This window comes from Brachybacterium sp. YJGR34 (genome assembly GCF_003347015.1).
Lineage (GTDB): Bacteria > Actinomycetota > Actinomycetes > Actinomycetales > Dermabacteraceae > Brachybacterium.
Genome location: NZ_PNFB01000007.1, coordinates 57,672 through 166,646 on the forward strand (window position 1 = coordinate 57,672; position 108,975 = coordinate 166,646).

At 73.1% G+C, this 108,975-nt stretch carries 101 protein-coding genes, 1 tRNA gene and 1 riboswitch (1 of these 103 cut by a window edge); of the genes, 43 read left to right on the forward strand and 59 right to left on the reverse strand.

Annotation, left to right across the window (positions count from 1 at the left end):
- The 3 genes in view from CXH06_RS08435 to CXH06_RS08445 are tightly spaced (each overlapping or abutting the next) and all read left to right on the forward strand, a layout consistent with a single transcriptional unit that may run on beyond the window.
- Nucleotides 1-1,258 carry the 3' portion of an extracellular solute-binding protein gene (locus CXH06_RS08435; RefSeq protein ID WP_114854735.1) on the forward strand. It extends 137 nt beyond the left edge of the window, so only the last 1,258 of its 1,395 coding nucleotides appear in the window; its start codon lies beyond the left edge, outside the window; the stop codon is at nt 1,256-1,258.
- Entirely contained in the window at nt 1,255-2,196 is a 942-nt protein-coding gene (locus CXH06_RS08440) for a carbohydrate ABC transporter permease (RefSeq protein WP_114854736.1), read from the forward strand. The genes CXH06_RS08435 and CXH06_RS08440 overlap by 4 nt, the downstream gene beginning before the upstream one ends.
- A complete protein-coding gene (locus CXH06_RS08445; RefSeq protein WP_114854737.1) occupies nt 2,193-3,086 on the forward strand; it encodes a carbohydrate ABC transporter permease in 894 nt (297 codons plus the stop codon). The genes CXH06_RS08440 and CXH06_RS08445 overlap by 4 nt, the downstream gene beginning before the upstream one ends.
- Here the strand turns inward: CXH06_RS08445 and CXH06_RS08450 are convergent.
- Complete coding sequence (locus CXH06_RS08450) at nt 2,999-4,342, reverse strand: acyltransferase family protein (protein WP_114854738.1); 1,344 nt, start codon at nt 4,340-4,342, stop codon at nt 2,999-3,001. The genes CXH06_RS08445 and CXH06_RS08450 overlap by 88 nt on opposite strands.
- A 122-nt stretch (nt 4,343-4,464) precedes the next feature.
- Here CXH06_RS08450 and CXH06_RS08455 point away from each other — a divergent pair, with 122 nt between their 5' ends.
- The gene (locus CXH06_RS08455) at nt 4,465-5,715 is read left to right on the forward strand and encodes a sensor histidine kinase (RefSeq protein ID WP_157975673.1); all 1,251 of its coding nucleotides are present in this window, start codon (nt 4,465-4,467) and stop codon (nt 5,713-5,715) included.
- A complete protein-coding gene (locus tag CXH06_RS08460; RefSeq protein WP_114854830.1) occupies nt 5,712-6,332 on the forward strand; it encodes a response regulator transcription factor in 621 nt (206 codons plus the stop codon). Before CXH06_RS08455 ends, CXH06_RS08460 begins: the two co-directional genes overlap by 4 nt.
- A gap of 28 nt (nt 6,333-6,360) precedes the next feature.
- On the opposite strand, the gene CXH06_RS08465 is transcribed toward CXH06_RS08460, so the two are convergent.
- On the reverse strand, nt 6,361-7,599 hold the full coding sequence (locus CXH06_RS08465) for an MFS transporter (protein ID WP_114854740.1): 1,239 nt from the start codon (nt 7,597-7,599) through the stop codon (nt 6,361-6,363).
- Between the two features lie 30 nt (nt 7,600-7,629).
- Between CXH06_RS08465 and CXH06_RS08470 the strand changes: the two genes are divergently transcribed.
- A complete protein-coding gene (locus CXH06_RS08470; RefSeq protein ID WP_198684047.1) occupies nt 7,630-8,337 on the forward strand; it encodes a helix-turn-helix domain-containing protein in 708 nt (235 codons plus the stop codon).
- Nucleotides 8,338-8,363: 26 nt separating this feature from the next.
- Here CXH06_RS08470 and CXH06_RS08475 read toward each other — a convergent pair whose 3' ends face one another.
- Nucleotides 8,364-9,248, reverse strand: a complete 885-nt coding sequence (locus CXH06_RS08475) for a formyltetrahydrofolate deformylase (protein ID WP_114854742.1) — start codon at nt 9,246-9,248, stop codon at nt 8,364-8,366.
- Nucleotides 9,249-9,325: 77 nt separating this feature from the next.
- Complete coding sequence (locus CXH06_RS08480; protein WP_114854743.1) at nt 9,326-11,521, reverse strand: MMPL family transporter; 2,196 nt, start codon at nt 11,519-11,521, stop codon at nt 9,326-9,328.
- A gap of 100 nt (nt 11,522-11,621) precedes the next feature.
- On the opposite strand from CXH06_RS08480, the gene CXH06_RS08485 reads away from it, so the two are divergent.
- Complete coding sequence (locus tag CXH06_RS08485) at nt 11,622-12,206, forward strand: MarR family winged helix-turn-helix transcriptional regulator (protein WP_114854744.1); 585 nt, start codon at nt 11,622-11,624, stop codon at nt 12,204-12,206.
- Nucleotides 12,207-12,240: 34 nt separating this feature from the next.
- Here the strand turns inward: CXH06_RS08485 and CXH06_RS08490 are convergent, their stop codons facing one another.
- The gene (locus tag CXH06_RS08490) at nt 12,241-13,320 is read right to left on the reverse strand and encodes an NADH:flavin oxidoreductase/NADH oxidase (RefSeq protein ID WP_114854745.1); all 1,080 of its coding nucleotides are present in this window, start codon (nt 13,318-13,320) and stop codon (nt 12,241-12,243) included.
- Nucleotides 13,321-13,477: 157 nt separating this feature from the next.
- Here CXH06_RS08490 and CXH06_RS08495 point away from each other — a divergent pair, with 157 nt between their 5' ends.
- The 4 genes from CXH06_RS08495 to CXH06_RS08510 all read left to right on the forward strand — a co-directional run bounded on the left by CXH06_RS08495 (nt 13,478) and on the right by CXH06_RS08510 (nt 18,560).
- Complete coding sequence (locus CXH06_RS08495; RefSeq protein WP_114854746.1) at nt 13,478-14,464, forward strand: LysR family transcriptional regulator; 987 nt, start codon at nt 13,478-13,480, stop codon at nt 14,462-14,464.
- Nucleotides 14,465-14,675: 211 nt separating this feature from the next.
- Nucleotides 14,676-15,935: an aspartate aminotransferase family protein gene (locus CXH06_RS08500; protein WP_114854747.1), complete on the forward strand. Its 1,260-nt coding sequence runs from the start codon at nt 14,676-14,678 to the stop codon at nt 15,933-15,935.
- Complete coding sequence (doeA, locus tag CXH06_RS08505) at nt 15,935-17,164, forward strand: ectoine hydrolase (protein ID WP_114854748.1); 1,230 nt, start codon at nt 15,935-15,937, stop codon at nt 17,162-17,164. The genes CXH06_RS08500 and doeA overlap by 1 nt, the downstream gene beginning before the upstream one ends.
- Before the next feature lie 19 nt (nt 17,165-17,183).
- Complete coding sequence (locus CXH06_RS08510; RefSeq protein WP_114854749.1) at nt 17,184-18,560, forward strand: NAD-dependent succinate-semialdehyde dehydrogenase; 1,377 nt, start codon at nt 17,184-17,186, stop codon at nt 18,558-18,560.
- A 139-nt stretch (nt 18,561-18,699) separates the two neighbouring features.
- Here CXH06_RS08510 and CXH06_RS08515 read toward each other — a convergent pair.
- Nucleotides 18,700-18,773 (reverse strand) — tRNA-Pro (locus CXH06_RS08515).
- A 208-nt stretch (nt 18,774-18,981) separates the two neighbouring features.
- Between CXH06_RS08515 and CXH06_RS08520 the strand changes: the two genes are divergently transcribed.
- From CXH06_RS08520 to CXH06_RS08545, 6 genes are all read left to right on the forward strand, one after another.
- Entirely contained in the window at nt 18,982-19,929 is a 948-nt protein-coding gene (locus tag CXH06_RS08520; protein WP_114854750.1) for a DUF881 domain-containing protein, read from the forward strand.
- The gene (locus tag CXH06_RS08525; protein WP_114854751.1) at nt 19,926-20,258 is read left to right on the forward strand and encodes a small basic family protein; all 333 of its coding nucleotides are present in this window, start codon (nt 19,926-19,928) and stop codon (nt 20,256-20,258) included. The genes CXH06_RS08520 and CXH06_RS08525 overlap by 4 nt, the downstream gene beginning before the upstream one ends.
- The gene (locus tag CXH06_RS08530) at nt 20,255-21,007 is read left to right on the forward strand and encodes a DUF881 domain-containing protein (protein ID WP_114854752.1); all 753 of its coding nucleotides are present in this window, start codon (nt 20,255-20,257) and stop codon (nt 21,005-21,007) included. Before CXH06_RS08525 ends, CXH06_RS08530 begins: the two co-directional genes overlap by 4 nt.
- A 125-nt stretch (nt 21,008-21,132) precedes the next feature.
- The gene (locus CXH06_RS08535; RefSeq protein ID WP_114854753.1) at nt 21,133-21,576 is read left to right on the forward strand and encodes an FHA domain-containing protein; all 444 of its coding nucleotides are present in this window, start codon (nt 21,133-21,135) and stop codon (nt 21,574-21,576) included.
- 67 nt (nt 21,577-21,643) lie between these two features.
- Nucleotides 21,644-22,273: a MerR family transcriptional regulator gene (locus tag CXH06_RS08540; protein ID WP_232820272.1), complete on the forward strand. Its 630-nt coding sequence runs from the start codon at nt 21,644-21,646 to the stop codon at nt 22,271-22,273.
- 176 nt (nt 22,274-22,449) lie between these two features.
- On the forward strand, nt 22,450-23,034 hold the full coding sequence (locus CXH06_RS08545) for a MerR family transcriptional regulator (protein WP_114854755.1): 585 nt from the start codon (nt 22,450-22,452) through the stop codon (nt 23,032-23,034).
- Nucleotides 23,035-23,113: 79 nt separating this feature from the next.
- Here CXH06_RS08545 and CXH06_RS08550 read toward each other — a convergent pair whose 3' ends face one another.
- On the reverse strand, nt 23,114-23,905 hold the full coding sequence (locus CXH06_RS08550) for a ParA family protein (RefSeq protein ID WP_114854756.1): 792 nt from the start codon (nt 23,903-23,905) through the stop codon (nt 23,114-23,116).
- Nucleotides 23,906-23,998: 93 nt separating this feature from the next.
- Between CXH06_RS08550 and CXH06_RS08555 the strand changes: the two genes are divergently transcribed.
- Nucleotides 23,999-25,018 carry a methyltransferase domain-containing protein gene (locus CXH06_RS08555; RefSeq protein WP_114854757.1) on the forward strand — a complete coding sequence of 340 codons (1,020 nt, stop codon included), beginning with the start codon at nt 23,999-24,001 and terminating at the stop codon, nt 25,016-25,018.
- A gap of 16 nt (nt 25,019-25,034) precedes the next feature.
- On the opposite strand, the gene CXH06_RS08560 is transcribed toward CXH06_RS08555, so the two are convergent.
- The 3 genes from CXH06_RS08560 to CXH06_RS08570 are packed head-to-tail and all read right to left on the reverse strand — an operon-like array spanning nt 25,035 to nt 27,858.
- Nucleotides 25,035-25,664, reverse strand: a complete 630-nt coding sequence (locus CXH06_RS08560) for a TIGR03085 family metal-binding protein (RefSeq protein WP_114854758.1) — start codon at nt 25,662-25,664, stop codon at nt 25,035-25,037.
- A gap of 8 nt (nt 25,665-25,672) precedes the next feature.
- Entirely contained in the window at nt 25,673-26,674 is a 1,002-nt protein-coding gene (locus CXH06_RS08565; protein ID WP_114854759.1) for a sugar phosphate isomerase/epimerase, read from the reverse strand.
- A gap of 38 nt (nt 26,675-26,712) precedes the next feature.
- Nucleotides 26,713-27,858 carry a Gfo/Idh/MocA family protein gene (locus tag CXH06_RS08570; protein ID WP_114854760.1) on the reverse strand — a complete coding sequence of 382 codons (1,146 nt, stop codon included), beginning with the start codon at nt 27,856-27,858 and terminating at the stop codon, nt 26,713-26,715.
- 235 nt (nt 27,859-28,093) lie between these two features.
- On the opposite strand from CXH06_RS08570, the gene CXH06_RS08575 reads away from it, so the two are divergent.
- Nucleotides 28,094-28,906, forward strand: coding sequence for a transglutaminase family protein (locus CXH06_RS08575; RefSeq protein ID WP_114854761.1), 813 nt, complete (start codon nt 28,094-28,096; stop codon nt 28,904-28,906).
- A 32-nt stretch (nt 28,907-28,938) separates the two neighbouring features.
- Here CXH06_RS08575 and CXH06_RS08580 read toward each other — a convergent pair whose 3' ends face one another.
- A complete protein-coding gene (locus CXH06_RS08580; protein ID WP_114854762.1) occupies nt 28,939-29,868 on the reverse strand; it encodes a PAC2 family protein in 930 nt (309 codons plus the stop codon).
- A gap of 97 nt (nt 29,869-29,965) precedes the next feature.
- Nucleotides 29,966-30,769, reverse strand: a complete 804-nt coding sequence (locus CXH06_RS08585; RefSeq protein ID WP_114854763.1) for a TSUP family transporter — start codon at nt 30,767-30,769, stop codon at nt 29,966-29,968.
- 65 nt (nt 30,770-30,834) lie between these two features.
- Here CXH06_RS08585 and CXH06_RS08590 point away from each other — a divergent pair, with 65 nt between their 5' ends.
- Genes CXH06_RS08590 through CXH06_RS08600 form a run of 3 tightly spaced genes read left to right on the forward strand, consistent with a single transcriptional unit; the run spans nt 30,835 to nt 34,658 of the window.
- The gene (locus CXH06_RS08590) at nt 30,835-31,467 is read left to right on the forward strand and encodes an HAD-IA family hydrolase (protein WP_114854764.1); all 633 of its coding nucleotides are present in this window, start codon (nt 30,835-30,837) and stop codon (nt 31,465-31,467) included.
- 52 nt (nt 31,468-31,519) lie between these two features.
- On the forward strand, nt 31,520-33,886 hold the full coding sequence (locus CXH06_RS08595) for an FtsX-like permease family protein (protein WP_114854765.1): 2,367 nt from the start codon (nt 31,520-31,522) through the stop codon (nt 33,884-33,886).
- 13 nt (nt 33,887-33,899) lie between these two features.
- Nucleotides 33,900-34,658, forward strand: a complete 759-nt coding sequence (locus tag CXH06_RS08600; protein WP_114854766.1) for an ABC transporter ATP-binding protein — start codon at nt 33,900-33,902, stop codon at nt 34,656-34,658.
- On the opposite strand, the gene CXH06_RS08605 is transcribed toward CXH06_RS08600, so the two are convergent.
- Nucleotides 34,624-35,397: a hypothetical protein gene (locus CXH06_RS08605; protein ID WP_114854767.1), complete on the reverse strand. Its 774-nt coding sequence runs from the start codon at nt 35,395-35,397 to the stop codon at nt 34,624-34,626. The two genes, CXH06_RS08600 and CXH06_RS08605, sit on opposite strands and share 35 nt — an antisense overlap.
- 96 nt (nt 35,398-35,493) lie before the next feature.
- On the opposite strand from CXH06_RS08605, the gene CXH06_RS08610 reads away from it, so the two are divergent.
- The gene (locus CXH06_RS08610) at nt 35,494-36,072 is read left to right on the forward strand and encodes a hypothetical protein (protein WP_114854768.1); all 579 of its coding nucleotides are present in this window, start codon (nt 35,494-35,496) and stop codon (nt 36,070-36,072) included.
- A gap of 27 nt (nt 36,073-36,099) precedes the next feature.
- Here CXH06_RS08610 and CXH06_RS08615 read toward each other — a convergent pair whose 3' ends face one another.
- The 6 genes from CXH06_RS08615 to CXH06_RS08640 all read right to left on the reverse strand — a co-directional run bounded on the left by CXH06_RS08615 (nt 36,100) and on the right by CXH06_RS08640 (nt 41,417).
- Nucleotides 36,100-36,687 carry a dihydrofolate reductase family protein gene (locus tag CXH06_RS08615; protein ID WP_114854769.1) on the reverse strand — a complete coding sequence of 196 codons (588 nt, stop codon included), beginning with the start codon at nt 36,685-36,687 and terminating at the stop codon, nt 36,100-36,102.
- A 227-nt stretch (nt 36,688-36,914) separates the two neighbouring features.
- Nucleotides 36,915-37,427, reverse strand: coding sequence for a putative immunity protein (locus CXH06_RS08620; protein WP_114854770.1), 513 nt, complete (start codon nt 37,425-37,427; stop codon nt 36,915-36,917).
- A gap of 73 nt (nt 37,428-37,500) precedes the next feature.
- Nucleotides 37,501-38,871 (reverse strand): multidrug effflux MFS transporter, encoded by a 1,371-nt coding sequence (locus CXH06_RS08625; protein WP_232820273.1) that lies wholly within the window; start codon nt 38,869-38,871, stop codon nt 37,501-37,503.
- Nucleotides 38,872-38,991: 120 nt separating this feature from the next.
- The gene (locus CXH06_RS08630) at nt 38,992-39,762 is read right to left on the reverse strand and encodes a queuosine precursor transporter (protein WP_114854832.1); all 771 of its coding nucleotides are present in this window, start codon (nt 39,760-39,762) and stop codon (nt 38,992-38,994) included.
- Between the two features lie 67 nt (nt 39,763-39,829).
- Nucleotides 39,830-40,630, reverse strand: coding sequence for a GH25 family lysozyme (locus CXH06_RS08635; protein WP_114854771.1), 801 nt, complete (start codon nt 40,628-40,630; stop codon nt 39,830-39,832).
- Nucleotides 40,631-40,754: 124 nt separating this feature from the next.
- Complete coding sequence (locus tag CXH06_RS08640; RefSeq protein WP_114854772.1) at nt 40,755-41,417, reverse strand: TetR/AcrR family transcriptional regulator; 663 nt, start codon at nt 41,415-41,417, stop codon at nt 40,755-40,757.
- A gap of 175 nt (nt 41,418-41,592) precedes the next feature.
- On the opposite strand from CXH06_RS08640, the gene CXH06_RS08645 reads away from it, so the two are divergent.
- Nucleotides 41,593-44,367 carry an MMPL family transporter gene (locus tag CXH06_RS08645; RefSeq protein WP_114854773.1) on the forward strand — a complete coding sequence of 925 codons (2,775 nt, stop codon included), beginning with the start codon at nt 41,593-41,595 and terminating at the stop codon, nt 44,365-44,367.
- On the forward strand, nt 44,364-47,159 hold the full coding sequence (locus tag CXH06_RS08650; protein WP_114854774.1) for a YhgE/Pip domain-containing protein: 2,796 nt from the start codon (nt 44,364-44,366) through the stop codon (nt 47,157-47,159). The genes CXH06_RS08645 and CXH06_RS08650 overlap by 4 nt, the downstream gene beginning before the upstream one ends.
- Nucleotides 47,160-47,267: 108 nt before the next feature.
- Here CXH06_RS08650 and CXH06_RS08655 read toward each other — a convergent pair whose 3' ends face one another.
- From CXH06_RS08655 to CXH06_RS08665, 3 genes are read right to left on the reverse strand one after another with little or no spacing between them, the layout of a single operon-like run.
- Nucleotides 47,268-50,693: an error-prone DNA polymerase gene (locus CXH06_RS08655; RefSeq protein WP_114854775.1), complete on the reverse strand. Its 3,426-nt coding sequence runs from the start codon at nt 50,691-50,693 to the stop codon at nt 47,268-47,270.
- Nucleotides 50,694-50,717: 24 nt separating this feature from the next.
- Nucleotides 50,718-52,469 carry a DNA polymerase Y family protein gene (locus tag CXH06_RS08660; protein WP_114854776.1) on the reverse strand — a complete coding sequence of 584 codons (1,752 nt, stop codon included), beginning with the start codon at nt 52,467-52,469 and terminating at the stop codon, nt 50,718-50,720.
- A complete protein-coding gene (locus CXH06_RS08665) occupies nt 52,466-53,287 on the reverse strand; it encodes a hypothetical protein (RefSeq protein ID WP_114854777.1) in 822 nt (273 codons plus the stop codon). Before CXH06_RS08665 ends, CXH06_RS08660 begins: the two co-directional genes overlap by 4 nt.
- 246 nt (nt 53,288-53,533) lie before the next feature.
- Between CXH06_RS08665 and CXH06_RS08670 the strand changes: the two genes are divergently transcribed.
- Both CXH06_RS08670 and CXH06_RS08675 read left to right on the forward strand, forming a co-directional pair.
- Nucleotides 53,534-54,565 carry an NAD(P)-dependent alcohol dehydrogenase gene (locus tag CXH06_RS08670; RefSeq protein WP_114854778.1) on the forward strand — a complete coding sequence of 344 codons (1,032 nt, stop codon included), beginning with the start codon at nt 53,534-53,536 and terminating at the stop codon, nt 54,563-54,565.
- A 23-nt stretch (nt 54,566-54,588) separates the two neighbouring features.
- Nucleotides 54,589-55,125, forward strand: coding sequence for a histidine phosphatase family protein (locus CXH06_RS08675; RefSeq protein WP_114854779.1), 537 nt, complete (start codon nt 54,589-54,591; stop codon nt 55,123-55,125).
- On the opposite strand, the gene CXH06_RS08680 is transcribed toward CXH06_RS08675, so the two are convergent.
- Nucleotides 55,115-55,408: a hypothetical protein gene (locus CXH06_RS08680; protein ID WP_114854780.1), complete on the reverse strand. Its 294-nt coding sequence runs from the start codon at nt 55,406-55,408 to the stop codon at nt 55,115-55,117. The genes CXH06_RS08675 and CXH06_RS08680 overlap by 11 nt on opposite strands.
- Nucleotides 55,409-55,609: 201 nt before the next feature.
- On the opposite strand from CXH06_RS08680, the gene CXH06_RS08685 reads away from it, so the two are divergent.
- Together CXH06_RS08685 and CXH06_RS08690 are read left to right on the forward strand one after the other, a co-directional pair.
- Nucleotides 55,610-56,353 (forward strand): class I SAM-dependent methyltransferase, encoded by a 744-nt coding sequence (locus CXH06_RS08685; RefSeq protein WP_114854781.1) that lies wholly within the window; start codon nt 55,610-55,612, stop codon nt 56,351-56,353.
- A gap of 156 nt (nt 56,354-56,509) precedes the next feature.
- A complete protein-coding gene (locus CXH06_RS08690; protein ID WP_114854782.1) occupies nt 56,510-57,631 on the forward strand; it encodes a class I SAM-dependent methyltransferase in 1,122 nt (373 codons plus the stop codon).
- Nucleotides 57,632-57,693: 62 nt separating this feature from the next.
- Here CXH06_RS08690 and CXH06_RS08695 read toward each other — a convergent pair whose 3' ends face one another.
- Nucleotides 57,694-58,536, reverse strand: a complete 843-nt coding sequence (locus tag CXH06_RS08695) for an RNA methyltransferase (RefSeq protein WP_114854783.1) — start codon at nt 58,534-58,536, stop codon at nt 57,694-57,696.
- A 7-nt stretch (nt 58,537-58,543) separates the two neighbouring features.
- A complete protein-coding gene (locus CXH06_RS08700; protein WP_114854784.1) occupies nt 58,544-59,335 on the reverse strand; it encodes an ABC transporter ATP-binding protein in 792 nt (263 codons plus the stop codon).
- 99 nt (nt 59,336-59,434) lie between these two features.
- Between CXH06_RS08700 and CXH06_RS08705 the strand changes: the two genes are divergently transcribed.
- Together CXH06_RS08705 and CXH06_RS08710 are read left to right on the forward strand one after the other, a co-directional pair.
- Nucleotides 59,435-60,937 carry an RNB domain-containing ribonuclease gene (locus tag CXH06_RS08705; protein WP_114854785.1) on the forward strand — a complete coding sequence of 501 codons (1,503 nt, stop codon included), beginning with the start codon at nt 59,435-59,437 and terminating at the stop codon, nt 60,935-60,937.
- On the forward strand, nt 60,934-61,728 hold the full coding sequence (locus CXH06_RS08710) for a hypothetical protein (RefSeq protein ID WP_114854786.1): 795 nt from the start codon (nt 60,934-60,936) through the stop codon (nt 61,726-61,728). Before CXH06_RS08705 ends, CXH06_RS08710 begins: the two co-directional genes overlap by 4 nt.
- A gap of 13 nt (nt 61,729-61,741) precedes the next feature.
- On the opposite strand, the gene glgA is transcribed toward CXH06_RS08710, so the two are convergent.
- Nucleotides 61,742-62,935: a glycogen synthase gene (gene glgA, locus CXH06_RS08715; protein ID WP_114854833.1), complete on the reverse strand. Its 1,194-nt coding sequence runs from the start codon at nt 62,933-62,935 to the stop codon at nt 61,742-61,744.
- A 109-nt stretch (nt 62,936-63,044) separates the two neighbouring features.
- On the opposite strand from glgA, the gene glgC reads away from it, so the two are divergent.
- Together glgC and serB are read left to right on the forward strand one after the other, a co-directional pair.
- The gene (gene glgC, locus CXH06_RS08720; RefSeq protein ID WP_114854787.1) at nt 63,045-64,286 is read left to right on the forward strand and encodes a glucose-1-phosphate adenylyltransferase; all 1,242 of its coding nucleotides are present in this window, start codon (nt 63,045-63,047) and stop codon (nt 64,284-64,286) included.
- The gene (gene serB / locus CXH06_RS08725; RefSeq protein WP_114854788.1) at nt 64,283-64,945 is read left to right on the forward strand and encodes a phosphoserine phosphatase SerB; all 663 of its coding nucleotides are present in this window, start codon (nt 64,283-64,285) and stop codon (nt 64,943-64,945) included. The genes glgC and serB overlap by 4 nt, the downstream gene beginning before the upstream one ends.
- Nucleotides 64,946-64,962: 17 nt before the next feature.
- On the opposite strand, the gene CXH06_RS08730 is transcribed toward serB, so the two are convergent.
- Nucleotides 64,963-65,490: a histidine phosphatase family protein gene (locus CXH06_RS08730; protein ID WP_114854789.1), complete on the reverse strand. Its 528-nt coding sequence runs from the start codon at nt 65,488-65,490 to the stop codon at nt 64,963-64,965.
- A 57-nt stretch (nt 65,491-65,547) separates the two neighbouring features.
- The gene (fabG, locus tag CXH06_RS08735) at nt 65,548-66,273 is read right to left on the reverse strand and encodes a 3-oxoacyl-ACP reductase FabG (protein ID WP_114854790.1); all 726 of its coding nucleotides are present in this window, start codon (nt 66,271-66,273) and stop codon (nt 65,548-65,550) included.
- Nucleotides 66,274-66,431: 158 nt separating this feature from the next.
- Here fabG and CXH06_RS08740 point away from each other — a divergent pair, with 158 nt between their 5' ends.
- The 5 genes from CXH06_RS08740 to CXH06_RS08760 all read left to right on the forward strand — a co-directional run bounded on the left by CXH06_RS08740 (nt 66,432) and on the right by CXH06_RS08760 (nt 70,600).
- Nucleotides 66,432-67,904, forward strand: coding sequence for a hypothetical protein (locus CXH06_RS08740; RefSeq protein WP_114854791.1), 1,473 nt, complete (start codon nt 66,432-66,434; stop codon nt 67,902-67,904).
- Between the two features lie 119 nt (nt 67,905-68,023).
- A complete protein-coding gene (locus tag CXH06_RS08745) occupies nt 68,024-68,410 on the forward strand; it encodes a hypothetical protein (RefSeq protein WP_232820274.1) in 387 nt (128 codons plus the stop codon).
- Entirely contained in the window at nt 68,407-69,324 is a 918-nt protein-coding gene (locus CXH06_RS08750) for an SURF1 family protein (RefSeq protein ID WP_114854793.1), read from the forward strand. The genes CXH06_RS08745 and CXH06_RS08750 overlap by 4 nt, the downstream gene beginning before the upstream one ends.
- Nucleotides 69,296-70,120 (forward strand): glycerophosphodiester phosphodiesterase family protein, encoded by an 825-nt coding sequence (locus tag CXH06_RS08755; RefSeq protein WP_114854794.1) that lies wholly within the window; start codon nt 69,296-69,298, stop codon nt 70,118-70,120. The genes CXH06_RS08750 and CXH06_RS08755 overlap by 29 nt, the downstream gene beginning before the upstream one ends.
- Before the next feature lie 129 nt (nt 70,121-70,249).
- Nucleotides 70,250-70,600 (forward strand): RNA polymerase-binding protein RbpA, encoded by a 351-nt coding sequence (locus tag CXH06_RS08760; protein ID WP_114854795.1) that lies wholly within the window; start codon nt 70,250-70,252, stop codon nt 70,598-70,600.
- 82 nt (nt 70,601-70,682) lie between these two features.
- Here the strand turns inward: CXH06_RS08760 and CXH06_RS08765 are convergent, their stop codons facing one another.
- The 9 genes from CXH06_RS08765 to CXH06_RS08805 all read right to left on the reverse strand — a co-directional run bounded on the left by CXH06_RS08765 (nt 70,683) and on the right by CXH06_RS08805 (nt 81,830).
- A complete protein-coding gene (locus CXH06_RS08765) occupies nt 70,683-71,237 on the reverse strand; it encodes an FxsA family protein (RefSeq protein WP_114854796.1) in 555 nt (184 codons plus the stop codon).
- A gap of 37 nt (nt 71,238-71,274) precedes the next feature.
- Entirely contained in the window at nt 71,275-72,030 is a 756-nt protein-coding gene (locus CXH06_RS08770; protein ID WP_114854797.1) for a polyprenol monophosphomannose synthase, read from the reverse strand.
- A 2-nt stretch (nt 72,031-72,032) separates the two neighbouring features.
- Nucleotides 72,033-73,652: an apolipoprotein N-acyltransferase gene (gene lnt, locus CXH06_RS08775; protein ID WP_232820275.1), complete on the reverse strand. Its 1,620-nt coding sequence runs from the start codon at nt 73,650-73,652 to the stop codon at nt 72,033-72,035.
- 8 nt (nt 73,653-73,660) lie between these two features.
- Nucleotides 73,661-74,464, reverse strand: a complete 804-nt coding sequence (locus CXH06_RS08780) for a hypothetical protein (RefSeq protein WP_232820276.1) — start codon at nt 74,462-74,464, stop codon at nt 73,661-73,663.
- A gap of 35 nt (nt 74,465-74,499) precedes the next feature.
- On the reverse strand, nt 74,500-77,442 hold the full coding sequence (locus CXH06_RS08785; protein WP_114854799.1) for an RNA helicase: 2,943 nt from the start codon (nt 77,440-77,442) through the stop codon (nt 74,500-74,502).
- Nucleotides 77,439-78,401 (reverse strand): diacylglycerol kinase family protein, encoded by a 963-nt coding sequence (locus CXH06_RS08790; RefSeq protein WP_114854800.1) that lies wholly within the window; start codon nt 78,399-78,401, stop codon nt 77,439-77,441. The genes CXH06_RS08785 and CXH06_RS08790 overlap by 4 nt, the downstream gene beginning before the upstream one ends.
- Complete coding sequence (gene tatC, locus CXH06_RS08795) at nt 78,398-79,207, reverse strand: twin-arginine translocase subunit TatC (RefSeq protein WP_114854801.1); 810 nt, start codon at nt 79,205-79,207, stop codon at nt 78,398-78,400. The genes CXH06_RS08790 and tatC overlap by 4 nt, the downstream gene beginning before the upstream one ends.
- Nucleotides 79,208-79,353: 146 nt before the next feature.
- A complete protein-coding gene (gene tatA, locus CXH06_RS08800; RefSeq protein ID WP_114854802.1) occupies nt 79,354-79,692 on the reverse strand; it encodes a Sec-independent protein translocase subunit TatA in 339 nt (112 codons plus the stop codon).
- 131 nt (nt 79,693-79,823) lie between these two features.
- Nucleotides 79,824-81,830, reverse strand: a complete 2,007-nt coding sequence (locus CXH06_RS08805) for a WYL domain-containing protein (RefSeq protein ID WP_232820277.1) — start codon at nt 81,828-81,830, stop codon at nt 79,824-79,826.
- A gap of 65 nt (nt 81,831-81,895) precedes the next feature.
- On the opposite strand from CXH06_RS08805, the gene CXH06_RS08810 reads away from it, so the two are divergent.
- Complete coding sequence (locus tag CXH06_RS08810; protein WP_114854835.1) at nt 81,896-83,008, forward strand: DUF3866 family protein; 1,113 nt, start codon at nt 81,896-81,898, stop codon at nt 83,006-83,008.
- A gap of 19 nt (nt 83,009-83,027) precedes the next feature.
- Here CXH06_RS08810 and CXH06_RS08815 read toward each other — a convergent pair whose 3' ends face one another.
- From CXH06_RS08815 to fmt, 7 genes are all read right to left on the reverse strand, one after another.
- Complete coding sequence (locus CXH06_RS08815; protein WP_114854804.1) at nt 83,028-83,492, reverse strand: PH domain-containing protein; 465 nt, start codon at nt 83,490-83,492, stop codon at nt 83,028-83,030.
- A 4-nt stretch (nt 83,493-83,496) separates the two neighbouring features.
- Nucleotides 83,497-84,354: an ATP phosphoribosyltransferase gene (hisG, locus tag CXH06_RS08820; RefSeq protein WP_114854805.1), complete on the reverse strand. Its 858-nt coding sequence runs from the start codon at nt 84,352-84,354 to the stop codon at nt 83,497-83,499.
- Between the two features lie 74 nt (nt 84,355-84,428).
- Nucleotides 84,429-84,692, reverse strand: coding sequence for a phosphoribosyl-ATP diphosphatase (locus tag CXH06_RS08825; RefSeq protein WP_114854806.1), 264 nt, complete (start codon nt 84,690-84,692; stop codon nt 84,429-84,431).
- A 61-nt stretch (nt 84,693-84,753) separates the two neighbouring features.
- Entirely contained in the window at nt 84,754-85,458 is a 705-nt protein-coding gene (gene pnuC, locus CXH06_RS08830) for a nicotinamide riboside transporter PnuC (protein ID WP_114854807.1), read from the reverse strand.
- Nucleotides 85,459-85,551: 93 nt separating this feature from the next.
- A riboswitch (FMN riboswitch) is annotated at nt 85,552-85,669 on the reverse strand.
- A 46-nt stretch (nt 85,670-85,715) separates the two neighbouring features.
- Nucleotides 85,716-86,402 (reverse strand): ribulose-phosphate 3-epimerase, encoded by a 687-nt coding sequence (rpe, locus tag CXH06_RS08835; RefSeq protein WP_114854808.1) that lies wholly within the window; start codon nt 86,400-86,402, stop codon nt 85,716-85,718.
- The gene (locus CXH06_RS08840) at nt 86,399-87,967 is read right to left on the reverse strand and encodes an RsmB/NOP family class I SAM-dependent RNA methyltransferase (protein WP_114854809.1); all 1,569 of its coding nucleotides are present in this window, start codon (nt 87,965-87,967) and stop codon (nt 86,399-86,401) included. Before CXH06_RS08840 ends, rpe begins: the two co-directional genes overlap by 4 nt.
- The gene (gene fmt, locus CXH06_RS08845; RefSeq protein ID WP_114854810.1) at nt 87,964-88,917 is read right to left on the reverse strand and encodes a methionyl-tRNA formyltransferase; all 954 of its coding nucleotides are present in this window, start codon (nt 88,915-88,917) and stop codon (nt 87,964-87,966) included. The genes CXH06_RS08840 and fmt overlap by 4 nt, the downstream gene beginning before the upstream one ends.
- Nucleotides 88,918-89,022: 105 nt before the next feature.
- On the opposite strand from fmt, the gene CXH06_RS08850 reads away from it, so the two are divergent.
- The gene (locus CXH06_RS08850; protein WP_232820278.1) at nt 89,023-90,210 is read left to right on the forward strand and encodes an MFS transporter; all 1,188 of its coding nucleotides are present in this window, start codon (nt 89,023-89,025) and stop codon (nt 90,208-90,210) included.
- Here CXH06_RS08850 and CXH06_RS08855 read toward each other — a convergent pair.
- The 10 genes from CXH06_RS08855 to CXH06_RS08900 form a co-directional block, all read right to left on the reverse strand.
- Nucleotides 90,204-91,823 (reverse strand): DASS family sodium-coupled anion symporter, encoded by a 1,620-nt coding sequence (locus CXH06_RS08855; RefSeq protein ID WP_114854812.1) that lies wholly within the window; start codon nt 91,821-91,823, stop codon nt 90,204-90,206. The genes CXH06_RS08850 and CXH06_RS08855 overlap by 7 nt on opposite strands.
- Nucleotides 91,824-91,906: 83 nt before the next feature.
- Nucleotides 91,907-94,132, reverse strand: coding sequence for a primosomal protein N' (locus CXH06_RS08860; protein WP_232820279.1), 2,226 nt, complete (start codon nt 94,130-94,132; stop codon nt 91,907-91,909).
- 11 nt (nt 94,133-94,143) lie between these two features.
- Nucleotides 94,144-94,524 (reverse strand): FKBP-type peptidyl-prolyl cis-trans isomerase, encoded by a 381-nt coding sequence (locus tag CXH06_RS08865; protein WP_114854813.1) that lies wholly within the window; start codon nt 94,522-94,524, stop codon nt 94,144-94,146.
- A 34-nt stretch (nt 94,525-94,558) separates the two neighbouring features.
- Nucleotides 94,559-95,503, reverse strand: a complete 945-nt coding sequence (locus CXH06_RS08870; protein WP_157975674.1) for an FKBP-type peptidyl-prolyl cis-trans isomerase — start codon at nt 95,501-95,503, stop codon at nt 94,559-94,561.
- A gap of 86 nt (nt 95,504-95,589) precedes the next feature.
- Nucleotides 95,590-96,996 (reverse strand): Pup--protein ligase, encoded by a 1,407-nt coding sequence (pafA, locus tag CXH06_RS08875; RefSeq protein ID WP_114854814.1) that lies wholly within the window; start codon nt 96,994-96,996, stop codon nt 95,590-95,592.
- Nucleotides 96,997-97,000: 4 nt separating this feature from the next.
- Nucleotides 97,001-97,189, reverse strand: a complete 189-nt coding sequence (locus CXH06_RS08880; protein WP_114854815.1) for a ubiquitin-like protein Pup — start codon at nt 97,187-97,189, stop codon at nt 97,001-97,003.
- Between the two features lie 12 nt (nt 97,190-97,201).
- On the reverse strand, nt 97,202-98,884 hold the full coding sequence (gene dop / locus CXH06_RS08885; protein ID WP_114854816.1) for a depupylase/deamidase Dop: 1,683 nt from the start codon (nt 98,882-98,884) through the stop codon (nt 97,202-97,204).
- Nucleotides 98,881-100,464 (reverse strand): proteasome ATPase, encoded by a 1,584-nt coding sequence (gene arc / locus CXH06_RS08890; protein WP_114854838.1) that lies wholly within the window; start codon nt 100,462-100,464, stop codon nt 98,881-98,883. The genes dop and arc overlap by 4 nt, the downstream gene beginning before the upstream one ends.
- Before the next feature lie 28 nt (nt 100,465-100,492).
- Complete coding sequence (locus tag CXH06_RS08895; protein ID WP_157975675.1) at nt 100,493-101,563, reverse strand: tRNA (adenine-N1)-methyltransferase; 1,071 nt, start codon at nt 101,561-101,563, stop codon at nt 100,493-100,495.
- A gap of 43 nt (nt 101,564-101,606) precedes the next feature.
- On the reverse strand, nt 101,607-102,725 hold the full coding sequence (locus CXH06_RS08900; protein WP_114854818.1) for a M50 family metallopeptidase: 1,119 nt from the start codon (nt 102,723-102,725) through the stop codon (nt 101,607-101,609).
- A gap of 126 nt (nt 102,726-102,851) precedes the next feature.
- Here CXH06_RS08900 and CXH06_RS08905 point away from each other — a divergent pair, with 126 nt between their 5' ends.
- Entirely contained in the window at nt 102,852-103,661 is an 810-nt protein-coding gene (locus CXH06_RS08905) for a PAC2 family protein (protein ID WP_114854819.1), read from the forward strand.
- 45 nt (nt 103,662-103,706) lie between these two features.
- Here the strand turns inward: CXH06_RS08905 and mshC are convergent, their stop codons facing one another.
- From mshC to CXH06_RS18435, 3 genes are all read right to left on the reverse strand, one after another.
- Nucleotides 103,707-104,963 (reverse strand): cysteine--1-D-myo-inosityl 2-amino-2-deoxy-alpha-D-glucopyranoside ligase, encoded by a 1,257-nt coding sequence (mshC, locus tag CXH06_RS08910; RefSeq protein ID WP_114854820.1) that lies wholly within the window; start codon nt 104,961-104,963, stop codon nt 103,707-103,709.
- A 33-nt stretch (nt 104,964-104,996) separates the two neighbouring features.
- Nucleotides 104,997-105,869: an undecaprenyl-diphosphate phosphatase gene (locus CXH06_RS08915; protein WP_114854821.1), complete on the reverse strand. Its 873-nt coding sequence runs from the start codon at nt 105,867-105,869 to the stop codon at nt 104,997-104,999.
- A gap of 161 nt (nt 105,870-106,030) precedes the next feature.
- Nucleotides 106,031-106,342, reverse strand: a complete 312-nt coding sequence (locus tag CXH06_RS18435) for a DNA primase (RefSeq protein ID WP_114854822.1) — start codon at nt 106,340-106,342, stop codon at nt 106,031-106,033.
- Nucleotides 106,343-106,474: 132 nt separating this feature from the next.
- Between CXH06_RS18435 and CXH06_RS08925 the strand changes: the two genes are divergently transcribed.
- The gene (locus CXH06_RS08925) at nt 106,475-106,753 is read left to right on the forward strand and encodes a DUF5703 family protein (RefSeq protein WP_114854823.1); all 279 of its coding nucleotides are present in this window, start codon (nt 106,475-106,477) and stop codon (nt 106,751-106,753) included.
- A 104-nt stretch (nt 106,754-106,857) separates the two neighbouring features.
- Nucleotides 106,858-107,361, forward strand: a complete 504-nt coding sequence (locus CXH06_RS08930) for a prepilin peptidase (RefSeq protein ID WP_114854824.1) — start codon at nt 106,858-106,860, stop codon at nt 107,359-107,361.
- A 70-nt stretch (nt 107,362-107,431) separates the two neighbouring features.
- Here CXH06_RS08930 and CXH06_RS08935 read toward each other — a convergent pair whose 3' ends face one another.
- Both CXH06_RS08935 and CXH06_RS08940 read right to left on the reverse strand, forming a co-directional pair.
- A complete protein-coding gene (locus CXH06_RS08935; RefSeq protein WP_114854825.1) occupies nt 107,432-108,268 on the reverse strand; it encodes an RNA methyltransferase in 837 nt (278 codons plus the stop codon).
- Complete coding sequence (locus CXH06_RS08940; RefSeq protein ID WP_114854826.1) at nt 108,265-108,732, reverse strand: tRNA (cytidine(34)-2'-O)-methyltransferase; 468 nt, start codon at nt 108,730-108,732, stop codon at nt 108,265-108,267. Before CXH06_RS08940 ends, CXH06_RS08935 begins: the two co-directional genes overlap by 4 nt.
- Nucleotides 108,733-108,975: the final 243 nt, after the last annotated feature.

Genomic DNA, 108,975 nt, shown 5'->3' on the forward strand with positions numbered 1-108,975 from the left:
TATCGCGTTCCAGCAGTTCGGATCGGGAACCCTGATGGAGCAGTGGATCCAGCGCACCGCCGAGGACTACACGGCGGACTTCCCCGAGCGCACGATCGAGCTGGTCCCGATCGTCGCCGCGGAGAACGACTACTTCACCAAGAACGAGCTGCTGATGTCCTCCCCGCGCACCAGCCCCGATCTGGTCTACGAGGACACCTTCATCCTGATGTCCGACGTCGGCGCCGGGTACCTGCTGCCGATGGACGACTTCGTGGCGGGCTGGGAGCACTGGGACGACGTGGCCCCCACCTCGCAGGAGGCGGTCACCGCCCCCGACGGGCACGTGTACGCGGTCCCGACGCACACCGACACCCGCGGGATCTGGTACCACAAGGGGGTCTTCGCCGACGCCGGCCTGCCCGAGGACTGGGCTCCCGGCAGCTGGGAGGACATCCTCGAGACCGCGCGCACCCTGCAGCGGGAGCTGGGGGACGAGGTCGCCCCCCTGTTCCTCTTCTCCGGGATGCCGCAGGGCGAGAAGGCCTCCATGCAGGGCTTCGAGATGCTGCTCTACGGCACCGAGGACACCCTCTACGACCGCGATGCCGAGAAGTGGATCGTCGGCTCCCAGGGATTCATCGACTCGCTCGCCTTCCTGCGCACGGTCTTCGAGGAGGACCTGACCCTGTCGCTCGGCCAGAGCCTGGACCCCAACATCGGCGAGAGCATCTACAGCTCGATGCTGCCCGAGGGCAGGCTCGGGATGCTGATCGACGGGTCCTGGATCTCGCAGAACTGGGCGGAGGGCGCCGCGGGCCACTGGCCGGAATGGACCGAGCTGATGGGAGTGGCCGAGATGCCCACGCAGAACGGGCAGGCGCCGGGGACCACCACCCTGGCCGGTGGATGGAGCTGGACGATCCCGCAGTACGCGACGGACCCCGAGATCTCCGGCAGCTTCATCGAGTACCTGCTGACCACCGAGAACACGGTGCAGCGTGCGATCGACGACAACCAGATCACGGTCCGTGCCGACGTCGCCGAGGTCGAGGAGTACCAGACGTACTCGCCCACGGCGGAGTTCTTCACCTCGTTGCTCCCGACGGCGCACTACCGGCCGGCCTTCGCCGAGTATCCGGAGGTGTCCTCCGCCATCCAGGAGGCCATGGAGACGGTGATGACCATGAGCGGCACGCCCGAGCAGGCCGCCGCGAGCTACGACCGGTCGGTCATCGACATCGTCGGCCAGGAGAACGTGCAGGAGGCAGCCTCATGAGCACCGGCACCACCCAGGACGCCCCGACGGTCGGGCACGGCGGGGGCAGCACCCCGGGGAAGCTCGGCAACGGCCTGACGATGCTGCGCTCGGTCCCGATGTGGCCCGCCTTCGCCCTGCTGATCCTCTTCCTGCTGGGCCCGATCCTCTACTCGGTGTACCTCGCGTTCACCGACAGCGCGATCCGCGGCGCCGGTGCGGCGGAGACCAGCTTCGTCGGGTTCGACAACTTCATCGAGGCCTTCACCGACCCCGGCTTCTGGAACTCGGTGGGCCTGACCCTCGTCTTCACCGTGATCTCCGCGGTGATCGGCCAGAACCTCATGGGCATGATCCTCGCCCTCCTCATGGAGCGCGCGAACCGCGTGGTCACCTTCCTCATGACCTCGGTGGTGATCGCCGCGTGGATCCTGCCCGAGGTGGTCGCCGGCTATCTGCTGTACACCTTCTTCACGGCGGAGGGGTCGCTGAACGGGATCCTCACCGCGGTCGGGATCCCCCCGCAGAACCTGCTGGTCTCGCTGCCGATCCTCGCGGTGGCCTTCGCGAACATCTGGCGTGGCACGGCGTTCTCGATGCTCGTCTATTCCGCGGCGCTGAGCGCCGTCCCCGGCGACATCTACGAATCGGCCGCGCTCGACGGGGCCGGGCCGATGCGGCGTTTCTGGTCGATCACGGTGCCGATGCTCCGGCCCGCGATCGCGACCAACCTGATGCTCATCACGCTGCAGACCCTCTCGGTCTTCGGCCTGATCTTCATCATGACCGGCGGTGGTCCCGCTCAGCGCAGCCAGACCCTGCCCCTGTACATGTACGAGCAGGCCTTCTCGTACGGGCAGCTGGGCTACGGCACCGCCGTGGCGCTGCTGCTCCTGCTGATCGGCGCGGCCGCCTCCCTGGTCTACCTGCGCCTGCTGCCGGAGGAGGAGAAGCGATGACGACCACCTCGACCACCACGACCACCACCGCGGGGGAGGGGCCGTCCCGGCGCCGTTCCGGGGGCGGGTCCCGTCGGCGCACCAGCACCGTCGCGAGCTCCGTGGCGATGGCCCTCATCGGCGCGGCCTTCATCGTGCCTCTGCTCTGGGTGGTGCTGGCCTCGTTCGACACCGAGGCGACCCTGGCGGTGGCCTGGCCGGAGACCTGGAGCCTGGGCAACTTCCAGGCGATCTGGAACGCGGAGACGACGTTCCGCCCGCTGTGGAACTCGCTGGTGCTGTGCGTCGGGGCGACGATCGTGACGATGGTCGCGGCCGTGCTGTGCGCGTACCCGCTCTCCCGCTATCGCTTCCGCGCCAAGCGTCCGCTGCTGCTGACCATCATCTTCTCCACCGGGCTGCCGATCACCGCGATCATGATCCCGGTGTACGCGCTCTTCGTGCAGGTCAACCTCATCGACTCGATGGGCGGGGCGATCCTGTTCCTCGGTGCGAGCGCGCTGCCGTACGCCATCTTCCTCACCAAGGGGTTCATGGACGGCGTGCCGGTGGAGATCGAGGAGTCCGCCTGGACCGAGGGCGCCGGGGTCTACCGCGCCCTGTGGTCCGTGGTGCTGCCGCTGATGCGCTCGGGCCTCTCGGTCGCGACGATCTTCACCTTCGTGAACATGTGGGGCAACTTCTTCGTGCCCTTCATGCTGCTGCTGAGCCCGGACAAGCTGCCGGCCGCGGTGACCCTCTACACCTTCTCCTCCCAGTACGGGCAGGTCGCCTACGGCCAGCTCGCCGCCTTCTCGATCTTCTACTCGCTGCCGGTGGTCGCGCTGTACCTGTTCCTGGGGCGGACCCTGGGCCGCGGCTTCGCCGCCGCGGGCGGCGTGAAGAGCTGAGAGCCGGTCGTCGCGACGGGTCCGTCCTCCGGGGCGGACCCGTCGGTCGTCGGTGGCCGGTCCGTCGGACCCCGGCGCCGCAGGGCGCGGGGCCGCCGCCGCCCGTTGAGCCACGCCCCGAGCCAGGTGGAGCGGACCAGCAGGTCGTAGGAGAGCAGCAGCATCGTCATCACCACCGCCAGGGTGATCGCGAGCTTGACGGGGATCGGCAGGGCGAGCTGGGCGAGCGGGACCTCCACCAGGAGCAGCAGGGGGAAGTGCAGGAGGTAGATCCAGTAGGAGGAGTCGGAGAGGTACCGCACCGCGGGGATCTCCCGGCGGATCACCCGCGCGGCGAGGCCCAGGAGGCCGTACACCCACGCCCAGCCGGCCAGACCCGTCAGCACGGCCGTGACGAGCGGCGGCAGGCTGCCCGGGTCGAGCAGGACCACCGGGCTCAGCATCACGGCGAGCACCAGGTACGGGATCCACCGCCGCTCCAGAGCCTCCAGCGCTCCGGGAGCCGCCCGCAGGAACCAGCCCGCGAGGAAGGCCCCGCCGTAGGCGATGCTCGCTCCGGCCACCGGCATCAGCGTGTACGGCTCGGTGATGCTCATCGGCGTCCCGTCCTGCGCCAGGAGGCCCAGCACGTAGGGGATCGCCACCAGGACCAGGCCGTACGGGGCGGCGAGCGCCTCGCCGATCCGCCCGGCGAGCCGTTCAGCGCGCTCCCGGCCGAGCATCCGCACCAGCACGGCCCGCAGGGTGACCACCACGAGCACGATCTCCAGCAGGAGCAGCAGGAACCACAGGTGCATCGTGGGCAGGGCCAGCGGCCCACCGCCGGTGGCGGACGCCTGCTCCGGGGGTCCCACGGGACCGCCGTTCACCACCGCGTTCAGGACGAGCGCTCCGATCATCAGCGCGAAGAGGACGGGCCAGAAGGCCACCAGCGGCAGCCCGATCCGCAGCATCCGGTCGCGCAGGTAGGCGCCGACCCCGCGCCGCTGCAGCACCATGTGGCCGAAGAACCCGGCGAGCATCATGAACAGGGTCATGCGGAAGAGATGGATGACGGCGACGGCACCGAGGGCGGTCCACGAGCTGCGACTGTCGGGGACGAGCCACAGCCCGCCGGGGGCGAAGGGCATCAGCGCGTGCAGCAGCACCCCGAGCAGGAGGGCGCCGCCGCGCAGGGCATCGAGATGGTGCAGTCTCCGCGACGGCGTCCCGGAGTGCGCCGGAGCTCGGAGAGTCGGGGGAGAGTCGTAGGTCATGGCCACGAGCGTAGGGAGGAGGAGCGCCCGAGCGCCTCGCCCGATCGGAGGAGAGGCCATCCCCTGATCAGTGGATGCCGGGCCTCTGGTGCCGCGCTGCGTCCGGCGGAACACTGGTGGCCATGGTGACACTCCGCGCCCCCGCGCCCTGGCGGGTCGAGAGCTCCGAGCATGCCGGGCCCCGGAGACCCGGTCCCGCGCGGACGGGCCGACTCGGGGAGCTGCTCGAGGTCTGGCTGCCGCCGATGCTGGTGCCGGTCTCCTGGGGAGCGGGTTGGATCGCCTCCCAGACCTGGCTGTCCACGGTCCATGTCGCGTGGTCCCTGATCCCGGCGCTCCTGCTGCTGGGCACCCGGTGGCTGCTGGAGCGGACCCTCGTCGGCACCGGTCGCGGCTCGCGGGCTCTGACCGCTCTGTACCCGCTGCACCTGATGCTCGTCGCGATCTCGACCCTGCTGAATCCGATGACCTGCATCTACGCCTTCGTGGGCTATATCGACTCCGCGCGCTTCCTCACCGGGACGACCGGCCGTCTCGTCGTGGTCGCGACGGCGCTGCTGTGCGCGGTGGGGCAGCTGGGCGGGATCCGGGTGGTGGTCGCGGAGGTCTGGTTCTTCGTCGCCCTCGCCGTCGTGAACCTGGTGGTCGCCGCCGGGATGATGGTGCTGGCCGGTGATCGGGAGCGCGCCCTGGACGAGCGCGAGCAGGCCGTGCGCGAGATCGAGCGCATGCATCGGGAGAACGCCCGGCTGCAGGAGGAGCTGCTGGCCCGGGCACGGGAGGCCGGCGTCGAGGAGGAGCGTGGACGTCTGTCCCGCGAGATCCACGACACCGTGGCCCAGGGCCTGGTCGGGGTGATCCGTCAGCTCGAGGCCGTCGGACAGGGCGTCGACGGGGCCGCCCGGCACCGGATCGGTGTGGCCGAGGAGGCGGCCCGCGACTGCCTGCTCGAGGCGCGACGCGCTGTCGAGGGACTCGCCCCGCACCAGCTGAGCGGGGCCGACGCGGCCGATGCGCTGGCTGCCCTGGTCGCCCGCTGGGCACGGACGTACCGCGTGGTCGCCACCGTCGACGTCGACGACGCGCCGCGCACGGGACGGCACGACGACGTGCTGCTGCGCATCGCGCAGGAGGCGCTGGCGAACATCGCCCGCCATGCCGGGGCGGGGGCGGTCACCGTGCACCTCGGGGGCGACGCGGAGGTCCGGGTGCTCCGCATCGAGGACGACGGCCGGGGCTTCGACGCCTCGGCCGCACCGCGCGGTCACGGCCTGGCGAACATGGCCGAGCGCGCCCGCCGCGCCGGCGGTGAGCTGGAGGTCCGGACCGCGCCGGGGGCGGGATGCACGATCACGGCCAGGCTGCCCCGATGAGCCCGGTGCGCGCCGTGGTGGTGGACGACCACCCCGTGGTCCGCGACGGCCTGGTCGCGATGCTCGGTGCCGATGACGGCATCGACGTGGTGGGCACCGCGCAGGACGGCCGGCAGGCCCTCGACCTGATCGCACGGACCGAGCCCGACGTGGTGCTCATGGACCTGCGGATGCCCGGCACCAGCGGCACCGAGGCGATCCGCGCGCTGCGGGCCGACGGTCGCAGCACACCCCGCATCCTGGTGCTGACCACCTACGACACCGACCGTGACATCCGCAGCGCCCTCGAGGCCGGGGCCGACGGCTATCTCCTCAAGGACACCCGGCGCGACGAGGTGATCCGCGCCGTCCTCGATCTCGCCGCCGGCCGCGCGGTGCTGAGCCCTGCGGCGCTCGCGGTCCTCGCCGGAGCGCGCAGCGGCCGCGCGCGGCTCAGCACCCGGGAGGCAGAGGTGCTGCGTCTGGTGGCCGACGGCTGCACCAATCGGGCGGTCGCCACACGGCTGGGCATCGGCGAGGCCACGGTGAAGACCCACCTGATGCACGTCTACGAGAAGCTGGGGGTGGGCGATCGGGCCTCCGCGGTGCGCACGGCGTGGGAGCTGGGGCTGGTGTGAACCCGGGAGCCTCGCGCCGAGGTCGTCGTCACGGTGGGAAGGTGGCCTCCTCCGCGCCCCGCTCCGGACCGCGCCTGAGCCGCCGCACGGCGACGCATCCCAGCACCCCGGCGAGGACGTAGGCGGCGCCGTCGAGCACCACGACTCCGCTGCCCAACCGTTCTCCGAGCATCCCGGCGACGGTGATTCCCACGATCTGCAGGAGCGAGGCGACGCCCCAGAACAGACCGAACACGCGCCCGCGGAGCACCGGTGCGCTCCCGGTCTGCAGCAGCGTCCCCTGCATGGCGGCGATGACGGCGAAAGGAGCGCCGGCGACCATGACGATCAGCACCGCCGGCCAGAGGACGGGGTGGGCGAGCGGGTAGGTGAACAGGACGATCATCAGGGCACCTACCGCGAGCGCAGCCCCCGAGAGCAGGCGCATCGGGTCGTGCCGGTCCGCCGCCCGGGTCGACCACCAGGCTCCGAGGACGCCGCCGATCGCCTGGACCGACAGCAGCAGCCCCACCACCTCCGGCCCGGCGTCGAGGTAGTCGCGGGCGTAGGGCACCAGCAGCGCGGAGACGAACCCCTCCCCGCAGGCCATCACCGCCACGACGGGCACGAGAGCGCGCAGGCCCGGATGGCCGCGCACCGCGGCCGCGCCCTCCCGCCACCGCGCCAGCATCCCCCGATCCCGGAGCACCCCGGCCTCTGGCGGGGCGCGGTGAGGGAGGAGGGCGATGAGCGCAGCGGAGAGGGCATGGCAGGCGGCGACGAATCCGATGGCTCCGGCGAATCCCGACAGGGCCAGGAGCACGCCGCCGGCCGCAGGGCCCGCGAGGCGGGCGAGCGTGTTGTTGAGCGTGTTGAGGCTGGCGATCTCACCCAGGCGGCCGGGCGGCGCCAGCTCGGGAAGCAGCGCGTGCTCGGCGGGCCCGACGAGCTGGCCCACACAGCTGCGCACGAAGGCGAGCACCGCGATCCACGACCAGGCGTCGACCCCCAGGAACCCCAGCGTCAGCGCCGTCAGGCCGAGGTTCGCGACCAGCAGGACGCGACGACGATCCCAGCGATCTGCGACGACGCCCGCCAGCTGCCCGCACAGCACGGGCGGCAGTGCGGAGGCGAGCACGGCCAGTGCCGTGGCCCCGGGTGAGGAGGTCCCGTCGAAGACGACGAAGGGGATCACGACGAACAGGGCATGGTTGCCGAGCCAGGCGATCAGCCCGGCGGTCCAGACGAGGGCGATCCGGCGGTCGCGCAGCAAACTCTGTGGGGGCATGGACGGAGAGTCGCGTCTACCCTGGGTGAAATGGTAGACCCCGATTCACCCAGACAGCCGCGGCGCGACGTCGACGAGGGACCACGTGCCGCGTGGGACGACATCGACCTCGAGGCCCTCCACGTGGTGCGGGATCCGGCCCAGGTGGAGATCCTCACCGATCCCGCACGCGTTCGGTTCCTCCGACCCTTCATGGGACGGGAGGTGACGATCAGCCAGGTCGCCTCCGAGCTCGAGGTGACGCCGAACGCGCTGCTGTATCGGGTGCGCCGGATGCTCGACGCCGGCCTCCTCCGGGTGGTCGCGACGAGACCGCGCCGAGGTCGGGCGATCAAGGTGTACCGCGCGAGTCATGACGGGTACCGGGTGCCGGTCTCCGCCATGCGGTACGACGACCTCCGGCAGCGTGTGGACGTCTACTCGCGGCCGATCGTCGAGGACCTCTCCCGTGCCTACACCGCGGCGCTGCTCGACGCCGGGCAGCACGACAGGATCATCGCACTGAACAGCGCGGGGCATCCCTGGGGGACCGACCTCCTGCCGACCACGACGGCACAGGGGCGCCCCGTCGTCTTCGCCGATGCCGTGCTGTGGCTGGACCAGGAACAGGCGTCGCTGGTGCAGCGCCGGCTGCGTGAGGCGCTCGAGGAGGCGCTGCAGAGGGCGGGGTCCGCAGGACCCTCCGGCACCCGCCACCCGTATCTCGTCATGGGAGCCGTGCTGCCCATGCCCCGGTGATCCCCGCGCGCTCCGGGGCACCGGACTCAGCGGAAGATGACCGTGCGGGTCCCGTCCAGCAGCACTCGGGACTGGGCGAACCAGGCCACGGCCTGGCGCAGGGTGCGCACCTCGGCGTCCTGACCGATCGTCATCAGCTCCTGCGGCGAGCGGGTGTGGTCCACGCGCGTCACGTCCTGCTCGATGATCGGACCCTCGTCGAGATCGCTGGTGACGAAGTGGGCTGTCGCGCCGATCTGCTTCACGCCCCGGGCATGGGCCTGGCGGTACGGGTTCGCGCCCTTGAATCCCGGCAGGAAGGAGTGGTGGATGTTGATGCAGCGCCCGGCCAGCTCCGCGCAGAGCGCAGGGGAGAGGATCTGCATGTACCGCGCGAGCACCACCAGCTCGATGTCGTGCTCGGCGACCGCCTCCCGCACCCGATCCTCGAAGGCGGCCTTCGCGCCCTCGCCCTTCGTGGGCAGGTGCTCGAAGGGCACGCCGTAGAACTCCGCGAGCGGGGCGAGCACGGGATGGTTGGCGAGGATCAGCGGGATCTCGATCGGCAGGTTCTTCCCGTCGACCTGGAACAGGAGGTCGTTGACGCAGTGCTTCGCGGTGGAGCCCAGCACCAGGGTGCGCACCGGGCGTCCCACGACGTCGATCCGGTGCTCGAGGGCGAAGCGGCGCACCACCGGGGCCAGGGCCGCCTCCAGCTCCTCTGCCGAGGCGCTCGTGACGACCTGCAGACGCAGGTAGAAGCGGTGCGTGGCCCCGCTCTCGAACTGCCGGCTCTCGGTGATGTTGCCGCCCACCTCGACGATCGCACCGGTCACCGCGTGGACGATGCCCGGACCGTCGGCACACACCACGGTGAGGACGTACTCGGTCTGCGAGGCGGCGGACTGCGGGGCGAGGTCGAGACTGCTCATGACGGAAGTCTAGAGTCCTCGCCGTCGCCGGTGCCGCGCGACCGGAGCCCGCCCGGGGGAGCTGCTCGTCACGCTGCTCAGGGCGCGCCGGAGCGCCAGAGCCGCGAGGGCCACCAGATGACCTTCCCGAGGTCCAGCGCGAGGGCGGGCACGAGGAGCGTGCGCACCACGAAGGTGTCGAGCAGCACGCCGATCGTGACGATCACGGCGATCTGGGCGAGGAACAGGATGGGGATGACCCCGAGCGCCGCGAAGGTCGCCGCGAGCACGAGGCCTGCGGAGGTGATGACCCCGCCGGTGACGGCCAGCCCGCGCAGCACGCCCTCGTGCGTCCCGTGCTCCGGCACCTCCTCGCGCACCCTGGTCATGAGGAAGATGGTGTAGTCGATGCCGAGCGCCACGAGGAAGACGAAGCTGTACAGCGGCACCGCCGGATCGGCGCCCGGGAAGCCCAGCACCTGCTCGAAGAGGACGGCGGAGAGCCCCAGCGCGGTGCCGAAGGAGAGCACCGTGGCGGCGATCAGCAGCAGCGGGGCCAGGATCGCGCGCAGCAGCAGCATGAGGATCAGCGTGATCACCACGAGCACGACCGGGATGATCAGCGTGCGGTCGTGGGCGGAGGCGTCGTTCGTGTCCAGCGAGGTGGCCGTGACCCCGCCCACCAGGGCGTCGAGACCGTCGTCCTCGAAGGCCGCCCGCAGTGCGCGGACCGTGTCCTCCGCGGCCGCGGAATCGGGAGCGTCCGCGAGCGTCCCCTGGAGGAGGACCTGTCCGTCGATCACCGTCGGCTCCGGCGCGGGTGTCCCGGGCGGGCCGACGGGGGTGATCCCCTCGGCGGTGACCGGCGCTGTGCCGCTGGGGGAGTCCGCGGCGGTGATCGCGACCGTGTCGATGCCCTCGGCGGCCAGCAGCTCCTCGGCGACCTCCGGTGCCGCGTCCTCGTCGGTCAGCACCAGCACGGGGGAGCCGGCGCCGTCCGGGAAGTGCTCGCCGAGGGCGACCTGTCCCTCGCGGGCGGCCGACGCCCCCAGCACGAGCTCGGACTGCGGCACCCCGTCGGCCTCGAGCTGCGTGATGCCCAGGCACCCGATCCCGAGCACCACGGCGGTGAGGACCCACAGTCGGCGGGGCCGTCGGGCCACGGCGAGCGCCACCGACCCCCAGCCCCCCTGCGCGGCGGGAGCGGAGCTCGCCTCCGGGGCCTGCGGATCGTAGCGCGGGCGGCGCGGCCAGAAGGCGACCCGCCCGGCGAGGCCCAGCATCGCCGGCAGGAAGGTGAGCGCGCAGGCCATCGCGAACAGGATGCCGATGGCGGCCACCGGGCCCAGCGTGCTGTTGGAGCGCAGATCGGACAGCAGCAGGCACAGCAGGCCCGCGATGACCGTGCCGCCCGAGGCGAGGATCGGCTCGAGGGAGCCGCGCAGGGCCCGGACGGTGGCCGGCCAGCGCCCTCGAGTGCGGCGCAGCTCGTCGCGATAGCGGGAGACGTACAGCAGCGAGTAGTCGGTGGTCGCGCCGATGACGAGGATGAACAGGATCCCCTGGGTCTGTCCGGACAGCAGCAGGACGTCGGCGGCCGCCAGGTGCCAGATGGTCAGCAGGGCGACGCAGAGCGCGACCATGCTGGTGGTCAGGACCAGCAGCGGGAGCAGCACCGAGCGGTAGACGATCACGAGGATCACCAGCACCGCGGCCAGGGCGACGGCCAGGAGCAGCCCGTCGATCCCGGCGAAGGCCGCGGAGAGATCGGCGGAGAAGCCGGCCGGCCCCGTGACGTACGGGGTCAGCCCTGCCGTGAGGGAGTCGGCGAGAGCGGCGTCGATCTCCTCGATCACCGCGCCGATGTCCGCCTCGGCGTCGATCGGCACGAAGGCCTGCACCGCGAGGGCGTCCTCGGAGAGCAGCGGCGGGGAGATCTCCCCTTCGACCCCGTCGATCTCCGCGATCCCGTCGAGCGCGGTGCCGACCGCGGCGAGCTGCTCCTCGGTGATCTCCCCCTCGGAGGTGATCACGATGATCGCGGGGATCGCCTCGGAGCCGGTGAACTCGCCGGAGACCTCGGCGACCCGGGTGGCGTCGGCGGATGCGGGCAGGTACGCGGTGCGGTCGTTCGAGGAGACCTCGTCGACGCGTCCGAAATAGGGGCCGCCGATGCCCGCGGCGGCCACCCAGATCAGGATCAGCACGGCGGGCAGGAGGATCCGCAGCAGTCGCGGTCCCCGGCGCGGGGCGCGGCGATGCGTGGGACCGGTGGGAGCGGCGTCGGCAGTCATCGGGGGTCCTTCGTCCGGAGGGGCGTCGAGAGCAGTGTCGCACAGATCGCTAGCCTGGCTAGCTATCAGGGGAGCGAAGGATCCTCGCTATGCTCGGATCATGAGCAGCGCAGAAGGGGGATCGCCGTCCGGGCGCGGGGAGCAGTCGATCTACAGCCTCTCCGCGAGCGACCCTGCGGCGGAGCTCGTCGATCGTGCGGGGCTCACCGAGAGCGACATCGCGCAGATCGACGCGCTGATGGGGGCGATGTCCCGGTGGCGCAGCGCGGAGAAGGCGCTCCGGGACGCCTCGCAGGAGTACATGGCGCTGGGTGAGACCGACATGCGTGCGCTCCACCACCTGATCGTCTGCGAGAACACCGGCGTCCTCGCCACACCGGGCCTCATCGCCCAGCATCTCGGGATCTCCAGCGCCTCGACCACCAAGCTCCTGGACCGGCTCGAGGACGCGGGGCACGTGCGCCGGTCCCGCCATCCCTCCGACCGCCGTGCCCTCGTCATCGCCATCACGCCCGCCACCCGCGCGGCGGCGCTGCGCACCCTCGGTGCGATGCACGCCCGGAAGGCGATCGTGGCGCAGCGGCTGAGCCCTGCGGAGCGCGAGGTCGTGACCGGCTTCCTCGACGACCTCGCCGACGAGCTCTCGCTCGCCGACATCGACTGGGCCCAGCCGCCCCCGGACTGAGCGGCCCGGGGACGGCCGCACCTCGCGGCGGGCCTCAGCGGTGGGCGCGCGCGTACTGCGGGGGGATGTACGCGCCGTCGTGGCGCAGGGCGCGAGCGGCGTGCAGCGGGAAGTTCGGATCCCGCAGCAGCTCGCGGCCGATCAGCACGACGTCCGCGAGTTCCGTGGCCAGGATCTGCTCGGCCTGGAAGGGCTCCGAGATCATGCCGACGGCGGCGGTGGGCAGGCCGCTCGCGGCACGCACCGCGGTGGCCAGGGGGACCTGGTAGCCGGGGCCGACGGGGATCGGCGCCGGGGTGATGTTCCCGCCGCTGGAGATGTCCAGCAGGTCGACCCCGTGCTCCTTCAGCAGGGCGCCCACCGCGCCGACCTCCTCGACGCTCAGCCCGTCCTCGACCCAGTCGGTGCCCGAGAGGCGGACCAGCACCGGCATCGCCTCGCCCACCCGGGCCCGCACCGCATCGACGACGCGCAGCAGGAGGCGGGAGCGGTTCTCGAGCGATCCGCCGTGCTCGTCCTCGCGCCGGTTCGACAGCGGGGAGAGGAACTCGTGCAGCAGGTAGCCGTGGGCGGCATGGATCTCGACCAGGTCGAACCCGGCCTCGGCCGCGCGCCCGGCCGCGTCGGCGAAGGCGGTGACGACCTCCTCGATGCCCTGCGCGTCCAGGGCGCGGGGCGTCTCCAGCCCGGGGAACGCGATCGCCGAGGGGGCGACGGTCTCCCAGCCGCCCTCCTGTGCGCTCAGGCTGCCCTCGCCCCCGGTGCCCCATTCGGGATGGGTCGAGGCCTTGCGGCCCGCGTGGGCGAGCTGGATGCCGATCGCCGCCCCCTGGCTGTGGACCAGCTCGACGATCGGGGTGAGGGCCTCGCGCTGCTCGTCGTTCCACAGGCCCAGGTCCTGCGGGGCGATCCGCCCCTCGGGGACCACGCCGGTGGCCTCGACGATGACCGCGCCGGCTCCGCCCCGGGCGAGCGCGCCGTAGTGCATGAGGTGCCAGTCGGTGGCCCGGCCGTCACGCTCGTGGACGGAGTACTGGCACATCGGGGGGACCCAGATCCGATTGCGGACCTCGAGGTCGCGCAGCGTGAGGGGATCGAAGAGGGCATGGGTCATATCAGGGGTCCTTGGTCTCGAAGGGACGGAGGGCCCCGGGAGCGGGGCCGCTCCGGTGTCGACGCGCGCCAATCTACGACGGTCGCCATCGCGTCACCAATAGCAAGTCCGATAGCACGTATAGGGTCACCGATGGCGGGAGGAGTAGGATCCCGGGATGACCGAGCTCCTCCGCCCTGCCCTGGCCAGTCCCGAGGATCCCGCGCCGCGTGCCGGTGCGGGCACGGCCGATCTGAACCTGCTGCGCACCTTCCTCGCCGTCCATCGGGCGGGATCCTTCACCGCGGCCGCGCCCGCTCTCGGCCTCTCCCAGCCCACCGTCACCACCCAGATCCGTGCGCTCGAGAAGCACACCGGCCACCAGCTGTTCGAACGGCGCCCCCGAGGAGTGGTCCCCACCGCGTACGCCCAGGGCCTCGCCGCCCGGGTCGCCGGGGCGCTGGACACCCTGGCCGCGATCGACGACGGCGCCTGCGCCGCGGGCGGACGGGCCGCACCGGTGCGGCTGGCCGGCCCCTCCGAGCTGCTCTGCACCCGGCTGCTGCCGGCGATCGCCCCTCTGGTGGCCGAAGGGGTGCAGGTGCGTCTGACCCAGGGGGCCACGGACGACCTCCTCGAGGAGCTGCGCGAGGGGCGGCACGATCTGGTCATCACCACGCGCCGTCCGCGGGGACGGGCGCTCGAGGTGTTCTCGCTGGCCGATGAGGAGCATCTCCTGGTCGCCGCCCCCACCTGGGCGAAGCGCCTCCCCCCGGAGCAGGACCGGCTCTGCGAGGCTCTCCGGGAGGTCCCGCTGGTCGGCTGCACCGAGGACATGCCGATCGTGCGCCGCTACTGGCGCACGGTCTTCGGGCGTCAGCAGCCGCCGATCGGTCCCGCCCTGACCGTGCCCAGTCTGCACGACGTCACCGCGGCCGTCGTCCGCGGTGCGGGCTACAGCGTGCTGCCGCGGACACTGTGCGCGGAGCACCTGGCCACGGGCCGACTGGTCCCGCTCGACGACCCCTGCGACGGTCCGCTGAACACCCTGTTCCTGGTCCGGCGGCCCGGCGCGGTGACCGCGGCGGACGTCCTCCGGGTGCGCGACGCCCTGCGCGCCGACGCGGCCTGCTGGGACGAGCCGCGCTCCTCGACCGTGCGGTGAGCGGCGCGGCCGCCTCGGCCGGCTCCGATATCGGCCCATGACCTGGGACGCGAGGTCACGCGGAGAACTCGCCCCGGCGGGAGTCTTGACGGGGTGACCTGCGCCGGGTGAAGGTCGAGCCAGCGGGTCCCGAGCGCCGGACCGGGCGGCCTTCGGCGCGGGAGCCGGCTGGGACGGACCGGGTCGCCCTCGCAGCGAAGTGAGGCCGCACATGGACACCACAGTCTTCGAGCAGCACGAGTCCACGATCCGCGGCTACAGCCGTGCCTACCCCACGGTGTTCGCCTCCGCGTCCGGGGCCCGACAGGTCGACGAGGAGGGACGCAGCTATCTCGACTTCTTCGCCGGGGCCGGGGTGCTGAACTTCGGGCACAACGACCCGGTGATGAAGCGCGCGGTGATCGACTACCTCGAGGCCGACGGGGTGGTGCACAGCCTGGACACCTACACCACGGCCAAGCGGGCCTTCATCCAGCGCTTCCACGAGGTGGTGCTCGCCCCGCGCGGCATGGACCATCGGATGCAGTTCATGGGTCCCACCGGGTCCAACGCCGTCGAGGCCGCGCTGAAGCTGGCCCGGGCCGCGACCGGGCGGCGCGAGGTGGTCGCCTTCAGCCACGGCTTCCACGGGATGACCCTGGGGTCGCTGGCCGCGACCGGCAACGAGGCCTTCCGCCGCTGGTCCGGGGTGCCGCTCGAGAACGTGGTGCGCCTGCCCTTCGAGACCGCTCCCGGAGGCCGCACCGCTCTCGCCGACTATCGCAGCGCCCTGCTCGACCCCTCCAGCGGGCAGACCCCGACGGCTGCCTTCCTGGTGGAGACGATCCAGGCGGAGGGAGGGGTCAACGTGGCGAGCGCCTCATGGCTGCACGAGCTGCAGGACCTCGCCCGCGAGGTCGGCGCGCTGTTCATCATCGACGACATCCAGGCCGGCGTGGGCCGCACCGGGCACTACTTCTCCTTCGACGGGATGGACCTCGATCCGGACATCGTGACCCTCGCGAAGGGGCTCGGCGGCTTCGGCACCCCGATCGCCATGAACCTCAACAAGCCCGAGATCGACGACCACTGGTCCCCGGGCGCCCACACCGGCACCTTCCGCGGCCAGGGCATCAGCTTCGTCGCCGGTGCCGCGGCTCTCGATCACTTCACCGACGAGACCTTCCTCGCCGGGGTGCTGGCCAAGGGCGAGATCATGCGCGAGCGCCTCGAGCAGCTGGCCGCCGCGCACCGTGAGCGCGGATGGACGGTGCGGGGGCGCGGCATGATGCAGGCCCTGGACACCGGTGACGGCGCCTTCGCGGCGCGCGTGCAGCGAACCGCCTTCGAGTCCGGCCTGCTGATCGGTCCCTGCGGCAGCGGGGGACGGGTGCTCAAGCTGATCCCGCCGCTGACGATCTCCGAGGCCGATCTCGCCGAGGGCCTGGACCTGCTGGACGGCGCGCTCGCCGCGGCGCTGGAGGTGGACTGATGCGCCGCCGGACGGACATGACGTTCCCGCCGGAGGAGTACGCGCGGCGCCTGCGGGAGCTGCGGACGCGGATGGCGCACCGTGATCTCGACGCGGTGATCATCACCGATCCCGAGAACCTCATGTACCTCACCGACTACCAGACCACGGGTTACTCCTTCTTCCAGGCGCTGATCGTCCCGCTGGAGACGGAACCGCTGATGCTGACCCGTGCGATGGAGGAGTCCAACGTCATCGAGCGCACCTGGCTCGAGCACTCGCGGGCCTATCCGGACACCGGCGACGCGATCCTCGATCTGGTCAAGGCGCTGCGTGACCATCGCCTGGGCGATGCGCGGGTGGGCTACGAGCGCAACAGCTACTACTTCCCCGCCTACCAGCAGGACCGCTTCCACGACGCCTTCGGCGAGGGGCTCGTGGACTGCTTCGGCATCGTCGAGGAGGGGCGGCTGCGGAAGTCGGACGCGGAGATCGCCGTGATGCGCCGTGCCGCCGCGGCCGCGCAGGCGGGGATGATCGCCGGGCTCGAGGCGGCCATGCCGGGGGTGAGCGAGAACGAGGTGGCCGCGGAGGTCTCCGCGGCCATGTTCCGCGCCGGCGGCGAGTTCCCCGCGGTGATGCCGTACATCGCCTCCGGACCCCGCACGATGATCGGCCACGCCACCTGGGAGGGGCGCGTCATCGAGCCCGGGGACCACGTCTTCCTCGAGGTGGGCGGGTGCTACCGGCGCTATCACGCGGCGCTCATGCGCACCGTCCTGAACACCCCGATGACGGACTCGATGCACCAGGCCCAGGAGACGATGCGCCGTGCGCTGTCCGAGCTGCGCGCCGTCATGGCACCGGGGATGAGCGTCGGGGCGGTGGACGCCCTGGTGCGGGAGATCATCGAGGACAACACCCTCGGGGCGCGCCTGGTCACCCGCGCGGGCTACTCGCTCGGGATCGCCTTCCCGCCCAGCTGGGACGAGGGCTACATCCTCTCCCTGCTCGCCGACGACCCCACCCCGCTGGCCGAGGGGATGGTCTTCCACGTCATCCCCTGGATGTGGGGCGTGGACGGGGAGCGGACCGTGGGCATCTCCGACACCCTCCACGTCACCGAGGACGGCTGCGAGTCGCTGTTCACCCTGGCCGAGGAGTTCACCGTCCATGCGCCGTCGGCGTCCGGAGCGCCCTCGGTGCTGGGCGTCCCCCACGGCGCCCGGCCCAGCACGCAGCCCGGCTGAGCCACGAGAGGAGAGAGTCATGAGCATCCTGAGAGCCACCGACCCCACCACCGAGCAGGTGGTCCGTGAGGTCCCCGCCGCCACGGCGGAGCAGATCGATGCGGCGCTCGCCCGCGCGGACGCCGCCTACGCGTCGTGGCGCAGCACGAGCTTCGCCCACCGCGCCGAGGTGCTGCGCGCCGTCGCCGCGCATCTGCGCGAGCACGTCGAGGAGCTCGCCCCGGTGATGACCGAGGAGATGGGCAAGCCCCTCACGGAGGCGCGCGGGGAGGTGAACAAGTCCGCCTGGGCCGCCGAGCACTATGCCGAGCACGCCGAGGCGTACCTGGCCGCCGAGCACCTCCCGTCGGACGCGACCTCGTCCTACGTCCAGTACCTGCCGCTCGGCCCGGTGCTGGGGATCCTGCCGTGGAACGCCCCGTTCTGGATCGCCTTCCGCTTCTGCGCGCCGGCCCTGATGGCCGGGAACACCTGCGTCATGAAGCACGATCCGCACGTGCCCGGCTGCGCGACCGCCCTCGAGGAGGCGTTCCGGGCCGCGGGCGCCCCCGAGGGGATCTTCCAGGCCGTGCACGCCGCCACCGAGGACGTCGAGGGGATGATCCGCGATGCGAGGATCCGCGCGGTCTCCTTCACGGGCTCGGACCGCGCCGGCGCGGCCGTCGCCGCCGTCGCGGGCTCCGAGGTGAAGCCCACCGTGCTGGAGCTGGGCGGCTCCGATCCCTGCCTGGTCCTCGCCGATGCGGACCTGCGCCGGGCGGCGGAGGTCACGGCCCTCTCGCGGATCATCAACGCCGGCCAGTCCTGCATCGCCGCCAAACGGGTGATCGTCGAGCGCTCCGTGCACGACGAGTTCGTCGCGCTGCTGCGCGCGCAGCTGGAGGCGCTGGTGGTCGGCGATCCCCGCCAGGAGTCCACCCAGATCGGGCCGATCGCGCGCGCCGAGCTGCGGGAGAACCTGCACCGACAGGTCGTGGAGTCGGTGGCGGCCGGGGCGACCTGCGAGCTCGGCGGACAGCTGCCGGAGGGACCCGGATACTTCTACCCGGTCACGCTCCTCACCGGGGTCGAGCCCGGCATGAGCGTCTGCGTCGAGGAGACCTTCGGGCCCGTCGCCGTGGTGATGGCCGCCGACGATGCCGAGCACGCCCTCGCCCTGGCCAACGACACCGTCTACGGGCTCGGGGCGAGCGTGTGGACCTCCGCCGAGCGGGGGGAGCAGCTCGCCCCGCGGATCGAGTCCGGTCAGGTCGCGGTCAACGGGATCGTCAAGTCCGATCCCCGCCTGCCCTCCGGCGGGATCAATCGCTCCGGCTACGGCCGGGAGCTGGGGCCGCACGGCATCCGCGAGTTCGTCAACGCCCAGCAGGTGTGGGTGGGGCCCGCGACGGGCTGAGTGAGTGGTGTGTCCTCGCGGTGTGTGACATCGCCGGTGAGGGGACACAGCGAGAGGCCCCTACCGGGAACACGTCCGGCAGGGGCCTCTCGGTCTATCAGTGCAGGTCACCGGTGTGATCCGGTGGCCTGCGTCTCGGTCGGGCTGACAGGATTTGAACCTGCGACCCCCTGACCCCCAGTCAGGTGCGCTACCAAGCTGCGCCACAGCCCGAGACCCTCCCGCTGAGGAGGACCGAGAAGAACTGTACCCCGAGCAGTGCCCCGGGAGCGAATCGACAGGCGCGTGACCTGCGGCACTCGGACCGGGAGCTCCGTGCGGGAGCGGCTCGGCGGGGGCCCGGGTGCGAACAGGGGCCGCGCTCGCCGGGGTCCCGCGGGTCGGTGCAGCCCGGACCCCGGGGCGCCGATACGCTGGCGGCATGCGCGAGAGCGAACCGAAGCATCCGACGCCGCACGGCGAGACGCCGTACTCGCCGACGTCGCTGCTGCGCGCGCTGACCGCCAACCCCTACGACGTTGACCCCCTGCGCAAGGACGAGCATCCGGCGGGGGAGGCCGCTCCGCCGGACAACCGGATCACCCGCAGCATCACACTGCTGATCGCGGTGGTCCTCGGCTTCGCGGTCGCCGTGGCGGTGATCGATCTGCGCCGCGAGGCCGCCGCCGAGGACAGTCCGCGCGCCCTGCTCGAGCAGGAGGTGCTCCAGACCCGCGAGGAGGCGGACGAGCTCGAGGCCCGGCAGGAGGACCTCGAGGGCCAGGTCGCCGAGGCGCAGGGTGCGGTGCTCGAGGGCAGCGACACCGAGGCCTCGGAGCGGCTCGGCGACTTCGAGGCCGCCGGGGCCGCGGTCGCGCTGACCGGGCCGGGCACGGTGCTGGTCCTCGACGACTCCGCGCCGCTGCCGGCGAGCCCGGGCGTCGAGGAGGGCACCGTGAACCGGGTGACCGACGGTGACCTGCAGATCGCCGTCAACGGCCTCTGGGCCGCCGGCGCCGAGGCGATCGCGGTCAACGGTCAGCGTCTGAGCAGCACCAGCGCGATCCGCACCGCCGGCTCCGCCGTGCTGGTGGACTTCCGGCCCCTCTCCCCGCCCTACCGGATCACCGCGCTCGGCGACCCCGAGCAGCTGCACGCCGCCGTCGACGACGGCGAGACCGGCGCGTACCTCGAGGAGATCTCGACGCGCTTCGGGGTCCGCACCTCCTGGGAGGACGGCGAGGAGCTCACCGTCCCGGCGCGCAGCCCCGGCTCCCTGCGCGAGGCGACGGTGCCCGAGGACGAATCGACCGCGCCGGCGGAGGACGACCCGTCCTCCGCCGCCACCGACGCCGCCGAGCCGAGCGGCAGCGAGGAGGAGACCCCGTGATCGCCATCATCGGATTGGTGGTGGGCATCGTGCTGGGCGTGCTCGTCCAGCCCGACGTCCCCGCCGTCCTCCAGCCCTACCTCCCCATCGCCGTGGTCGCCGCGCTCGACACCCTCGCGGGCGGCCTGCGGGCGAGCCTCGACGGCGCCTTCGACGCCCACGTGTTCATCACCTCCTTCCTGTTCAACGTCGCGATCGCCGCGTTCCTGGTGTTCCTCGGGGACCAGCTGGGGGTGGGAGCGCAGCTGTCCACCGCGGTGATCGTGGTGCTCGGCATCCGGATCTTCTCCAACGCCGCGGCGATCAGGCGCCTGCTCTTCCGCTCATGAGCGACGGGACCCGCACCCCGGAGAGCCCCGAGCAGCAGCGCGAGGTCTGGCGGCGCCTGCGCGAGACCCTGCGGCCGCAGGCGACCGCCTCCCAGCTCATCGTGGGCCTGCTGTGCCTGCTGCTCGGGATCTCGATCGCGGCCCAGGTGCGCCAGGGCGACGACTCCCTCGACGGCGTCTCCCAGCAGGAGCTGGTGCGGCTGCTCGACGAGTCGGGCCGGCACATGGCCGACCTCGAGGTCGAGAACGCCGAGCTCGAGGACACCCTGGAGACGCTGACCTCCGGCCAGGAGGGCGACGAGGCGGCCCGCAGCGCCGCCGAGAAGCGCCTCGAGGACCTCGAGATCCTGGCCGGCACGGCCCCCGCCCAGGGCCGCGGCATCGTCGTCTCCATCGACGACCCCGCCGGCGGGGTGCGCAGCGCCACGCTGCTCGGCGTGATCCAGGAGCTGCGGAACGCCGGGGCCGAGGTCATCGAGATCGACGACGTGCGCGTGGTCGCCTCGACCGCTGTCACGACCGCCGACGACGGGGCCCTGATGGTGGACGGCACGGAGCTCGAGGCCCCCTACACCGTCCGGGCGATCGGGGACCCCGCCGTCATGGAGCCCGCGCTGCGGATCCCCGGCGGTGCCGCGGACTCCGTGGCCGCCGACGGCGGGACCCTCGCCGTGGTCGCCGACGACGACGTGCGCATCGAGGCGACCGTCCCGCTGGAGGAGCCGGAGCACACCGAGGTGGTCAAGTGATCGTCAAGTCTTGATCCGCCGACGGTCTCGAGGGCCCGTGGAGCGCCCGAAGCATGCGAGGATGGAGGGGCCGTATCGTGGGCGCTCATCGTCCACGGTCCGCACAGGCCAGGAAGGGGTGCGAGGTGTCCGGGAACACCGAGTGGAACAACGAGAGTCTCGACCACACGACGAAGCTGAGCGCGATCTCGCCCAGCGACCCCGTGGAGGAGAGCGAGCCCGGGCTCTCGTCCCAGGACCGCCAGGCGATCGAGAACCTGCCGCCCCGCAGTGCGCTCCTCATCGTGCGCAAGGGGCCGAACCTCGGTGCGCGCTTCCTGCTGGACTCGGAGACCACGATCGCCGGTCGCCATCCCCAGAGCGAGATCTTCCTCGACGACGTGACGGTCTCGCGCAAGCACGCCGCCTTCGTCCGTGACGGCGACGGCTTCCTGGTGCGGGACCTCGGCTCGCTCAACGGCACCTACGTCGGCAAGGACCGGGTCGACGAGGCCCGCCTGCAGGCCGGTCAGGACGTGCAGATCGGCAAGTACCGCCTCTCCTACCACCCGTACCTCGGGACGGCCTGACCCGATGGCGGCCTCCGCATCGCGCAGGCCCAGCCCGTCCGCCGCTTCGCGGCTGAGCATCGGGCAGGTGCTCGAGATCCTCCGCGACGAGTTCCCCGAGCTCGCGCACTCCAAGCTCCACTACCTCGAGAACGAGGGGCTGATCACGCCCGAGCGGACCGCCGCGGGCTACCGCAAGTACTCGCGGGAGGACGTGGACCGGCTGCGGTTCGTGCTCCGAGCCCAGCGGGACCGCTTCTGGCCGCTCAAGGTCATCAAGGAGCATCTGCTCGAGCACGGCGTCGACTCCGAGGTCACCTCGATCGCCTCGCTGCCGGGCCCCAGCTCTACCCTGCAGGCCGTGCGGCTGGATCGGCGCGGTCTCGCCCGGCAGGCGGCCGTGGACGAGGACTTCCTCCTCGAGCTCGAGCAGTTCGGGCTGCTTGCCGAGGGCGCGCTCTTCTACAGCGCGACCGAGCTGGAGATCGTGACCTCCGCCCGGGATCTCGCCGACGAGGGCCTGCACCCGCGCCACCTGGTGATGCTGCGGACCTCCGCCGAGCGCGAGGCCCACATGATCCGCTCCGTGGCCCGCTCCCGCTCCCGCTCCGGGGACTCCGCGGCGCGCGGTGAGGCGGAAGATTTCACGCGCGACCTGGGGGAGTCGATGATCACCCTCCACGGGGCGGTGCTGCGCACCAAGCTGCGGGAGGACTGATCGACCTGCGGCGAGCCGGCGAGCGATAGCAGGACGGGCGGTCAGCGCGGACCGAGGGCCGTCATCTCGTCGTGATCCTCATGCGGCGCGTTGCTGTCGGACTCCGCATGCCACGCGCTACGCTGGGCAGGTGCTCTCGCCCTTCCCCCTCGGAGAGCCGGAACCCGGAGGCAGCTGTGAACGACACCCGCGGCGACGATCGCACCGAGCAGTCCACCGTGCCTGCTGAGCCCGCCCAGGGCGTGCTCTTCGACGACCTGGTGGACACCCCCGGCGAGCTCGGATACCGAGGCCCGGCCGCCTGCAAGGCCGCGGGCATCACGTACCGGCAGCTGGACTACTGGGCCCGCACCGGTCTGGTCGAGCCCGGCGTCCGCGCCGCGCACGGCTCGGGCAGCCAGCGCCTGTACGGCTTCCGCGACATCCTCGTGCTGAAGGTCGTCAAGCGTCTGCTCGACACCGGCGTCTCCCTGCAGCAGATCCGCATCGCCGTCGGCGCGCTGCGCGAGCGCGGGATCGACGACCTCGCCGGCATCACCCTCATGAGCGACGGCGCCTCCGTCTACGAGTGCACCTCCGCCGAGGACATGTTCGATCTGGTCCAGGGCGGCCAGGGCGTGTTCGGCATCGCCGTCGGGCGCGTCTGGCGCGAGGTGGAGAACGACCTCGCCGTGCTCCCCGGCGTCGATCCGGCGGACGACGCCGCCCTCGCCCTGCAGGACGAGCTGGCCGCGCGCCGCCGTTCCCGCCAGGCCGGCTGAGCGCCACCACCGACGACGACGCGGCGATCCCCGGGGAAGGGGATCGCCGCGTCGTCGTGCGAGGTGGGGGAGCGGCCGCTCAGGAGTTCTGGCGCGAGTCCATGACCGTGGTCAGCAGGGCGTCGAAGTCCTCGGTGAGGCGCGCGCCGGAGGCGCCCTCGTAGCGGTGCAGCGGCACGGCGCCGCCCTGGGCCTGCTGCAGCCCCACCCGCTCCTCGATGACCGGCTCGAGCACGGAGTCGCCGAAGAGCTCCCGCAGCTCCGCGAGGCGGTACTGGTGCTCGACGGAGCGCGGCCGGTAGCGGTTGACGACCAGTCCCAGCGGCTGCAGGCGCGGCGCCACGCCGTCCTCGCGCATCTCGGTGGCGAGCTTCAGAGCACGGTCCGCCGCGGTCACCGCGAAGAAGCCGGGCTCGGCGACCACCAGGGAGCGGTCCGAGGCGGCCAGCGCCATCTGGGTCAGACCGTTGAGGGAGGGCGGGCAGTCGATGAGCACCACGTCGTACTGGTGGGTGCGCTTGTCCAGCGCCGCGTGCAGCCGGCGCACGTCCTTGGGGCTCGGCGCGGGGGAGTCCATCACCGAGGAGCGGTTGGAGCCGGGGATGATGTCCAGGTGCGAGGAGGCACCCTCCGCCCACGGGGTGGGGATGATCGCACGGTCGATGGTCTCCGTGCGGGGAGAGGACATCACCTCGGCGATGTCGAGGGTGCTCGCGGGCTCACCCAGCAGACCGAGGGTCGAATCGCCCTGGGGATCGAGGTCGATCACGAGCGCGTTCACCCCCTGGTGCAGGGCGGCAGAAGCCAGGCCCAGGGTCACGGACGTCTTGCCGACGCCGCCCTTCAGGGAACACACACTCACGATGAACACAGGAGGAGTCTACCGACCGCACCTGGTCTCCCGGTGCCGCGACGGGCGATAACCTGCGGGGATCGTCCTCACATCGACCGGAGAGGGGAGACGATGACGCGGATCACCCACGATCTGGTGCTCGAGGTGCTCGAGGGCTGCGCGGACAGCGCGCTGCAGGAGGCGCGGCCCCTCGGCCTCGTCCGCACCGTCGGGCCGACGGAGCTCGCGCTCGTCACCGACGACCTCGACGCGGTCCGGGGCCTGCGCCGGGTGGTCTCGGCGTTCACCGGCCTCACCGTCCCGGCGCGCCGCCCCCGCGAGCTGCTCGAGACCTCCGTCCAGCAGCGGCTGGGGGAGCTGTGGGCCGACGTGGAGCGCCAGCGCCCGCGCCAGCGCTTCCAGGGCCTGCGCCTGGAGGCCGCCGGCTCCGACACCCCCGAGATGCGCCGCGTGGCCGAGGCCCTCGCCGAGCGCACCGGCGTGAGCACGGATCCCGAGGGCGATCTGGTGGCACGGGTGCGTCGCGGCGGGGCGCCCGGCACCTGGCAGGTGATGCTGCGCACCACGCCCCGTCCGCTGGCGACCCGGGCCTGGCGCACGGTGAACTACCCCGGTGCCGTGAACGCGACGATCGCGGCGACCGTGCTGGACCTGCTGCAGGTGGGCGCGGAGGACTCCGTGCTGGACATGACCTGCGGATCGGGCACCTTCCTCATCGAGCAGCTGCACGATGTCGCCCCGGCGCGCGCGGTGGGGACGGACCTCGAGCCCGCGGCGATCGACGCGGCGCGCCTCCACCAGCGCGCCGCGCGGCGACGGGGCCGGATCGACTGGCTGATCGGCGACGTGCGCGAGCTGGAGATCGAGCCCGGCTTCACCCGTATGGTCACGAACCCGCCGTGGGGGACCCTCCATGGGGAGCACGCGGAGAACGAGCAGCTGCTCGCGGACCTGCTGCGGCGCGGCGCGGAGCTCGCCGCGCCGCGCGCGCGGATGGGAGTGCTCACCCACGAGATCACACGGATGCATCGTGTGCTCGCCGCACGCCCGGCGGGATGGCGGCTGCGGGAGGAGCACCGCTTCTTCCAGAAGGGGCACCACCCGCGCCTGTTCCTGCTCGAGCGCGGCTGATCCCGCGCCGGCGCGCTCAGAACCCCCGACGGCCCTCCTCCAGGGCTCGCAGGCCGCCGGTGTCGCCGTCGATCCGCACGCGTGCGACCTCGTCGCGTCCGGTGACCCACAGCAGCAGCTCGATCTCCTCGCCGTGCACGCGCAGGCCGCCCGCGGCACGGCGCGAGCCCACCCGGCGTCCGGCGTGCGGGGAGACCAGGATGACCTCGGCCGGCACCCGCATCGCCCGCGCCATCAGTCCCGTGGCGCGCCAGGCATCGGCCCTGATCTCCGGGGGGAGTCGGCGCGGCTCCCAGCCGTCCTGGGCGCGGCGCAGATCCTCGTGGTGGATCAGCAGCTCGCCCTGGCCGGTCAGGGCGTCCACCCGCCCGGTGGGGGACAGGGGCGGGGGACCGTCGGCGAAGCGCCCGACGAGCTGCTCCCACGGTGTGGTGCGCAGCTGCTCCCGGGCCGCGACGGCACGGCGGCCCACCGCCCCCGGGAGCAGCGCGCCGACCATCAGATGCGGCGCCGCCTCGCGCAGCAGGAGATGCTCCAGCAGATCCAGCGCGTCCCAGCCGGGGAGGATGGTCGGCGCCTCGGGGCCCAGCGCGAGGAAGGTCTCGGCGAAGGCCCCGCGCTCATCGGCGGGGCGCGAGCTCGTCACGGCGTCCCTCAGCCCTGGTTGCTGAAGGCGTCGTCGAAGGAGCCCTCGGCCACGGGATAGTCCAGGGAGCGCAGCACCTCGAGCGCCTCCTGCGCGCCGTGGAGGCGGTCCATACCGGCGTCCTCCCACTCGATCGAGATCGGACCCTCGTAGCCGATGTGCCGCAGCGCGCGGAAGGCGGCGTCCCAGGGCACGTCACCGCGGCCGAAGGACACGAAGTCCCAGCCCCGGCGCGGGTCGCCCCAGGGAAGGTGAGATCCCAGGCGGGTGTTGCGCCCGGTGACGCGCACGCGGATGTCCTTGCAGTCCACGTGGTAGATCCGGTCGGAGAAGTCGGTGATGAAGGAGACCGGGTCGATCTCCTGCCACATGAAGTGGGAAGGGTCCCAGTTCAGCCCGAAGGCCGGGCGGTGCCCCACGGCCTCGAGGGTGCGCTGGGTGGTCCAGTAGTCGTAGGCGATCTCCGAGGGATGCACCTCGTGGGCGAAGCGCACGCCGCACTCGTCGAAGACGTCGAGGATCGGGTTCCAGCGCTCGGCGAAGTCGCGGTATCCGTCGTCGATGACGTCCTGGGAGACCGGCGGGAACATCGCCACGTACTTCCAGATCTTCGAGCCGGTGAAGCCGATGACGGTGTCCACCCCGAGCTTCTGCGCGAGGCGGGCGGTGTTCTTCATGTCCTCGGCGGCACGCTGCCGGACCCCCTCGGGATCGCCGTCGCCCCACACCGCGGAGCCGACGATCGCCTGGTGGCGGAAGTCGATCGGGTCGTCGCAGATGGCCTGGCCCTTGAGATGATTCGAGATCGCCCAGACCTTCAGCCCGTGCTTCTCCAGGATGCCGAGGCGCTCGGCGATGTAGTCGTCGTCGTCCCAGCGGGAGGCGTCCAGGTGCTCCCCGGAGACGGCGATCTCGAGGCCGTCGTAGCCGAAGGACGCGGCGTGGCCGGCGACCTCGTCGAGCGTCAGATCGGCCCACTGGCCGGTGAACAGGGTGTGCGGATGAGCCATGGTGAGGGGTCTCCTTCGTGGTGGGGCGTCGGGAGGGGTCAGAGGGTGATCGTCGCGCCGTCGGCGGCGTCGGAGGCGATGACCGCGTCCAGCACGCGCTGGAGGTCCAGGCCGTCCCGGAAGCTGGGGGAGTAGGGCGCGTCCTGGCCGTCCCGGATCGCGACCAGCAGGTCGCGGGCCTGGTTGCTGAAGGCGTTCTCCCAGCCCAGCACGTGGCCCTGCGGCCACCAGGCCTCGAGATAGGGGTGCTCGGGCTCGGTGACGAGCACGCGCGTGTAGCCCTGCTGGGCGATCGGGGCGGTGGCGTCGAGGAACCACAGCTCGTTGGGGTTCTCGAGATCGAAGCGGAGCGCGCCGCGGGTGCCGTACACCTCGACCGTGAGCTGGTTCTTCGCACCGGTCGCCATGCGGGAGACCTCGACGGAGGCCACGGCTCCGCCGTCCAGCTCGAGGCTCGCCCAGGCGGCGTCGTCGACCGTGACCGGCTCCGGGCCGTCCGGCCCCGGACGCTCCGGCACCAGCGTGGCCAGGCGCCCGCGCACCGCGGTGACGCGCTGTCCCGCGAGGTGCTGGATCTGATCGATGGCGTGGGAGCCGATGTCCCCCAGCGCCCCGGAGCCGGCGGACTCCTTGCGCAGCCTCCAGCTCATCGGAGCCTCGGCGTCGACGAGCCAGTCCTGCAGGTAGGCGGCGCGCAGCTGGCGGATCTCGCCCAGCTTCCCGTCCTGGACGAACTGCCGTGCCAGGGCCAGCGCCGGGATCCGGCGGTAGGTGAAGCCCAGCGCCGCGACCTGGCCGCGGGCGGTCGCGGCCTCCGCGGCGCGGACCATCGCCTCGGCCTCGGCGGTGTCATTGGCCAGCGGCTTCTCGCACAGCACGTGCTTGCCCGCCTCGAGCGCCGCGATCGCGATCTCGGCGTGCAGGAACCCGGGAGTGCAGATGTCCACGACGTCGATGTCCTCGCGCGCGATCACCGCCCGCCAGTCGGTGGAGTGCTCCTCCCAGTCCAGTCGGTGCGCGGCCTCGGCCACCGCGTCCTCGTCGCGCCCCACGATCACACGGCGTGCGATCTCGGGGACGTCGAAGGCGGCGGCGACGGTGCGCCACGCCTGGGAATGGGCGCGGCCCATGAAGGCATATCCGATCATCGCGATGCCGAGCGGGCGGGCAGGGGTGTCCGTCATGGTGCGGGGTGTCCTTCTCATCAGGGGTGGTTCTCGGGTATGGGGGCCGGGAGGCGGCGGGGCGCTCGGCCCCTGATCCCGCAGGGTCCGGTGGAGCGTCGCGCGAGCGGGAGACGGCCGCGAAGACGTCGCCGTCTCCGTCGCCGGGGTCCACGAGCCGCTGTCGACTCCCTCACAACCCTATGTCCGGTCTCACCTCCGGGGCAAAGGCGCGGCGGGGCCGCTCGCGGTGCGGATGGCGGACACTGTCGGAGTGGAGCGACGGGTGCTGGCGTGGATGCGGATCGAGGTCGCCGCAGGGACCGATGTCGCTCTGCGGATGGCCGTCTCCGGGGTGCCGGTGGAGGAGGAGAGCCTGAGCGTGCGGGCGGGCGGTGCCGAGCGTCCGGTGACGGAGGCCCGCGACCGCTTCGGCAACCGGCTGCACCGCGTGCGCGACCTGCCGGCGGGCACGGTGGAGATCCGCTACGGCGCCCGCGTCACGAACCGAGGGCCGTCGCCACGGGTCGCGGAGATCACCGCGTCGGAGCATCTGCGCTCCTCCCGCTACTGCGAGGTCGGGCGGTTCGCGGCGCTCTCCCAGGAGGTGGTGGGGCGGCGCCGCGGGATCCTCGCGGCCCGCGCGGTCGTCGACTGGGTGCACGGGCACCTGGAGTACGTGCCCGGATCCAGCTCGATCCGCCATTGCGCGTACACCAGCTACCTCGCCCGGCGCGGCGTCTGCCGCGACTTCGCGCACCTCACCGCGACCCTGCTGCGCGCCGCCGGCATCCCCGCCCGCTGCACCACGGTGTACGCCCCGGGTCTGGATCCGATGGACTTCCACCTGGTGGTCGAGGCGCTGATCGACGGCCGGTGGCTGGTGCTGGACGCGACCGGCCTGGCGCCGCGGGAGGCGATGGTGCCGATCTCGACGGGTCGGGACGCGGCGGACACCGCCCACCTGACCACCCTCGCCGGCGACGTCACGCTGACCGGCTCCCGCGTCCGGGCCGTCGCGGACCCGGCGCCGGGGCGCCCGGTGACGGAGCCGATCTCGCTGCGCTGAACCGCTGGGGCCCCTGCGCCGAGCCCTCGGCCTCAGAGCGCGGGGCCGCCGTCTTCCGGGGTGTCGTCCTCCTCCGCGGAGGGATCCTCGGCGAAGCCCGCGAGATACTGCTCGACCTCGGCGGCGATGTCGTCGGCCGTCGGGACCTCCGCGCCGCCGCCGGCGGTGATCATCCGGTCGAAGCGCTGCTCGAGCTCCGCGACCATCTCCTGCAGCTGCGGGGCCGCGCCGATCTGGGCGGCGACGGCCTCGCGCACCGGCGCGGCCTGGGCCTCGAGCGCATCGAGCGGGAGATGGGGGCCGTTCTCCTGGCCGACGGCGCTGAGCAGCGCGATCGCGGCATCGGGATAGGACATCTCGTGCAGGTACTGCGGCACGTGCACCACCAGGCCCACCACCTCGTGGTCGGCCTCGGCCAGGCGGAGCGTGAGCAGCGCCGTGAACGGCGACCGCAGGCGGAAGGTGCCCGGCATGGTGCGGCGCACCGCGATCGAGTCCGGGGAGCCCGCGAAGCGCGTCACGGGCAGCTCGCGGGTGTGGGGGACCGGTGCGGGGAAGCCCTGCACCAGCAGCGTGCGCTCGATGCCCAGCTGGTCCACCACGATGCGCAGCGCCTGGGCGACGCGCTCCCACTGGAAGGACGGCTCCGGGCCGGTGAGCAGGAAGAAGGTCTCCCCGTCGGTGCCGGTGACCTCGTGCAGCAGGATCTCGGGCCGACGGTAGTCCTCGAAGTGGTCGAGCTCGAGGGTCACCTCCGGGCGCTGCCCGGCGTAGTCGTAGACCTGGTCGATGTCCAGCCGGCCCACCACGCGGCTGGGCAGGGTGTTCAGGACGTGGTCGTCGATGAGGTCCTGTGCGCCGCCGGCATCGCTGAACGCCCCGAGCGTGACCAGGAGCGTGCGTCCGTGCAGGGCTCGCGAATCGACATGGCGCTCGTAGCTGAACAGTGACGTGGGATCCATGATGACCTCCGGGCAACGGGCCGCCGGACCGGGCGGCGGATGGTGACGCCCCCTTCAACGGTGCGTGCGCTGGGACTATTCCCTCCGCCGTCGACGCTCAGGTGAACAGCGCCACGGAGTCGATCGCGAGCCGCACCGCCAGGACGCCGGAGACGACGAGGAAGACGATCCGCACGAAGCGCGAGCCGAGGCGGAGCGCGAGCGTCGCCCCGAGGAAGCCCCCGAGCACGTTGGCCAGGGCCATGAGCGCTCCGAGCGCCCACCACACCTCGCCCTGCAGACCGAAGACCAGCAGGGCGCCGACGTTGGTGGTGAGGTTCGCGAGCTTCGCGTGCACGCTCGCCTCGAGGAACCCGTACCCGAGCACGGCGACCATCGCGATGAGGAAGAAGCTCCCGGTCCCCGGGCCCAGCATCCCGTCGTACACGCCCACCGCGGCGCCGATCCCGCCGGCGCGCACGGCATGCGCGCGGCCGGTGTGCCGCGGCGCGTGCTCGAGTCCCATCGCGGGGCGCAGCAGCGTGTAGAGCCCCACCGCCACCACGGCGACCAGCACGACGGGGGAGAGCCAGGGCCGCGGGATCAGCGAGGCCATCGCGGCCCCGGCGGAGCTGCCCAGGAGCGCGCAGACCACCAGCGGCACCACCGTCGCCGCCACCGGGGTGATCCGGCGGATGTAGGTCCAGGTCGAGACCGCGGTCCCTGCCGCGGAGGGGACCTTGTTGGTGCCCAGCACCGTCCCGGTCGAGGCCTCCGCCGGCAGCGCGGTGAGCATCGCCGGCAGCTGGATCAGCCCGCCGCCGCCGACGACGGCATCCACCCAGCCCGCCACGAAGGCCGCCCCCACGAGCAGGAGGAGCACGGGGACGGAGAGCTGCAGCAGCTCGTCGATCAGGGGCACACGAGCAGTGAACACCGCGCGGGAGGCGAGCGGCGAATCGACGCGCGAGCTGTCACACTGCGCTCATGCGCGCGATGATCTGGGACCTGGGCGGGACCCTCGTGGACACCTACCCCGACGTCGACCGGGCGCTCGCCGGGGCGATCGACCCGCGGCCCGGCCCGGAGCTGCTGCACGAGGTCGCCCTGCTGACTCGGGTCTCGAGCTCCCGGGCCATCGACACCCTCGCCTCGCGCCACGGCGTGCCCGCCGCTCACCTCCGAGCGGCCTACGAGCAGACCAAGGAGCTGTGGACCCACCGTCCGCCGCCGGTCATGGCAGGCGCCCGCGCGCTGCTGGCGGCCGTGCGCGGAGCCGACGGGCTGAACCTCGTGGCCACCCACCGCGACCGTGCCAGCGCGCTCGCCCTGATCGACGCCCTCGAGCTCCCGATCGACGATCTGGTGTGCCCCGGCGACGGGTACGCCCGCAAGCCCTCGCCCTCGATGATCCGCGCGCTGCTGGAACGGCACGCCCTGAACCCGGAGGCGTGCTTCGCCGTCGGTGACCGACCGGCGGACGTGGAGGCCGCTGTCGCCGCCGGGGTGAGGGCCTTCCTGCTCCACACCCCAGGTGTCCCCCTGGAGGCTCCGGGGGATCTCCGGACACCTTCCCTCGATGCTCTGATCGGCCTGTTCACCGCCCGGGAGCAGTCCTAGCCTGGCCGCGTCGGCGCCGCGACGGGCGGTGCCCCACGGGGAGGGGCCGGGCATGCTGCTGAGGATGGCGCGGCGCACGCTGCGCGGAGATCGAGCGGTCGCGGCGACCCTGGCGGCGCTGCTGACGCTCTCGGTGCTGCTCGCCTGTGCGGGCGCCGCCCTCATCACACGCCTCGCCGGGGCGGGGGAGACCCTGGTCCAGCAGGCCGACGCACCGCACCTCGCGCAGATGCACTCCGGTGCGCTCGATCCCGCGACGGTCGACGACTTCGCCGCCTCGCGGCCCGAGGTCGCCGCGCACCGGGTCACCCCGCTGCTCGGGCTCGACGGCGCCCAGCTGGCGTTCGACGGCCGGAGCCAGGAGCACAGCGTGCAGCAGAACTCGCTCATGGTGCCGGGGGACGAGCGGGACCTGCTGCTGGACCTGGACGGAGATCCGCTGAACGAGGTCGCGCCCGGCACGATCCACCTGCCGGTGATGTACCGGATCGAGGACTCCCTCGAGGTGGGCGACGTCGTGACCATCACGGCGCCCGACGGCTTCCGCCACGACCTCACGGTGGCGGGCTTCGTCCGGGACTCCATCATGAACACGGCCATCGCGAGCTCGAAGCGTCTGGCCGTCAGCGAGGAGGACTTCACGCAGGTCGCCGCGCGCACCGGGTCCCTCGAGCACCTCATCGGCTTCTGGGTCCATGACCCGACCACCGAGATCCCCGTGCTCCGCAACGCCTACCAGGAGGGCGGGATGCCGACGGCCGGGCCGATGCTGGACCGCTCCGGCTTCCTGCTCTTCACCGTGATCAGCGAGGGCCTCGTGGCCGCCGTGGTGCTGCTGGGCGCCGCGATGGTGCTGGTCGTGGGCCTGCTGTGCCTGCGTCTGGCGCTGCGCACAGCCCTCCAGCGAGACCGTCGGGAGATCGCCGTGATGACGGCCATCGGCATCCCGGCCCGGGACATCAGGCGCGTGTACCTGCTGGTCTACGGTGCCGTCGCGGTGTCCGCCGGGGCGGCCGGGCTGCTGGGCGGGGTGCTGCTGGAGCCGGTGATGTCCTCCCCGCTGCGCGAGTACGTCGGTGAGCTCGACGGCGACGGCGTGATCCTGGTCCCCGCCCTCGTGGCCGCCGGCCTGGTCCTCGCGGTGCTCGGCATCGTCTCCGGCCTGCTGCGCCGCACCGCGCGGGGCAGCGCCCTGGACGCGCTGCGTCCTCCCGCCGCGCGGAGGGCGTCGGCCTCCGGCCGGCTGCGGCTGCACCGCTCGCCCCTGCCCGCCGGAGTGACCCAGGGACTGATGGCCCTGCGGCGTCGGGGCGGGGGCACGGTCCTGCTCGTCACGGTGTTCGCCGTCTGCTCCTTCCTCGTCATCGTGCCGATCAGCGCCGCGACCACCCTGGCCGCGCCGAGCTTCGCCTCCCAGGTGGGTCTGGGCGGGGTGGATCTGCGGGTGGGGATCCAGCACACCGGGGCCGGCAGCGAGGAGCTGCACCGCGCCGCCCTCGCGAGCACGTCCGCCGACCCCCGGGTGGACCAGCGGATCGGACGGGTCACCACCCGGCATCTCGTCGACACCGCCGAGGGCACCACCGTCGCCCTGCCGGTCGAGAACGGGGACCACGAGACCCTCCCCGTCACCTATGCCGAGGGCCGCGCGCCGCGCGCGGAGGACGAGATCGCCCTGTCCCTGCTGGCCCTCATCGAGACCGGTGCCGTGGTGGGGGAGGAGCTGCCGGTGGCGGTCGGCGAGGAAGGTCGCCTGCTCACCGTCGTGGGCGCCTACCAGGACATCACCCACGGAGGGATCACGGCGAAGGCCCAGCTGCCCACGGACGGCGAGCAGATCATGTGGTCCGCGGTCGAGATCGCCCTGGCGCCCGGGACGGACGCGGAGGCGACCGCCGAGGACCTCGCCGCGGCACTGCCCGGCGCGCGGATCGAGCAGATGGACGTCGTCCACGACCAGCAGATCGGACCGATCGCCGAGCGCATGGCCGCCACCGCGATGATCGCGGTGCTCTCCGCCATCGGTCTCGCCGCCCTGTTCGCGGTCATGATCTCCCGGCTCTGGCTCGCGGCGGACGCCGAGGAGATCGCGATCCAGCGCGCTCTGGGCGCCGGCATCGGGGATCTGCGGACCCCGTACCTCACCCGCCTGCTCGCCGCCCTCGCCCTCGGGGTGCCGCTGGGGGTGCTCGCAGCGCTGACCATCGGACAGGGCCTGTTCAACATGGTCCTGGAGGTGATGTTCGGCGGGCTCGCCCATCTGTTCCAGGGCGCCAGCCGGATCGACCTGGTGACCAGCCCGCTCCTGGCCGGCGTGGGCCTGCCCCTGGTCCTGGCCCTCGCGGTCGTCGCGGCCGCCCTGCTCGCCACCCTGCCCCTGCGCGCCGCTTCGGTGCGCACCACCCTGACCAGCGGATGAGGAGCCCCTCGCCATGACCACCATCGCCACCCGCCCACCCCTCCTGCGAGCCCGCGGCCTCGAGCGGCGGCTCGGCGGGTCCACCGTTCTGCACGGCATCGACCTCGACCTCGCCGACGGCGAGCTCCTGGCCGTGATGGGGCCGTCCGGGAGCGGGAAATCGACCCTGCTGCACTCCCTGGCGGGTCTCGACCGCCCCGATGCCGGCACCGTCTCGCTGGACGGCGCGGACCTCACCACGGCCACCGAGAAGGAGCTCGCCCGGCGTCGGCTGATCGGGATCGGGATCGTGTTCCAGCAGATCAACCTGCTGCGCCACCTGACCCTCCTGGACAACGTGGTGCTGCCCGGGCTGCTGGCGCGCCGGGAGCCGCGCTCCGCGATCCTGACTCGGGCTCGCGAGCTGATGACCCGGCTCGGCGTCGCCGAGCTCGCCGACCGGGGCGTCGCGGAGGCCTCGGGCGGACAGCTGCAGCGCGCGGCCATCTGCCGCGCGCTGATCAACCGACCCCCGGTGCTCCTGGCCGACGAGCCGACCGGAGCTCTCGACTCGGAGGCGACCGGCGCCGTGCTCGACGCCCTCGCCGCGGTCAACCGCAGCGGGACATCGATCCTGCTGGTCACCCATGACATCGAGGTCGCCGCGCAGGCACACCGGGTGATCCGGATGGAGGACGGACGGATCGATCGCGAGATCGTGCTGGGGGAGCGGGGGCACTCCGATGCTCCGGAGGAGCTCAGGCGACGAAGTGCACAGGTGGGGGAGCGGTGACCGTGCTGCGGCGCACCGCGGGATCCAGGCGCAGGGTGCCCTGGACGCGGTCGCGCTGGACCGTGCCCAGGAGTGCCGCCAGGGCGATCGAGAGCCCGCTCATCTCGCACAGCTCCTCGATCATCGTCCCGTAGAGGAAGGCATTGGTCACGAGGCCGTCGTGACGGGCCAGGACGAGGCCGTTGAGGGTTTCCACGCCGAGGGCGCCGACCAGGAACAGCGCTCCGCCCAGCACGATCCCGGCGCGGGCGCGCGAAGGGAGGGACAGCACCAGGCGCAGCAGGAGCAGGGCGATCGCGAGGCCCAACGGGGCCCCGAGCAGGACCCAGCTGAACCCGAGGTCGAACGGCAGCCGCTCCATCAGCCGGTTGCCGGGCACATCGAGCCGTTCGTGCACCTCGAGGTACTCGTCGATCGAGGCGAACAGCGCCACCACCGCCAGCAGCCACCAGGAACGACGCAGCGGCGGCCGGAAGAGCGCGATCGCGACGGCGAGGACGCCCATGAGCAGCCACAGCCCGGAGTTGAACCAGGTCGCGACGTTGTACTCCCGCCCCACGTCGAAGTACCAGAACACCGTGTGCAGGTTCTGCGAGAGCAGCCCTGTGGTGCGCTGGTGCGCGGTGAGGAAGACCAGGGAGATCACGACGATGCCGAGGGCCAGGCCGATCAGTCCCAGCGCGATCCGGCGCATCGGGAGGGGGCGATAGTCGTCCGGCGCGGGCGGCTGTGTCGTCATGGTGAACAGCGTATGACGAGTCGGTGAGTTCTGGACGGATGTTCACCAGGACGACGTCGCGCGGTGTCCTGCCGAAAGACGGACTACCGTGGTGCCATGGCGATCCTCCATCAGGCCCAGCTCACCCCGTCCAAGCCCGAGATGCTCCGCGCCCTCCTCGAGTCCCGGCCCTGGGGAGAGGCGGGGGAGCCGCAGGTGCTCGGCGCCTACCGCTTCGACGACCCCGCGGGGGAGGTGGGCGTCGAATGCCACCTCGTCCAGCTCTGTGAGACCGTCTACCACCTGCCGCTCACCTATCGTAGCGCGCCGCTCGGGGATGCCGAGGGAGCGGCGGAGGCGCTGGTCGGGACGATGGAGCACTCGGTGCTCGGGCAGCGTTTCGTGTACGACGGCCTGCAGGACGAGGTGGCGCTGGACTGCTTCCGCCGGGCACTGAGCGGCGAGCAGGAGCAGGCGCGGATCGAGGTCGTGGATGCCGAGGGGCGCACGGTCGAGCACCGGGAGCCGACGGTGACGCTCGCGCTCGAGGTCGACGAGGGTGAGGTGCCGCCCAGCGCCGAGGAGCTGCTGGACGGAGCACCGTTCACGATCGCGCGGACGCTCGGCGACCTCGACGGCACCGTGCGGCTGGTCGCCCGGTGGGACGGCGGCAGCGCGGCGGTCGCGGCGTTCTGACTCGACACCTGCGGCGACGCGGCAGGATCAGCCCGGCGAGCGGTTCCCGGCCTGCTCCGCGGCGGGCGACATCGGTCCACCTGCGACGCGGTAGGTGGTCTGGACCATGCCACCGTCGAGCACCGCGGTGCGGACGTGCTCGAGGTGCACATCGCCTCCGAGAGGCCCGAAGAGCGAGGGGCCGTCGCCGATCAGCACGGGGACCTGGGAGAGCGTGAGCTCGTCGACGAGCTCGGCGGCGAGGAACCACCTGACGGTCTCGCCGCCGTCGACGTAGACGCGCTGGTGACCGTCCCGCTGCAGCGCATCGACGGCAGCCTCGGGGGAGCGGTGGACGGTGATCCGCGGATCGTGGTCGGTGGTGAGGGTCGTGCTGATCACGTGCACGGGCCGATCCTGATAGGGCCAGTGCTCCTCCGGGGCGATGGCCTCGTAGGTCTTGCGGCCCATCACCAGCGCGTCGACCGATTCCAGGAAGGGTGTGAAGCCGGCGTCGCCGGCGGCGGCGCCGCGGCTGATCAGCCATTCGAGATCGCCATCGGGCCGGGCGATGCGCCCGTCGACGCTCAGTCCGAGGAAGACGGCGGCGCGGAGAGTGTTCTGCGAACCGATCATCCGACAGATGCTGTCAGCACCGGGCGGGGACCTCAAGCCGATACCGACCGACGCCGAGGGCAGCGGCTTCGCGGGCGCTCATGACGCCCTCGGGAGGGGCGCGTGCTCGCGTACTTTACATAACGTACATTATCGGCGACGCGTGTCGGGGTCGAGAGGGGCGCCGTGAGCCAGCCCGTCGAGCGCATCGCGCCCGTGTCCTGTCTCGGTGCACCACCGACGGCGGGTCAGGCGGTGAAGACGTGCCAGCAGATCGCATCGCGGCGCTGCTGATCCTCGAGCACCAGGTCGCGGATGGTCGCCGGCAGCTGCGCGCGCTGCCAGTCGCGCTCGGCCCGGCCGGCTTCCCGGTCCTCAGGGCCGTCCGCAGCCCGCACCGCCTTGATGGCATACGCCGCAGCGCCCAGGTCGTGCTCCGCCACGTGCCCGACGCAGGCGGCCTGGCCCGCGGCGTAGGCGGCGCATCGGGCGGCCCCGCGCAGAGGTCGGGCCGCACCCATCGCATGACCGCCGGCGGCCCGCGCCCGCATCATGCTCAGCTCGCCGTCCGCCCAGGCGCGAGCCGCCTCGATCGCCGCGCGCGGGCGCCGGTCCTGCGGATGCTCGGACTCGAACAGCTCCAGCACGTGCTCGGCGCAGTCGGCCGCCCAGCGGGCCAGCAGGTGGTGGTCCTCGTCGCGCAGCGTGCCGCCGCGGCGGATCGTCACCATCCGCGGGTCGCGCACCGAGGGCAGGATCATCCCGCCAGTATCGCTGGTGCCACCGCCGGTCCCCTGCGCCCCGTGCGGTCCGCCGCAGCCCTACGAGAGGTCCTCAGTGCGCCGCGGCGTGCGGGTTCGGGGTGCCGCTCCCCCGCCCGGCCAGCACGAAGAAGGTGCCGGAGATCGTCACCCCGACCACCATCGCGATCGCCATCGGCAAGGACGAGTGGGTGCCGGCGATGCCCACCAGCGGCGCGGCGACGGACGCGGCGAAGGAGAAGCCCAGTCCCAGCATCGCGGATCCTGTGCCCGCGAACTCCCGCGCCTCGTTGCTGGCCAGGGCGCCGCCGTTGCCGAAGATCAGACCCTGCGGGGCGACGGTGAAGAAGAACGCCGGCAGCACGATCCAGGCCGGGGTGTCGAGGAAGAGACTGCCGATCAGGAGCGAGAAGCTCGCCAGCGACACCACGATCAGGCCCACGCGGATGAGGCGGCGCGGATGGATCGTGCGGGTCAGGCGCGCCGAGAGCAGCGACATCGCCATCATGCCGCAGGAGTTGATCGCGAAGCTCACCGAGTATTCGCTCGAGGTGAAGCCCAGCATCTCCTGGACCACGAAGGAGCTGGCGGAGACGTATGCCATGAGCGCGAAGGCGGAGAAGGCGTTGACCAGCATGTACGCGACGAAGATCCGTCGGCGCAGCAGGGTTCCGGCGTTGCGCAGGAAGGTGTGGAAGCCCCCGGAGTGCCGGCGCGAGACCGGCAGCGATTCGGGGATCAGGAACAGCACCCCCAGCAGCGAGAGCAGCGACATCGCGGCGATGACGAAGAAGATCTCCCGCCACTGGCCGACCAGCAGGATGAGGCCGCCCAGCAACGGGGCGACGATCGGGGCGACGCCGCCCACGCCCTGCATGACGTTCATGATCCGGAACAGCTCGGGGCCGTCGGTCATGTCGATGAGCACGGCGCGTCCCAGCACCATGCCGAAGCCGCCGCCGATGCCCTGGATCACGCGCAGCACCAGCAGCACCTCGACGCTCGGGGCGAGGGCGCAGCCGATCGAGGCGAGCAGGCACAGCACGATGCCCAGCAGCAGCGGGCCGCGGCGGCCGATGCGGTCCGAGAGCGGTCCGGCCACCACCTGACCGCTCGCCGTCCCCAGGAAGAAAGCCGTGATGGTCAGCTGCATCCGCGAGGCCGAGGTCGCGAGATCGTTGGCCACGTCCGGGAAGGCCGGGATGTACATGTCGGTGGCCAGCGGGCCGATCGCGCTGAGCGTGGTCAGCACCACGATCACCATGGCGGTGACCTTGCCGCGGGTCCCTCGCAGCTCGTCCTCGGAGGGCAGATGCGCCTGATCGTGATCGGCCTCGTCCTCCATGACCGGGATGGCGCCGGTGATGGTGGGGATCTGCCCGGTGACGGTGGGGAGGTCGTCGGCGGTGGAGTCGGAGGAGGCGGGATCGGCGGCGGCAGCCACGAGGGTCCTTTCGAGCGTGCATGGAGAGAGCCGGGCGGATCACTGGGATCGCGCCCGACTCGATCCCGCTATCGTAGGCGGGTTCTCCCCCGGCAGGACACCCTTGCGGGGCCCTCGGACTCAGTCGGAGCCAGGTCCCGTCGCGGCGGCCAGCTGCCGCTGGTAGGTGGGGTCGGTGCGCTTGAGCCAGCGGATCACGGCGGAGGTCACGGGGATCATCGCGTACTGCACGATCACCTTGTAGAGCACTCCCAGGATCGTGTACTCGGCCCACTGCTCGATGGTCGTGATGCCGATGGCGACCGAGGCGATCGAGCAGAAGAGGATGGTGTCGACCAGCTCGCCGAGCCCGCTCGAGGTGAACAGGCGCGCGATGAGGCCCCGCTCCCCCGTCCGCCGCTTCATGCGGCTGACCACGGCGGAGTTCAGGCTCTGCCCGGCGAGGAAGCCGACCAGCCCCGCCAGGACCACGATCCAGACCGGGCCGAGCGCCAGCTCGAGCGCCTCCTGCTTGGCGAGCCCGTACTCATCGGGGAACGGCGGCAGCGCGATGATCACCTGATAGGAGATCGAGGCCAGGATGCTCGCGGCGAAGGAGGTGAGGATCGCGCGCCGCGCGGCGCCGGGGCCGTACAGCTCGGTGATGATGTCGCCGAGGACGTAGGCGAGGGGGAAGAGGAAGAAGCCCCCGTCGGTGATGATCTCGAAGCCGGTCCCGGGGATCGTTCCGAAGCTGACTCCCTTGGCAGCGCCGATCCCGGAGAGGATCACCACCACGACCATGGCGGCGAGCAGGATGTCGAAGTGCGAGCGTCCCCGATCGGCGTAGACGGCGCCGATCGGGCGTCCAGAGTGGGCTGTGTGCGGTGGTGTGTTCTGTGCAGTGGTCACCGGGGAAGGGTACACAGCGTGCCGGGCCGGACCCCCGCCCTGAGGGGGTCCGGCCCGGCGCCTGCGCTCAGATGCCGCGGGCGTCGTAGTCGACGTCCGTGACGAAGCGCTCGAACTCCTCGGCGCTGCCGTGCCAGCGCACCGAGTCCCCGGCGAAGGGGCCGTTGTCCGAGTACTGCCACAGCTCCCAGGCCCACCAGCGGCCCGGCATGGTGGTGGGGGTCTCGTGGTGGTAGGAGGCCAGGAACAGCGGGGAGTTCGGCGGCGTCCAGTCCCCCACCACGTCGTTCCACCAGTGGAGGTTGGTGTAGAGCACGGGGCGGCGGCCCACCTGGTCGCGGTAGCGGACGGAGAAGCCGTGGATCCACTCCCGCATCTCCTGCTGGCTGAGGCCGTAGTCGCGGGGCAGCCCGTGGTAGCCCTCGAGGTCGACCATGCCCGGCAGCGTGATGCCGTCGGCGCTCCAGCCCCCGCCGTTGTTGAGGAAGAAGTCCACCTGCTCCTCGGGGCCGCCGGAATCGGGGCGGGCGAAGTGGTAGCCGCCGCGCACCAGGCCCGCGCCGCCGGCGCCGAGGTACTGGTGGTCGAAGGCGGGACTGCGGTAGGAGCGACCCTCGGTGGCCTTGACGTAGGCGAAGCGCGAGCCCATCTCGCGCTGGGCGGCCCAGTCCACCTCCCCCTGCCAGCCGGAGACGTCCTGGCCGAAGAAGCCGTCGGCCCGAGCGGCGGCGGGACCCAGTGCGGCGACGCCGGTGCCGAGGGCGGCCGCGCCCAGCACCCCTCCGCGCAGGAGGGAGCGGCGGGAGGCGCCGGTGGGCTCGGGGTCGGAGGAGGAGGGGGCGAGATGGCGGGGGCGATACGACGACATGGCGTCTCCTGGGGAAGAGGGGAAGCGAGGTGCGACAGGCATCACACCGGGGCCACCGTACGCAGATCACGCGCCTGAGATCTCCCTGGGCGCGAGGTCGGCGTGTCGCGGAGGCGCCCGGCCCTCACTCCTCGAGCGGGGCGACGAAGGCCTGCAGGGTCCCCAGGATGGTGGTCGCTGCCAGCTCGGTGATGTCGATCTGGTCCATCTGCTCGCGCACCATGAGGTCGACGAAGATGCCCACCAGGAGCTGGGCGAGATCCTCGGGCGGGAGCAGGAGGCGACCTCCCTCGTCCTCGACCCAGCCGGTCAGCAGGCGGCCGATCTCGTCCCGGAGGCGGCCGCGCTGCACGGCGAGCTCCGCCCGCATCTCCTCGTCGCGCAGCGACCGGGCGATCGCGTCGGAGTACAGGAGGTACCACTGCCGGCCGAAGGGGCGGATCCCCTCGAAGACGGCCACCATCACCGCGGCGTCGTCGAGCGCGTCGTCTGCGTTCGGCGAGGGCTCCACCTCCTGGTGGGCGCGGACGACCGATTCGTCGACGATGGCCAGCATCTGCTCCGTCACCGAGGCGAACAGCGCGGTGAACACCTCCTCCTTGCTGGAGAAGCTCGAGTAGAACGCACCGCGCGTGAACCCGGCGGCGCGGACCAGGTCGTCGACCGTGGCTCCGTCGATGCCCTTCTCCACGAAGACGTCGAGCGAGGCCCGCACGAGCTTGGTGCGGGTGTTCTCCCGGCGCCGCGTCCCGGCGGAGGCGGGCAGGGGCTCGAACAGCTCGGTCATGGGTCCTCGGAACGGTCGGCGTGTGGTCTCGCTCACCGGCCCTCCCCCGTCGGGGGTCGCCGTGTGCGCCGACAGTATCCCATCGATACACTCGCGTATCGAATGCAGGGGTGTCTCGAACGGGCCCTGCGTCCTCGCCCGCGCCGTTCCCGCCCGCGCCCGTCCTGGAGGTCCCGTGTCCTCGTCCCTGTATCGCCTCGGCCGTCGCATGGCCGCACTCCGCTGGAAGGTGGTCGCGGCCTGGCTCGCGCTGCTGGTCGCCATCGGCGTCCTCGCCGTCGGGCTCGGCGGGACCTTCTCCTCCGACATCGAGATCCCCGGCACCGAGGGCCAGCGCGGCATCGACACCCTCTCCCACCGCTTCCCGGAGATGGCCGGCACCTCAGGGCAGGTGGTCCTGGTCACCGAGGACGGCACCACCGTCGACGAGCACCGGGACGAGATCGATCAGCTCATGGAGGAGATCGGCGAGGTGGAGGGGGTCGAGATCGCGACCTCCCCCTTCGACGACCTCTCCCCCGGCACCCGCAACGACGACGACACGGCGATCATCGCCCAGTTCCAGATGACGGGACAGCTGGGCCAGTACCCGCCCGAGTCCGTCGAGGAGATCTCGGCGCTGGTCGATGACGCGGACACCGCTGCGCTCGAGGCCAGCATCGGCGGCCAGGTGCTCCAGTCCGCGGAGGTCCCCTTCGGCGCCGGTGAGGTGGTCGGCATCCTCGTCGCCCTGATCATCCTCGCGATCGTCTTCCGCTCCTTCGTCCCGGCCTTCATCCCGATCGTCACCGCCGTGGTGGGCGTGGGCGTCTCGATGCTCGCCGTCGTCGCGCTCTCGGCCGGGGTCGAGATCGCCTCGGTGACCACGGCGCTGGGGGCCATGCTGGGCCTCGCCGTCGGCATCGACTATGCGCTGTTCATCCTCTCGCGGCACCGGGACCAGCTCACGCGGGGCGACGACGTGCGCGAGTCCGTGGGCACCTCCCTGGCCACCTCCGGCAGCGCCGTCATCTTCGCCGGCATGACCGTGATCGTCGCCCTGGTGGGCCTGTTCGTCACGGGCATCCCGTTCCTCACCGTCATGGGCCTCGCCGCCGCCGCGACCGTCGGCCTGTCCGTGGTGGTCGCCCTGACCCTGCTGCCGGCGATCATGGGGATCCTCGGCGAGCGTCTGCGGCCGCGGCGGATCCGGCGCCTGATGGCCCAGAACGACGGGGCGATGCCCACCGCGGAGGCAGATGGCGAGGCCACGACGTCCCGCCGCGGCCTCGGCCACCGCTGGGTCCGCCTGGTGACGAAGGTGCCGGCGGTGACGATCCTCTTGGTCGTGCTCGGCGTGGGGGCGCTCGCGGTCCCGATCAAGGACCTCGAGCTCGCGCTGCCGGACCTGGGCACCGAGCCGGCGGGAACCGATGCGCGCGAGACCTACGACCTCATCTCCGAGGAGTTCGGCGCCGGTTACAACGGTCCCCTGCTGGTGACCGCGGACATCATCAACACCACCGACCCGCTCGGCGTGGTGGACGAGCTCGAGACCGACATCGCCGCGCTCGATCACGTCGAGGAGATCCAGATCGCGACCCCCAACCGCGGGGCGGACATGGCCGTGGTCGCCGTCATCCCCGAGGGCGGTCCCACCGACCAGTCCACCAAGGATCTCGTGGCCGAGCTGCGCGGCAGCGCCGAGCAGTGGGAGGAGGAGCTGTCGATCTCGGACGTCACCGTCACCGGGGCGACCGCCGTCGGCATCGACGTCACGGACAAGCTCTCCGGTGCCCTGCTGCCCTTCGCGATCTTCGTCGTCGGCCTCTCGCTGATCCTGCTCGCCCTGGTGTTCCGCTCCGTCTGGGTGCCGATCAAGGCCTCGGTGGGCTATCTGTTCTCCGTGCTCGCCGCCTTCGGGGTCACGGCCATGGTCTTCGAGTACGGCTGGTTCAACGACCTGCTGTTCGTCGACGTCAACGGACCGGTCGTCTCCTTCATGCCGATCATCGTCATGGGCGTGCTGTTCGGCCTGGCGATGGACTACGAGGTGTTCCTCGTCTCCCGCATGCGCGAGGAGTTCGTCCACACCGGTGACGCCCGCCGTTCGATCGAGCGCGGCTTCACCGCGAACGCTCCGGTGGTGACCGCTGCGGCCCTGATCATGGTCGCCGTCTTCGCGGGCTTCGTGACCACCGGCTGGTTCATGCTGCAGCCGATCGCCGTCGCGCTCGCCGTGGGCGTGCTGGTGGACGCCTTCGTGGTGCGCATGACGCTGGTGCCCGCCGTGCTGGCCCTGCTGGGGCGGCATGCGTGGTGGCTGCCGCGCTGGATGGACCGGGCGCTGCCCACCGTCGACGTCGAGGGCGAGGGCCTGGCCGCGGTTCTCGAGCACCGGCGCTGGACCGAGGAGCACGGCGACCACGCGCTCCGCCTCGAGGACACCGTGGCCCCGCTGCTCGGCGAGGAGGGACAGCTGGGCCCGCTGACCGGCTCCGTGCGCCCGGGCACCCTGCTGGTGGTCCGCGCCCCGGACCGCGCCGTCCGCGAGTCCTTCCTCGCGCTCGCCGCCGGCCGGCTGACGCCGAGTGCGGGGATCCTCGCCGTCCACGACCGTCTGGCGCCGGACGACCTCGGTGCCGTCCAATCCCGGGCCCACTGGCTGGCCGCCGACCGGGACACCGCCGCCGCCCTGGCCCGGATCGACCGCCGACGCGCCGGCACCGCGGTGATCATCATCGAGCGGATCGACGACCTCGCCCCGATCGCGTCCTCGGCCGAGGACGAGACGCTCGGGCGCCTGGACGAGCTGCTGGAGGCGGGCGCCACGGTGGTCGTCGGCTCCCGCTCCGAGACACCCACCGACATCGAGCAGGCGCTGATGCACCGGCTCCGCGAGCCCGGCCGGCTGCTCGCCCTGTCCGTCCAGCGCTCCACCGACTCCGCCCCCGAAGGAGCTCTCGCATGAACCGCCTGCTGCACCCCCGCACCCTGGTCATCGTCCTGCTGCTGCCGCTGTTCGTCGCCGGGGCAGGCCTGTGGGCGCTGAGCGGCCGGGTGGATCGGCTGGACACCGTGCCCGCCGCGGTCGTGAACCTCGACGCCGGCGCCGAGATCGAGGACGAGAACGGTGAGGTGCAGGAGGTGCCCTTCGGGCGCCTGCTGGCCGGCGCCCTCACCCAGCCCGGCACCGTCGAGGGACAGGACGCCCCGGAGACCTCCGGCTTCGACTGGCAGCTGACCACCGAGGAGGACGCGGAGGAGGGCCTGACCGACGGCAGCTACGCCGCCGTGGTGGTGATCCCCGAGGACTTCTCCGCGCAGCTGGCCACGATCGGCACCCCGGAGGCCAGCCAGGCGATCCTCGAGGTCACCACCAACGACGCCGCCGGACAGATCAACGCCCTGGTGGGCACCGCGGTCGCCGACGCCTCCGCCTCCACCATGGGCGGGCAGATGGCCCAGCAGTACCTCGACGGCCTCTACCTCGGCTTCAACGAGCTCGGCGAGGGCTTCGGGGAGGCCGCGGACGGCGCCGAGGAGCTCGCCGGCGGCACCTCCGATTTCACCGAGGGCACCCGTGAGCTCGCCGACGGCACCGAGGAGCTCGCCGAGGGCGCGACCGCGGCGGCCGTGGGGACCACGGAGTTCTCCGGCGGGGTGTGGTCCCTCGCCGACGGCACCTGGCAGAGCGCCGACGGCAGCCGTCAGCTCGCCGACGGCCTCGGCGAGCTCGCCACCGGCTCCGAGGACGCCGCGAGCGGCGGCACCGAACTGGCCGAGGGCCTCGATGACCTCGCCACGGGCACCGAGGACCTCGCCGAGGGCGTGACGGGACTGCAGGCCGGGATGAACGGGACCGCGGACGAGCCCGGCCTCCTCGACGGCGCGAACCAGCTCGCCGCCGGGGTGGAGGGCGACGGCACCGCCGAGAACCCGGGCCTCGAGACCGGCGCCGAGCAGCTCGCCACGGGCCTCGAGCAGGTCGCCGGCGGTGTCGCCCAGACCGGCACCGCGGTCTCCGGCGACGGCACGGCGGAGAACCCGGGGCTGGTCCCCACCGCGCAGTCGGTCGCCGAGGGCACCGCGGAGCTCGGCGAGGGCGCCCAGCAGGCCGCCGACGGCCTGCAGGGCACCGCGGACCAGCCGGGCCTGGCCCAGGGCGCCGAGGGGGTCGTCGCCTACGGCGAGGGCCTGCGCACCGTCATGGACGGCGACGGCACCGCGGAGAACCCCGGCATGGCCGAGCTCGCGGCGCAGATGGACACCACGGCCGACGCGATGCTCGCGGAGGATCCCGAGGACCCGAACGCCCAGGCGATGAAGCAGCAGGCCCAGGGCATGCTCGGCTACGTCGACGGCGTGGGCACCGTGCTGGACGGCGACGGCACCGCCGCGGATCCCGGGCTGCTCGCGACCGCTCAGGGCGTGGGCGAGGGCGCGACCGCCGCCGCGGACGGCGTCCAGCAGGTCGCCGACGGGATCAACGGCACCGAGGAGCAGCCCGGGCTCGTCCAGGGCACCCAGGGCGTCCTCACCTACGCCGAGGGGGTCGAGACCGCCTTCGCCGGTGACGGCACCGCGGCGAACCCGGGCCTGGTGAGCTCCACCGAGCAGCTCGCCGCCGGGGCGCGCACCAGCGCCGAGGGCACCGGGGAGCTCGTCACCGGGGTGACCTCCCTACGCGACGGCCTGGTCCAGTACGGCCAGGGGGTGGACCAGCTCGCCGAGGGCGCCGAGGAGCTGGCCGGCGGCGCGCGCACCAGCGCGGACGGCGCCGGGGAGCTCGCCACCGGGCTCGACGACCTCGCCACCGGCACCCGCACCAGCGCCGAGGGCGCCGGACAGCTCGCCGACGGCTCCGAGGAGCTCGCCACCGGCGCGGACCAGCTCGGCACCGGTGCGGACCAGCTGGCCGAAGGCAGCGAGCAGCTGGCCGACGGGACCGGGGAGCTGGCCGAGGGCAGCGGCGAGCTGGCCGACGGCACGGACGAGCTCTCCGAGGGCACCGAGGAGCTGGCGAGCGGTCTGCGCGAGGGCGCCGACGGGGTCCCCAGCTACTCCGAGGACGAGCGCACGCGCATGGGCGAGATGGCGTCCTCCCCGGTGGGGACCGACGCGACCCGGCAGAACGAGGCCGCCGGCGCGGACACGGCGACCTTCCCCTTCGTCACGGGGCTCGCGCTGTGGCTGGGCGCCTTCGCGACCTTCCTGCTGCTGCCGGCGCTGTCCCGGCGCCTGCTGGACCAGGCGGTGCCCATGTGGCAGGTGGTGCTGCGATCGCTGGCCCCGGCGCTGCTGATCGCCGTGGCCCAGACCATCGCCGTGCTCGCGGTGCTCACCGGGGTGGGCATCTCACCCGTCTCGCCGCTCGCGGTGGGAGTGGTGGCGCTCGCCGGGGCGGCCATGTTCACGGTGCTCCATCAGAGCCTGCTGGTCCTGCTGGGGGCGCGCATCGGGCGCATCGCCTCGATCGTGCTGATGGTGCTGCAGGTGGTGACCCTGGTGGGCATCCTCCCGGTGCAGACGGCGCCGCCGCTGCTGCAGTCGATCGGCTCGCTGATGCCGCTGTCGATCGTCACCGAGGGCCTGGTGCACGCCTCCCTCGGCGGCTCGCTGGTGAGCACCTCGGGCACGCTGATGGCGATCCTCGCCTGGGCCGCTCTCGCGCTGCTGGTGACCCTCGCGGCCTCGCGCGGCGCCCGCCGCGCCGACCGTTCGGAGTGGGTGAGCGCGGCCGCCCTGCCGGTCGGCGCCTGAGCCGACGGGCCGGTGCGGCGGGCGTCGATCGTGCCGGCCCGTCGCGCCGGTGATCCGGGGCGGTGAGCGCGGGCTCACCGCGGCATCCGACAGGCCGGATGCCGGCGCTCACCGGAAGTCCCGGGATCTGCCCGCCGCGGCCAGGTCCAGGGGCTCCACGTCGTCGGCCACGAGGTTCACCGCCCCGGAGCGGTTCTCGACGATGCCGCGCAGCACCACGGCCCGGGCGGTGCGCAGCAGCGCGCGGTGCCGCACCCAGAAGCCCTGGGAGCAGACCACGTTGAGGATCCCGGTCTCGTCCTCGAGGCTGAGGAAGGTGACGTTCCCGGCGGTCGCCGGACGCTGGCGGTGGGTGATCACCCCGCCCACCCGGATCCGCGAGCCGTCCTCCGCCTCCCGGGTGCCGCCGATCGCCAGCACGGCCGCGGCCGTGAGCTGCTCGCGCACGAGCGCCATCGGATGCTCGTCCAGGGTGATGCCGGTGGCCCAGGCGTCGGCCGTGGCGAGCTCCGCATCGCTCATGCCCGGCAGCATCGGCGCCTGCGCCCCCACCGCGAGGTGGGCGAGAGTGCCCGGGGACTCCTGGGCGGCGGCGCCCGCGGCCCACAGCGCCTGCCGACGCGAGGAGGCGAGGGCGTCCAGCGCCCCGGCGGTCGCGAGCGCTTCGAGCTGGCGGGCGCTGAGGGCCACCCTCCGGGCCAGGTCCGTCACCGCGGAGAAGGGGCCGCCGCGCTCGCGCTCGGTGACGATCGCCTCCGCGGTCTCGGTGCTGATCGTGCGCACCTGGTCCAGGCCCAGCCGGATCGCCGGGCCGGCCGCGGCGGCCTCGCCCTGGATCTGTGCGCGCGGCGGGTCCACCCGGTAGCCGCGGTGGTCCGCGTCGGTCTCCAGGTCGGTGCGGGCGCCGCTGAGGAGCACGTCGGGCCCGCGGGTGAGGACTCCGTGCCGGCGGGCGTCCGCAACCAGCGACTGCGGGGAGTAGAAGCCCATCGGCTGGGAGCGCAGCAGCGCCGCGGTGAACGCCGCCGGGTAGTGGCACTTGAGGTAGGAGCTCGCGTAGACCAGGTACGCGAAGGAGTAGGCGTGGGACTCGGGGAAGCCGTAGTTGGCGAAGGCCAGCAGCTTGCGGTGGACGGCCTCGGCGTCCTCGCCGGTGATGCCGTGCCGCGCCATCCCCGCGAAGAGGGCATCGGAGAGATCGAGCATCTTCTGGGTGGAGCGCTTGGAGCCCATCGCGCGGCGCAGCTGGTCGGCCTGGGCGGGGGTGAAGTCCGCGATGTCGACCACCATCTGCATCAGCTGCTCCTGGAACAGCGGGATGCCCAGGGTGCGGCGCAGGGACTTCTCCAGCCGCGGGTGCAGGACGGTGACCTCCTCCTCGCCGCTGCGGCGACGGATGTAGGGGTGCACGGAGCCGCCCTGGATGGGCCCGGGGCGGATCAGCGCCACCTCCACCACCAGGTCGTAGAACACGCGGGGCTTCAGCCGCGGCAGGGTCGAGATCTGCGCGCGCGATTCCACCTGGAACACGCCGATGCTGTCCCCGGCGCACAGCATGTCGTAGACCGCCTCGTCCTCCTGCGGCAGGGTGCGCAGCTCGAAGTGCTGGCCGTGGTGCTCGCCGACCAGACGCAGGGCGTGGTCCAGCGCGGTGAGCATCCCCAGGCCCAGCAGATCGAACTTGACCAGCCCGGCATCGGCGCAGTCGTCCTTGTCCCACTGCAGCACGCTGCGGTCCGCCATCGCCGCCCACTGCACGGGGCACACCTCGATCACCGGCCGGTCGCACAGCACCATCCCGCCGGAGTGGATGCCCAGGTGCCGCGGGGCGTCGCGCAGCTTCTGCGCGAGCTCCACGACGTCGGCGGGAACGTCCGCCTCCGCGAGGGAGGAGAAGGAGCGCTCGATCCGCTGCGAGAAGGCGTCCTGCGCGCCGGTGTCGTAGCCGAGCGCCCGTGCGGCGTCGCGCACGGCGAGCTTCGCCCGGTAGGTGATGACGTTGGCGACCTGCGCGGCGTTCTCCCGGCCGTAGCGCTCGTAGACGTGCTGGATGACCTCCTCGCGGCGGTCGGAGGCGATGTCGAGGTCGATGTCCGGCGGACCGTCCCGCTCCGGGGCGAGGAAGCGCTCGAAGAGCAGATGGTGGCCGACGGGCTCGACGGCGGTGATGCCCAGCGCGTAGCAGACGGCGCTGTTCGCGGCCGATCCCCGGCCCTGGGCGAGGATCCCCTCGCCCGCGCAGAAGTCGATGATCTCGTGGACGATGAGGAAGTAGCCGGGGAAGCGGAGGTCGGTGATGATGCGCAGCTCGTGGTCGATCTGCGCCCATGCTCCCGGCACGCGCTCCTCGGCGCCGGGCCCGGGCCGCGGGCCGTACCGCTCGCGGCCCTCGATCTCCACCAGCTCCCGCAGCCAGCTCGCCTCGTCGTGCCCGGCGGGTACCGGGAACGGGGGCAGGTCCGGGGCCAGCAGGCGCAGGTCCAGGGCGCAGTCCCGGCCCAGTCGGGACGCCTGCGCGATCGCGTCCGGGTAGCGGGGCAGCAGCTGGGCCATCTCCTCGCCGCTGCGCAGATGGGCCGGGCGGGAGGAGAGGTGGGGATCGGCCTGGGCGAGCGGCACCCCGGCGCGCAGCGCGGCGTGGGTGTCGGCCAGGCGCTTGTCCGCCGGGCGCGCATAGTGGGCGTTGGTCGTGGCCACGAGCGGCAGGGTGACCGTATCGAGGCCGTGCGCCTCCCGCACCAGGCGCGCGCCCTGGGCGAGGGCGTCGTGGAGCTCGTCGGCCTCTCCCCCGCCGCCGGCGACCAGCTCGACGGCGACGTTCCCGGCGCCGAACAGGTCCAGCAGGCGGGCGATGGCGCCGGCCGCGGCGTGGGCGGCGGCCTCGAGGTCCCCGGTCTCCAGGTGCGGCGCGGCCGCACGGGTCACGGCGCCCTTGCGGCAGCCGGTGAGGATCTGCCAGCCCCCCTCGCGGGCGAGGCGGGCCAGCTCCGCGAGCCGGTAGCGCGGCACGGCCTTCTGCCCGCTGTCGAGGTGGGCGCGGGCGATCGCGGCCGAGAGCCGGCGGTACCCGGGGGTGTCGCGCACGAGCACCAGCAGGTGCTCGCCGTCCGGATCGGGGAGGCCGGTGCGGGGCGCGGAGATCACCGGCGTGGTGCCCGCGGCCTGCGCGCCGGGCTCGAGCCCCAGGGTCAGCTCGGCGCCGAACACGGTGGCCACGCCCTGCGCCGCGGCGGCGCTCGCGAAGCGCACCGCCCCGGGCAGGCCGTCGTGGTCCACGAGCGCGATCGCCTCCAGCCCCAGCCGGGCGGCCTGCGCGGCCATGTCCTCGGGGCTCGAGGCGCCGTCGAGAAAGCTGAAGTGGGAGTGGGCGTGCAGCTCCGCGTACCCGACGGCGCGCTCGGGCCGGTAGGGGTCCTCGGCGACCGTCCCCGTGTGCTCGACGACGATCGGCGGGGAGACCAGCTCGGCCGGACGGTCCGAGAGGATCGCCTCGAGGTCCTTCCAGGCGGGCGGGCCCAGGAACCAGCCGGCCATCAGCGGCCCCCGCCCGTCGGGCGCTCAGTCATAGAGCCCCTCCAGCATCCAGCTGCCCGTCCGCGAGAGCGCCAGCACGGCGGTCTCCTCCCCGCTCGCGGAGCGCACCACCAGCTGCAGCCGGGCGGCGCGGTGCCCGTCGGGCGCCCACCAGCGCTCGTCGAGCACGGTCGGGGCGCTGTGGGCGAGCACCGGGTGAGCGCTGCCGGCGCGCAGCCCCGCGCGCTGCAGGGCGCCGGTCCCGGAGGCAGGGAGGCGCAGCTGCGCCGGCGGCCCGCTGAGCAGGCCGCGGGCGGTGACCACGACGGGGCGCCCGGCGGCGTCCTCGAGCAGCACCGGCGGCATCTCGCGGAACACGGTGGCCGGCACCGGGCGCGGCAGGGAGCCCGGCCAGGGGCCCTCGCGCCGGGCGGGCTTCTCGGTGCGCCAGGGCACGAGCGTCACCTCCTCGGCCAGCAGCCGCCCGCCGAGGGGCACCGGGACCTGCACCGCGTCCTCCCCCGCCAGGCCCTGGGCGCGGGCGAGGGCGCGCGCGGCCCGCTGGGCGGCCTCCCCGGCGCTGCCCCACAGCGCCGGGGCGCTCTCCCCCGCCGGGGCCAGCTGCAGCGGGTGCAGCCCGATCCGGGTGATCGCCCCGGTCGCGGGGCCGCCGAGGCGCGAGCGGGTGATCCAGCCGTCGCACTGCCAGCGGATGCGGTCCACCACGTCCGCCACGCTCAGCGCGCCGTCGTGCCGCCAGGTGCGCTCCATCTCCTCGCCGCCCTCGGTGCGGGCCGCGATCCGCAGCCGGGTGCACACCAGCCCGCGCGCCAGGAGCATCGCGTGCAGCTCCTCGGCCAGCGGGCGGGCGATGAAGGCCGCCTGGTCGGTGCGCACCAGCGGGGTCTCCAGCGTGGTCTCGGCGAGGATCGGCTGGGTGGGGTGGTGGGTCGCGGGCGGGGCGCTCTCCCCGCCGCGGGCCAGCAGGTGCAGCGTCGCCACGTCGGGGCCGAAGCGGTCGGCGACGGCGGCCGAGGGCAGGGCCGCGAGCTCGCCGAGGGTGGTGATGCCCAGGCGCTGCAGCAGGTCCACGGTCTCCCCGAGGTCCAGCCGCCGCTCGGGCCGCTGGGCCGAGGGCTGGCCGCGATGCCCCCAGCCGGGGCCGACGGGCGCTCCGGCGAGCGCGGTGATCGGGTGCGGGGCGAGGTAGTCGGCGCTGCGGCCGGGGCGCACGATCCGGCCCGGTGCCGAGGCCAGCAGCGCGGCGAAGGGACCGTCGGCGATGCCGACGGTGCAGTCCCAGCCGGTGAGCTCCGCGACCGCGTCGAGGATCCGCTCGGCCAGGATCTCCTCGCCGCCGTGGTGGCGGGCGGGGCCGCGGGCGGACATCAGCAGCACGCCCGGGCGCAGCACGTCCACGCCGGCCGCGATCGTGTCCACGGCGGCGGCGACCAGCTCGAACAGGGCGGCCTCGTGCTCCCGGTCCGCCTCGAGCACGAGCGCCTCGGGGCAGGCGGCCCGGGCGGCGCGGCGCTTCATCCCCGGCAGCACCCCGGCCGCACGGGCCGCGGGGCCGGCATGGGTGACGCGGTGCTGGTCGAGCAGGAGCACGGGGGCGACAGCGAGGTCGAGCGCGGGGGCGTCGGCATCGAGGCGACGCTGGTGGCGGTCCAGCGCCGCGAGCAGCGGCCAGTCCGGGACGGTGACGGCGACGGTGCGCGTGGCCGCGCGGGCTGCGGGAGCTCCGGCGCCGCCGGGGCCCGCGGCCGGCGGCGTGCGGGTCGGGGTGCTGGTCATCCGGCCCTCCTGGCCGGCTGCAGCAGGCGCATCGGCTCCCGCTGGGCGGGAGCCGCCACCGCGGTGCGCGGCGAGGCCGCGATCATGCCGCCCACCTGGGGCAGCAGCACCTCGACCTCCCGCTGCCCGGCGATCCCCCGGCCCTCGGCGGCGACCGCCAGGCGGCGACGGCGCAGCCTGCCCGAGCCGCCGCCGAGACCGTCCCACCCCCGGGCCGAGGCCCGCAGCGCGAGGTCCGCCCGCCCGGGCGGCGCGGCGGCCAGGAGCAGGGTGTCAGCAGTGCGGGCGCGTCCCTGCAGGCTGCGCCAGAGCGCGGGGGTCAGCGGCAGGTCGGGGCCGAGCACGAGGACCGCCACCCCGTCCGCGAGCGCGGAGAGCACCTGGGGGCTCTGCTCCCCCTGTGCCGGGGCGAGGGCCAGGCGGCAGGGGTCCAGACCCGCGTCCAGGGCGGAGCGCAGCCCGAGATCGGGCATGCCGGCGATCGCGCACCAGGAGTCCTCCCCCGCCGCGGCGAGGGCCAGGGACAGCAGCAGGGAGGTGGTCGCGGCCCCCTCGATCGCGACCGAGCCGCCCGCGCGCAGCGTCCCGCGGGGGAACAGCGGCGCGAGCGGGCCGGGCACCGGCAGGCGCACGCCCAGGCCGTCGTCGGCGGAGGAGGTCTGCTGCTCCGGGGCCGAGGCCGGACGCAGGGCGGTGCGGTCGATCCTCCCGCCCCAGCGGGCGGCGCTGCGCTCGGCGGCGCCCAGGGTGGCGCGGGCCAGGGCCAGACGGTCCTCACGCTCCCCGGTCCGCTCCGCCGTGCGGATGGCTGTGGCCATCGATCCTCCTTCCCGATCCTTGCGGAGCCCTCGCCCCACGCTCGAACAGGTGTTCGAACTCTACGCCTCGACGGGGCGCTCCTCAAGGTGTGCAGGTCGTTGCATCGAACGTACGTACGGAGTCTGATGGAGGGGTCCGACAGACGACGGGACGGCGCCGGGGAGGGGCCCGAAAGCCGCCGCGCGGGTGCCCCGCCCTGGTCTGCGATCATGAGAGCTCGCACACGCCTGTCGAAAGGGAGATCCATGCGCGCACTGGTGCTGCACGAGAAGAACCGGATGGCCATCGAGGAGGTCGAGCCCGTCGGCTCCCCCGGCCCGGGCGAGGTGCGGGTCGCCATGCACACCGTCGGCATCTGCGCCTCCGACGTGCACTACTGGACCGACGGCAAGATCGGTCCCTTCGTCGTCGAGGCGCCGATGGTCCTCGGCCACGAGGGCTCCGGCACCGTGGTCGAGGTGGGCGAGGGCGTGAGCCACCTGAGCGTCGGCGACCGCGTCGCGATGGAGCCCGGGGTGCCGGACCCCAGCTCCCGCGCCGTGCGCGAGGGCAACTACAACGTCGACCCCGGCGTGCAGTTCTGGGCCACGCCGCCGGTGCACGGCTGCCTCACCGACGAGGTCATCCACCCCGCCGCGTACACCTTTGCGCTCCCGGACAGCCTCAGCTACGCCGAGGGCGCCCTCATCGAGCCGTTCTCGGTGGGCATGTTCGCCGCCACCAAGGCCGACATCGCGCCCGGGGACGTGGCCGCCGTGGTCGGTGCCGGCACCATCGGCATCATGACCGCGATCGCCGCCCGCGCCGGCGGCGCCAGCACCGTGTACATCTCCGACGTGCTGCCCGAGAAGCTCGCCCTGCTCGAGGGCATGGAGGGCATCGTCCCGGTCGACGCCACGACGGAGGACCTCGGCGAGCGCGTCCGCGCCGAGACCGGCGGCTGGGGTCCCCAGGTCGTCTTCGAGGCCACCGGTGCCGCTCCCGCGTACAAGAACCTGTGGAGCCTGCCGGCCCCCGGCGGCCGCATCGTCCTGGTGGGAATGCCCGTGGACCCGGTGCCCTTCGACATCGCCACCGCACAGAGCCGCGGCATCTCGCTCGAGACCGTGTTCCGCTACGCGAACGTCTACCAGAAGGCCATCGACCTCGCCGCGACCGACGCCGTGGACCTCGGCCGCTTCGTCTCGGAGACCTTCTCCTTCGACGACTCCGTCGGCGCCTTCGAGCGCTTCCTCGAGGGCCGGCCGACGGACGTGAAGATCCAGATCACCTTGTGAGGATCCATCTCCTCCGGCATGCGATGCCCGTCCCGGATCCGAGCGCAGCGCCCACCGACTGGCCGCTGAGCGAGTCCGGGAGGGCGGCGGCGATCGCGCTGCGGGACCGCGTGCCGGAGGAGATCCAGGTGCTCAGCAGCCCGGAGGTGAAGGCCGTCGAGACCGCTGTGCTCGTCACGGGCCGCGTGCCGCGGCTGGACGCGCGGTTCGGCGAGGTCACCCGTCCCGGGGAGCCCTTCGACGAGGCGGTGCGCGACCGGCGCCGGGCCTGGGTCGGGGACCGTCACGACGAGCGGCACCGGGGGTGGGAGACCCCGCACGAGGCCGGACGACGCTTCGGGGACGCGCTGAGCGAGCACCCGGGTGAGGATCTGCTGGTCGCCACCCATGGCATGGTGATGACGTCCTGGCTCGCCAGCATCGGGCTGCTCCTCCGCGGAGAGGAGGCCGCGGCGTTCTGGGAGGCACTGACCTTCCCCGATCTGGTCGGTGTGGAGGTCTCTGCGACCGGCGCGAGGATCATCGGCCACGGAGTGCCCGGACGCCCGCTCAGCCGTTGAAGCGGAAGACCCGCTCCCCCACCGCGCCCCAGACGGCGATGAGCGCCGCACCGGCACCGAAGGCGTTCAGCTCCCCGCGCCCGTCCTCACCGCGGCGCACCGCGGAGGAGACGAGCACCAGCCCGCCCGCGAGGTTCGCCGCACCCCACACGGCGTTGACGGCGGGCGAGGACTCCCGCCCGCCCAGCGGCGTGAGCATGCGCCGGCCGGCGGCGGCGCAGGCCAGATGCGGCAGGCTGTTGGCGCACAGCACGCCCGCCGCGAGGGCTCGGGTACGGGACATGATGGACCTCCTCGCTCGGCGACGGAACCATCGCATCACGGTGCACCGCCATGGCGGGAGCGACCTTCGTCGGCCCGTGCCGGGACCTCAGGAGCCCGTGCCGTCGAAGGCCTGCCGGCGCCCTTCGGAGATGACCTCGACCCGGACTCCGAGAGCGATATTCGTGCCATCGCCGGGGACGCACCCCGCTAGCCTCGAGCCGTGAGCACCCATGAGGACACCCGCCGCGCCTGGGACGAGGCCTCCCGCAAGCATGTCGTGGAGTACGCCGAGCACCTCGAGCAGGCACGCACCGCGCGCCTGTGGCCGGTCGAGGAGGAGCTGCTCGCGCCGCTGATCGACGATGCGGAGGTGCTGCATCCGCAGAGCGGTCACGGGCTCGACGATCACGCCCTGCTCCGCCTCGGAGCGCGCAGCGTGGTGGGGATCGACTACAGCCCCACCGCCGTCGGCGCCGCGCAGCGCCGGGCCGAGGAGCTCGGCGTTCCCTGCCGCTACGAGGTCGCCGAGCTGCCGGACACGGGCCTGCCGGAGGCCTGCGCGGACCTCGTCTACACCGGCAAGGGCGCACTGATCTGGATGGGTGATCTCGACGCCTGGGCGGCAGAGATGCACCGGCTGCTGCGTCCGGGCGGGCACCTGTTCGTCTACGAGGCCCATCCCCTGGTCCCGCTGTGGAGCTGGGACGCGACCGAGGCGTGGGTGCGCAGCGATCGCAGCTACTTCGCCGCCTCGCACGTCAACGACACCTTCCCCGCCCGCGGGGCGACCGAGCACCAGCGCACCCTGGCCCAGCTGGTCATGACCCTGCAGCGTGCCGGCTTCGCCCTGCAGCACCTGGCCGAGCATCCCGATCCGTTCTGGATGCCGGAGGACGGCGAGCGCGCCGCGGCCTGGGACGGGCGTCTGCCCAACGCGATCAGCCTGCTGGCCGTGCGGAGCTGATCACCTCGGCGCGTCCCCCGGGCCCGGCGTGGGGCACGATGGCGAGCATCGCGACGTACGGCGAGGGCCTGGGCAGCTCCTCCTCGCGCGCTGCGCCGCAGGACGGGAGGCCCGCCCTGCCCCGACTCGCGCGCCGCCGACCACGAGGAGCACAAGGTGACCACGATCCACTGGACCGAGGGGGACGCTCCGCAGTCCGCGCTCTGGCACTCCGAGAACGGGGCGCCGGCCCCGCGCCGCGTCGTCGTCGCGGACGACCGGATGACGGCCGATGCGGCGCACCGGCTGGCCTGCGAGGGCACCGCCCTGCTGTGGCGGGGCGACTACCCGGGCGCGCGCCAGCTGCTGCAGGCGATGGGCCGACGGATCGATCGCAAGCCCGCACCCCGCGGGAAGGACCTCGCGGAGTCCTTCCACCTCCATCGCCGATCCCGCAGCCACCGCGCCCGCGTGCTGGGCCATCTCCTGGTCGTGCTGGAGGCGGACCACACCCTGGCTCTGCGCCGCGCCCCGGAGGTGCGCGAGGCGTGCACCGAGGCGTACGGGCCGTCCACCGCGCCGCGGGCCGTCGCGCTCACCGAGCTGCAGGGGGTGATCGGCGCGCATCAGTGGCGCCTCAAGGGCGTGGAGATCCCCGCCCTGGGGGCTCGCATCCACCCGCACTACGGCGTGTTCTCCCCGGTCCGCGGGGAGTACATCGATCTGGTGGCCGAGGCGCCGCTGCCCGCTGCGGCGGTCGGCGGCACCGCCTTCGACCTCGGCACGGGCACGGGGGTGCTCGCCGCGGTCCTGGCCCGCCGCGGCATCGGCCGCGTGGTCGCCACCGACATCAGCCCGCGCGCCCTGGTCTGCGCCCGGGAGAACATCGCCGCGCTGGAGCTCTCCGGGCAGGTCGACGTCCAGGGCCCGGACCTGTTCCCCGACGGGCGCGCGGACCTCGTCGTCTGCAATCCTCCGTGGATCCCGGCCCGGCCCACCTCGGTGGTGGAGCTCGGCGTCTACGACGACGGCAGCGGCATGCTCCGCGCGTTCCTCGACGGGCTCACCGCGCATCTGAGCCCCGGCGGCGAGGGCTGGCTGGTGCTCTCGGACCTCGCCGAGCGCCTCGGCCTGCGCCGCCGCGAGGAGCTGTCGGCCCGGATCGAGGCGGCGGGACTGCGCGTGGTGGATCGCACGGACACCCGGCCGCGACATCCGCGCGCGCGGGACTCCTCGGATCCACTGCATGCCGCCCGCGCCGCGGAGGTCACCTCGCTCTGGCGCCTGGCGCCCGCCTGAGGAGCGACGACCGCTCGCGAGGGAGCCGGTGCGTCGTTCGGTCGGCGCGAGGAGCGTCCGGCTCAGCGCGTCGCGTAGAAGGCCACGGCCGAGGCGGCGGCCACGTTCAGCGAGTCCACGCCGTGCATCATCGGGATCGTCACCCGACGGTCCAGCCGCTGATCCGTCGTCTCCAGCAGCCCGTGGCCCTCGCTGCCCAGCACGAGCGCGAGATCGCGGGGGTCCTCGGCGACGAGCTCGTCGAGGGTGATCGCCCCCTCCCCCAACGTCAGTCCGGCCACCGTGTAACCCGCCTCCTGCAGCTCGTCGATCGCCCCGGGCCAGTGCTCGATCCGCGTCCACGGCACCTGGAAGACGGTGCCCATGGAGACGCGCACGCTGCGGCGGTACAGCGGGTCGGCGCAGGTCGGCGTCACGAGGATCGCGTCCACGCCCATCGCGGCGGCGGAGCGGAAGCAGGCGCCCACGTTCGTGTGGTCCACCAGGCCCTCGAGGATCGCCACCCGAGAGCGACGCCCCGCCCCGGAGCTCTCGCCGCCTCGCGCCCCGGCCAGCAGCTCGGCGACCGTCGGCAGCACCGGACGCTGCATCGCGGCGAGCGCCCCGCGGTGCAGGTGGAAGCCGGTGAGCTGCTCGAGCAGCGGCTCCTCCCCCACGAAGACGGGCACCTCGGGGAAGCGGGAGTACAGCGGCGCGAAGCGCTCAAGCCACTTCTCGCTCATGAGGAAGGAGCGCGGCGCCATCCCGGCGGCCAGCGCGCGGGAGATCACCTCGTAACTCTCGGCCATGAACAGCCCGCGCTCGACCTCGACGCGCGAGCGCAGGCGCACATCGGTCATGCGCAGGTAGTCGTCCAGCGCCGGATCGGCGAGGTCCGTGATCCGGCGCAGCTGGGGGGCCTCCACGCCGGCGTCAGTTCAGCGAGAGCGAGCGCGCGGTGAAGCGCTCCCCGCGCTGCTCGACCACCAGCGGCAGCCCGAAGGTGCGGGTGAGGTTCTGGGAGGTGAGGGTCTGCTCGATCGGGCCGGCCTCGACGATCTCCCCTTCGCGCAGCAGCACGACATGGGTGTAGCCCGGCGGGATCTCCTCGACGTGGTGGGTGACCAGAACGGTCACCGGGGTCGCCGGGTCCTTGGCGAGGCGGCCCAGGGTGCGCACCAGGGATTCGCGGCCACCCAGGTCCAGGCCCGCGGCGGGCTCGTCCAGGAGGAGCAGCTCGGGGTCGGTCATGAGGGCGCGAGCGGCGAGCACGCGCTTGCGCTCGCCGGTGGAGAGGGTGCCGAACATCCGCTCGCCCAGATCGCCGACGCCGAAGGCCGCCAGCAGCGTCCGGGCGCGCTCGAGGTCGACCGCGTCGTACTCCTCGCGCCAGCGGCCCACCACGCCGTAGCCGGCGGTGACCACGACGTTCTCCGCCGTCTCCTCGGCCGGGATCGTCTCGGCGAGCTCCTGGCTGGCCAGGCCGATCAGCGGGCGCAGCTCGAAGATGTCGACCTTCCCGAGCGTCTCGTCGAGGATGCCGACCGTCCCCGAGGTGGGGTGCAGGCGTGCCGCGAGCAGGCGCGTGAGGGTGGACTTGCCGGCCCCGTTGGGGCCCAGGACCGCCCAGCGCTCCCCCTCCCCGATCTCGAGGGACACGGTGCGAAGGAGGTCCTTCCCGCTGCGTCGGACGGTCACGTCGGTCAGAGAAGCTGCTGCGGCCATGCTCCGAGCCTATCGTCCTCGGAGGCCCCCTCTGCTCCCGCGTGGCGGACGCCTCGCCCTAGACTGACCGGGCCCGATCCGCCGCTGAAGGAGGTCGCCGTGCCCCACCGCCCCGTCGCCCTGCACGCCTCGCGGGGGTCCGTCGCGGCCGCCGTGGTCCGAGAGGGCATCGACGCCCTGCTCGCCGAGCACGAGGACGAGGTGCCGCTGGGCTTCCCGCCCGAGGTGCTCGCCGAGGCCGAGCGCGCCGCCGCCCGCGAGCTCACCGACCTCGAGCGAGCGGACCGCACGGACGTCCCGTTCGTGACCCTGGATCCGGCCACCTCCACGGATCTCGACCAGGCCATGCACCTCGAACGGTCCGGGGACGGCTACCGGGTGCTCTACGCGATCGCGGACGTGCCCTGGTTCGTGCCCCTGGACGGGCCGCTCGACCACGAGGCGCGGCGCCGCGGCGAGACCCTGTACCTGCCGGACCGCCGGATCCCCCTGCACCCGGAGATCCTCTCCGAGGGCGCGGCCTCACTGCTGCCGGAGCAGACCACCACCGCCTTCGTCTGGCAGCTGGATCTCGATGCGCGCGGCGCGGTCCAGGGGATCGGCCTGGAACGGGCGCTGGTGCGCTCGCGCGCCAAGCTCGGCTACGACGAGGTGCAGGCCGCGCTCGACCGCGGCGAGGGTCATCCCACCATGGTGCTGCTGGAGGAGATCGGCGCGCTGCGCGGACAGCTCGAGGCCGAGCGCGGCGGGGCGAGCCTGAACGTCCCCGAGCAGGAGGTCCTCGCCGAGGGCGAGCGGGTGCACCTGGCCTGGCGCACCCCGAATCCGATCGAGGACGCCAACGCGCAGGTGTCCCTCATGACCGGCATGGCGGCCGCCTCCCTGATGCTCGAGCACGGCGCGGGGATCCTGCGCACCATGCCGCCCGCCTCGCCCCGGGCCGTGGACCGCTTCCGCCGGCAGACCGAGGTGCTGGGTGTGCCCTGGCCCGCCGAGCAGGGGTACGGCGCCTATCTCGCCTCCCTGACCTGGCGCGACCCCGTGCATCTCGCGCTGCTGAACCAGGCCGCGACCCTCTTCCGCGGCGCGTCCTACACGGCGTTCACGCGGCACGAGGAGATCCCGGAGCAGCCCGAGCAGGCCGCGATCGCCGCCCCGTACGCGCACGCCACCGCGCCTCTGCGCCGGCTGGTGGATCGCTTCGTGCTGCTGGTCTGCCACGCCCATGCTCGCGGCAGCGCCCCTGCCCCGGAGCTGCTGGCGGTCCTCGGCGAGATCCCCGCGGCGATGCAGCGCTCGGGCGCCGCCGCGGGCACCCTCGAGCGCGAGGCGATCCGGCTGGTGGAGACGGCGGCGCTGGCCACGCAGGTGGGCGAGGTCCTCGACGCCTCGGTCATCGAGCGCCGAGAGGCCCGCGAGGGCGACGGTGCCGAGGGCTCCCCCGCCCGGGTGGAGGTCCAGCTCACGGAGCCGCCGGTGACCGCGTGGGTGACGATGGACGCGCCGATCGGCGCGCGGGTGCGGGTGCGCGTGGACTCGGTCGACCCCCTCGCGCGGCGGGCGACGCTCGTCGCGGCGGACGACGCCGCGGGAGCCGCATGAGCCCCGCGGACCCCGCCGCCGCGGGCCGGGATCTCGTGGCCCTGCCCCGGGCGGCGGTGCTCATGCTGTGGACCTCCGTCTACCTGCGCGGTGATCTGGGGCCCGACGACGCCGCCGCGCTGAGCGACGGGGTGGGGCGCGGCGTGCCCGGCGGGGAGGGCGAGGACCTCTTCACGTGGATGACCGCGCTGCGCCGCCTGCCGCTGGCCCAGCTGCGCCTGGTCCTTCCTGTGCCCGGCCGGATCGCCGGGCTCGTGGGACCGCCCGCGGCGATCACCGCGGCGCTCGAGGCGGAGCAGGCGGTGGTCGTGACCGCCGCCGGCATCGCCGACCACACCCTGGTCCCGGAGGTGGTCGACGACGAGGTGGAGGGCCGGCGGGTCCACGCGGTCTCCTGGCGACGGATCGCGGCGCCCCTGGGGGCGCAGGTCGCCCCCGCAGCATCCTCGGGCGGCGCCCGCGAGGAGCTGCTGCACGCCCTGCGGCGCGCCGCGACCGGCAGCGTGGAGCTGGACCTGGTTCCCGACGAGCCCGTGGAGTCCGCGCGGATCCCGCCGGGCTGGACCTCCACCGCGCTGCCGCGGCACCTGGATCCGGGAGCGGCGCACCTGCTCTCCCTCGCCGCGCGCACGCTCCTGCTGACCCGCTCCGAGATCGACGAGGGTCACGGCCACACCGTGCACCTCGCCGAGGCGCTGGCCCGGCGCGGCCTGCTCGACGAGCTGCACGACGCGGCCCGGGCGGCGCTGGTCGAGACCGTCGAGCGGATCGTCGCCGCCGACGAGCGCTGACCCCCGGGAGGGCTCAGGCGCTGCGGGAGAGCACCGTCTCGTACACCTCGAGGGTGCGCTGGGCGATCGAGGACCAGGAGAAGTGCTCGGCGGCGCGGCGCCGGGAGGCCTCGCCCATCGTGCGGGCCCGGGAGGGATCGGAGACCATCCGCACCAGGGCCGCGCGCAGGTCCTCGACGAAGCGGTCGGGATCCACCGGCGTGCCGGTGCCGTCGTCGACCTGCTCGAGCGGCACCAGGTACCCGGTCTCCCCGTCCACCACGACCTCGGGGATGCCGCCGGTGGCGGAGGCGACCACGGGCGTGCCGCAGGCCATCGCCTCGAGGTTCACGATCCCCAGCGGCTCGTAGACGCTCGGGCACACGAAGGTGGTGGCGTGGGTGAGGATCTGGGTGAGCTCGTGGCGCGGGAGCATCTCGGTGATGAGGTGGAGGCCCCCGCGGGTGGCCTGCAGCTCCTCGACCAGACCGTCCACCTCGGCGGCGATCTCGGGGGTGTCCGGGGCGCCCGCGCACAGGACCACCTGGACCTCGGCGGGCAGCTCGCGCACGGCGCGCAGGAAGTACGGCAGGCCCTTCTGGCGCGTGATCCGGCCGACGAAGACGATCGTCGGCGCCTCCGGGTCGATCCCGCGCGAGGTCAGCGCCGAGGTGTCGGGATTCGGGGCCCACTGGTCGAGATCGATCCCGTTGTGGACCACGTGGACGCGGTCGGGGTCCACGGAGGGGTAGGCGCGCAGGATGTCCTCACGCATGCCGCCGGAGACGGCGATCACCCCGGCGGCGCCCTCGTAGGCGGACCGCTCGGCGAAGGAGCTTAGCCGGTAGCCGCCGCCCAGCTGCTCGGCCTTCCAGGGCCGCAGTGGCTCCAGGGAGTGGGCCGAGAGCACGTGCGGCGCACCGTGCAGCAGCGAGGCGACGTGGCCGGCGAAGTTCGCGTACCAGGTGTGGGAGTGGAGGAGATCGGCGCCCGCGCAGTCCGCGGCGATCACGAGGTCCGTGCCGAGCGTGGCCAGCGCCGCGTTGGCTCCGGCGAGCTCCTCCGGGGTGCTGTACGAGACGGTGCCCTCCTCCGCGCGGGGCTCGCCGAAGGCCCGCACGCGGACCTCGATGTGGGGGCGCAGCACCCGTGTGAGCTCGGCGACGTGGACCCCCGCGCCTCCGTAGACCTCGGGCGGGTACTCCTTGGTGAGCAGATCGACGCGCATGACCGGATCCTCCTGTTCGGGCGGCGCACCGCCAGCCGTGCCGGCACCGGTGCATCCCAGATGGATCATCTCGGAGTGACCGGTGCCACCTCTGGGCTATCCTCGCACCATGTCGTCCAAGAAGGTCCTCGCCATCGTTCTCGCCGGCGGCGAGGGAAAGCGGCTGATGCCCCTCACCCTCCACCGGGCGAAGCCCGCTGTGCCGTTCGGCGGGATCTACCGACTCATCGACTTCGCGCTGTCGAACATCGTGAACTCCGGGTACCTCAAGATCGTGGTGCTCACCCAGTACAAGTCGCACTCCCTGGACCGCCACATCGCCGCCACCTGGCGCATGAGCTCGCTCCTGGGCAACTACGTCGCCCCCGTCCCCGCGCAGCAGCGCACCGGCAAGCACTGGTTCCGCGGCTCCTCCGACGCGATCGCCCAGTCGCTGAACCTCATCTACGACGAGAAACCGGACTACGTGCTGGTGGTCGGCGCGGACAACATCTTCCGCATGGACTTCTCCCAGATGCTCGATGCCCATATCGAGTCCGGGAAGTCCTGCACCGTCGCCGCGATCCGGCAGCCGATCGAGCAGTCGGACCAGTTCGGCGTCATCGAGACCGACGCCTCGGATCCGACCACCATCGCGGCCTTCGTCGAGAAGCCGACGCAGACCGAGGGACTCGCGGACGACCCCTCCTCCGTGCTCGCCTCGATGGGCAACTACATCTTCACCGCCGACGCCCTGGTCGAGGCCGTCACCCGGGACGCGGGCGACGACGGCTCGAGCCACGACATGGGCGGGAACATCGTCCCCGGCTTCGTCGAGCGCGGCGACGCCGGCGTCTACGACTTCCTGCACAACGACGTGCCCGGCTCCACCGATCGTGATCGGGACTACTGGCGGGACGTGGGCACGCTGGACGCGTTCTACGACGCGCACATGGACCTGATCTCGATCCACCCGGTCTTCAACCTCTACAACGCGGACTGGCCGATCTACACCGGGCACCGCAACGAGCCGCCGGCGAAGTTCGTGCACGCCGGCCCCGGCCGCGTGGGCTCCGCGGTGGATTCGATCATCTCCCCCGGCGTCGTCATCTCCGGCGCCCAGGTCTCGAACTCCGTGCTCTCGCCGGGGGTGCGCGTGCACTCCTGGTCCCAGGTCTCCGACTCGGTGATCATGGACGGCGTCTCCATCGGCCGCCACTGCCAGGTCCATCGGGCGATCATCGACAAGAACGTGGTGGTCCCGCCGCGCACCCAGATCGGCCTGGACCCGGAGCAGGACCGGGCCCGCGGCTGGGTGGTCACGGACTCCGGGATCACCGTGGTCGGCAAGGGAACGGTCATCGAGCCGTGAGGGGCGACGCACAGGGCGCGACCGGCCTGCTGGTCTCCGACGTCGACTCCACCTTCCTCACCCAGGAGGTCATCGAGCTGGTCGCGGACCATGCCGGGGTGCGCGAGCAGGTGGAGGAGATCACGACCGCCGCCATGCGCGGGGAGCTGGACTTCTCACAGTCCCTGCGCGCCCGCGTGGCGCTGCTCGAGGGGCTCGAGGACTCCGTGTTCGCCGCGGTCCGCACACAGCTGGTGCCCACGCCGGGCGCGCTGGAGCTGGTGCGGCGCGCGAAGGAGGCGGGCTGGGTGACCGCCCTGGTCTCCGGCGGATTCCACGAGATCATCGACGAGCTGGCCGCCGAGGCCGGGATCGACCATGTCCTCGCCAACCGCTTCGAGGTCGAGGACGGCCGTCTCACCGGACGCGTCTCCGGTCCGATCATCGACGGCACCGCCAAGCGGCGCACCCTCGAGGAGCTCGCCGCGCGTCACCGGGTGTCGACCCGGCACGCCGTCGCCATGGGCGACGGGGCGAACGACCGCGAGATGCTGCGGGCGGCCGGCACCGGCATCGCGTTCCGGGCCAAGCCCGCGCTGCGCGAGGTCGCCGACGTCTGCCTGGACGGGGAGTCGCTGCTGGACGCATGGCCGCACCTCGAGGCGGCCGCAGCGCGCTGAGCGCCCGCCGTGCGCCGCTACGGGCGCACGATCGTGTGCAGCGTCAGCGCGTCCTCATCGAGCTCGGACCAGTGCGCCAGTGGGCCGGAAAGGACGGCCATCCCCCCGGTCGGCATGCCGATGCGCGCCTGGGCGACCGAGCCCGAGTCGGAGTCGTCGTCGGCCAGGAGCGCGGTGAGGTTCGCGATCGTCGGCTCGTGGCCGACGACGAGTACCACCGAGTGCTTGTCCTTCACCCCGCGCAGCAGACCGAGCAGCTCCGTCCGGCCGCCGGTGTAGATGTCCTCGTGGAAGGTCACCTTGCCCGAGAACTCCGGCATCCGCGAGGCGGCCGCCTCCCAGGTGTCCGTGGTGCGCAGGGCGTCCGAGACGAGCACCCGGGAGACCTGCACCTTCTGCGCGGCGAGGTACTCCCCCACCAGGTGTGCCTGGGCCGTTCCGCGGTCGGCCAGGCGGCGCTCGTGGTCCGGCTGTCCGGAGCCGCTCTCCGCCTTGCCGTGGCGCATCAGGAGCAGGAGGCGACTGTCGGGGTCGGAGGATGACATGGGAGTGCGTTCACGCCTTTGTCTCGGGAGTGGGGTCGGGGGTGCTCGTGAGCGGGATCAGTGTCCCATGCCGAGGCCGCCGTCGACGGGGATCACCGCGCCGGAGATGTACGCGGCGTCGTCGCTGGCGACGAAGGCGACCACCTTGGCGACCTCCTCCGGGGCGGCGAAGCGCCCGGCCGGGATCGCCGAACGGTAGCTGGACTGCAGGTCCTCCGACAGCTCCTGGGTCATCTCGGTGTCGATGTAGCCCGGGGCGACCACGTTCGCGGTGATCCCCCGCGATCCCAGCTCCCGCGTGATCGCCCGGGCGATGCCGATCAGTCCGGACTTCGAGGCGGCGTAGTTGACCTGGCCCGGAGAGCCGTAGAGGCCCACCACCGAGCTGATCAGCACGATGCGGCCCTTCTTCTTGCGCATCATCGACTTGATGACCCGCTTCACGGTGCGGAAGGAGCCCGTGAGGTTGGTGTCGAGCACGGACTCGAAGGACTCGTCACCCATCCGCAGCAGCAGCTGGTCGTCGGTGATCCCGGCATTGGCCACGAGCACCTCGATGGGTCCGTGGGCCGCCTCGACCTCGGCGATCGCAGCATCGAGCGAGGCGCCGTCGGTGACGTCCGCGGCGACCGTGAGCGCGCCCTCGGGGCCGCCCTCGCCCGAGCGGCTGGTCACGGCGACCCGGTCGCCCCGGCGGAGGAACTCCTCCGCGATGGAGCGGCCGATGCCCCGGTTCCCGCCGGTGACAAGGACGCTGCGCTGCTCGGGGATGGGGTCGGACATGAAAGCTCCTCGGGGAAAGACTGTGCGTCGGATCGGGTATTCGCACGGCGGAGCCGAGAGTCTCAGCAGGGCCGTGTGCTCTACGATACGGGTCTAGACCGCGTCGGGACCCATGGGGGGAGCCCGTCCACGACCTGAGCCCCGGAAGGTGCTACCCGATGGCATATCGCTTCAACCCTCCGCCGAACTGGCCGATCGACGATCCGAACTGGAGCCCGCCGCCCGGATGGCAGCCGGACCCCTCCTGGGGACCCGCGCCCGAGGGCTGGGACTTCTGGGTCGAGGCCGAGCAGGCCCCGGAGAGCACCGGAGCCGAGGGAGCCTCCGCCCCCGCGGACCAGCCCGCGCCGGAGGACGATGCCACCCGCATGGTCCAGACCGGACAGGACGAGGACGCCACCCACGTCGCGGACTCCGGTCAGCTGGCGGCGGGGGCGGGCGCCGCGGCGGCCGGCCCGGCCGACGCGGCTGTCCCGGGCGAAGACGACGCCACCCACGTGGCCGGCTCCGAGGAGAGCTCGGCCGTCGAGGGCGAGGCAGCGCCCGCAGCCGATGCCGGCGCCGCGGCCGGCGCGGAGACCGCCGAGTACCAGGGGCCCGACCACGAGGCCGGCCTCGCGCAGCAGGCGCCGTACGAGTCGGCCGCCCCGACGCCCGGTTACGGCGACGCCCCGGCGCAGGATCAGGCCGACGCCGCTGCGGCGGGCGCCGCCTACGGTGCCGCGCAGCCGGGCGCCGAGTACGGCCAGGCCGTGCCCGGGGCCGACTACGGTCAGGCCGCGCCCGGCTACGGCCAGGCCGCACCCGACTACGGCCAGGCGTCCCCGGCCCCCGGCTACGGCCAGGCGTCCCCGGCTCCCGGCTATGGGCAGCCCTCTCCCGCGCCCGGTTACGGCCAGGGCTCTCCGTCCATGGAGACCGGCTCGGGATGGACCGCCTCGACCGCCACCGGGGAGGCGCCGCAGAAGAGCGTCCTGCAGCGCTTCTGGTGGGTCGGCTGCGTGATCCTGCTCGTCCTCGCCCTGGTGATCGTCGCGATCGGCGGCATCTTCCTGTTCACCCGCAACGGTGACGACACCGCGGGCGGCGGTGGCGAGACCACCACGAGCGAGGAGACCACGGTGGAGGAGCCCACCGAGGAGGAGCCCACCGACGAGGCCACCGAGGAGGAGGCGACCGAAGAGGCTGCCACCCCCACCAACCTCCCCACCATCGATCCCGCCGCCGAGGAGGACGCCAAGGAGTGGGTCTCCATGGACGGCGCGGGCACCGTGGCGGTGCAGATGGAGTACATCCCGGCGAGCGATCTGCCCAACACCTACGGCGGGACCGTCGACGAGGGTCAGTTCGGCGACTACCTCGCGGTCACGGCGAAGCTCACCGTCACCGAGGGGACGATGGACCTCAACCCGTTCCAGTTCAGCGTCGTCACGCCCTACGGCGGCGAGGTCGAGCCGGCGCTCGCGAGCTACCAGCTCTCGGGCTCCGGGTTCGAGTCCGATGCCCCGACCACCTTCGAGGCCGGCGACGAGTACACGATCATGGTGCTCTTCGACGTCCAGAAGGCCGGAGGCAACACGCTGAACTTCACCACCTACTCCGACGACTACACCTGGGAAGTCCCTGCGTGACCTCCCGCTTCAACCCGCCGCCGAACTGGCCGGAGCCTCCGCACGACGGATGGAACCCGCCGGCGGACTTCCGCCCCCAGCAGACCTGGGGGCCGGTCCCGGCGGGATGGAGGCTCTGGGTGCCCTCCGCACCCGACGTCGCCGAGGGGGCGCCGCTGCAGGAGTCCGAGGACGTCCCTGCCAGCGGCGCCCGTCCGCGACCACGGGTGGAGCAGTATCCGATCTCCGTGATCAACCCCGGGATGTGGTCCGAGAACCAGCTCGAGGACGAGGACTACGGCTTCCCGCCCGCGCCGCCCCGGAAGGACCGACCCCGTCGACGCCTGGCCCTGCGGATCACCGCGACCGCGCTCGGCATCGCGCTGACGGCGCTGACCGTCGTCCTGTTCGTGCTGCTCGTCGACTTCGCCGTCGAGGACCTCCCCGGGATGCTCGGCGCCGCCGGACACCTGACCGGCGCCTCGACCGATCTCGGGGCGGCTGTCACCGCCCCGGATCTCGGATGACGCGTCGTTCCGCCCGCCGGGACCTCCTGCTCAGCCGCGAGACCGTGCTGGGCCTGCTGGTGGTCCTGCTGCTCGCCGCGGTCTGCGTGGTGCTGGGGATGTGGCAGTTCCACCGGTACGAGGACAAGCGCGATGCCGCCGCCGTGGTCGAGACACACTACGGCGCCGAGCCGGTCGCCCTCGAGGAGGTCCTGGCCACCCCGCAGTCCACGCTCTCCGCCGAGGACGACTGGACACCGGTCGCCCTGCGCGGGGAGTACTGCACGGCCGAGGACTGCGTCCTGTACGTCCGCAACCGCACGCTCGGGGGCGACGTCGGCTTCTGGCAGCTGGCTCCCTTCCGTTCCGAGGACGGCGTCACCCTGCTGGTGGTCCGCGGCTGGGTGCCGGAGGGCGAGGGCGCCTCGGCCCCGCTGGATCCGCCGGCTGTGCCCGCGGGCGAGCACCTCGTCACCGTGCACCTGCGACCGGCCGAGCCCGCCCTGGATCGCGAGATCCCCGAGGGCCAGGCCCATTCCGTGAACCCGCCGCAGATCGGCGAGCTCCTGGGCGAGGACGAGAGCACTCTGGTCACCCACGCCTACGGCGTGCTGGAGACCGAGGAGCCGTCCGCGGAGCGTCCTGAGCCGCTGCCGGAACCGGACACCTCGCTCGGCCCCCACCTGTCCTACGCGGTCCAGTGGTGGGTCTTCGCCGCCTTCTTCCCCGCCGCGCTCGTCTACCGCGTGCGGAAGCAGATCCAGGACCTCGACGCCCTGGAGCAGGACGCCGCGGACGAGGACACCGCCCCCGCGGAGCAGGACGCCGTCACGGCCCGCTCACACCCCCACCGCCCCCGCCGCGCGCACCGCACCCGGCGCCGGGGCCAGGACGAGGAGGAAGAGGATGCCCTCATCGATCAGCAGCACCCGTGAGCGCCGCGGGACCCCGGGCTCCCGGTTCCTGCCCGGACCGCGTCCCCGCCGGATCGCGCATCGCGGACTGGCCCGGGACGGCGCGGAGAACACGCTGCGCGCCTTCGAGGCGGCGCTCGCCGCCGGCGCGGACATGCTGGAGACCGACACCCGCGCCACCGCCGACGGCCTGGCCCTCGCCGTCCACGACGAGGACCTCCGGCGGATCGCCGGCGACCCCCGCCGCATCGACGAGATCGGTGCCGGCGAGGCGGGCGCGGTGCGGCTGGCCGGTGACGAGCCGCTCGCGATGCTCGAGGACGTGCTGGGCAGCTTCCCCGACGTCCCCGTCAACATCGACATCAAGGCGCCGTCGGCCATCGGGCCGGCCGCGGCGGCGATCGCCCGCACCCGCAGCGCCGACCGGGTCTGCCTCGCGAGCTTCGACGGGGCGCTCTCCCGCAAGGCCGCAGTGACCGTGGAGGCCGCGACCGGCACCCTGCCCGTGCGCAGCCCGGGCCGTGCGGTCATCGCGTCCTTCCTCTCGGCGCGCGCGCTCGAGGTGCCGCAGCGGATGCTGACGCGGATGCTCGCCCCGTACGCCGCACTGCAGGTGCCGCCCACGCACCGAGGTGTGCCGGTGATCACCCCGGGGACCGTCGCCGCCGCCCACCGTGCCGGCGTCGAGGTGCACGTCTGGACCGTCGACGACCCTCTGACCATGCAGGATCTGCTGGTCACGGGCGTGGATGGTATCATCACCAATCGCGTCGACCTGCTCTCCGAGCTGCTCTCCGATCAGCCTGATCACGGCTGACGGGCCGGCCGTCCGCGGACCGGACCGGGCCGGGAACAGAACCGGCCCGGAGGGCGTTGACACCCCGTAGACCTCATCGGGCGGCAGCCCGCCCGCACCCACCATCCCCCGGCAGGAAGCGAGAACCGCATGAACAGCCGCAGCCTGCGAGGCACCCGACTGGGCTCCCTCTCCATGGAGACCGACGAGGGCGTCCTCGCCGCACCGCGTCAGGAGGCGGTCTACGACTGCCCCAACGGCCACACCATCGTCCTCCCCTTCTCGGTCGAGGCCGACGTGCCCGCCGTCTGGGAGTGCCGCTGCGGCGCCTCGGCCCTGCTGCGCGATCACGAGCGCCCCGAGGCGAAGCCCGGCAAGCCGGTCCGCACCCACTGGGACATGCTGCTGGAGCGTCGCAGCGAGGAGGAGCTGCAGGTGCTCCTCGACCAGCGTCTGGAGCTGCTGCGCGCCGGCAAGCTCCACCAGCGTCGCAACCTCTGAGCGTCCCCGGACCACGCCACGCGCCCCCGTTCCGCACTGCGGAGCGGGGGCGCGTGTCGTCGTGGAGGGCCGCCGGGCCGGCTCAGCCCGGGGTGATCGTGGGCGGTGACGGCGCGGAGGGGCCGGCCTCGTCGTCCGAGCGCCGAGTGGTGCTCTCGACGATGATCTCGCCGTCGATGATCCCGGTGCCCTGGCGCCGGTAGAGCGCCGTGCGGGCGCCCTGGGAGCCGCTGCTCAGCCCCATCGCCGCCACGGAGCGGCGCTGGACCGGGGTGAGGAGCAGCAGGAGGCCGACGAGGTCCGTCAGGAGCCCCGGGAAGAAGAAGAGCACGGCCGAGGCGAGGGTGAAGGCGGGGCGCGAGAGGTGCTGCTGGACGTCCCCGGTACCGCGCACGGCGCGCAGCAGGGAGCGCAGGCGCACGAAGGACTGCTGTCCCGCGGCCACCACGAGGGCGATGCCGACCACCCATCCCACCACGACGATCAGCACCGGCCACCAGAAGCTGGTGGCCTGCCCGATCACGATGAGGATGGCGAGCTCCGCGAGCCCCAGCACGAGGATGCCCAGCGGGAGCAGGGCGCTCCCTCGCGAGGGGCGCGGCGCGGTGCCCGGAGTGCTGCTCTGCGGTGCGGCCATGGAGGGGCCCCTTCCTGCGGCGTCGAGTCCGTCCAGACTAGCCCAGCGCCCCGCGAACCTGCTGGGTGCGCCGTGCGAATCCCCAGAGCGTCACGCGGACCAGGGCCTCGCGGACGATGCCGGAGGACATCTTGCTCGCCCCCTCGGTGCGCTCGTCGAAGTCGATGGGCACCTCCGCGATCACGGCGCCGGCCTCCCGGGCGCGGCGGGTCATGTCCACCTGGAAGCAGTAGCCCTGGGAGGCGACGTCGGCATCGATCAGCGATCGCAGCAGGTCCGCCTGGAACACCCGGAATCCGGCGGTCGCGTCGCTGACCCCGAGCCCCATCAGCGCGCGCACGTAGAGGTTCGCCCCGCGCGAGAGCAGCTGCCGGCGCCGCGGCCAGTCGTGGACCGCTCCGCCGGGCACCCAGCGGGAGCCGATCGCGAGGTCCGCGCCGCGGCGCACCGCCTCCAGCAGGGCCGGCAGCTGCTCGGGCCGGTGCGAGGCATCGGCGTCCATCTCGACCAGCTGGGCATAGCCGCGCTCCAGTCCCCAGGCGAAGCCGGCGAGGTAGGCGGGGCCCAGCCCCTGCTTGCCGGCGCGATGCAGGACGTGGACGGCCCGGTCGCGACGAGCGGCGTCCTCCGCCCAGTCCCCGGTGCCGTCCGGGGAGGAGTCGTCGACGACGAGCACATCGGCTCCGGGCACCGCCGCGCGCAGGCGGGCCAGGGTGCCGGGCAATGCCTCCCGCTCGTCGTAGGTCGGGATGACCACGAGCGTGGGCGGCAGCGGAGCGCTCGAGGGATGCATGGTCAGTTCCCTCGCTCTCGGGTGCGGGCGAGGGCGCGGCGGTTCGTGGACAGCGCCGCGATCAGCCCGACGAGCGCGAGGGCGCACAGGCCCACCGCGATCCAGGGGCCGGCCGCCACAGCGGGGGTGATGCCGGTGCGCAGCGGGACGTCGGCGAGCATCGAGCCCTGCTCCCAGTGGCCGACGGCGTCGATCTGCCGGCCCTCGGGGGTGAAGATCGCCGAGTGGCCCACGGTCGAGATGTGCACGACGCTGCGGCCGGAGACGACGGCCATCACCTTCGCCTCGGCGAGCTGCTGGATCGCCTCGTGGGAATCCCCGAACAGGGCGTTGTTGGACTGCACGACGATCACCTCGGCACCGTCGCGCACGACGTCGCCGACCAGCGTGTCGTAGGCGATCTCGAAGCAGATCAGCACGCCGACCGACTCCGAGCCCTGGCCCAGCTCCTCGAGATCCATCACACCGACCTCCTCGCCGGCGATCATGTCGCGCGGGACGAGGTCGACCTTGTCCGAGACCGTCCTGAACACCTCCCGCAGCGGGATGTACTCGCCGAAGGGCACGGGGTGACGCTTGGAGTACTCATAGGGGGTGGAGCCGTCGGGCGCGAACAGCACCGACTGGTTCAGCCGCTCCGACTCCCCCACCGCGACCTGCGTGCCGATGAGGATCGGGGCGTCCGCCTCCGCGGCGGCGGCGGTCAGCTGCTGGGACATCCACGCGTCCTGGCGCGGATCCCAGCCGGTGGAGTCCTCCGGCCAGACGATGAGGTCGAGTTCGGTGCCGCCGTCCGCGGACTGCTGGATCAGCTCCGAGGTCACGGAGAGATGATTCTCGAAGACGTCCTCCGGCATCGTGAAGGAGGCCGGGTCGATCTCGCTCATCGAGCCCTGCACGGCCGCGACCGTCATCGAGGGACGGTCCACCGGGGCACGGTTGACCGGCGAGGGCACCACCACGGTGGCGAGGACCGCCGCGACCGCGATCGAGAAGGGCCACACCCCGGCGAGCCCGTTCAGGCCCCGATGACGACGGCTCAGCAGGGCCATGGCCCCGATGAGGAGCAGCTGGCCGAGCAGGGCGACCACGACGGCGAGACCGGCGACGCCGATCCAGGGCCCCAGGTTCAGCAGCGGCGAGTCCGAGAGGGCGAAGGCGCTCGCTCCCCAGGGCAGACCGCCCCAGGGGACGTGGCTGCGGAGGGTCTCCACGGCGGCCCAGAGCGCGGCGACCACGATCACCGACGAGCAGCGCAGGCCGCGGCGGACGTACACCGCGCGGGCCAGCAGGCCGAAGAGCACGATGTACAGGGCCTCGAAGACACCCAGCGCCAACCAGGGAGCGGTGCCGGCGTAGGTGTTCGCCCACTCGGTCAGCGGCACGAAGAAGGCCGCGCCCCAGAGCAGGGAGACCAGCAGCGCCAGGCCGACCGAGCGCACCAGCACGCCGGCGCAGAGCAGGCCGATCGCCACCGGAAGCAGCATCCACAGGTCGTACGGCGGGAAGGCGAGCAGGGCGCACACACCGCCGGCCGCGCCGCACAGCAGCGCGACCGGCCATGGGGTGGGGTCGAACTCGTCACGGCGACGGGGCGTCGCGGCCGCCGCCGGGGATCGCACGGCGGCCGTCATCCGTGCCCTCGGTCGCCGGGCGCGGAGTCGGCGCTCTCCGGGCCGACGGGCTCCCGGGGCAGCCGGTCATGGAGGACGCGGCCGTCCACCACCGTCCGCAGGGCGCGGGGGCTGCCCTGGTCGAGGTCCGGCAGCAGCGGGGTCCGCGAGCGCGGGTCGGTGGACCAGCTGTCCACGCGCTCGGCCTCCGAGCGGACGGTGAGGTCCCAGGGCTCCCACACCACGAAGGTCGCCTCGATCCCGGTCTGCAGGGATCCGGGATGGCGGTGCCCGGCGACGCGCTGTCCTCCACGGGTGGCGGCGAGGAAGGCCGCGCGATCGCTGATCCGCTGCGCGGCGGGGCTCCTGCGGGCCGCCCCGCGCACCCAGTCCCACGGATCGGCGGCCTCCTCCGCCCCGGCGGAGCCGAAAGCGAGCGGGGTGCCCGCGGCGAGCAGGTCGAGATAGTCGGCGCTCTCGGTGACGGGGGCGATGACCCGGACGCCGTCGCGCACCCCCGTCGGCCCCGGCAGACGCAGCACGATGCCGCGGGAGGCGGCCTCCTCCCGTGAGGCGGGATCCGGGGCGGCGCCGTCGGCCGTGCCGGCGGCATCGACGAAACCGGGCGTGACCAGGCAGCCGGTGGCATCGATCGCGGGGACGTCGGCATGCAGCACGCGCGCGGAGTCCTCGGGTCCGATCCAGGCGATCAGGCCGTCGACCACGAGCATCGCCGAGGCCTCAGGGTCCTTCGCGCTGTACAGGACGATGCCGGTGTACAGCGTCGGGGGCTCGGTCGCGGAGGGGTCGATGGCGCTCACATCCTGTACCTTCTCGCGTTCCCCTGGGAGAACGCTCATCGGTCGATCTCCTGGGCGACCAGCCCGCGACGCACCCCGCGGATCGCGGCCCGCGCGGTCGCGCCCAGCTGCTCATCCGCCGTCAGCTGGTCGAGCAGGTCGATGACCTGGCGGCAATGGCGCACGAAGTCTCCGGCCGGCAGGTCGCTGCCCTCGAGCGCGGCGGCGAGATGGGCCCCGCGGGTCCAGCGGTGCACGATCGCGGCGACCGCGGGGTCCGGCGGGGTGGTCGGCTCGATCCCGTGCCGGGATTCCGCCGCCTGCAGCTCGGCGGCCAGGCGGGAGGAGGCCTCGAGCGCGGCGTCGACGGCCGGATCGGGGATCAGCTCGGGGGCGCGGTCGTCGCGGCGCGACTCGTGGACGGCGGCGGAGACCACCGCCGCCAGGCCCGCCGGGTCCAGGTCCGCCCAGGCGCCGCGCTCGAGGCACTGGGCGATGAGCAGATCGCGATCACTGAACAGGCGGCGCAGCCGCAGTCCGCTCTCGGTGGGGCGCAGGACCTCGTCCCCGTGCTCGCCCGTCGAGCGCACGAGGTACCCCAGCTCCACCAGCAGATCAGCCAGGTGGTCGAACTGTCGGGCGAGGGAGCTGGTACGGCCGCGGATGCGGCGCTGGACGCCCTCCAGCTCGCCCCGGGACTTCCGCCAGCGGCCCACCCAGCGCAGATGGGACTCGAGGTCCGGGCAGGCATGGCAGGGATGCTCGGACAGCTCAGCGCGCAGCTGCTGCAGCTCCGCATCGCTCGCCGCGGTCGAGGGGGTGCGCTTCGCCCGGCGGCGCACCTCCGCGCGGGCGTCCTCGTCCTGGCCGGACAGGCGCTGGCGCAGGGCCGCCGCGGTGTCCTTGCGGACCTTCCCGCTGCCCAGGGCCTCCTGACGCGGCAGGCGCAGGGAGTCGATCACGGCCGGTGGGGACGGCACGTCCGAGGGGCGCAGGCTGCGCCGCCGCCCCTCGGCGTCCAGGAGGTCCAGCTGGGGCCCGCCCAGCACCGAGCGGTCCACGTCCAGGACCACCGCGTAGCCGCGGCGCCGGCCGCCGGGCAGGGCGATCACGTCCCCGCGGCGCAGGTCCGCGAGCATCGAGCGGGTGCGGTCGCGGTCGGCGGCGGCCCGCTCCTGGGACAGGGTCCGCTCCCGCTCGGTGATCCGTTCCTGGATCCCCGCGTACTCCAGCAGGTCGCCGTGCTCGCAGGTGATGGCGTCGCGGTAGGCCTCCACGGTGTCCTCGAGCTCGCGGGCCCGGCGCGCCAGACCCACCACGGAGCGGTCCGCCTGGAACTGGGCGAAGCTCGTCTCGAGCGTCTCGCGGGCGCGAGCGAGGTCGAAGCGGTCCAGCAGGTTCACGCACATGTTCGGGGTGGGGCGGAAGGCCGAGCGCAGCGGATAGGTGCGCTTGGAGGCCAGCGAGGCGACGGCCGGCGCGTCGAAGCGTGCTCCGGCGAGCACCACGGCATGCCCCTCGGTGTCGATGCCGCGCCGGCCGGCTCGACCGGTGAGCTGGGTGAACTCTCCCGGCGTGAGGTCGGCGTGCTCGACGCCGTTGAACTTCACGAGCTTCTCGAGCACCACGGAGCGGGCGGGCATGTTGATGCCGAGCGCCAGCGTCTCGGTCGCGAAGACGACCTTGAGCAGGCCGCGGGCGAAGAGCTCCTCGACCACCGTCTTCAGCAGCGGGATGATCCCGGCGTGGTGGGCGGCGTAGCCGTCGAGGACCGCGCGGCGGAAGGCCGCCAGCCCCAGCACCTCCTCGTCCTCGGCGCCGATGTCGGCCAGGCGCGCGTCGAGGACGGCGCGGATCTCGCGGCGCTCCTCGTCGTCGGTCAGGCGCAGACGGGTGCGGGAACACTGCTGGACCGCGCCCTCGCAGCCGGCCCGCGAGAAGATGAAGACGATCGCCGGCAGCAGTGCGGCCTCGTCGAGGAGGTGCACGAGCTCGGGGCGGCGCAGGGGCCGCGGCATGCCGCCACCGCGGGAGGAGCGGTGCGGCGCGCCGCCGTGGGAGGACCGCTCCCCGCCGCGGTGCGGGCGGTGCTGGCCCGCGCCCCGTGGTCGGTGGCGTCCCCGGGTGCCCTTGCGACCGCGGTGGGAGCGGCCGCGACCGCCCCCGGTGCGCTCGTCGACCGGCAGGGAGAAGGAGGTGATGCGCTCGATCTCGGGATTGACCTGCCGGGAGCCCCGGGCGCCGGGCCCGTGGGAGACCACCGCCTCGCCGTCCTCGTCCACGAAGAGGTCCAGCAGCTCCTCCCCGACGACCACGTGCTGCCACAGCGGCACCGGTCGCGTCTCGGAGACGATGATCTCGGTGCTGCCGCGGACCTCCTGCAGCCAGGCTCCGAACTCCTCGGCATTGGAGACCGTCGCGGAGAGCGCGACCAGGCGCACCGTGGGATCGAGATGGATGATGACCTCCTCCCACACCGGACCACGCAGGCGATCGGCGAGGTAGTGCACCTCGTCCATCACCACGAAGCCCAGCCCGATGAGGAGGTCGGAGTCCGCGTAGAGCATGTTGCGCAGCACCTCGGTGGTCATGACGACCACCTCGGCCTCCGGACGGATCGAGGTGTCGCCGGTCAGCAGCCCCACTCTCTCCGCACCGAGCCAGTCGACCAGCTCCCCGAACTTCTGGTTCGACAGCGCCTTGATCGGGGCGGTGTAGAACACCTTGTGCCCGCGGGCCAGGGCGAGGTGGACGGCGAACTCGCCGACCACCGTCTTCCCGGCCCCCGTCGGCGCCGCGACCAGCACGGAGCTGCCGTCCTCGAGGACACGGCCGGCGGCCAGCTGGAAGTCGTCCAGCGCGAAGGGATACCGGGTGGTGAACGCCGACAGCTCGGAGCCGGCCTGCTTCTGCTCGGCGGCCCAGCGGGCGTAGCGCTGGGCCGGGGACGCGGAGTCGGCGGGATCGGAGGGACCGGGGGGAACGGCGGGAGGGGTCACGGAGCTCCTCGGGCGGCGTCGTCCTCGCGCACGGCGGCGAGATCGGCGAGCAGGCGGACGGCGCCGGGCAGGACGCGGGCGGTCATCGGGAACAGGCAGCGGGGCTCGCCGTCGGCATAGACGCGCACGTCGCGGCCGTGGCGCAGGCCCACCGTGAGCTCACGCAGCGGCTGGATCGCGACGCCCTCGAGCCCCGTGTGGGTGCCGCGGAAGACACGCGGGAAGAAGCGCAGCAGCTCGCGGCGGCCCAGGCCGGTCACCGAGACCAGCTCGAGGACGCCGTCGTCGATGCGCGCGTCGGGCACCATCTGCATGCCGCCACCGTAGATGCCGGAGCTGCACAGCGTCAGGACCGTGCAGTCGAGCTCTATGCGCTCCCCGCCGTCGATCTCGAGCCAGAACGGCAACGGCGAGAAGGCGGGCAGCTCGCGGAGGACGGCGGCGCTGTATCGGGCGCCGCGTGCCGTGCGCGATCCGTGGGCGCGCGCATTGACCAGCGCGTCGAAGCCCAGATTGACGTTGCCCAGCGCGAGCGAGCGGTGCGCTAGGGCGTGCTCGCCGGCGGAGCGGATCTCGATGGCGTCGATCGCGACCACCGGGCGGGAGAGGGCGCGGAGCAGCACGCGGGTCGACTCCTCGGGATCCCCCGCCGAGAGGCCGAGGGAGCGGGCGAAGTCGTTGCCGCTGCCGGCGGGGACGATCCCCAGGCGCACCGGGGTGCCCGCGACGATCTCCGCGCCCAGCGAGACCGTCCCGTCACCTCCGACCACGACCAGCGCCGTCAGCGTGTCGCGGACCTCCTCCGCGCGTGCACGGGCGACCGCGGCCGAGGGCGCCGAGAGGTCGACGACCGACACCCCGGCCAGGCGCAGAAGATGCCCGACCTGCCGGCCGATGCGATGCGCGGACCCCTGGGCCGCGGACGGGTTCGAGAGCAGGCCCACCCGGAGCCTGCTCACCGTCCGTCCTCGTCCGCGCCGTCCAGGCTGGACGGTGCGTCGATGCTGCTGGCCTCGTCGTCGTCGAGCTCGTCGTCCTCGGTCACGCCCTTGCGCTTGTCGTGGATCATCGCGATGACGATGGCGCCGAAGAAGAGGCCGGCGATCGCGCTGGCCATGACGACCAGTGTGATCGGCTCGGGCGTCGGGACCATGATCGCGGTGAAGACGAAGCTGATGAAGATGATCCAGCGCCAGGCCTTGAGCATCGTGCGGCCGCGCACGATGCCCATGAAGTTCAGCAGCACCATCACCACGGGGATCACGAAGGCGATGCCGAAGGCGAGCATCGTCTTGACCAGCAGCGTCAGATAGTCGCTGTAGGGGATGATCTGCGAGGTGGACCCCTCGGTGGGGGTGAAGCTCATCAGGACCGGGACCAGCTGGTTCACGGCCCAGTAGCCGGCCACGCAGCCGAGGAAGAACAGCGGGATCGCGCTGCCGAAGAATCCGATGGCGTACTTGCGCTCGTTCTTGTGCAGACCGGGCATCACGAAGAGCCAGATCTGCAGGATGATCATCGGCGAGGAGAGGATCAGTCCCGTGTAGGCCGCCATCTGCAGCTTGACGTTCAGGCCCTGCCCCACGCCCTGGAAGTTGATCAGGGCCTCCAGGTCGGAGTCCTCACCGGCGGCCTCGATCGGGGCCTTGACGGCGTCGAAGATCCACGGGAACAGGAACCAGCCGACCACCGACAGCACCAGCACGGTGATCGCGCTGATGAGCAGTCGATTGCGCAGCTCGACCAGGTGCTCGCCGAGGGACATGCGGCCCTCAGGGTCCCGGCGCCGCTTCCTCGCGGGCTGGGCCGTCTCCGGTCCCGATGTGTCACTCGCCACGGATCGTCATCCTCCCAACGCTCGAGGCCCGGGCGAGCTCGCGCCCGGAACCGTCGTCACCAGCGACGTCGTGCTCAGTCGCGGCGGTAGGAGTCGTCGTCCTCCCGGGCGCGGACCGTCTCGCGATCGGCCTCGTCGCGCGGGTCGAACTCCCGGCCGTCGCGGGCGGAGGAGTCATCGCGCGCGGGCGACGACGCGGCGGAGTCCTCGCGGGAGCGGGTGGAGCGGGCCGGGGGGATATCGTCCTCGTCCTCGTCCTTCTCGTCGCCGCGGAGCTCCTCGACCTCGCTCTTGAAGATGCGCATCGACTTGCCCATGTTGCGGGCGAGCCCGGGGAGCTTGTTGGCGCCGAACAGCAGGATCGCCGCGACGACGACGATCACGATCGGCCAGGGGGAGCGGAAGAAACTCATGGAAGTACCTTTCAACAGCGCCGCGGAAACGCGCGGGCGCACCTCATCATCCCACAGCGGACTGGGCGTCGCCCGACGGCATCGGCGACGTTGTGCCCACCGCACGGCGGGTCCTCCCAGCGTAGCGGCTGCTACGACCGATGACGCGCAGCGGCCGCGCCCGCCACGGTCACGATCGTGTCTCTGAGATCACACGGCGTGAGCACCTCGACCGCTCCGGCGGACTCGAGCACCGCGTCGGCCAGCGGTGCCCGTACCGGCTCCTCGAGCCGGGCGAAGGTCTGCCCGTCCGGGCCGTCGCGCAGCTCGACCGCCCCGAAGGACTCCGCGACCCAGTGCCCCGGCGGGTCGAGCCGCAGCCAGACCGCACCGTCCACCCGTCCCGTGAGCATCGGTCCGTCGCCGGCGGCGGCCTCGTGCTGCGCGGAACTGTCCGGGAGGATCTCGACCACGCGGTCCAGTCGGAAGCGCCGCTCGGTGCCGGCGAGCTCGCAGTCGGCCAGGAGGTAGGAGCGCGCGCCGTGCGTCTCGATCCGCACCGGGCGGATGCGCCGCACGCTCGTGCCGTCGCGGCCGTTGGACGAGTACCGCATGGTGATCCGGGAGTCGTCGGTCCCCTCCGGGGCCCGCAGCGCGCGGTGCACGGCCTCGAGCACCCTCTCGGCACGGTCGGCGGTCCGCTCGGCCATCTCCTCGGCGACGTCGACCTCGGGGATCGGCGCGGACGCATCGTCCGGCCGCGCCTCTTCGGCGGACGCTCCGGCGTCCTCGCCGGTGGCGCCGGCCAGGAGCTTGGACCGGGCGGACTCGACGATCTGCTGCGCCTCGCCGGTGGTGGGGCCCAGCGCGGCGAGCCCGGCCAGCAGTGCGGTGATCTCCACGGCGCTCAGCCGCAGCGCGCGGTGGAGCGGCTCGGCGTTGCGGACCCGGATGGTGCCCTGCTCCCACTCGGCCTCGATGAGGTCCTCCCATCCGGCGCCCATGTCGCCGCAGACGAACAGCACCTGGAGATCGGTGACGAGCTGCTGCTCGGAGACCCCGATCGCCGCGGCGAGCTCGGCGACGTCCGCCTCGCCGCGGGACATCACGTAGGAGGCCTCGGAGATCAGCCGTGAGAGGTGGTCGCCGCTCTGCGCCGCGGTGCGGATCCGCGTCGGCGGACGGACCGTCGCCGCCTCCAGGGGCGCGAGCTCCGCCTCGCTCCGGTGGTGCGCGGCGATCGCCTCGAGCACCTCGGCGATCTCCGTGCGCCACAGGACGGGCTCGCGCAGCGCGACCCAGCGCGCATCGGCGAGCACCAGGCGCCGGACCGCGGGTCGCGGCAGCAGCGGGAGCTCGAGGTGCTCCGACTCGAGCCCTGTCCCGGCACGGTCCCGCAGCGACAGCGCCTTGTAGGGAGCGGCCCGGAGCACGGCCGGGGCACGGTCGTCGCTGTCCAGCATCCCCTCCAGCACCGCGGAGAGATCGGTGTGCTCGGGCCGCGGCTCGCGGGCCGCGGGTCCCTGATCGGGGAAGGACTCGATGCGTGAGGCGCGGAAGAGGCGCGGCGCCGCGCGGTCCCGGTCCCAGCCGTGCACGTACCAGTGGCCCTCGTGCACGCCCACCACCCAGGGCTCCACCCAGCGCCGGGTGGCGGCGCCGTGGGTGCCGCGGTAGACGAAGCGCACGGAGCGGCCGGCGATGACCGCCTCCAGCAGCGGGGAGAGCACCGGCAGCGACTCGACGGCCCCGCGCGGGGTGCGGCGCAGGAGATCCGGATCGGCATCGTGGCCCAGGCTCAGGAGCTTCGCGCGGACCCGGCGGGCCGCTCCCCCGGCGGCGGCATCGTCCCAGGCGCGGCTCGCCGCGAGCAGCACCGTGTACTCCTCGGTGGTGAGGTCGAGCACGGCGCCGGAGCGGGCCGCGTCGATCCGGTAGTGGACCGTGTTCTCGTCCAGCACGTCGGTCTCGGTCCGCAGCGGCAGCCCGAGCTCGAGGATCAGCGCCTTGTCGCGCTCGAACATCCGCTCCGCGGCCTGGTCGGACGGGGCGCGGGCGTAGTCGGGGATGACGGAGAAGAGCTTCGCGCGGTCGATGCGCCGTCGCGAGCCGATCGTCATGATGACGTTGAGCAGTCGTTCCACACTCTTGGAAGCCACCCGCCCAGGGTAGCGGCAGGGGTGATCCGTCCGGGGCACCGCGCGCCGCCCCCTAGGCTGTGGCCATGCTGCGATGGGAACGGGGAACCGTGAAGGGCACGCTGGGCGCCTGGCCGGGCGTGGAGCGTCTCGAGGTGGAGCTGGAGGACGGCGGGACGATCTCCGCGATCGCCTACCGGGAGCTGACCGGCCGGCCGGCGCGCGGGGAACGGGTGCTGCTGAACACCAACGCCCTGCGCCGGGAGCTCGGCACCGGCGGGGACGCGATGGTGGTGGCCCGCCCGGACGAGCTGCCGACCGCCGTGGAGCCGGCCGGGCACATGGTCAAGGCCCGGTACACGCCGATGCAGACGATGGTCGACGCGCTCGACGACCCCGAGGGCGAGCACTACCGCATCGTGCGGGACGCGGAGGACATCGCGGGGATGCCGGTGGTCGTCGCCGACCTCCACTCCTCGCTCCCGGCGATCGTGGCCGGCATCAAGGTGCACCGCCGCTCCGCCCGCATCGCGTACGTCCACACCGACGCCGCCGCGCTGCCGGCGGCGTACTCCCGCACCGCGGCCCGGCTGCGCGAGGCGGAGCTGATCGCCGCCGTGATCAGCGCCGGGCAGTCCTTCGGCGGGGACCACGAGGCGGTCACCGTCCATTCCGCGCTGCTGGGCGCGAAGCACGTGGTGGGCGCGGACGTCGCGATCGTCATCCAGGGGCCGGGCAATCTCGGCACCGGCACCGGCTGGGGCTTCTCCGGGGTCCAGTCCGTCGAGGCGCTGCACGCGGCCGCGGTGCTCGGCGGCCAGCCGGTGGCGACCCTGCGGGTCTCGAGCGCCGACGAGAGGCCCCGGCACCACGGGCTCTCGCACCACTCCTCGACCACCTACGGCCGAGCGCTGCTCTCCCCCGCGCACCTCCCGGTGCTCCCCCGCACCGACAGCCGGTACAACAAATTTCATGCGTCAGTGCGCAAACAGGTGAAATCGACGATCCTCAAGCCGGCGTCGGCGCGCGGGATCCAGCACCATCTCACCGAGGTCGACGCCAAGGGGATCCGGGGCGCGCTCGAGGAGATGCCGGTGCGGATGACCACCATGGGGCGGACCCTCGCCGAGGACACGGCGGCCTTCCAGTACGCCGCGCTGGCGGGACGCTGCGCGGCGCAGCTCGCCCCGCGGGACTGAGCGCCCGGGCGCCGTCCGGTCAGTCCTGCGGCGCCTCGCCGCGCTCGTGGACGAGCTCCTGCAGACGATGCGCCGCGGCGATCGCCCGCTCGCCGTCGTAGCGCTGGATCGCGTGGAGCGACAGGGTGGTCCCGTCGGCGAGGTCCAGATGGGCCCAGGGGTCGCCCATCGGGAAGCTGACGCCCACGATCTCCGGCCAGGCGACCGTGCGGGCGCGGAACAGGTTCCGCACCTGGAGAGCCTCGGGACGGGCCACCACCCGCACCGAGGCCTCGAGATGGCAGAAGAGGGCGACGAGCACCCCGATCGCGAGCAGGCCGATCCGGCCGGCCGGCGTGAATCCGGGGATGACGACCGCTCCCGCGATCATGCCGGCGAGCACCACCGCCGCGCTGGTGTAGGCGGCCAGCCGCACCATCCGGGGCCGCAGCACGAGGGCGGCCCGCTCGTCCCCCGGGGCGGGGACCGGCGCGGAGGTGCTCATCGGCTCAGATGCGGCAGGCCTGGATCGCGGTGACCAGGATGGCGCGGGCGCCGACGTCGTACAGATCGTCCATCATGCGGTGCGCCGCCCGCCGGTCCACCATGGCGCGCACGGCGGACCACTCGCCGCCGTGCAGGGGCGAGACCGTCGGCGACTGCAGTCCCGGGGTGATCTCCACGGCCCGCTCGAGCAGGGAGCTGGGGATGTCGTAGTCGAGCATCACGTACTCGCGCGCCACCAGCACGCCGCGGATGCGGCGCTCGAGGACCTCGAGGGCGTGGGCGGCGGCCTCGCCCAGCTCCATGCCGGGACGGGAGAAGAGCACGGCCTGGCTGGTCATGATCGGCTCGCCGAAGGGCTCGAGGCCCGCCTGACGCAGCGTCGTCCCGGTCTCGACCACGTCGGCGATCACATCGGCGACGCCGAGCCGGATCGAGGACTCGACGGCGCCGTCGAGGTGGACGACCTCGGCGGAGATGCCGCGTCCGGCGAGGTAGTCCTCGACGAGGTTCTCGTAGCTGGTGGCGATGCGGGCGCCCTCGAGCTCGGAGGCGTCCCGGCGGGTGCCGGTCGGCGCCGCGAAGCGGAAGGTCGAGCGGGCGAAGCCCAGCGAGAGGATCTCCCGGGCCGGGGTGCGGGAGTCCAGCAGCATGTCCTGGCCGGTGATGCCCACGTCCACGGTGCCCGAGCCGACGTACACGGCGATGTCACGCGGGCGCAGATGGAACAGCTCGACGCCGTTCTCCTCGTCGAGCACGACGAGCTCCTTGGCGGTGCCGCGGCGCCGGTAGCCGGCCTCCTGCAGCAGGCCGGCGGCGGGCTCGGAGAGAGCACCCTTGTTCGGGACGGCGATGCGGAGCACTGATCCTCCTCGGCCGCGGGGCGCGGCCCGGTCTGAATGGCGGAGCGGGACGGGACGTGAGCGGGGAGAACCCCTCAGAGGTGCTTGTAGACGTCCTCGAGGGAGAGGCCCTTGGCGACCATCATCACCTGCACGTGGTAGAGGAGCTGGCTGATCTCCATCGCCGCGTCCTCGGAGGACTCGTACTCGGAGGCCATCCACACCTCGGCGGCCTCCTCGACGATCTTCTTGCCGATCTGATGGACGCCGGCATCGAGCTCGCGGACGGTGCCCGACCCCTCGGGTCGGGTGCGGGCCTTCTCGGTGAGCTCGGCGAACAGTGCCTCGAAATCCTTCACCCCCTCAGGGTACGCGCCTCACCGACCGACTCGTGACGGCGACCGCCTGCCGGGAGGAGACTCACTCCCGGTGCACCGTCGGATCCAGATGGGCGGTCTCGACGGTGACGCGCTCGCGGCGCGCCTGCCGCCGCCGCACCCGCCACCAGACGAAGAAGCCCGTGAGGGTGAAGGCCCCGTAGAAGACGTACATGAGGGCACTGGCGTAGTAGCCGGCGCTCCACAGCAGCGGGACGCCGACGATGTCGACGGCCACCCAGATCAGCCAGAACTCGACCCAGCCCTTGGCCATGCCGAAGGTCGCCAGCAGGCTGCCCATGAAGATCCAGGCATCGGCCCAGACCGGTTCGTAGGAGCCCAGTGCGCGGAACAGGGGCGTCAGGGCCGCGGTGCCGCCCACGAGGGCGACGAGCAGGAGCGCGCGGGTCCCCCAGGAGGCCCAGCGCGGCTCGACCGCCGTGCCGCCCGCCTCACGGGCGGTGCGCCAGCGATGCCAGCCGTAGATGCTGGTGGCGATGAACATGACCTGCCGACCGGCCTGGCCCAGCAGGTCCGCCGAGCCGGTGCCGCCGAAAACGGAGCCCAGGAACACGGTGAACAGCAGCACGTTGCCGAGGATGCCGATGGGCCACGCCCAGACCTTGCGTCGCATCCCGCCGAGTGCGCTGAGGAGGCCGAAGACGTTGCCCAGCACCTCGCGCACGAGCAGGAACTGTCCGCCCGCGAGCTCGATCCTCGCGTCGAAGAGCCACTGCAGGAAGTCCATGTCGGTCCTTTCACCGTCGGAGCAGCGGCTCCGGGGGTCGAAAGGATCCGACAGGCGCCCCGGCGCGCATCCGGGCGCGGCGAGGACCTGTGGGACGTGCGCCTCTCATCCAGGCTGTACTGTCGGTGCCGGATTTCCACCGGCTCAACCGCCGAAGCGGGTCGCGGACTGTCACCGCCGGCTCGGACTTCCACCGACCCCGGAGCACGTCACTGGTCGTGACCGGACCATGCTACGCCCGCGTGCGGGAGCGCGGGTCAGTGCGCGGTGTGACCTGCGGCCAGCTCGCGCAGCACGGCGATCTCCTCCGCGGCGTCCTGCGCGCGGTAGATGGCCGAACCGGCCACGAAGACGTTGGCGCCGGCCTCGGCGCAGCGCTCGATCGTCTCGCGGCTGACGCCGCCGTCGACCTGGATGGACACCTCCAGGTTCGCCGCGCCGATGGCGCGGCGGGCGCGCCGGATCTTCGGCAGCATCGTCTCCAGGAAGCTCTGGCCCCCGAAGCCCGGCTCGACCGTCATGATCAGCAGCATGTCGAACTCGCCGATCACGTCGAGGATCGGCTCCACCGCGGTGGCGGGGCGCAGCGCGACTCCCACCTGGGCGTTCTTGCGGCGCAGGTCGCGCGCGAGCTTCACGGGCGCGCTCGCGGCCTCGAGATGGAAGGTCACCGAGTCGGCACCGGCCTCCGCGAAGGCCGGCGCCTCGCGGTCGGCATCGGCGATCATGAGATGGGCGTCCACCGGGATCGCGCTGCGCCGGACGATCTGCTCGACCATGCTGGGGCCGAAGGTCAGGTTCGGCACGAAATGGTTGTCCATCACGTCCACGTGGACGCTGTCGGCGCTGGTGATCTTGTCCAGCTCGGTGCCGATGCTCATGAAGTCGGCGTTGAGGATGCTGGGGTGGATGTACTGGCCCTCGGTCGCGTACGCGCTGTTCATGCCGACGGGAGTCCTTCCTCGGTGGGGGCGCTGCGCGTGCGCAGCAGTGCGATGTACATGGCGTCGGTGCCGTGGACGTGCGGCCACAGCTGGACGGCGGGACCGTCCCCGAGCTCGAGATCGTGCTGCGCGCCGGGCAGGACGCCGGCGCGCACGGCCTCACGGGCGTCCAGCTGCTCGACGTCCTGACGCCCCTTCAGCACGTCGGCGACGATCAGGCGGGTCTCGGCGAGGTGCGGGGAGCAGGTCACGTAGGCGACCACTCCCCCGGGGGCTGCGGCGTCGAGCGCCGAGCGCAGCAGGTCGCGCTGGATCGTGCCGAGATGGCCGATGTCCCCGGGGCTGCGCCGCCAGCGCGCCTCCGGGCGACGCCGCAGGGCGCCGAGTCCCGAGCAGGGGACGTCCGCGAGGACGCGGGAGAAGCGCCCGGGCATCTCGGCGCCGACGGTGGTGCCGTCGGCGGTGCGGGTCTCGATCTCGCAGCCGGCCTCGCGCAGGGACGCGACCGCCCGGTCCACGAGCTCGGTGCGGTGGGGCTGCAGCTCGACGGCGAGCAGGTCCGCGTCGTGCCCGATCGTGAGCCCGCCCAGCAGCGCGGCCTTGCCGCCGGGGCCGGCGCAGAGGTCCAGCCAGTGGGCGTCCTCGGCCAGGACCAGGTCGTCGGCGCCGAGCGCGAGGGCCAGGGCCGCCAGCTGGCTGCCCTCGTCCTGCACGGCCACGCGCCCCTGCTTGACCAGGTCCATGCCGCCGGGATCGCCCGAGGGCCACGCGGCGGCGAAGACGGAGAGGTTCCCCTGGCTGGCTCCGTGGTCGATGAGCTCCTCGACGTCCGTGAGGCCCGGTCGCATCACCAGGGAGACCGCCGGTGCCGCGTTCTGGGCCGCGAGCAGCTCGTCGATCTCCTCGCGGGAGCGTCCGTGGCCGGCGAGGGCGTCGCTCAGCGCGCGGACCACCCAGCGCGGATGGGAGTGGACGACCGCGAGGTGGCCGACGGGGTCCTTCGCGCGATCGGGCGCGACCTGCTCGATCCATGCGTCCAGAGGCTTCTCCCCCACCCTCCGCAGCACGGCGTTGACGAAGCTCGCCGCCCCGGCGCCCACCGCGCCGCGGGCCAGGGCCACCGTCTCCGAGGTCGCGGCGTGCGGGGCGACGGTCATGTCCAGCAGCTGATAGGCGCCCAGCCGGAGGACGTCCAGGAGTGCGGGCTCCACCTCGTCGAGCGGCCGGTCCACGCACGCGGCGAGGATCGCGTCCAGCCGGCCCTGGGCGCGCAGCGAGCCGTAGAACAGCTCGGTGGTGAAGGCGGCGTCCCGGCCGGAGACGCGGTGGCTGCGCAGCAGCCGCGGCAGCACCAGGTTCGCGTAGGAGTCCTCCTCGCGGATCATCCGCAGTCCCTCGAACGCCACCTGGCGGGACGGGGTGGAGCGGCGGGAGCGCTCGGAGGGGCGGGAGGAGGAGTAGCCGCGGCGCGGGCCGCCCCGGCCCCGGGACCCCGAGCGCTCGCGCCCTCGGGAGTCGCGCTCCGGCCGTCGGTCCTCGCGGCCTCCGCGTCGGTCCTCGCTCATGCCTGCTCTCCGTCCTGCTGATGGTGCGTGAAGGTGGCTCCGGGCGGCAGTGCGGCGCCGCGGGCCCAGTCGGCGGCGCGCATGGGCCGCTTCCCGGCCGGGGCCAGGGTGGACACGGCGACGACGTCGCTCCCGGTGCCCACGAGCACCTGGCGACGGGTGGCCTCGATCCGGCCCGGAGGCAGCGGGGCATGCTCGGGGGCCGCCTCGACGCCGAGGATCTTGGTGCGCGATCCGTCCAGCTCCGTCCAGGCGCCGGGCTGCGGGCTCATGCCGCGGATGTGGGCGGCCACCTCTTCCGCAGGGCGGGTCCAGTCGATGTGCGCCTCGGCGGGGGTGAGCTTGGCCGCATGGGTGGCCAGGGAGTGGTCCTGCGGGGTGGAGGTCGCCGTGCCGGCCTCGAGGGCGTCGAGGGCGTCGAGCAGCACCTGTGCGCCCTGGATCGCCATCCGGTCCAGGAGCTCGCCGGCGGTCTCGAACTCGCCGATGTCCGTGGGGGCGCTGCGCAGCACATCCCCGGTGTCCAGGCCCTTCTCGATCCGGAACACGCTCAGACCGGTGCTCCGGCTCCCGGCGAGCACCGCGCGCTGGGCCGGGGCGGCGCCGCGCCACTGCGGGAGCAGCGAGAAGTGGAGATTCACCCAGCCGTGGCGGGGGATGTCGAGAGCGGCCTGCGGGACCATCGCGCCATAGGCGACGACGGGCGCGGCATCCGGTGCCAGCTCGCGGATCTCCTGCTGGATCTCCTCGTCGCGGAGCGTCGACGGGGTGAGGACGGGCACGCCTGCCTCGAGCGCGAGGCTCTTCACCGGCGAGGGGCGGAGTGTGCGGCCGCGACCGGAGGGGGCGTCGGCCCGGGTGAGCACGCCGACGACCTCGTGGGACGAGTCGAGCAGGGTGCGCAGGGACGGGAGTGCGGCCTCGGGGGTGCCGGCGAAGAGAAGACGCATGATGCCCGAGTCTAAGCGGGAGCAGCCGCGCGGACGGCAGCGGAGCTCCTACAGTGGCGACATGCACCACCCTCCCCGTCGCCGTCGATGAGGCCGGGAGAGGCCGTGCCCGGGCACGAGATCGGCTCTCCCGGCTATCGGCGGATGCTCGCCGCGCTGGTCTGCGCCGGCATCGCCACCTTCGCGCAGATCTACTCGCCGCAGGGCATGCTCCCGCTGATCTCCGCGGACCTCGGGATCGGTCCCGAGCGCGCCGCGCTGACCGTCTCGGCGGCCACCGCCGGGCTGGCCCTGGCCGTCGTCCCCTGGTCCTTCCTCGGAGATCGCATCGGACGCCTGCGCGCCATGGTGATCGCCGTCGTCGCCGCCACCTCCCTGGCGCTGATCGCCGCGTGGACGCCCGATGTGGAGCTGATGCTGGGCCTGCGCTTCGTCGAGGGCATGGCGCTGGCCGGGGTGCCCGCGCTGGCGATGGCGTACCTCTCCGACGAGGTCGACTCCCGCTCGCGCGCGATCGCCGCCGGCTGGTACGTGGCCGGGACCACTGTGGGCGGGCTCTCCGGGCGCGTGCTCGCGACGCCGATCGCGGACCTCGCGGGCTGGCGCACGGGGATGACGGCGGTGGCGCTGCTCGCGGCGGCGGCGGCCGTCGGGTTCGTGCTCCTGGCACCCCGCGAGCGACGCTTCGTGCCGTCATCGGCGAACGGCGGGTCCCGCGCCGTGCTGGGGCGGTTCGCGGCGACCCTGCGCGATCCGGGCCAGCTGGTGCTGTTCGCCACGGCGTTCCTGCTGATGGGCGGCTTCGTCGCGATCTACAACTACCTGTCCTTCCACCTCGCGGCGCCGCCCTACCTGGTCCCGGCGGGGCTGCTCGGGATGGTGTTCCTCGCCTATCTGGGCGGGACGGTCTCCTCCCCGCTCGCGGGTCGGCTCGCCGTCCGCCACGGCTACCTGCCGGTCCTGCTCGGGGCGATGGTCGTGATGCTGGTCGGGCTGCTGATGCTCCTCCTGGGACCGCTGGTGTCGGTGCTCGCGGGGCTGCTGGTGATGACGGCGGGCTTCTTCGCCGCGCACGCGATTGCCAGCGGATGGGCCGGTGCCCGTGCCGAGGGCGCTCGCTCGCAGGCGACCGGCCTGTACAACCTCGCCTACTACCTGGGCTCGAGCGTGCTGGGCTGGGGCACGGGCCTGATGTACGCGGCGTCGGGGTGGACGGCGACGGTGGCCCTGGTGGGAGCCTTCGTGGTCCTGAGCGGGGTGCTGACCCTCGTGGTGCTGCGACGCGATCAGTAGACGAGGCCGAACACCCACACCGCGAGGGTCAGCGTCGTCGCGGTGATCAGGACGATGCCGAGGAGGTTCAGCACGATGCCCGCACGCGCCATCTGCGGGATCTGCACGTAGCCGGAGCCGTAGGCGATCGCGTTCGGCGGCGTCGCCACCGGCAGCATGAAGGCGCAGGTGGCGGCCAGCGCGACCGGGATCGCGAGCAGCATCGGGTCCAGCCCGATGCCGACCGCGACCGCGGTGGCGACGGGCAGGAAGGTCGCCGCGGTGGCGGTGTTCGAGGTCAGCTCGGTGAGGAAGAGGACGCCGGCCGCGGTGATCGCGACGATCAGCACCATCGGCAGGCCGCCGAGGCCGGCGGTGACCTCGCCGATCCAGTCGGTCAGGCCCGAGGAGCTGAACTGGGCGCTGAGGGCGAGGCCGCCGCCGAACAGCAGCAGGACGCCCCAGGGCAGCTTCACCGCGGCATCCCAGTCCAGCAGGCGCACGCCGCGCGCCGCGCCGGCCGGGAGCAGGAACAGCAGCAGGGCCACGGCCATGGCGATGCCGGCATCGCTGATCGGTGCCTCCTCCGCGCCGAGCAGGTCGGAGACCAGGGGGATGAACACCCAGCTCACGGCGGCCAGCACGAAGATCGCGAGCACCCGCACCTCCCCCGAGGCGATCCGTCCGAGCCGCCGGCGTTCCCTCCGGATCAGGTCCGCCCCGCCCGGGATCTCCGTGATCTCGGGACGGAACAGCACCTTCGTCAGCAGCAGCCAGGTGATCGCCAGGAAGACGGCGGCCAGCGGAGCGCCCACCAGCATCCAGCGCCCGAAACCGATCGTGACGCCGAACTCCTGGCTCATGTGCGCGGCGAGCAGCGCGTTGGGCGGGGTGCCGATGATGGTCGACACCGACCCGATCGAGGCCGCATAGGCGATCCCGAGCATGAGGGCGATGCCGAAGTTCGAGCGCACCGCCGCCGAGGCGGTGCCCGTCGAGCCGGGGTCCGGGTCGACGCCCTCGCCGGGCTCCTCGCCCTTCGCGGCGGCCTCCTCGAGGCGCAGCGTGTTGACCAGCAGCAGGACCGAGACCCCGATCGGCAGCATCATCACCGCCGTGGCGGTGTTGGAGACCCACATGGACAGGAAGGCGGTGGCCACCATGAAGCCGAGGACGAGGAGGGAGGGGCTGGTGCCGATGGCGCCCACGATGGCGAGGGCGATGCGCCGATGCAGGTTCCAGCGCTGCATCGCCAGGGCGAGCATGAATCCGCCCATGAACAGGAAGATGATGTTGTTGCCGTAGGACGCGCCGACGTCGTCGAAGCCCACCTCGGTGTTGAGCGCGGGGAACACCACCACCGGCACCAGGGCCGTGGCCGGGATGGGCAGCGCCTCGGTCATCCACCAGGCCGCCATCAGCACCGCGGTGGCGGCGGTGAGACGGGCGCCGTGGGGGACCTCCGCGGGCATGACCAGATAGATCGCGATGCCGGCGACCAGTCCGAGGACCAGGCCCAGACGGCGGACCAGCACCGTGCGACGGGTCTGCGCCGGCGCCCGCTCGCCCTCGGAGGCGTCGGGGCGGTCCTGAGGCTCGGCCGGTGCGCCCGGTCGCTCGTGGTCGGACGTCATGGCGGTCCCTCTCTGTCGGCGGCGGTGTCGACTGTGGTGAACCAGCCTAGGAGACCACGGCGCGCGGCGCGCGGACCCTCCGCTCAGAAGACGTCCGGCGGGTCGAGCCGCACCCGCAGCGAGCCCCGCGCCTTGCGGGCGCTGCGGGCGGCGACGCCCGCGCGCAGGGCGGCCGCCAGCTCCCGTGAGCGCGCCGGCTCCAGGCGCACCACGGCCCGGGCACGGCCGGCGGCGGACGGGCCGTCGAGGTCGACGGGGCCGAAGACGTCCGTGCCGTCCGGCAGCTCGACCGTCTGGAGGAACTCGCGGCACGCCTCCCGCTCCCCCACGATCTCGGCCACCCTCCGGAAGGGCGGCAGGTCCAGCTCCCGGCGGTCCTGGAGGACGCGGTCGAGGAAGACCGTGGACCGGTGGGCGACCAGGTCACGGATGGCCGGGAGGGTGGAGGTCCCCACCACCAGCACCTCACCGCCCTGGTCGGCGCTGCGGACCAGGGCGATCGCATTGCGCCAGCGGCGCACCGCCTCGACATCGGCGTCGAAGGCGGCCCGGCTGAGCAGCGCGTCGGCGTCCAGCAGCAGGCAGGCGGCGTAGCGCCCGAGAGGGGCCGGCTCGGCGCCGGGGGTGGCCACGACGATCGCGCCGTCGACGACCGCCGCGTCCTCGAGCGCGCCGTGCGCCCCGCCGGCGACCTTCAGCGGGGTGTCCGGGAACGCGCGATGGAGCTCCTCGGCCGTACGGGCGGAGCCGATGACCAGGGCCCGCACGTGGGTGCGGTCGCACTCGGGACAGCGGTAGCCGTCCTCGCGCCGGCCGCAGACGCGGCAGTGGAGCGGACCGTCCCGGCCGCTCAGCGAGAGCTGGGCCGAGCAGTGCGAGCACTGCGCCCGGGTGCCGCAGAAGGTGCAGGCGATCGCCGGCACGTAGCCGCTGCGGGGCACCTGCACCAGGACGGGGCCGCGCTCGAGGCCGCGACGCAGCACCCGCATCGCCTCCTGCGGCAGGCGGGAGCGTCCGGACGGCCCCTCGCGGTCCCGCAGGTACTGGTCCATCGCGACGATGCGGGGGCGCACCGCCGTCACCGGCGCGGGCAGCGGATCCAGACGGGTGAGGTAGCCGGCCTCGGTGAGGGCGCGCAGCGGCACCGACTCGCTCGCGCCGAGGAACAGCAGGGCGCAGCGCTCCTGGCGGGAACGGCACTGCAGCACGGTGCGCGTGTGCGGGTAGGGGGCGCGGGGCTCCTCGAGGAGGTCGTCGGCCTCGTCCCAGCAGATCGCGAGCGCGAGATCGCGCACGGGGGCGAAGGCGGCCGAGCGGTTCCCCAGCACCACCCGGGTCGCGCCGCGCAGGATGCGGCGGAACGTGCGGTAGCGCTTCTCGGGGCCCTCGGTGCCGCCGAGGACCTCATGGGCGATCCCGCGCTCGTCGAGGAGCGCGCTGAGACGTGCGATGTCGCGCTGGTCGGGGGCGATCACCATCGCGCCGCGCTCCGGTGCGAGAGCGGCGACGGCGTCGGCGGCGATCTCGGTCCAGGGGTCGGCGGCGTCCAGGGTCATGGCGGCGCGGGGCACCGGCCCCTCCTCGCCGCCGGCGCGGGCGAGCAGCGCCGCCAGCCCCGGATAGCGTTCCCCGGGGCGGGGGACGTCCGCGGCGGGTTCGGGAGAGGTCGCGCCCGCTGCCGGCGGCTCCCCCGTCTCGTCGGCGCCCCCGGCGGACGGGGACCGAGCCTCCGGTGCGACGGCGGACTCCGCAGCGCGGGACTCGGCCTCGCGCTGCTCGGCGGCGCGATCGGCCTTCTCGGCCCGGGCGTGGCGCGGCGGCAGGGCGAGTCGCAGCACGTCGCCGACGGTGCCCGCGCAGCGTTCGGCGAGGTCCTCGAGGGCACGCATCATGGCGGGGGCGACCACGACATCCTCGGACACGAGCCGGTGCAGCGGCGCGAGGGCGCGATCGGTCGAGGGCCGCTCGTGGCGGCCGAGCACGATGCCCTCGGTGTCCCGGCCGGAGAACCGCACCCGCACCCGCATCCCGGGTCCCGCCGCGGCCGTCTCCGGCGTCACGGCGTACTCGAAGGGCCGGTCCAGGTGCGGCAGCACGCCGATCAGGCGCACGCTCGCCACCGGACGCTCCTCGACGACCTCGAAGCCGGCGGTGGTGCGCAGACCCGAGGCCCGGGCCGCGTCGGGGCGGCCCGGGTCGCCGGGCGCCCGGGCCGGCGGGGAGGGGTCGGGAACGGGCGCGGCGGGAGCCGCGAACAGGGGCTCCTGGCCGTCGGCCGTCCCCTCTGCCCGGTCTCCCGCCGCGTCCACGGCGGAGCTGCTCAGCGCTTGTGCACCGCCACGAGGTCGCAGACGAAGATCAGCGCCTCGTTCGGGGCGATGACCGGCGGCGCGCCGCGCTCGCCGTAGGCGAGGGAGGCGGGGATCTCCAGACGGCGACGGCCGCCCACCCGCATGCCCTGGACGCCCTGGTCCCATCCGGTGATGACCTGCCCCACGCCGAGCTGGAAGCGCAGCGGCTCGCCGCGGTCCCAGGAGGCGTCGAACTGCTCGCCGGTGGAATGGGAGACGCCGAGGTAGTGCACGTCGACGACGTCGCCGCGGCCGGCCTCCTCGCCGTCCCCGACGATCTCGTCGGTGCTGAGCAGCTCGGTGGGCGCCGGGCCCTCGGGGTGATCGATCTCGGGCTTGCTGCGGTCCATGGGTCCTCCTGTGGTGGACGGGTGGGGTCGGGGATCAGTCTGCCGTGTGCGCGGCGTCGAGGACGTCGATGACGAACACGAGGGTCTCGCCGGCGAGGTCGCCCTGGTCGCCGTAGGCCTCTTCGGGCGGGATGACCAGCATCACCTGGCTGCCCACCGGGAGGTCCAGCAGGTTCTCGTCCCAGCCGGGGATGACCTGCGAGGCGCCCTGGACGAAGCCGAAGGGGGCGCCGCGCTCCCAGGACGAGTCGAAGATGGAGCCGTCGGACCACTTCCAGCCCGTGTAGTGCATGGTGAGGTAGTCGCCCTCCCGGGTGGTGTCCCCGGTCCCGACGACGAGCTCCTCGCGGACGGTCGAGCCGGGGGCATCGCCCTCGGGGGCGGCGTCCAGCGTCGGCGAGCCGTCCTCGGCGAGGGTCACCGAGGGGTAGGTGCCCGAGGGGCTGCCGGCCGCGCCCTCCGCGCGCAGCGGGGAGACGATGCGGTCGACGTCGGCGACCTGCAGCAGCGACCTGGCCTGCCCGCCGGTGTCCTGCTGCCAGCCCGCCATGGCGAAGCGGGAGCCGACGGGCACCGTGGTGAAGAAGCTGAAGGCCTCCTCGCCGACGCCCTCGGCGGTGACCTGGACGCCGCCCGCGGGAGCGCCCTGCCACCAGGACTGCAGGGTCTCCCCGGTGCCGGCGTCGATGTACATGCTGCGCCAGATGACGGTGTCCCCCTCGGCGATGACGTCACCGTCGCCGGGCACGACGATCTCCGCCTGGGCCGCGTCGATCGCCAGCGGCGGGGTGAACTCGATCGTCGGCTCCGCGGCCAGGTCGTCGCCGATGCTCACGCCGCTCAGCGGATCACCGCCGCCACCGCCGTCCGAGGCACCGCTGGTGGCCTCCGGGTCGCTGCCGTCATCGGTGCAGGCGGCGAGCCCGATGGCGGCGGTCGCGGCGAGGGCGGTGGACAGCAGGGTGCGGCGGCGGATCACGGAGGGACCTTTCGGATCGTGGGCCCCGGGGCGGGGCAGGGCACCAGGGTACGGGGCCCCTGGTGGGTGATGGCTGGGGCGCGTTCTCAGGCGGGCGGTGCGGGCGCGTCCGGTGCGATGCCCGCGGCACGGATCTCCTCGAGGAGGGCGTCGACCGCCGGGAGGTGCGTGGCGAAGGGGTCGAGCACCTGCACGGGCATGGCGCCCGGGCGGGTCAGGCGCAGCGTGGTCCAGTCCACGACGTGGTCGACGCCGTGCTCCTGGGCGGCGGCGACGACCTGGCCGCGGAGGTGGGCGCGGGTCGTGCTCGGTGCGCTCTCGCGGGCTGCCTCGATGCGCTCCTCGGACAGCACGGAGGGCGCCATCCCTCTGCGCTGCAGGGCAGGGAAGACGCCGGCGCCGGGGTCGATGTCGTGGTAGGCGAGGTCGAGGCGCTCGATCTCCGGTGCCCCGAGGTCGAGGCCGCGGCGCTCGGCGACCTGCGCGACCAGCCGTTCCTTGATGGCCCAGTCCAGATGCTGCGCCGCCCAGGAGCGGTCGCCCGTGCGCACGGCGTCCAGGGCGCGCTGCCAGGTCTCGAGCGCGTCCTGCTCGTCCCCCTCGGCGAGCGGGGCGACGTGGTCGAGCCAGCGCTGCTGCACCTCGAGGGCGGTGGTGGTGCCCCCTTCGGCGGTGGGCAGGGGCGCGCGGCCGGTGAGATCGCGGGAGACGGCACGGATCGCGGCGATGTCGTCGTGCAGGGCGAGCTCGGGCAGCGCGCGGCCCGTCTCGATGGCGCGCAGCACGAGGTCCGTGGTCGCGAAGCGCAGGTGCGTGGAGACCTCGCTCATCGTGGAGTCCCCCACGATCACGTGGAGGCGCCGGAAGCGGGTGGGGTCCCCGTGGGGCTCGTCCCGGGTGTTGATGATCGGCCGGGTGCGCGTGGTGGCCGAGGAGACGGCCTCCCACATGTGGTCGCTGCGCCGGGAGAAGACGAACTGCGCCGGGCCGTCCTGCCCGTCCTCGGTGCGTTCCCGCACCACTCCCCCGGCGCCGGTGACGATCTGGCGGGTGACCAGGAACGGCAGCAGGTAGCGGGGCAGGCGCGTGAACTCGCCGCGACGGTCCACGAGGTAGTTCTCGTGGGAGCCGAAGGCGTTGCCGGCGGAGTCGACGTTGTTCTTGAGCAGGTGCAGGCGCGCATCCTGCCCCTCGGCGGCCAGACGGTCGTTGGCCTGGGCGGCCAGATCGGCGAAGATCCGCTCCCCGGCGCGATCCTGGGCCACCAGCTCCCACCAGTCGTCGCATTCGGCGGTGGCGTACTCGGGATGGGAGCCGACGTCGAGATAGAGCCGGGCGGCGTTGCGCAGGAACACGTTCGAGCTGCGCCCCATGGCCACCACGGGGCGGAACAGCTCGCGAGCGGCCTGCTCCGGCTCCAGCGCACGGGAGCCGTCGGCCCGCACGCACACCAGGCCGAACTCGGTCTCGAGCCCTCCGACGCGTCGCTTCATCGCCTCACTGGCCGCCCTTCTGGACGAAGGAGCGCACGAAGGTCTCCGCGTTGGACTCGAGCACCGCGTCGATCTCGTCGAGCAGGTCGTCGGCGGCCTGGGCGGAGGCGAAGGTCTGCCCGCCGGTGACGGTCTCGTCGCCGCTCTCGTCGTCGCCGCCGGGACCGGGGGCGTTCAGGGACTGCTGGGACATGGGTCCTCCTTCTCAGTCGGTGACGGCTCGGCGCAGGGCGCCGAGGATCGTCTCGGGGTCGTCGGCGAGGTCGATGCCGTGCTGCGCGCACCACGCGGCGGAGCCGAGGCGGGGATCCGCCAGGCGCAGCCGATAGCCGTGGTCGCGCCCGGCCACGGTGATCGCGTCCCATCCGGCCGAGGGGACGCTCCCGCGGTGCGCGGCGATGAGGCCGCCGCGCAGATGGGCGCGCGTGCTCCGCGGAGCGGTGGACAGTGCCTCCTCGACCTCCGCGGGATCCACCATCGTGGGCGCGGCGCCGGCCGCGCGGAGCTTCTCGAACAGGCCCCGGCCGGGGCGCAGGTCGGAGTACTGCAGGTCGATCATGGCCAGCCGCGGATCGTCCCATCCCAGGTCGTGGCGGGCGCGGTAGCGCTCGAGCAGCTGCAGCTTCGCCACCCATTCCACGCGGTCCGCGGCGAGCATCGGATCCTGCTCCAGCAGATCGAGGATCTCCCGCCAGGCGGTCAGCACCTGCGCGGTCTCCCCGTCGGCGGTGTCGGCGACCGCCTCGATCGCCTCGAGATGGGCCCGCTGGATCTCGAGCGCCGTCAGGGTGCGGCCATCGGCCAGCGGCACCCGGGTCCGCAGCGAGGGGTCGTGACTGATGGCGTGCACCGCCGCGACCGGATCGGCCAGGCGCAGGTCCGGGAGGATCGCCCGGCCGCTGCGGTGCTCGGCCTCGAGCGCCGCCAGCATCAGCGAGGTGGTGCCGAGCTTGAGGAAGGTGGACTCCTCGAGCAGGTTGGCGTCACCGAGGATCACGTGGAGACGGCGGAAGCGCGCGGGGTCCGCGTGCGGCTCGTCGCGCGTGTTCACGAGGGGCCGGTTCAGGGTGGTCTCGAGCCCCACCTCGGCCTCCATGAAGTCCGCGCGGGAGGAGAGCTGGAAGCCGGGCAGCTGCCCGCGGGTGCCCCGGCCCACCCGGCCGGCGCCCACGAGGACCTGGCGGGTGGTGAGGAAGGGGAGCATCGCGCCGACCACGCGCTCGAAGGGCACGTCCCGCTCCAGCAGGTAGTTCTCGTGGGTGCCGTAGGAGGAGCCCTGGCCGTCGGTGTTGTTCTTGTGCAGCGCCACCTCGGGGATCCCCTCGGCCGCGGCGAGGATGCCCATCGCCCGGCGTGCGATCTCCTCGCCGGCGCGGTCGGCCACCACCGCCTCCCGGGCGCGCAGGACCTCGGGGGCCGAGTACTCGGGGTGGGCGTGGTCCACGTACCAGCGGGCGCCGTTGGTGAGCACGGCGTTGCCGATCGAGCGCTGCGAGGACCAGACCAGGATCTCCGCGTCGTCGCCCTCGGGGGCGGCCTCGGGCCCCTGCAGCGGGGCGTCGAGGTCGACGCTGGGCACGTGCGCGTCGCGCACCTCGTCCGTGAGCTGGCTGGGGTGGGCGGCGGCGCGCTGCATCTCGAAGCCGCGGGCGTCGCGCAGCGGGGTCTCGTCCCCGTAGTCCCAGCGCACGCGGTGACCGCGCTCCCCCTCGAGGGGATCCAGCAGCGCGTAGGCGCCGACGACCAGGTGGGAGAGGAGGATCGAGCTGCCGGCCCCGGCGCGGGCACGGTCCTCGAGGTCGGCGTGGAGCACGCCGAACTCGGTCTCCAGTCCCATCACCCGCTCGGTGGTCAGCGACGGGGAGGCGGGGGTCGGCGGGATGCTCATGCGCCCGCCCCGTCCTCGGCGGCCCCGGCCGGGGCCGACTCGGCGCGGGTGCGGCCCTGCAGCGGGACCACCGCGTCGACCCGTCGGCCGCGGTGGCCGGAGATCCGCGCCCAGTCCTCGGGATGCGCCGCCGAGGGCATGTCCTCGTTCTCGATGAACTCGGCGGTGATGGCGTCCAGCAGGTGCTGGGAGGCGACGCCCACGCTGCCGGTGGACAGCTGGTCCTTGACCGCGATCTTCTTCGCGCGGTCGACGATGTTGCGCAGGGTGGCACCGGAGACGAAGTCGCGGAAGTGCAGGGTCTCGTCGGCGCCGTCGGAGTACTCGACCCGGACGAAGGCGGAGGAGGGCCCCTCGTCGTAGATCTCGTGCACCGCGAGGTCCAGCAGCGCCTCGCGGTCCTCGCGCAGCGGGATGCCGCCGTCGAGGTACAGGCCGAGGATCTCGCGTCCGGCGCGGGCGTTGGGACGGCGCACCCGGATCTTCACGTCGAGGCGCCCCGGCCGCAGGATCGCGGGGTCGATCATGTCCTCGCGGTTGGAGGCACCGATGACGATGACGTTGTCGAGCCCCTCCACGCCGTCGATCTCGGCCAGCAGCTGCGGGACGATCGTGGTCTCCACGTCGCTGGACAGGCCCGTCCCGCGGGTGCGGAACAGCGCCTCCATCTCGTCGAAGAAGATCACCACGGGATGATCCGCGGCGGCCTTCTCGCGGGCGCGCTCGAAGACCAGGCGGATGGACCGCTCCGTCTCGCCGACGTACTTGTTCAGCAGCTCCGGGCCCTTGACGTTGAGGAAGGCCGAGTTCTCGAGCGCCTCGGCGACGCTGACCCCGCGCACCTCGGCGCTGCGGAGCACCAGCTCGTGGGCGACGGCCTTGGCGATCATGGTCTTCCCGCAGCCGGGCGGGCCGTAGAGCAGCACGCCCTGCGGGGGCCGCAGGCCGTAGGTGCGGTAGAGGTCCTGCTGCAGGAACGGCAGCTCGACGGCGTCGCGGATCGCCTCGATCTGCTCGCCCAGGCCGCCGATCTGCTCGAAGGAGACGTCGGGGACCTGCTCGAGGACCAGGTCGGTGATCTCGGCGCGATCGATGCGCTCCAGGACCAGCTGCGCCTTGAGATCCACCAGCACGTGGTCCCCGGGGTGGAGCTGCTCATCCGTGAGCGTGCCCGCGCGGCGCAGCACCCGCGTGTCGTCGGGGGCGACGGCCACGAGGATGCGGGTATCGGCGAGGGACTCGACCACGGGCACGACGTTGCCGGCGTCCCCCGGCTCCACCGCCTCCACGGCGGCGAGGGACTCGCTCAGACGCAGCTCGGTGCCCGGGACCAGCGCCTCGAGGTCCAGGCTCGCGGAGGTGGCCACCCGCAGCCGGCGCCCGTTGTGCAGCACGTCGATGGTCGTGCCCTCGCTGCGACGCAGGAAGGTCGCATACGAGTTGGGCGGATCGCCCACCCGCTCCAGGTCCGCCTTGAGCTCGACGATCTGGGCGCGGGCCGAGCGCAGCCCGGCGACCAGGCGCTCGTTGTGGGCCGCGAGCTGCTCCAGCTCGGCGGTCATCTCCGCATAGGTCTTCATCGTCATCGTCTCTCCTCCCCGGGGTCGCTCAGCGGTCGCGGCCCTGTCGGATGTCGCGCAGCGCCCGCTTGAGCTTGCGCGGCGCGACCCCGCGCTCCCCCAGGTCCTGCGGCCCCCACTCGCTGTCCGAGCCGCCGAAGCCGTCGTTGTCGGGATGGCTCAGCTCCTCCTCGCCGCGGGACCCGGGGGCCGGACGCGTGTGGCGGGTCAGCGCCCGGGTGCCGTGGGCCGTGCGGCGGGCGGTGAGCAGGAAGCCGGTATGGGCGTTCATGCGGTGCTCGGGGCGCACGGCGAGCCCCTCGAGGTGCCAGGGCCGCACGAAGGACTCCCAGGCGTAGGGCTCGGTGAACTCGCCGTGGTCGCGGAGCGCCTCCGCGGTGCGGGAGAGCTGCGTGACGGTGGCGACGTAGGCGAGGTACACCCCGCCGGAGACCAGCACCTCGGCGGCGGCGTCCACGCACTCCCAGGGGGCGAGCATGTCCAGCACCACGCGGTCCACCGCCGGCCCCTCCGGGCAGAGCGTGGGGGCGACCTCCTGGAAGTCGCCGACGCTCAGCTGCCAGGACGGGTGCTCGGCGCCGAAGAAGGTCTCGACGTTCTCGCGCGCGACCTCGGCGAAGTCCTCGCGCCGCTCGATCGAGTGGACGCTGCCCTCGGGGCCCACGGCGCGCAGCAGCGCCGTGGTCAGCCCTCCGGAGCCGACGCCCGCCTCGAGCACCCGCGCCCCGGGGAAGATGTCCCCCCACATGAGGATCTGCGCGGAGTCCTTGGGGTAGATGATCGCCGCGCCGCGGGGCATCGAGAGCATGTAGTCGGCGTACAGCGGGCGCAGCGCCTGGTAGCGGGTGCCGCGGCTGTCCTCGACCACCACGCCGTCCTCGGCACCGATCAGCTGGTCGTGGCGGAGCACGCCGCGGTGGGTGTGGAACTCGCCCCCGGGCCTCAGGGTGATCGTGTGCAGGCGGTTCTTGGCATCGGCCAGCTGGACCTTGTCGCCCAGGTCGAAGGGGCCGGTGCGATCCAGGCCGCGCCGGGGCGCTCGGGGCGCGGGAGCCTGCGCTCCGTCGCGAGGGGCGGACGGCTGCGGCTGATCTGTCATGCGTTCCAGCATATGGGGTGTTCCCAGAGGTGGCGCCCGCTGTTCACCGTCCGCGCAGGAGCGCGTTGACCTCGGCGCTCATGATTACACCGAGCGGCCGGCCGTCGGCCCCCATGACGAGGTACACGGGAGCGGGCCGCGAGAGCATCGCGGAGACCAGATCGTCGCCCCGCAGCGTCTGCGGCAGGGCGACCACCTCCCCCATCGGGCCGGTGACCGCGCTGACGGGCGTCTCCGCTCGCCGGGGAGCGGGCACGGCCGCGGCGGCCTCCGCCTGGATGCGATGGGCGCGACCGAGGTGTCCGGGTGACCGGCCGCCCGCCTCCAGGACCAGCACGTCGTCGTAGTCGGCGCCGGAGTCGAGCTCGGCGAGGGGCAGCTCGGGTGGGACGACCCGCATCGGCCGGGCGAGCGCGGCGGCGTCGAGGGCCCGGACGCGCTGCTGCACGCGGGCGCCCTCGAGCGCGCGGGAGGCACCCTGCCAGAGCATCCCGGCGATGAGCATCGCCCAGACCAGGGTGAGCAGGGAGACGCTCCCGGCCCCGCCGGAGCGCATGATCCGCCACAGCGGCAGCGCGACCACCGCGACGGCGATGGCCCGGCCGATCCACGCCGTGACCCGCGTCCCCCGCAGCGGATCGCGCAGCACGGCGCCCAGCAGGGACTCCAGCGCCCGCCCGCCGTCCATCGGCAGCCCGGGCAGCAGGTTGAACAGGGCCAGGGCGATGTTCAGCCAGGCGCTGAAGGACCAGAAGGTGGCGGCGGCACCGCCGGGGGCGGTGAGCGGGACGGCCGCGGTGGCCAGCAGCGCCAGCAGGGCGTTGCTCGCCGGCCCCGCCAGCGAGATCAGCACCGAGCCGAGGGCGGACATGCGCCCGGCGCGGTACTGGGTGTGCCCGCCCCAGAGGGTCAGCGCGATGTGGTCGACCCGACCGCCGAAGGCACGGGCGACGACGGCATGGGCGACCTCGTGCACGAGCACCGAGACGATCATGAACAGGCCGATCCCCACCGCCAGCAGCACGGCAGCGCCGGGGTCGGTGCGACCGCCGGCGCTGAGCGCCGGATACATGATCACCGCGAGCAGGAGCACCGTCACCAGCGTGCCGGGGCTCACACGGATCGGCGGCAGCGTGCCCAGGCGCAGCTCGGGGCTCTTCATCGATGGTCTCCTCCGTGCCCGGGCCGACGGGTGCCGGGCAGGGCGAGGATAACCGGTGCTCCTGCACCCGACCTCCGCGGCCCCGCACCCGGGCTCCTCGGAGGTCGACGAGCCTATGATGGAGTGATGAGTCGAATCGCCATCACGGCTTTCAGCGGATGGAACGACGCGGGCGAGGCCGCCACCGGGGTGATCGAGCATCTGCTGGAGGTGTGGCCCTCGCGGCCGGTCGGCGCCGTCGACGCCGAGGAGTTCGTGGATCTCCAGGTCTATCGTCCCGAGATCCGCACCACCGAGGACGGCCTGCGGGTCGTGGACTGGCCGGACACGCAGCTGCGCCTGGTGACACCGCCGCGCGGCCCCGAGATCGTCACGGTCATGGGGCCGGAGCCCTCGCTGCGCTGGAAGCGCTTCGCGGACGAGGTCCTCGAACAGCTGCAGATCCTCGACGTGACGGCGGTGATCTCGCTCGGTGCGCTGCTCGCGGACTCGCCCCACACCCGCCCGCTGCCGGTCTCCGCCCAGGTGGAGCCGGTCGCCGCGCAGAGGGTGGACGACTCCGAGCTGTACTCGGGACCGATCGGGGTGCCGACGGTCCTGGCGCGCCGCACCGCGAGCGCGGGGATGCGCACCACGAGCATCTGGGTGCAGGTCCCCCACTACGTCTCCCAGAACGCCTCCCCCAAGGCGGTGCTGGGCCTGCTGCGTGAGCTCCAGGACCTGGTCAGCGCCCCGATCCCGCTCGAGGAGCTGGTCGAGGACGCCGAGGCCTGGGAGCGCGGGGTCGATGAGCTGGCCCGCACGGACGACGACGTCGCCGAGTACGTGCGGCGGCTCGAGCGCGCTCAGGACGCCGCCGGTCTCCCCGAGGCCAGCGGCGATGCGATCGCCCGGGAGTTCGAGCAGTTCCTGCGCCGACGCCGCGAGGCGGAGTGAGCCCGGCGCGCCCCGGGCGGGGCGCCTCCGCCCCGGGCGCGCGCCTCAGCGGAGGTCGAGGCCGAACAGCGCGTCGACCGCGGCCGTGACGTCCCCCGGGGCCCCGGCCTCCGCGGCTCCCCGCACCGCCGCGCCGGGCTCCTCACCGCGCGCCCAGCGGTCGAGCACCTCGAGGGCCGTGGGGGTGTCCAGGTCGTCGCGCAGCGCGGCGCGCAGCTCCGCGACCGCAGCCGGGTCCTGGTCTCCACGGCGGGAGGCTGCCCGATAGCTCTCCAGGCGCCGGCCGGCGAGAGCGAGCTCCTCCTCGGACCAGGCCCAGTCCGTGCGGTAGTGATGGGCCATGAGCACCAGCCGGACCGCCATGGGATCCACGCCGTCGCGGACCAGCCGATGGACGAAGACCAGGTTGCCCAGCGACTTGCTCATCTTCTCGCCCTCGTGGGCGACCATCCCGCTGTGCACGTAGCAGCTCGCGAAAGGGCGCCCCAGGGCGACCGCATGGGCCGCGCTGAGGTCGTGATGCGGGAAGACGAGGTCGCTCCCGCCGGCCTGCACGTCGAAGGGCAGGCCGAGGCCGTCCTGGGCGATGCACACGCACTCCACGTGCCAGCCGGGCCGTCCGCGGCCCAGCTCCCCCGCCTCCCAGGCGGGCTCGCCGGCGCGCTCGGCCCGCCAGAGCAGCGGATCGAAGGGCCCGCGCTTGCCGGGGCGCTCGGGATCCCCGCCCCGCTCGGCGAAGACCTCCAGCATCTGCTCCTCGGTCCAGCCGGAGACGTCGCCGAGGGCGCCGTCGACGGCGAGATCCAGATACCAGTCGGGACCGTCGGCCGCCTCGTCCTGCAGCGGATAGGCGCGGCCGCGCTCGCGCAGGGCCTGCACGGCGGCGATGATGTCGTCCATCGACTCGCTGACGGAGCGGTACGTCTCCGGGGCGATGACGCGCAGCGCCTCCATGTCCTCGGCGAAGAGCGCGACCTGGGAGGCGGCGAGCTCCCGCCAGTCCACGCCGTCGCGGTCCGCGCGCTCCAGCAGCGGGTCGTCCACGTCGGTGACGTTCTGCGCGACCTCCACCTCGTAGCCCGTGTCGCGCAGCGCGCGACGCATGAGATCGGCGGCGTGGTAGGTCGCCGCATGCCCCAGATGCGTGGCGTCGTACGGGGTGATCCCGCAGACGTAGAGCCGGGCGCGCCCCGGGGTCATCGGCACGACGGGCCCGAGGCGGCCGGTCCGGGTGTCATGGAGCCGGAGCGGCAGGCCGGAGGCGGGGAGCGGGGTCAGCGACGGGGAGGTCCAGGAATGCACCCGTCGATCATACGGTCCGGCACCGTCCCGGGATCAGGCGCCGCCCAGCGGGTCCACCGCGCCGAAGCCCAGCAGTGCGAGCAGCACCACACCGGCCACGATGCGGTAGATCACGAAGATCGCGTACGAGTGGTTCTCGATGATCCGCATGAACCAGACGATCACCGTGTAGCCGACGCCGAAGGCGACCGCCGTGGCGACGATGATCGCCATCAGCGACGGCTCGCCGGCGGCGGCCGCCGCGGCACGTCCGTCGGCGGTCAAGAGGATCGGGACCTCCTTGACGGCCTTGTAGAGGCCGGAGGCGAACACCGCGGGCACCGCGAGCAGGAAGGCGTACCGGGCGGCGGCCTGGCGGGTGTAGCCCATCAGCAGTCCGGCGGTGATGGTGCCGCCGGAGCGCGAGACGCCCGGGATGAGGGCGAGGGCCTGGGCGAAGCCGAATAGGATGCCGTCGCGGACGCTCAGCTCCGTGAGCTCCTTGCGGCGCGGGGCGATGCGGTCCGCCACGCCCAGCAGGATCCCGAACAGGATCAGCATCGCCGCCGTGATGTACAGGTTGCGCAGGGAGTGGTCGATCTGGTCCTCGAAGGCCAGGCCCAGCACGCCGATCGGGATCGACCCGATGATCACCAGCCAGCCCATCCGCACATCGGGGTCCGAGCGCGGGACCTTCCCGACCAGCGACCGGCACCACTTGCCGATGATCCGCGTGATGTCCTTCCAGAAGTAGATGAGGACCGCGGTCTCGGTGCCCAGCTGGATGATCGCGGTGAACGCCGCGCCGGGGTCCTGTCCGGGGTTCAGCAGCTCGCCGACCACCCGCACGTGCGCGCTCGAGGAGATCGGCAGGAATTCGCTCAGGCCCTGGACCAGGCCCAGGATGACCGCCTCGATGAAGGACATGGAGACTCCTCGGAGAACTGTTCGGGGTGCTCGGGGACGAGTCCCCGAGGTGGTCGCGCATCGCGCGGCCCCGCACAGAGTACGCGGCGCCCGGCCGATGGCCGGGCGCCGCGCAGCGGAGCAATGGTGAAGACGACGTGCAGATCCGGTGAGGCGGCCCCTCAGCGATCGTCCTGGTCGTCGTCCTCCTCGTCGAAGTCGTCGTCCTCGTCCTCGTCGTCCTCGAAATCGTCGAGGTCGTCGAAGTCGTCGTCGTCCTCATCATCGTCGTCCCCGTCGAAGACGATCAGCGGGGTCGCGATGTCGTACGCGTCGAACAGCGCGTCGTCATAGGTGTCGAAGGCCGTGGCGAGCTGCTCGGTCGCGGCCTCCAGTGCGGGGTCGTCGTCACCGCGGGACGCGGCGGCGGCCTCGTAGTGGCGTTCGAGGGCAGCGATCAGCGCAGCGAGTGCTGAGCGAGGATCCGTGTTCATGACTGGACCGTACCGCGTCCGACGGCAGAATGGACAGAGGATTCGGTGAAGCCATGGTCACGAATCCGTCGTGCTCCCCGCCGCCGAGCGGAGCACGGCTTCCGCAGGTCATCGCGCACAGGAGGAAATCCGTTGATCCGCCCCCGCACACCGCTCGTCGCGAGCGTCCAGCACGTGGCAGACCCCCGCGGCTGGAGCGACCTCCCGGTCGAACGGGGGCGACGCGCGGAGGACTACGAGTTCCAGATCATCACCGTGCCGCGAGGCACCACCGTGGGGCAGGTCCGGGCCGAGCTCGCCGAGCAGGCGGAGTACGGACGCTGGGAGCACGCCCGCACCCGGCGGTATCACGGCGGCGGCCGGCGCGTGTGGATGCGCCGACGCATCATCCGGGTCAGCTCGACCCTGTAGGGGCACCTGCCCGCTCCGCACCAGCGCCACCGTCCCGGGAGGGCGTCGTCCACAGCCCGTCGGCGGTCCGCGCGCGGACCGGGCGGCTCTGGTGCAATGGGAGCGTGCCCGCGATCTCCCCGCTCCTGCTCGCCGTCGCGCTGGTGGTCTATCTGCCGCCGGCGCTGGTGCTGTCCTGGATCGACGGACGGGAGCACCGCCTGCCCAACCGCTGGGTCGCCATGCTGACCGTCGCGGTGCTGCTCGCCCTGGCGCTGTGCGCCCTCGCCGACCCCGCCCTGCGCCCGACGCTGCGCAGCGCGGTGCTGCTCGCGCTGGTATTGGGTGCCGCGGCGGTCCTGGTCGCCCTCCTCGCTCCCCCGCTGCTGGGGATGGGGGATGCGAAGACGCTGCCGGTGGTGGTGCTGATGTCCGCCTCGCTGGGAGGCGAGGTGCTCCTCGCCTCCCTGCTGGGCATCGCGGTGCTGGGCGGATTCGCCGGGGCGGCGGTGATGGCCGCGACGCGGCGCGCGGGGACCCGGTTCCCCGTCGGCCCCGTGCTCCTGGCCGGCCCCTATCTCGGTCTGCTCGGCGCGCCCTGGGTCGCCGCCGCCCTCGGGACCACGTGAGGGGTGAGCGGGCCGCGTCGGCCGGAGACCGGGGGCGCGTCCCGCTCCGGGGCCGCGCCGGCGGACGGCGTCAGACGGCGGAGCGGTGGCGCTGGCGGCGCGCCTCGTAGAGCGCGATCGATCCCGCCACGGCGGCGTTCAGCGAGGAGGCGCTGCCGCTCATCGGGATCTCCGCGAGGACGTCGCAGGCCTCCTTCCAGCCCGCGCTCATCCCGATCGTCTCGTTCCCCACCACGATGAGGGTGGGGCCGGTGAGGTCCTCCGTGGCCAGCTCGTGACCCCCGGCCTCGTCCAGGCCCACCACCCGCCAGGGCCGGCCCTCCTCGCGGCGGGCGTGGACCCACGCCATCACCTCGCGGTGCGAGGCCAGACGCAGCACGGGCAGGGCGAAGACCGAACCGGTGCTCGCGCGGACGGCGGCGGGATCCCACGGATCGGCGCTGTGACCCGTGATCAGCAGGGCGTCCGCGCCGAGGGCGTCGGCGGTGCGGGCGAGGGAGCCGATGTTGCCGGGCCCGGTCGGTCGGTCGAAGACCACCACCGGACCGGTCACGGAGGGAGCGATGCGGTCCAGGTCGTCGTCGGGGACCGCCGCCACGGCGAGGAGCTCCGGAGCGCCGTCGTCCCGCTCCCCCAGCTCGGCCATGAGCTCCTCCGTGAGGACCACCACCGGCGCGGGCGGCGCGGCGAGCAGCTCACGTGCCCAGCGCGACGGGGTGGGCCGTCCGTCGGACAGCAGCGCTCGGATCTCGACGCCGTGGGCGATCGCCTGGGTGATGGGGCGGACGCCCTGGACCAGCATCTCTCCCGTGCGCGTGCGCTTGGTGCGGTTGGTCAGCAGCGACTGCCACTGCTGGAACAGGGCGTTGCGCCGCTCCAGGCGGGCGGGCAGGGGGCGGCGGCTCATGCGCCCGCCCCGTCGTAGCCCAGCTGACGCCACGCCTCGTAGACGGCGATCGAGGCCGCATTGGCGAGGTTGAGGGACCGGCGGGCCGGGAGCATGGGGATGCGCACGCGGGAGGTCACGCGCGGATGCGCCATGACCTCCTCGGGCAGCCCGGTGGGCTCGGTGCCGAACAGCAGCACGTCATCGCGCTCGTACTCGACGGCGTCGAAGGTCACCTCGGTGCGGGCGGTGAAGGCGAACACCCGGGAACCGGGCACCGCGGCCAGCGCCTGCTCCAGGTCCGCGTGGATGCTCACCGCGGCGAGGTCGTGGTAATCGAGCCCCGCGCGCCGCAGCTTGGCGTCCTCGAGGTCGAAGCCCAGCGGCTCGATGAGGTGCAGGCGCGCCCCGGTGACGGCGGACAGCCGGATGGCGTTGCCGGTGTTGCCCGCGATCGCGGGCTCGTGGAGGAAGACGTGGACCATGGCGGAGATTCTCCCACGGGGCGGAACGGCCGCCCGTGGGGGCGTCGCCTCGGGGCCGTGACAGCAGAGGACCCCGGCTCCGTGGGAGCCGGGGTCCTCGTTCGCGAGTGTCCGAGGGGGTGTCTGGTCTCAGCACATAGTTCGCACCTGTCTCGGGACATCGTTCGCGTGCACTGCCGGAGCATGTCTCGGGACATCGTTCGCACAATGAGCGATGGCGAAGAACCGGGTGATCGTCCTGTC

Coding starts and splice junctions, on each gene's coding strand:
- CXH06_RS08565 (WP_114854759.1), bottom strand. CDS start 26,674: ATGGCTCATCCGCACACCCTGTTCACCGGCCAGTGGGCCGATCTGACG.
- CXH06_RS08935 (WP_114854825.1), bottom strand. CDS start 108,268: ATGAGCCGCCGCCCCCTGCCCGCCCGCCTGGAGCGGCGCAACGCCCTG.
- pnuC (WP_114854807.1), bottom strand. CDS start 85,458: ATGGACTTCCTGCAGTGGCTCTTCGACGCGAGGATCGAGCTCGCGGGC.
- CXH06_RS08650 (WP_114854774.1), top strand. CDS start 44,364: ATGAACCGCCTGCTGCACCCCCGCACCCTGGTCATCGTCCTGCTGCTG.
- dop (WP_114854816.1), bottom strand. CDS start 98,884: ATGAGCATCCCGCCGACCCCCGCCTCCCCGTCGCTGACCACCGAGCGG.
- CXH06_RS08595 (WP_114854765.1), top strand. CDS start 31,520: ATGCTGCTGAGGATGGCGCGGCGCACGCTGCGCGGAGATCGAGCGGTC.
- CXH06_RS08765 (WP_114854796.1), bottom strand. CDS start 71,237: ATGGCCGCACCGCAGAGCAGCACTCCGGGCACCGCGCCGCGCCCCTCG.
- rpe (WP_114854808.1), bottom strand. CDS start 86,402: ATGAACAGCGCGTACGCGACCGAGGGCCAGTACATCCACCCCAGCATC.
- CXH06_RS08700 (WP_114854784.1), bottom strand. CDS start 59,335: ATGGCCGCAGCAGCTTCTCTGACCGACGTGACCGTCCGACGCAGCGGG.
- CXH06_RS08770 (WP_114854797.1), bottom strand. CDS start 72,030: ATGCATCCCTCGAGCGCTCCGCTGCCGCCCACGCTCGTGGTCATCCCG.
- CXH06_RS08730 (WP_114854789.1), bottom strand. CDS start 65,490: ATGTCATCCTCCGACCCCGACAGTCGCCTCCTGCTCCTGATGCGCCAC.
- CXH06_RS08755 (WP_114854794.1), top strand. CDS start 69,296: ATGCCCTCATCGATCAGCAGCACCCGTGAGCGCCGCGGGACCCCGGGC.
- CXH06_RS08600 (WP_114854766.1), top strand. CDS start 33,900: ATGACCACCATCGCCACCCGCCCACCCCTCCTGCGAGCCCGCGGCCTC.
- doeA (WP_114854748.1), top strand. CDS start 15,935: ATGCGCCGCCGGACGGACATGACGTTCCCGCCGGAGGAGTACGCGCGG.
- CXH06_RS08465 (WP_114854740.1), bottom strand. CDS start 7,599: ATGCCCCCACAGAGTTTGCTGCGCGACCGCCGGATCGCCCTCGTCTGG.
- CXH06_RS08840 (WP_114854809.1), bottom strand. CDS start 87,967: ATGAGCGAGGACCGACGCGGAGGCCGCGAGGACCGACGGCCGGAGCGC.
- CXH06_RS08895 (WP_157975675.1), bottom strand. CDS start 101,563: ATGACAGATCAGCCGCAGCCGTCCGCCCCTCGCGACGGAGCGCAGGCT.
- CXH06_RS08450 (WP_114854738.1), bottom strand. CDS start 4,342: ATGACCTACGACTCTCCCCCGACTCTCCGAGCTCCGGCGCACTCCGGG.
- CXH06_RS08510 (WP_114854749.1), top strand. CDS start 17,184: ATGAGCATCCTGAGAGCCACCGACCCCACCACCGAGCAGGTGGTCCGT.
- CXH06_RS08855 (WP_114854812.1), bottom strand. CDS start 91,823: ATGACGTCCGACCACGAGCGACCGGGCGCACCGGCCGAGCCTCAGGAC.
- CXH06_RS08675 (WP_114854779.1), top strand. CDS start 54,589: ATGCCCGTCCCGGATCCGAGCGCAGCGCCCACCGACTGGCCGCTGAGC.
- CXH06_RS08445 (WP_114854737.1), top strand. CDS start 2,193: ATGACGACCACCTCGACCACCACGACCACCACCGCGGGGGAGGGGCCG.
- fmt (WP_114854810.1), bottom strand. CDS start 88,917: ATGCGTCTTCTCTTCGCCGGCACCCCCGAGGCCGCACTCCCGTCCCTG.
- CXH06_RS08570 (WP_114854760.1), bottom strand. CDS start 27,858: ATGACGGACACCCCTGCCCGCCCGCTCGGCATCGCGATGATCGGATAT.
- glgC (WP_114854787.1), top strand. CDS start 63,045: ATGTCGTCCAAGAAGGTCCTCGCCATCGTTCTCGCCGGCGGCGAGGGA.
- CXH06_RS08485 (WP_114854744.1), top strand. CDS start 11,622: ATGAGCAGCGCAGAAGGGGGATCGCCGTCCGGGCGCGGGGAGCAGTCG.
- CXH06_RS08455 (WP_157975673.1), top strand. CDS start 4,465: ATGGTGACACTCCGCGCCCCCGCGCCCTGGCGGGTCGAGAGCTCCGAG.
- CXH06_RS18435 (WP_114854822.1), bottom strand. CDS start 106,342: ATGAACACGGATCCTCGCTCAGCACTCGCTGCGCTGATCGCTGCCCTC.
- CXH06_RS08605 (WP_114854767.1), bottom strand. CDS start 35,397: ATGACGACACAGCCGCCCGCGCCGGACGACTATCGCCCCCTCCCGATG.
- pafA (WP_114854814.1), bottom strand. CDS start 96,996: ATGAAGCGACGCGTCGGAGGGCTCGAGACCGAGTTCGGCCTGGTGTGC.
- CXH06_RS08750 (WP_114854793.1), top strand. CDS start 68,407: ATGACGCGTCGTTCCGCCCGCCGGGACCTCCTGCTCAGCCGCGAGACC.
- CXH06_RS08610 (WP_114854768.1), top strand. CDS start 35,494: ATGGCGATCCTCCATCAGGCCCAGCTCACCCCGTCCAAGCCCGAGATG.
- CXH06_RS08615 (WP_114854769.1), bottom strand. CDS start 36,687: ATGATCGGTTCGCAGAACACTCTCCGCGCCGCCGTCTTCCTCGGACTG.
- CXH06_RS08520 (WP_114854750.1), top strand. CDS start 18,982: ATGCGCGAGAGCGAACCGAAGCATCCGACGCCGCACGGCGAGACGCCG.
- CXH06_RS08475 (WP_114854742.1), bottom strand. CDS start 9,248: ATGAGCAGTCTCGACCTCGCCCCGCAGTCCGCCGCCTCGCAGACCGAG.
- CXH06_RS08660 (WP_114854776.1), bottom strand. CDS start 52,469: ATGACCAGCACCCCGACCCGCACGCCGCCGGCCGCGGGCCCCGGCGGC.
- CXH06_RS08500 (WP_114854747.1), top strand. CDS start 14,676: ATGGACACCACAGTCTTCGAGCAGCACGAGTCCACGATCCGCGGCTAC.
- CXH06_RS08680 (WP_114854780.1), bottom strand. CDS start 55,408: ATGTCCCGTACCCGAGCCCTCGCGGCGGGCGTGCTGTGCGCCAACAGC.
- CXH06_RS08575 (WP_114854761.1), top strand. CDS start 28,094: ATGGCGGACACTGTCGGAGTGGAGCGACGGGTGCTGGCGTGGATGCGG.
- CXH06_RS08530 (WP_114854752.1), top strand. CDS start 20,255: ATGAGCGACGGGACCCGCACCCCGGAGAGCCCCGAGCAGCAGCGCGAG.
- CXH06_RS08460 (WP_114854830.1), top strand. CDS start 5,712: ATGAGCCCGGTGCGCGCCGTGGTGGTGGACGACCACCCCGTGGTCCGC.
- CXH06_RS08440 (WP_114854736.1), top strand. CDS start 1,255: ATGAGCACCGGCACCACCCAGGACGCCCCGACGGTCGGGCACGGCGGG.
- CXH06_RS08880 (WP_114854815.1), bottom strand. CDS start 97,189: ATGTCCCAGCAGTCCCTGAACGCCCCCGGTCCCGGCGGCGACGACGAG.
- CXH06_RS08580 (WP_114854762.1), bottom strand. CDS start 29,868: ATGGATCCCACGTCACTGTTCAGCTACGAGCGCCATGTCGATTCGCGA.
- CXH06_RS08710 (WP_114854786.1), top strand. CDS start 60,934: ATGAGCCCCGCGGACCCCGCCGCCGCGGGCCGGGATCTCGTGGCCCTG.
- arc (WP_114854838.1), bottom strand. CDS start 100,464: ATGAAGACCTATGCGGAGATGACCGCCGAGCTGGAGCAGCTCGCGGCC.
- CXH06_RS08555 (WP_114854757.1), top strand. CDS start 23,999: ATGACGCGGATCACCCACGATCTGGTGCTCGAGGTGCTCGAGGGCTGC.
- CXH06_RS08495 (WP_114854746.1), top strand. CDS start 13,478: ATGACCGAGCTCCTCCGCCCTGCCCTGGCCAGTCCCGAGGATCCCGCG.
- CXH06_RS08670 (WP_114854778.1), top strand. CDS start 53,534: ATGCGCGCACTGGTGCTGCACGAGAAGAACCGGATGGCCATCGAGGAG.
- CXH06_RS08915 (WP_114854821.1), bottom strand. CDS start 105,869: ATGTCCTTCATCGAGGCGGTCATCCTGGGCCTGGTCCAGGGCCTGAGC.
- CXH06_RS08865 (WP_114854813.1), bottom strand. CDS start 94,524: ATGGACCGCAGCAAGCCCGAGATCGATCACCCCGAGGGCCCGGCGCCC.
- CXH06_RS08590 (WP_114854764.1), top strand. CDS start 30,835: ATGCGCGCGATGATCTGGGACCTGGGCGGGACCCTCGTGGACACCTAC.
- glgA (WP_114854833.1), bottom strand. CDS start 62,935: ATGCGCGTCGATCTGCTCACCAAGGAGTACCCGCCCGAGGTCTACGGA.
- CXH06_RS08905 (WP_114854819.1), top strand. CDS start 102,852: ATGAGTCGAATCGCCATCACGGCTTTCAGCGGATGGAACGACGCGGGC.
- tatA (WP_114854802.1), bottom strand. CDS start 79,692: ATGAGTTTCTTCCGCTCCCCCTGGCCGATCGTGATCGTCGTCGTCGCG.
- tatC (WP_114854801.1), bottom strand. CDS start 79,207: ATGTCCCTCGGCGAGCACCTGGTCGAGCTGCGCAATCGACTGCTCATC.
- CXH06_RS08900 (WP_114854818.1), bottom strand. CDS start 102,725: ATGAAGAGCCCCGAGCTGCGCCTGGGCACGCTGCCGCCGATCCGTGTG.
- CXH06_RS08665 (WP_114854777.1), bottom strand. CDS start 53,287: ATGGCCACAGCCATCCGCACGGCGGAGCGGACCGGGGAGCGTGAGGAC.
- fabG (WP_114854790.1), bottom strand. CDS start 66,273: ATGTCCGACCCCATCCCCGAGCAGCGCAGCGTCCTTGTCACCGGCGGG.
- CXH06_RS08940 (WP_114854826.1), bottom strand. CDS start 108,732: ATGGTCCACGTCTTCCTCCACGAGCCCGCGATCGCGGGCAACACCGGC.
- CXH06_RS08620 (WP_114854770.1), bottom strand. CDS start 37,427: ATGATCCTGCCCTCGGTGCGCGACCCGCGGATGGTGACGATCCGCCGC.
- CXH06_RS08815 (WP_114854804.1), bottom strand. CDS start 83,492: ATGAGCACCTCCGCGCCGGTCCCCGCCCCGGGGGACGAGCGGGCCGCC.
- CXH06_RS08810 (WP_114854835.1), top strand. CDS start 81,896: ATGCTGCGATGGGAACGGGGAACCGTGAAGGGCACGCTGGGCGCCTGG.
- CXH06_RS08480 (WP_114854743.1), bottom strand. CDS start 11,521: ATGACTGCCGACGCCGCTCCCACCGGTCCCACGCATCGCCGCGCCCCG.
- CXH06_RS08740 (WP_114854791.1), top strand. CDS start 66,432: ATGGCATATCGCTTCAACCCTCCGCCGAACTGGCCGATCGACGATCCG.
- CXH06_RS08490 (WP_114854745.1), bottom strand. CDS start 13,320: ATGACCCATGCCCTCTTCGATCCCCTCACGCTGCGCGACCTCGAGGTC.
- CXH06_RS08655 (WP_114854775.1), bottom strand. CDS start 50,693: ATGGCCGGCTGGTTCCTGGGCCCGCCCGCCTGGAAGGACCTCGAGGCG.
- CXH06_RS08470 (WP_198684047.1), top strand. CDS start 7,630: ATGGTAGACCCCGATTCACCCAGACAGCCGCGGCGCGACGTCGACGAG.
- CXH06_RS08640 (WP_114854772.1), bottom strand. CDS start 41,417: ATGACCGAGCTGTTCGAGCCCCTGCCCGCCTCCGCCGGGACGCGGCGC.
- CXH06_RS08635 (WP_114854771.1), bottom strand. CDS start 40,630: ATGTCGTCGTATCGCCCCCGCCATCTCGCCCCCTCCTCCTCCGACCCC.
- CXH06_RS08760 (WP_114854795.1), top strand. CDS start 70,250: ATGAACAGCCGCAGCCTGCGAGGCACCCGACTGGGCTCCCTCTCCATG.